93 protein-coding genes and 2 pseudogenes (2 of these 95 only partly in view) are annotated in these 115343 nt (G+C 61.4%); 39 read left to right on the top strand and 56 right to left on the bottom strand.

Going from position 1 to position 115343, the window contains the following annotated elements:
- The 8 genes from IPK17_RS15095 to IPK17_RS15060 all read right to left on the bottom strand — a co-directional run.
- Nucleotides 1-307: the 5' portion of a hypothetical protein gene (locus IPK17_RS15095; protein ID WP_343418522.1), read on the bottom strand. Its footprint begins 230 nt before the window's first position; only the first 307 of its 537 coding nucleotides appear in the window; it begins with the start codon at nt 305-307; its stop codon lies off the left edge, out of view.
- A gap of 21 nt (nt 308-328) precedes the next feature.
- Nucleotides 329-988 carry a methyltransferase family protein gene (locus IPK17_RS15090; RefSeq protein WP_343418521.1) on the bottom strand — a complete coding sequence of 220 codons (660 nt, stop codon included), beginning with the start codon at nt 986-988 and terminating at the stop codon, nt 329-331.
- Between the two features lie 95 nt (nt 989-1083).
- Nucleotides 1084-3168 (bottom strand): winged helix-turn-helix domain-containing protein, encoded by a 2085-nt coding sequence (locus tag IPK17_RS15085; protein ID WP_343418520.1) that lies wholly within the window; start codon nt 3166-3168, stop codon nt 1084-1086.
- A 14-nt stretch (nt 3169-3182) separates the two neighbouring features.
- Nucleotides 3183-3716 carry a hypothetical protein gene (locus IPK17_RS15080; protein WP_343418519.1) on the bottom strand — a complete coding sequence of 178 codons (534 nt, stop codon included), beginning with the start codon at nt 3714-3716 and terminating at the stop codon, nt 3183-3185.
- Nucleotides 3717-4192: 476 nt separating this feature from the next.
- Nucleotides 4193-5071, bottom strand: coding sequence for a carbohydrate ABC transporter permease (locus IPK17_RS15075; RefSeq protein ID WP_343418518.1), 879 nt, complete (start codon nt 5069-5071; stop codon nt 4193-4195).
- A gap of 5 nt (nt 5072-5076) precedes the next feature.
- On the bottom strand, nt 5077-5856 hold the full coding sequence (locus tag IPK17_RS15070; RefSeq protein ID WP_343418517.1) for a carbohydrate ABC transporter permease: 780 nt from the start codon (nt 5854-5856) through the stop codon (nt 5077-5079).
- Between the two features lie 220 nt (nt 5857-6076).
- The gene (locus IPK17_RS15065; protein WP_343418516.1) at nt 6077-7396 is read right to left on the bottom strand and encodes an ABC transporter substrate-binding protein; all 1320 of its coding nucleotides are present in this window, start codon (nt 7394-7396) and stop codon (nt 6077-6079) included.
- A gap of 109 nt (nt 7397-7505) precedes the next feature.
- Complete coding sequence (locus tag IPK17_RS15060; protein ID WP_343418515.1) at nt 7506-8975, bottom strand: alpha-N-arabinofuranosidase; 1470 nt, start codon at nt 8973-8975, stop codon at nt 7506-7508.
- Nucleotides 8976-9234: 259 nt separating this feature from the next.
- Here IPK17_RS15060 and IPK17_RS15055 point away from each other — a divergent pair, with 259 nt between their 5' ends.
- Nucleotides 9235-10245 (top strand): LacI family DNA-binding transcriptional regulator, encoded by a 1011-nt coding sequence (locus IPK17_RS15055; RefSeq protein ID WP_343418514.1) that lies wholly within the window; start codon nt 9235-9237, stop codon nt 10243-10245.
- Nucleotides 10246-10373: 128 nt separating this feature from the next.
- Here IPK17_RS15055 and IPK17_RS15050 read toward each other — a convergent pair whose 3' ends face one another.
- The gene (locus IPK17_RS15050; protein ID WP_343418513.1) at nt 10374-11357 is read right to left on the bottom strand and encodes an aldo/keto reductase; all 984 of its coding nucleotides are present in this window, start codon (nt 11355-11357) and stop codon (nt 10374-10376) included.
- 351 nt (nt 11358-11708) lie between these two features.
- On the opposite strand from IPK17_RS15050, the gene IPK17_RS15045 reads away from it, so the two are divergent.
- Genes IPK17_RS15045 through IPK17_RS15035 form a run of 3 tightly spaced genes read left to right on the top strand, consistent with a single transcriptional unit; the run spans nt 11709 to nt 15405 of the window.
- The gene (locus IPK17_RS15045; protein ID WP_343418512.1) at nt 11709-13949 is read left to right on the top strand and encodes a putative glycosyltransferase family protein; all 2241 of its coding nucleotides are present in this window, start codon (nt 11709-11711) and stop codon (nt 13947-13949) included.
- Nucleotides 13949-14692, top strand: a complete 744-nt coding sequence (locus tag IPK17_RS15040; RefSeq protein WP_343418511.1) for a class I SAM-dependent methyltransferase — start codon at nt 13949-13951, stop codon at nt 14690-14692. Before IPK17_RS15045 ends, IPK17_RS15040 begins: the two co-directional genes overlap by 1 nt.
- Nucleotides 14692-15405: a glycosyltransferase family 2 protein gene (locus tag IPK17_RS15035; RefSeq protein ID WP_343418510.1), complete on the top strand. Its 714-nt coding sequence runs from the start codon at nt 14692-14694 to the stop codon at nt 15403-15405. Before IPK17_RS15040 ends, IPK17_RS15035 begins: the two co-directional genes overlap by 1 nt.
- 1 nt (nt 15406) lies before the next feature.
- Here the strand turns inward: IPK17_RS15035 and IPK17_RS15030 are convergent, their stop codons facing one another.
- From IPK17_RS15030 to IPK17_RS14995, 8 genes and pseudogenes are all read right to left on the bottom strand, one after another.
- Nucleotides 15407-16000 (bottom strand): DegT/DnrJ/EryC1/StrS family aminotransferase, encoded by a 594-nt coding sequence (locus tag IPK17_RS15030; protein WP_343418509.1) that lies wholly within the window; start codon nt 15998-16000, stop codon nt 15407-15409.
- Nucleotides 15931-16518, bottom strand: coding sequence for a DegT/DnrJ/EryC1/StrS family aminotransferase (locus IPK17_RS15025; protein ID WP_343418508.1), 588 nt, complete (start codon nt 16516-16518; stop codon nt 15931-15933). The genes IPK17_RS15030 and IPK17_RS15025 overlap by 70 nt, the downstream gene beginning before the upstream one ends.
- A complete protein-coding gene (locus IPK17_RS15020; RefSeq protein ID WP_343418507.1) occupies nt 16515-17543 on the bottom strand; it encodes an NAD-dependent epimerase/dehydratase family protein in 1029 nt (342 codons plus the stop codon). Before IPK17_RS15020 ends, IPK17_RS15025 begins: the two co-directional genes overlap by 4 nt.
- Before the next feature lie 114 nt (nt 17544-17657).
- Nucleotides 17658-19377, bottom strand: a pseudogene (locus tag IPK17_RS15015) (dihydroxy-acid dehydratase).
- A 9-nt stretch (nt 19378-19386) separates the two neighbouring features.
- Nucleotides 19387-20817, bottom strand: a complete 1431-nt coding sequence (locus tag IPK17_RS15010; RefSeq protein ID WP_343418506.1) for an NAD-dependent succinate-semialdehyde dehydrogenase — start codon at nt 20815-20817, stop codon at nt 19387-19389.
- The gene (locus IPK17_RS15005; protein WP_343418505.1) at nt 20817-22622 is read right to left on the bottom strand and encodes a thiamine pyrophosphate-binding protein; all 1806 of its coding nucleotides are present in this window, start codon (nt 22620-22622) and stop codon (nt 20817-20819) included. The genes IPK17_RS15010 and IPK17_RS15005 overlap by 1 nt, the downstream gene beginning before the upstream one ends.
- The gene (locus tag IPK17_RS15000; RefSeq protein ID WP_343418504.1) at nt 22619-23692 is read right to left on the bottom strand and encodes a Gfo/Idh/MocA family protein; all 1074 of its coding nucleotides are present in this window, start codon (nt 23690-23692) and stop codon (nt 22619-22621) included. Before IPK17_RS15000 ends, IPK17_RS15005 begins: the two co-directional genes overlap by 4 nt.
- 233 nt (nt 23693-23925) lie before the next feature.
- Entirely contained in the window at nt 23926-24669 is a 744-nt protein-coding gene (locus IPK17_RS14995) for an IclR family transcriptional regulator (RefSeq protein WP_343418503.1), read from the bottom strand.
- Between the two features lie 244 nt (nt 24670-24913).
- On the opposite strand from IPK17_RS14995, the gene IPK17_RS14990 reads away from it, so the two are divergent.
- The 4 genes from IPK17_RS14990 to IPK17_RS14975 all read left to right on the top strand — a co-directional run bounded on the left by IPK17_RS14990 (nt 24914) and on the right by IPK17_RS14975 (nt 29627).
- Complete coding sequence (locus tag IPK17_RS14990) at nt 24914-26185, top strand: ABC transporter substrate-binding protein (protein ID WP_343418502.1); 1272 nt, start codon at nt 24914-24916, stop codon at nt 26183-26185.
- Nucleotides 26186-26260: 75 nt separating this feature from the next.
- Complete coding sequence (locus tag IPK17_RS14985) at nt 26261-27139, top strand: carbohydrate ABC transporter permease (RefSeq protein ID WP_343418501.1); 879 nt, start codon at nt 26261-26263, stop codon at nt 27137-27139.
- Entirely contained in the window at nt 27136-28017 is an 882-nt protein-coding gene (locus IPK17_RS14980) for a carbohydrate ABC transporter permease (protein ID WP_343418500.1), read from the top strand. Before IPK17_RS14985 ends, IPK17_RS14980 begins: the two co-directional genes overlap by 4 nt.
- Before the next feature lie 344 nt (nt 28018-28361).
- A complete protein-coding gene (locus tag IPK17_RS14975; RefSeq protein ID WP_343418499.1) occupies nt 28362-29627 on the top strand; it encodes a radical SAM protein in 1266 nt (421 codons plus the stop codon).
- 55 nt (nt 29628-29682) lie between these two features.
- On the opposite strand, the gene IPK17_RS14970 is transcribed toward IPK17_RS14975, so the two are convergent.
- From IPK17_RS14970 to IPK17_RS14940, 7 genes are all read right to left on the bottom strand, one after another.
- Nucleotides 29683-31962, bottom strand: a complete 2280-nt coding sequence (locus tag IPK17_RS14970; RefSeq protein WP_343418498.1) for a glycoside hydrolase family 2 protein — start codon at nt 31960-31962, stop codon at nt 29683-29685.
- 128 nt (nt 31963-32090) lie between these two features.
- Nucleotides 32091-32531, bottom strand: coding sequence for an FAD-dependent oxidoreductase (locus tag IPK17_RS14965; RefSeq protein WP_343418497.1), 441 nt, complete (start codon nt 32529-32531; stop codon nt 32091-32093).
- Nucleotides 32532-32549: 18 nt separating this feature from the next.
- The gene (locus tag IPK17_RS14960) at nt 32550-32987 is read right to left on the bottom strand and encodes an NAD(P)/FAD-dependent oxidoreductase (RefSeq protein ID WP_343418496.1); all 438 of its coding nucleotides are present in this window, start codon (nt 32985-32987) and stop codon (nt 32550-32552) included.
- A gap of 157 nt (nt 32988-33144) precedes the next feature.
- Nucleotides 33145-34131 carry an NAD(P)-dependent alcohol dehydrogenase gene (locus tag IPK17_RS14955; RefSeq protein ID WP_343418495.1) on the bottom strand — a complete coding sequence of 329 codons (987 nt, stop codon included), beginning with the start codon at nt 34129-34131 and terminating at the stop codon, nt 33145-33147.
- Nucleotides 34132-34216: 85 nt separating this feature from the next.
- On the bottom strand, nt 34217-34960 hold the full coding sequence (locus IPK17_RS14950; protein WP_343418494.1) for a DUF4386 domain-containing protein: 744 nt from the start codon (nt 34958-34960) through the stop codon (nt 34217-34219).
- Between the two features lie 57 nt (nt 34961-35017).
- Entirely contained in the window at nt 35018-35257 is a 240-nt protein-coding gene (locus IPK17_RS14945) for a DUF8691 family protein (protein ID WP_343418493.1), read from the bottom strand.
- A gap of 189 nt (nt 35258-35446) precedes the next feature.
- Nucleotides 35447-38185 (bottom strand): winged helix-turn-helix domain-containing protein, encoded by a 2739-nt coding sequence (locus IPK17_RS14940; RefSeq protein WP_343418492.1) that lies wholly within the window; start codon nt 38183-38185, stop codon nt 35447-35449.
- A 224-nt stretch (nt 38186-38409) separates the two neighbouring features.
- Here IPK17_RS14940 and IPK17_RS14935 point away from each other — a divergent pair, with 224 nt between their 5' ends.
- The 4 genes from IPK17_RS14935 to IPK17_RS14920 all read left to right on the top strand — a co-directional run bounded on the left by IPK17_RS14935 (nt 38410) and on the right by IPK17_RS14920 (nt 44820).
- Nucleotides 38410-39471: a hypothetical protein gene (locus tag IPK17_RS14935; RefSeq protein ID WP_343418491.1), complete on the top strand. Its 1062-nt coding sequence runs from the start codon at nt 38410-38412 to the stop codon at nt 39469-39471.
- A 525-nt stretch (nt 39472-39996) separates the two neighbouring features.
- Nucleotides 39997-41898, top strand: coding sequence for a family 78 glycoside hydrolase catalytic domain (locus IPK17_RS14930; RefSeq protein ID WP_343418490.1), 1902 nt, complete (start codon nt 39997-39999; stop codon nt 41896-41898).
- A complete protein-coding gene (locus tag IPK17_RS14925; protein ID WP_343418574.1) occupies nt 41795-42733 on the top strand; it encodes an alpha-L-rhamnosidase-related protein in 939 nt (312 codons plus the stop codon). Before IPK17_RS14930 ends, IPK17_RS14925 begins: the two co-directional genes overlap by 104 nt.
- 374 nt (nt 42734-43107) lie before the next feature.
- On the top strand, nt 43108-44820 hold the full coding sequence (locus IPK17_RS14920) for a glycerol-3-phosphate dehydrogenase/oxidase (RefSeq protein WP_343418489.1): 1713 nt from the start codon (nt 43108-43110) through the stop codon (nt 44818-44820).
- A 317-nt stretch (nt 44821-45137) separates the two neighbouring features.
- Here the strand turns inward: IPK17_RS14920 and IPK17_RS14915 are convergent, their stop codons facing one another.
- Nucleotides 45138-46679 carry a xylulokinase gene (locus IPK17_RS14915; protein WP_343418488.1) on the bottom strand — a complete coding sequence of 514 codons (1542 nt, stop codon included), beginning with the start codon at nt 46677-46679 and terminating at the stop codon, nt 45138-45140.
- Nucleotides 46680-46855: 176 nt separating this feature from the next.
- Here IPK17_RS14915 and IPK17_RS14910 point away from each other — a divergent pair, with 176 nt between their 5' ends.
- Nucleotides 46856-47317 carry a hypothetical protein gene (locus tag IPK17_RS14910; RefSeq protein WP_343418487.1) on the top strand — a complete coding sequence of 154 codons (462 nt, stop codon included), beginning with the start codon at nt 46856-46858 and terminating at the stop codon, nt 47315-47317.
- A 68-nt stretch (nt 47318-47385) separates the two neighbouring features.
- Nucleotides 47386-47859, top strand: a complete 474-nt coding sequence (locus IPK17_RS14905; RefSeq protein WP_343418486.1) for a DinB family protein — start codon at nt 47386-47388, stop codon at nt 47857-47859.
- A gap of 181 nt (nt 47860-48040) precedes the next feature.
- Here the strand turns inward: IPK17_RS14905 and IPK17_RS14900 are convergent, their stop codons facing one another.
- Entirely contained in the window at nt 48041-49921 is a 1881-nt protein-coding gene (locus tag IPK17_RS14900; protein ID WP_343418485.1) for an endonuclease/exonuclease/phosphatase family protein, read from the bottom strand.
- Nucleotides 49922-50122: 201 nt separating this feature from the next.
- On the opposite strand from IPK17_RS14900, the gene IPK17_RS14895 reads away from it, so the two are divergent.
- A complete protein-coding gene (locus IPK17_RS14895) occupies nt 50123-50950 on the top strand; it encodes a cytochrome c3 family protein (protein WP_343418484.1) in 828 nt (275 codons plus the stop codon).
- Nucleotides 50951-51149: 199 nt separating this feature from the next.
- Here IPK17_RS14895 and IPK17_RS14890 read toward each other — a convergent pair whose 3' ends face one another.
- The 3 genes from IPK17_RS14890 to IPK17_RS14880 are packed head-to-tail and all read right to left on the bottom strand — an operon-like array spanning nt 51150 to nt 54665.
- Nucleotides 51150-53090 carry a hypothetical protein gene (locus IPK17_RS14890; protein WP_343418483.1) on the bottom strand — a complete coding sequence of 647 codons (1941 nt, stop codon included), beginning with the start codon at nt 53088-53090 and terminating at the stop codon, nt 51150-51152.
- A complete protein-coding gene (locus IPK17_RS14885) occupies nt 53074-53829 on the bottom strand; it encodes a protein phosphatase 2C domain-containing protein (RefSeq protein WP_343418482.1) in 756 nt (251 codons plus the stop codon). The genes IPK17_RS14890 and IPK17_RS14885 overlap by 17 nt, the downstream gene beginning before the upstream one ends.
- 2 nt (nt 53830-53831) lie before the next feature.
- Nucleotides 53832-54665 carry a vWA domain-containing protein gene (locus IPK17_RS14880; RefSeq protein ID WP_343418481.1) on the bottom strand — a complete coding sequence of 278 codons (834 nt, stop codon included), beginning with the start codon at nt 54663-54665 and terminating at the stop codon, nt 53832-53834.
- A 172-nt stretch (nt 54666-54837) separates the two neighbouring features.
- Here IPK17_RS14880 and IPK17_RS14875 point away from each other — a divergent pair, with 172 nt between their 5' ends.
- Both IPK17_RS14875 and IPK17_RS14870 read left to right on the top strand, forming a co-directional pair.
- On the top strand, nt 54838-55587 hold the full coding sequence (locus IPK17_RS14875) for a DUF2726 domain-containing protein (RefSeq protein ID WP_343418480.1): 750 nt from the start codon (nt 54838-54840) through the stop codon (nt 55585-55587).
- Nucleotides 55588-55678: 91 nt separating this feature from the next.
- Nucleotides 55679-57067, top strand: coding sequence for a toll/interleukin-1 receptor domain-containing protein (locus IPK17_RS14870; protein WP_343418479.1), 1389 nt, complete (start codon nt 55679-55681; stop codon nt 57065-57067).
- Nucleotides 57068-57246: 179 nt separating this feature from the next.
- Here the strand turns inward: IPK17_RS14870 and IPK17_RS14865 are convergent, their stop codons facing one another.
- The 8 genes from IPK17_RS14865 to IPK17_RS14830 all read right to left on the bottom strand — a co-directional run bounded on the left by IPK17_RS14865 (nt 57247) and on the right by IPK17_RS14830 (nt 67029).
- On the bottom strand, nt 57247-58332 hold the full coding sequence (locus tag IPK17_RS14865; RefSeq protein WP_343418478.1) for an S-methyl thiohydantoin desulfurase family protein: 1086 nt from the start codon (nt 58330-58332) through the stop codon (nt 57247-57249).
- A gap of 6 nt (nt 58333-58338) precedes the next feature.
- Nucleotides 58339-59880 (bottom strand): hydantoinase/oxoprolinase N-terminal domain-containing protein, encoded by a 1542-nt coding sequence (locus IPK17_RS14860; protein ID WP_343418477.1) that lies wholly within the window; start codon nt 59878-59880, stop codon nt 58339-58341.
- A 363-nt stretch (nt 59881-60243) separates the two neighbouring features.
- Nucleotides 60244-61341, bottom strand: a complete 1098-nt coding sequence (locus IPK17_RS14855) for an S-methyl thiohydantoin desulfurase family protein (RefSeq protein ID WP_343418476.1) — start codon at nt 61339-61341, stop codon at nt 60244-60246.
- Nucleotides 61341-62324, bottom strand: a complete 984-nt coding sequence (locus tag IPK17_RS14850; protein WP_343418475.1) for an ABC transporter ATP-binding protein — start codon at nt 62322-62324, stop codon at nt 61341-61343. The genes IPK17_RS14855 and IPK17_RS14850 overlap by 1 nt, the downstream gene beginning before the upstream one ends.
- Nucleotides 62321-63349: an ABC transporter ATP-binding protein gene (locus tag IPK17_RS14845; protein WP_343418474.1), complete on the bottom strand. Its 1029-nt coding sequence runs from the start codon at nt 63347-63349 to the stop codon at nt 62321-62323. The genes IPK17_RS14850 and IPK17_RS14845 overlap by 4 nt, the downstream gene beginning before the upstream one ends.
- A gap of 6 nt (nt 63350-63355) precedes the next feature.
- Nucleotides 63356-64255 (bottom strand): ABC transporter permease, encoded by a 900-nt coding sequence (locus IPK17_RS14840; RefSeq protein WP_343418473.1) that lies wholly within the window; start codon nt 64253-64255, stop codon nt 63356-63358.
- Entirely contained in the window at nt 64248-65261 is a 1014-nt protein-coding gene (locus IPK17_RS14835) for an ABC transporter permease (protein WP_343418472.1), read from the bottom strand. The genes IPK17_RS14840 and IPK17_RS14835 overlap by 8 nt, the downstream gene beginning before the upstream one ends.
- 244 nt (nt 65262-65505) lie before the next feature.
- Nucleotides 65506-67029, bottom strand: a complete 1524-nt coding sequence (locus IPK17_RS14830; RefSeq protein ID WP_343418471.1) for an ABC transporter substrate-binding protein — start codon at nt 67027-67029, stop codon at nt 65506-65508.
- A gap of 291 nt (nt 67030-67320) precedes the next feature.
- Between IPK17_RS14830 and IPK17_RS14825 the strand changes: the two genes are divergently transcribed.
- Nucleotides 67321-68259 (top strand): sensor histidine kinase, encoded by a 939-nt coding sequence (locus tag IPK17_RS14825; RefSeq protein WP_343418470.1) that lies wholly within the window; start codon nt 67321-67323, stop codon nt 68257-68259.
- Here the strand turns inward: IPK17_RS14825 and IPK17_RS14820 are convergent.
- From IPK17_RS14820 to IPK17_RS14810, 3 genes are read right to left on the bottom strand one after another with little or no spacing between them, the layout of a single operon-like run.
- Nucleotides 68208-68597 carry a response regulator gene (locus tag IPK17_RS14820; RefSeq protein ID WP_343418469.1) on the bottom strand — a complete coding sequence of 130 codons (390 nt, stop codon included), beginning with the start codon at nt 68595-68597 and terminating at the stop codon, nt 68208-68210. The two genes, IPK17_RS14825 and IPK17_RS14820, sit on opposite strands and share 52 nt — an antisense overlap.
- Before the next feature lie 57 nt (nt 68598-68654).
- Nucleotides 68655-69020, bottom strand: a complete 366-nt coding sequence (locus IPK17_RS14815) for a response regulator (RefSeq protein WP_343418468.1) — start codon at nt 69018-69020, stop codon at nt 68655-68657.
- A gap of 55 nt (nt 69021-69075) precedes the next feature.
- Nucleotides 69076-74631: a PAS domain S-box protein gene (locus IPK17_RS14810; protein ID WP_343418467.1), complete on the bottom strand. Its 5556-nt coding sequence runs from the start codon at nt 74629-74631 to the stop codon at nt 69076-69078.
- 154 nt (nt 74632-74785) lie between these two features.
- Here IPK17_RS14810 and IPK17_RS14805 point away from each other — a divergent pair, with 154 nt between their 5' ends.
- The 3 genes and pseudogenes from IPK17_RS14805 to IPK17_RS14795 all read left to right on the top strand — a co-directional run.
- Nucleotides 74786-76660 (top strand): DNA polymerase, encoded by a 1875-nt coding sequence (locus tag IPK17_RS14805; protein WP_343418466.1) that lies wholly within the window; start codon nt 74786-74788, stop codon nt 76658-76660.
- On the top strand, nt 76657-77442 hold the full coding sequence (locus IPK17_RS14800; protein WP_343418465.1) for a ceramidase domain-containing protein: 786 nt from the start codon (nt 76657-76659) through the stop codon (nt 77440-77442). Before IPK17_RS14805 ends, IPK17_RS14800 begins: the two co-directional genes overlap by 4 nt.
- A pseudogene (locus IPK17_RS14795) lies at nt 77363-77803 on the top strand (GNAT family N-acetyltransferase); the annotation flags it as partial. The gene IPK17_RS14800 and the pseudogene IPK17_RS14795, both read left to right, overlap by 80 nt.
- A 33-nt stretch (nt 77804-77836) precedes the next feature.
- On the opposite strand, the gene IPK17_RS14790 reads toward IPK17_RS14795, so the two are convergent.
- Nucleotides 77837-79618 (bottom strand): sensor histidine kinase, encoded by a 1782-nt coding sequence (locus IPK17_RS14790; protein ID WP_343418464.1) that lies wholly within the window; start codon nt 79616-79618, stop codon nt 77837-77839.
- 124 nt (nt 79619-79742) lie between these two features.
- On the opposite strand from IPK17_RS14790, the gene IPK17_RS14785 reads away from it, so the two are divergent.
- On the top strand, nt 79743-80345 hold the full coding sequence (locus tag IPK17_RS14785; protein WP_343418463.1) for a pyroglutamyl-peptidase I: 603 nt from the start codon (nt 79743-79745) through the stop codon (nt 80343-80345).
- Between the two features lie 371 nt (nt 80346-80716).
- Here IPK17_RS14785 and IPK17_RS14780 read toward each other — a convergent pair whose 3' ends face one another.
- Together IPK17_RS14780 and pdxR are read right to left on the bottom strand one after the other, a co-directional pair.
- Nucleotides 80717-81805: a hypothetical protein gene (locus IPK17_RS14780; protein WP_343418462.1), complete on the bottom strand. Its 1089-nt coding sequence runs from the start codon at nt 81803-81805 to the stop codon at nt 80717-80719.
- A 464-nt stretch (nt 81806-82269) separates the two neighbouring features.
- Entirely contained in the window at nt 82270-83793 is a 1524-nt protein-coding gene (gene pdxR, locus IPK17_RS14775; RefSeq protein ID WP_343418461.1) for a MocR-like pyridoxine biosynthesis transcription factor PdxR, read from the bottom strand.
- Nucleotides 83794-83992: 199 nt separating this feature from the next.
- Between pdxR and IPK17_RS14770 the strand changes: the two genes are divergently transcribed.
- Nucleotides 83993-85333 (top strand): HEAT repeat domain-containing protein, encoded by a 1341-nt coding sequence (locus tag IPK17_RS14770; RefSeq protein ID WP_343418460.1) that lies wholly within the window; start codon nt 83993-83995, stop codon nt 85331-85333.
- Between the two features lie 91 nt (nt 85334-85424).
- Here IPK17_RS14770 and IPK17_RS14765 read toward each other — a convergent pair whose 3' ends face one another.
- Entirely contained in the window at nt 85425-86798 is a 1374-nt protein-coding gene (locus tag IPK17_RS14765; protein WP_343418459.1) for a cytochrome P450, read from the bottom strand.
- A 127-nt stretch (nt 86799-86925) separates the two neighbouring features.
- Between IPK17_RS14765 and IPK17_RS14760 the strand changes: the two genes are divergently transcribed.
- Nucleotides 86926-87552 (top strand): TetR/AcrR family transcriptional regulator, encoded by a 627-nt coding sequence (locus IPK17_RS14760; protein ID WP_343418458.1) that lies wholly within the window; start codon nt 86926-86928, stop codon nt 87550-87552.
- A gap of 129 nt (nt 87553-87681) precedes the next feature.
- Nucleotides 87682-88431: a lytic transglycosylase domain-containing protein gene (locus tag IPK17_RS14755; protein WP_343418457.1), complete on the top strand. Its 750-nt coding sequence runs from the start codon at nt 87682-87684 to the stop codon at nt 88429-88431.
- Nucleotides 88432-88562: 131 nt separating this feature from the next.
- On the opposite strand, the gene IPK17_RS14750 is transcribed toward IPK17_RS14755, so the two are convergent.
- The 5 genes from IPK17_RS14750 to IPK17_RS14730 all read right to left on the bottom strand — a co-directional run bounded on the left by IPK17_RS14750 (nt 88563) and on the right by IPK17_RS14730 (nt 92915).
- Complete coding sequence (locus IPK17_RS14750) at nt 88563-88709, bottom strand: Flp family type IVb pilin (RefSeq protein WP_343418456.1); 147 nt, start codon at nt 88707-88709, stop codon at nt 88563-88565.
- Nucleotides 88710-88826: 117 nt separating this feature from the next.
- Entirely contained in the window at nt 88827-89279 is a 453-nt protein-coding gene (locus IPK17_RS14745; RefSeq protein ID WP_343418455.1) for a hypothetical protein, read from the bottom strand.
- Nucleotides 89276-90343 (bottom strand): CAP domain-containing protein, encoded by a 1068-nt coding sequence (locus IPK17_RS14740; protein WP_343418454.1) that lies wholly within the window; start codon nt 90341-90343, stop codon nt 89276-89278. The genes IPK17_RS14745 and IPK17_RS14740 overlap by 4 nt, the downstream gene beginning before the upstream one ends.
- 172 nt (nt 90344-90515) lie before the next feature.
- Nucleotides 90516-91880 (bottom strand): glycosyl hydrolase, encoded by a 1365-nt coding sequence (locus IPK17_RS14735; RefSeq protein WP_343418453.1) that lies wholly within the window; start codon nt 91878-91880, stop codon nt 90516-90518.
- 438 nt (nt 91881-92318) lie between these two features.
- Nucleotides 92319-92915, bottom strand: a complete 597-nt coding sequence (locus IPK17_RS14730) for a hypothetical protein (protein ID WP_343418452.1) — start codon at nt 92913-92915, stop codon at nt 92319-92321.
- Nucleotides 92916-93169: 254 nt separating this feature from the next.
- On the opposite strand from IPK17_RS14730, the gene IPK17_RS14725 reads away from it, so the two are divergent.
- The 3 genes from IPK17_RS14725 (at nt 93170) to IPK17_RS14715 (ending at nt 97741) form a co-directional block, all read left to right on the top strand.
- A complete protein-coding gene (locus IPK17_RS14725; RefSeq protein ID WP_343418451.1) occupies nt 93170-96505 on the top strand; it encodes a transglycosylase domain-containing protein in 3336 nt (1111 codons plus the stop codon).
- A 94-nt stretch (nt 96506-96599) separates the two neighbouring features.
- Nucleotides 96600-97109: a MogA/MoaB family molybdenum cofactor biosynthesis protein gene (locus tag IPK17_RS14720; RefSeq protein ID WP_343418450.1), complete on the top strand. Its 510-nt coding sequence runs from the start codon at nt 96600-96602 to the stop codon at nt 97107-97109.
- On the top strand, nt 97106-97741 hold the full coding sequence (locus tag IPK17_RS14715; protein ID WP_343418449.1) for a hypothetical protein: 636 nt from the start codon (nt 97106-97108) through the stop codon (nt 97739-97741). The genes IPK17_RS14720 and IPK17_RS14715 overlap by 4 nt, the downstream gene beginning before the upstream one ends.
- Here the strand turns inward: IPK17_RS14715 and IPK17_RS14710 are convergent.
- Nucleotides 97738-98919 (bottom strand): acyl-CoA dehydrogenase family protein, encoded by a 1182-nt coding sequence (locus IPK17_RS14710; protein WP_343418448.1) that lies wholly within the window; start codon nt 98917-98919, stop codon nt 97738-97740. The two genes, IPK17_RS14715 and IPK17_RS14710, sit on opposite strands and share 4 nt — an antisense overlap.
- A gap of 153 nt (nt 98920-99072) precedes the next feature.
- Here IPK17_RS14710 and IPK17_RS14705 point away from each other — a divergent pair, with 153 nt between their 5' ends.
- Both IPK17_RS14705 and IPK17_RS14700 read left to right on the top strand, forming a co-directional pair.
- Nucleotides 99073-100032, top strand: coding sequence for a phosphotransferase family protein (locus IPK17_RS14705; RefSeq protein WP_343418447.1), 960 nt, complete (start codon nt 99073-99075; stop codon nt 100030-100032).
- A complete protein-coding gene (locus IPK17_RS14700) occupies nt 100029-100433 on the top strand; it encodes a DUF6285 domain-containing protein (RefSeq protein WP_343418446.1) in 405 nt (134 codons plus the stop codon). The genes IPK17_RS14705 and IPK17_RS14700 overlap by 4 nt, the downstream gene beginning before the upstream one ends.
- 41 nt (nt 100434-100474) lie before the next feature.
- Here the strand turns inward: IPK17_RS14700 and IPK17_RS14695 are convergent, their stop codons facing one another.
- Nucleotides 100475-100990, bottom strand: coding sequence for a hypothetical protein (locus tag IPK17_RS14695; RefSeq protein WP_343418445.1), 516 nt, complete (start codon nt 100988-100990; stop codon nt 100475-100477).
- 161 nt (nt 100991-101151) lie between these two features.
- Between IPK17_RS14695 and IPK17_RS14690 the strand changes: the two genes are divergently transcribed.
- Nucleotides 101152-102390 carry a hypothetical protein gene (locus IPK17_RS14690; protein WP_343418444.1) on the top strand — a complete coding sequence of 413 codons (1239 nt, stop codon included), beginning with the start codon at nt 101152-101154 and terminating at the stop codon, nt 102388-102390.
- Between the two features lie 118 nt (nt 102391-102508).
- On the opposite strand, the gene IPK17_RS14685 is transcribed toward IPK17_RS14690, so the two are convergent.
- A complete protein-coding gene (locus IPK17_RS14685; RefSeq protein ID WP_343418443.1) occupies nt 102509-103582 on the bottom strand; it encodes a M24 family metallopeptidase in 1074 nt (357 codons plus the stop codon).
- Between the two features lie 180 nt (nt 103583-103762).
- Between IPK17_RS14685 and IPK17_RS14680 the strand changes: the two genes are divergently transcribed.
- Together IPK17_RS14680 and IPK17_RS14675 are read left to right on the top strand one after the other, a co-directional pair.
- Entirely contained in the window at nt 103763-104434 is a 672-nt protein-coding gene (locus IPK17_RS14680; protein WP_343418442.1) for a metal-dependent transcriptional regulator, read from the top strand.
- 143 nt (nt 104435-104577) lie between these two features.
- Nucleotides 104578-105495, top strand: a complete 918-nt coding sequence (locus IPK17_RS14675; protein WP_343418441.1) for a DnaJ C-terminal domain-containing protein — start codon at nt 104578-104580, stop codon at nt 105493-105495.
- A gap of 251 nt (nt 105496-105746) precedes the next feature.
- Here IPK17_RS14675 and IPK17_RS14670 read toward each other — a convergent pair whose 3' ends face one another.
- Together IPK17_RS14670 and IPK17_RS14665 are read right to left on the bottom strand one after the other, a co-directional pair.
- Nucleotides 105747-105929 carry a hypothetical protein gene (locus IPK17_RS14670; RefSeq protein WP_343418440.1) on the bottom strand — a complete coding sequence of 61 codons (183 nt, stop codon included), beginning with the start codon at nt 105927-105929 and terminating at the stop codon, nt 105747-105749.
- 120 nt (nt 105930-106049) lie between these two features.
- Entirely contained in the window at nt 106050-108728 is a 2679-nt protein-coding gene (locus IPK17_RS14665) for a LuxR C-terminal-related transcriptional regulator (RefSeq protein WP_343418439.1), read from the bottom strand.
- A gap of 224 nt (nt 108729-108952) precedes the next feature.
- Here IPK17_RS14665 and IPK17_RS14660 point away from each other — a divergent pair, with 224 nt between their 5' ends.
- Together IPK17_RS14660 and IPK17_RS14655 are read left to right on the top strand one after the other, a co-directional pair.
- Nucleotides 108953-109963: an endonuclease/exonuclease/phosphatase family protein gene (locus tag IPK17_RS14660; protein ID WP_502748804.1), complete on the top strand. Its 1011-nt coding sequence runs from the start codon at nt 108953-108955 to the stop codon at nt 109961-109963.
- 35 nt (nt 109964-109998) lie between these two features.
- Nucleotides 109999-110769 (top strand): pentapeptide repeat-containing protein, encoded by a 771-nt coding sequence (locus IPK17_RS14655; RefSeq protein WP_343418438.1) that lies wholly within the window; start codon nt 109999-110001, stop codon nt 110767-110769.
- 18 nt (nt 110770-110787) lie between these two features.
- Here IPK17_RS14655 and IPK17_RS14650 read toward each other — a convergent pair whose 3' ends face one another.
- Entirely contained in the window at nt 110788-111156 is a 369-nt protein-coding gene (locus IPK17_RS14650) for a preQ(1) synthase (protein WP_343418437.1), read from the bottom strand.
- Between the two features lie 73 nt (nt 111157-111229).
- Between IPK17_RS14650 and IPK17_RS14645 the strand changes: the two genes are divergently transcribed.
- A complete protein-coding gene (locus IPK17_RS14645) occupies nt 111230-111646 on the top strand; it encodes a nucleoside 2-deoxyribosyltransferase (protein WP_343418436.1) in 417 nt (138 codons plus the stop codon).
- 3 nt (nt 111647-111649) lie between these two features.
- Nucleotides 111650-112396, top strand: coding sequence for a GNAT family N-acetyltransferase (locus tag IPK17_RS14640; RefSeq protein ID WP_343418435.1), 747 nt, complete (start codon nt 111650-111652; stop codon nt 112394-112396).
- Nucleotides 112397-112670: 274 nt separating this feature from the next.
- On the opposite strand, the gene IPK17_RS14635 is transcribed toward IPK17_RS14640, so the two are convergent.
- The gene (locus tag IPK17_RS14635) at nt 112671-113477 is read right to left on the bottom strand and encodes a hypothetical protein (RefSeq protein ID WP_343418434.1); all 807 of its coding nucleotides are present in this window, start codon (nt 113475-113477) and stop codon (nt 112671-112673) included.
- Nucleotides 113478-113626: 149 nt separating this feature from the next.
- Here IPK17_RS14635 and IPK17_RS14630 point away from each other — a divergent pair, with 149 nt between their 5' ends.
- On the top strand, nt 113627-114988 hold the full coding sequence (locus tag IPK17_RS14630) for a DHHA2 domain-containing protein (RefSeq protein ID WP_343418433.1): 1362 nt from the start codon (nt 113627-113629) through the stop codon (nt 114986-114988).
- Nucleotides 114989-115137: 149 nt separating this feature from the next.
- Nucleotides 115138-115343, top strand: the beginning of a protein-coding gene (locus IPK17_RS14625; RefSeq protein ID WP_343418432.1) for an SRPBCC family protein. Its footprint extends 253 nt past the window's final position; only the first 206 of its 459 coding nucleotides appear in the window; it begins with the start codon at nt 115138-115140; its stop codon lies off the right edge, out of view.

The raw sequence follows: 115343 nt of genomic DNA, 5'->3' as shown, positions 1-115343 counted from the left end.
CACGATCATCCGGAATGTAGCCTTCGAGCGCGGCATCGTTGGGAATGACACCGGGCGGCGCTTGCAGAAACGACAGGTGAGCATATTCATCTGTACCGCGATAAGCGACAACGGTGTAACCAAGCAGCTCGACCGCGTAATCAGGCTCATAGCCCGCGGGGAGGTCAAAGTTTGCGATGTGCTGCGCCAGATCGTTGACATGATGGGAGTCGGTGATCTGTTTCCAGAGGGAAGGCGCGGCGGCGGTCAATAGACCGCACGCCAGCAGAACGATCAGGGCTGCGCTGATGAGAAGGTTTTTGGACATGAGCAGACTCTTTCCCTCGCTTCAGCGAGCTTCGGCTTTGTGCGCGACCGGCGCAGTCGACGGACGGCGCAGCAGCTTCGGCAGGAACATCCCGGTGTTTGCGCGATACGTCTCATAAGCAGAACCGAACTGCGCCAGCATCCCGCGTTCTTCCATACGGGCGAGACGGTAGTAAACGACCACCAGAATGGGCCACATAATGAGCAGAGGGAGGGTCGCCCAGTCGAGGATCATGCCGAGGGTGATGAGCATGAAACCGGTGTACTGCGGGTGGCGGATGTAGCCGTAGATGCCATCGCTGACCAGTTCACCTTCCCCTTCTTCCTTGCTCCAGAAGCGCTTGTGAATGACGCGCCAACCGACCATCACCAGTGCAACACCGATCAGCATCAACACGGTGCCAATGTACATGCCCCAGTGGCCAATCCACGGCTGTAAGGTGTGTCCGTACAGCACGCCATCGGGCAGGGTCGTGCCGATCAACCAGGTGATGACATACATGCTGAGGGGGACGCCGAACATTTCCAGCGCCAACGCGATGATGAAGGCGAGATAGGCGCTGCTGGGCTTACGTTGAGACTTCTTGTAGAAGGGTACAAACAGGAGCATCACAGCGAACAGGATGATCCAAATCACCATATAGGTCCACTGATTGAAGTGGTCGGCTGCAGGGTCGAGCATGAGGTTTTTCCTTCGGGTTGAACTTCATCGAACTAACCTCAGAGTAGTCGTAAACCCCCTGAGGCTGTCATCAACCAGAAGTTAGATCTGTGGATTTAGTCTGCGAGGATGTGCAAACTGCGGGCTTTGCTCACCGCTTCGGTACGGTTTTGCGCCTCCAATTTATTCATAATGTGGTGAATGTGACTCTTGACCGTACCGAGACTGACCACCAGCCTCGCTGCAATCGCTTGATTGCTGGCACCCGCCGCCATGTACCCGAGCACCTCAATTTCGCGCTCGGTGAGGGTATTGGCAGGATGGTGTGCGGTTTCATTCTGAGCAGCCACGTTCAGCAGATAAGCTGCATAGTCGGCGGCGATATGGTGCTCGACGGCGAGGCGCAGCAATCTGCGGGCGGGCAGTCCGGCATCCAGGAACAGGCGGATAATGCCGTCGCTCGCGGCGTGTCGAAGCACTGGTTCGAGCGCCTCCAACGCGGCCTGCACAGCGCCTTTGGCCTGATAAGCCAACGCCTGCAAAAATTGCGCGCTGATTGCGGTGGCGAGTCTCCCTCCCGCCTCGGCGCGCGTAATGAGCTGTTCCAGAAATGATAAGGCTTGGTCAGATTCTCCCTGCGCCAGCCAGATTCGAGCCAGCGTTAGGTCTTCGTAGTCCCGGCAAAACCCGGCGTCTTTGGTCATCCGGTAGGCAACCGCCCACGCTGTCCCTGCCTCAAGCTGACCCAGGCACAGGGCGAGGTATGCCTCTGCCGCGCCAATGAGTGATGTCATCATTGGGCTGTGGAAGCCACGGGCGTAGCTCTGCGCTTGCACCATGCTCGCTTCGGCTTCGGTAAATTTGCCCTGTGCTAACAGAATGTTCGCGAGAGTTAGATGAGCGAAACACAGTAAATCGGGAATGTTCGCACGCCGAGCAAGCGCAATCGCGTCACGCAAAGTGGCTTCGGCCTCGACGATGCGATTGCGTTGGTAATAGACCGCTGCCAGCGGCAGCATCAGGGCGCTGAGTGGGCCGATCTTCGCGTCATACCCCGTAAGTATACCCTGACAGCGGGCCTCAACGGCGTCGAGCTTGCCCGCCAGCAGATCGAGCTGTGCCAGATAGTAATGCGCGTCGAGCATTAAGTAATGGTGGTGGATCTGCTCCGCCTGTTCCAATGCCGCTTGATAAGCACTCCGCGCCGTCGGAACATCACCGATGAGATAGTGGATAAACGCATTCGTATTCGCAATGCGTACCCGATCCAACGCATCGACGGTCTGCTGCTGCATGATCGCCTGCTTGATCCAATGCAGTCCGGATTCAAGATCACCCCGATAGGCTGCGAGTGTCGCCTGATAGTTGAAGGCGATGGTCTGGAGCGCCTGCCGCTGAGGGATAGTGCTCTCCACCTCCCTCAACGTCTCTGTGGCGAACTGCAGAAAATGTTGGGAACGTTCAATGTCCCCGCTCAAGTAGAGAGCACGTGAGAAGTAGAGACATAGACGGGGACGTCCCTTCAAGACGTCGTCGGTAAAGCAGGTCAGCCAATTCATGATCGTCGAGATTTCGCCGCGCGAAGTCAGCGCTTCCCACGCGCGCGATTCAATTAACTGCGCGGCGAAATCGAGATCCTGCGAGGCCAGCGCATGCGTTACCGCTTCCACGAAGTTGTCATGGGCCGTATGCCACTCCGCTGCTCGGCGATGCTGGTGGAGATAACGCAGTCTATCGGCCAGCTCCAGCTGCTGACGCAGATACTGGGCAAATAGATGGTGATAGCGATAGAGGGGTTCGGTTTCGGACAGCGGCACAATGAACAGACTGTCTGCCGCCAAACGACTCAACAACAGCGGCGCATTGGGTTTGCCCGTGAGCACGGTACATACGTCAGGATTCAGCCAATCGAGTGCGCATGTATCGAGCAAAAACGCCTTGAGCGGCTCCGACTGCTGCTCAAACACTTCCTGGGCGAAATAATCAAAGATATGGCGCTGCGTGAGCGAATAGCGAGTGAGTTGGGATGCTAACGCCTGCTCATCCTTCAGCGCTGGGTTCATCAGGATCAGCGCGAGGGCCGCTGCCCAGCCTTCGGTGAGACCATCAAGCTGCGTGAGCAAACGCTTTGAGGGCATCCAACCGAGCATCTGGTGCAGCCAAACCGCCATTTCCTCTTGTTCGAATCGGAGATCGGCCATGCGCACTTCAGTGATCACGCCGAGTGTGCGCAGTCGGGCGAGCTGCAGGGGCGGATCGGCACGCGTCCCGATGACAAGCCGCAGGTTTCGGGAAGGTATTCCGTCATGAAGCCGACAGCAGCGTGAATTTGGGGCTCGGTGATCAGGTGATAATCGTCCAGCATGAGCATGGTCTGAGTCGCAAGCTCATCGGCGACATTCAGGATGTGCTGAATCGTCTCCTGCAACCCCGCCTGCTTAAGATCAGAGTCGGTCGGTTGGAATTTACTGCTGGCGCCTTGAAACGCGCCCAGCAGGTACGCCCCAAAGCGGGCGGGATCGTTATCCCGTTCATCGAGTGCATACCATGCAACCCATGTCCCCGCTGTGCGCAGTTGGTGCGCCCACTCGATCAAGCAGGAGGACTTACCAAACCCGGCCGGAGCCGACACCAGCGTCAAGCGCGAATGCGGCTCAGCCGAGTTCAGCACGTGCCGCAGCAGTCGCTCCCGTTGAATATGCTGTGCCCGCAGCGGTGGCAGTTGGATTTTGGTGCGCAGTAAGGACATGACTCTGTACTCGTAGCTCGTTTTCGTCGATTGTAACCAGGGTGCAGCAGGGGGCGTACGACAGATGTGTATTCCTGAAGGTACGTCTGACATGTCTAGAGGGCATGCTCAGGAACAAGCATTCCGAGAAGCTTGTACTCTGCTGTTCGATGCCTAACGGATGGCTTGTTACCGGCTGCATCTGTCCACGCAACGGGGTTTCGGGTCGTTGGTAAATAACGTGAGTTAGGAATAAGCCTCACTCGCGTCTCCCCCTCACCCCCTAACAGGGATAGGTTTTTTATGCTTCCCCATCGAATACGGTTTTCTTCTGGACCTAGGGGACGAGGCATGCCTCGTCCCTACAATTAAAAACCTACCCCTGAGAGCCCTCACCCCCTACCCCTCTCGAAACCTACAAACAACCGCCTCTCGCATGAGAGGCGGTTGTGTTTTGATGTACCCAGTAAGATCGAACGCAGTTTGGCCCGCTGACCTTATTTCATCCCGGTGCCGGTGGCGGCCAAGCCTTCCATGACCTGCCGGCGCAGGAACAGGAACAGGATGATGATCGGGATGGTAGCCAGCGTCGAACCCGCCATGACGAGATCGTAGGACTGGCGGTACTGGTTGATCAGACGGGTGATGCCCACCGCCAGCGGCATGTTCTCCGCCTGGCGGAAGACAATCAGCGGCCAGAGCAGGTTATTCCAGTAGTCCAGCGAGAACAGAATGAACAAGGTGGCAATCGCCGGGCGCGCATTGGGCAGCACCACCGACCAGAAGATCTGATACTCGTTCGCGCCGTCAACACGCGCCGCGTTCAACATCTCGTCGTCGATGGACAGCATGTATTGGCGGACGAAGAAGATGCCGATGGGCGAGGCGGCAATCGGGATGATCGCGCCGAAGTAATTCTCCACCAGCCCTAACTGAATGATCATCAGGAACAGCGAGACGATCAACAGGTGGAAGGGGATCATCTGCGAGACCAGAATCAGCATGAACAACAAGTTCCGCCCCCGGAACTTGAACTTGGCCAGCGCATAGCCCCCGGTCGTGCACAGGAACAAAGCGGTGATCGCGAAACCCCCGGTTTGCAGCACGGAATTCAGCATCCAGCGACCGAAAGGCTCTTCCTCAAACAGGGTTCGGTAGCTGTCCAGCGACAGGGCGCTGGGGAGCAGGTCGAATGCATCGACAAAGATGCGGCCATCCGGTCGCAGCGAACTGACCACCATCCAGTACAACGGGAAAATAAACCCGATGGTCAACAGGATGAAGAACAGCGTCAACAGGATCTTGTTGACACGCACCCGGTAGTTGGGCCGGGGTTTGATGCTGACGCGCATCTGGTCGGAAGTCTGTACAGCCATCGACTCTAGTCCTCCCGACTAAACACACCGAAGAAACGGAACTGAATGAGCGAGAAAACAAAGATGATGGCGGCGAGGATCACGCCCATCGCGGCGGCCGTCCCAAAATTGAACGAGGTGAAGGCCGTGCGATAAATCAGCAGCGCCATCGTGAGACCACCGTCGCCCGGGCCACCGCCGCCGGTATACAGGATAAACGGCTCGACGAACACCTGATAGCCGCCAATGATGCTCAGCACAATGACGAACAGGGTGGTCGGGCGCAGCAGCGGCAGCGTGATGCGCCAGAACATCTGGAAGGCGTTGGCGCCGTCAATAATGGCGGCTTCGTAGAGTTCGCGCGGAATATTCACCAGACCCGAGTTGAAGTACAGGATGTTGATCCCGGTCCAGCGCCACGTCGCCACCAAAATGAGTGAAGGGAGCGCGAGTTCCGAGACTTCGAGCCAGCGCAGGGGCCTCGCTCCGAAAACAGAGGACAAGAAGAGATTGACGAACCCTCCCTCGGCCAGAATCAGGCGGAAAACGGTGCCTGCGACCACGAGCGAGGTCAACGCGGGCAAGAAAATCAGCGTGCGGAACACCGTGCTTTGGACCACGCGCCCGGTGTCGAGCAGTACCGCCAGCACAAGCGGCACGGGGATCAGAATGAGGAGTGTTCCAATGGTATAGATGGTGGTGTTGGCGAGCGCTTGATTAAACCGTACCAGTTCAAAAACATTCTCGTAGTTGGTTAGTCCCACCCATTCCTGACTTGTCACCCCCTGAAAATTCTGGAAGCTCATGATGATCGCCAGAATGACCGGGTAAACCTTAAAGACAACAAATATGGTCAAAAAGGGAATGAGGAAAACAAACGGGACGACTTTTTTATGATTGAGTATGTTGACGATTGAGCGGACCACTTGAGTTTTACCTTCATACTAGCGACCAGTTTTCAGCCGACAAATGCAAAAGCAGGTACCCGCTGCCGGGTACCTGCTTTCGATTGTGCAGAGCGAACGATCAGCCGCCGCCGATGTCGGCGCCCATCGCCTCAAGCTCAGCCAAAGCCGCCGCGATCACCTCTTCCGGCGATTTCTGATTCTCGATCAGATCGTACATCGCGGTCGTCTGGAAGATGGTGGCGATTTCGGGATAGAACGGCCCGGTGTATTCCGGCGCCACGTTCCCCAAACCAGCCTGAATGTATGTGAAGGGGATTTCACCGCTGAAGTCCGACATTTCGATCAACAGCGCCGGGTCTTCGTAGACGTCGAGGCGCAGCGGGTCGAAGCCGAGATCCGTCCACAGGGCGACGTTGGCTTCATAGGACAGCTTCGCGAAGGCGAGGAATTCCTGCGCCAGCGCAATCTTGCTCGGGTCGATCTGGTCGGTGATGACGGTGCCCGTGCCGCCGCCCATCGTCGTGGTGTAGCCGCCTTCTTCAAAGATCGGCATCGGGCGGACAACTTCGACCGCCGCGAGTTCGCTGCTCATGTTGTCGGGGAAACGAGTCATGTACCACTGCGGCATCCACAGGGAGGCGACGCGCCCTTCGACCAAGTCCACAAAGTGATCGGGAGAGTGGTGATTGCCGCCGGACGTGGGTCGGGCGATCCCATATTCATGAACCAGATCCTGAACGAATTGGAGCGCTTCGATATTCTCCGGGCTGTCCAGAATGATCTCGCCCTCGGCGTTGTAGGTTCCGCCGCCCATCATCAGCATGATCGGGTAGGTCGAGAAGATATCGGTCGTTTCGATGGTGGTCATGTAGACATCCGGCGTGCCGTCACCATCGGTGTCCTGAGTCACCTGCTGACCAGCGGCGATGTAATCATCCCACGTGCGGATGCTGTCGACATCCACGCCCGCCGCTTCCAGAATCGCCGTGTTGTAGTACATCACAAACGAGCCGAGGTGGTAGTCAATCCCGTAGTTGTTTCCGTTCGCGGTATACGGGGCAAGGCGCGACTCAATGATGTCGGCGCGATAGGGATCGATGGCCTCGTTGAGCGGAATGAAGTGCAGCACGCCCTTGGTGAAGGTGGCGAACTTCTTGATTTCCACATCGGCGAGATCCGGGGCGCCCGTGCCCACCAGCAGCGCCGCCAGCAGATTGTCGTGCATCTGGGTGTAGTCGATCTGTTCAAAGGTGAGGTTGATCTGGCGATCCGGGTTCATTTCGTTCCAGCGTTCCGCCTGATGCTGCATGAACAGACCGTGGCGTTCGACAAAGACCCACAGGGACAGGTCAGTGGCACTCTGGGCGCTCGCCATTGAGATGGAACCGAGCATAATCGACAGTACAAGCAACAACAACATGAATCTTGACTTAGACATCTGGAGCTCCTTTTCCAATCAAATATTGAAAGCTGCCGGGCAATCAACTAGTTCGGTGGGACGTCTCGCTGGGGCTGAACCTCCTCTCAGGTGGCGTTTTTTCGACCGATTACAAATCGAAACTGAGCGCAGTCACCGAATGCGGCTCAAAGGTGAAATTCGCGGAAGTCGACCGGGTCGTCACGATGGCTTCGGTTGTGCCCACCCGGTTCGGATCTGTAAATGAGTTCTCGGCTTTGAGGTCTGGGCCGTTGACGATCCATGCGCAGCCCGTCCCCGTGAACTGGCCACCATCCAGTTTGAGGGTGGTTTCCTGCGCCTGAGTCGCGCTGCGGTTGACGACGAACACCGAGAGTTTACGGGCGCGGTCGTCGAGGGTGGCCGCCACATCGAGCGTGCGCAGGGCGGTGTAGTCCCCGCTGGAGAACGTGTCGCCTGACCAGTAGGCATCGAGCGCGATGCGGCCGCAGTTGCGGCTGTACAGCTCGAAGGGATGAAAGATGCTCTGCAGGAACAGATCGTCCGGACTGGTGAAGATGGGCGCGAGCACATTGACGATCTGCGCGATGTTAGCCATTTTGACCGAGCGCGCATGGCGAATGAAGGCATTGAAGTGCATCGCCACGACCAACGCATCCTCAAGATTGTATTTCTCCTCCAGGTCATGGAGTTCTTCGCGCGTGGTACCCTGCATCCGATACCAGACGTTCCACTCGTCCACGGCGATGGCAATCGGGCGCGTGATGCCGCGCTGCAGCCGCACCGCCTGAATGAGCCCTTCAATCGCGCTGAGGCGCTGCTCAAGCAGTTCCGAGACCGCCATATACTGCGCGAAATCGTTCTCCGGATTGCCCACATACCAGTGCAGCGCCAGATAATCGATGAGGTCCGGTGCTTGTTCGATCAGGAGCTGGATACGTTCGACATATTCGGCGCGCCAGCTCGACACCGCGGAAGCGATGAGCTTGATCGACGGATCGACCCATTTCATCACCTTGGCGAATTCGAGATAGGCGCGGGCATATTCTTCGGGCGTCTTGTAGCCGATCTGCCAACTACCGTCGATTTCATTGCCAATGCCCCAGTATTTCACCTGATGGGGTTCAGCGAAGCCATGCTGGCGGCGGAGATTGGCGAGGGTGGTGTTCTGCGTACCGTTGCAGTATTCGACCCAGTCGCGCGCCTCCCGCATGTCCCCATCGCCACAGTTGACCACGATGAAGGGGTCAACGTTGAGCTGGCGGCAGAACTGGATGAATTCGTTGGTGCCGAAGTGATTTGGTTCGACCGTACGCCACGCCAGTTCTAGGCGCGCAGGGCGGTCGGCGACCGGGCCGACGCCGTCGCGCCAGTGATACCCGGAGACGAAGTTACCCCCCGGATAGCGCATGATCGTCATCTGCAGACGGTGCAGCGCCGCGAGGACGTCGCGCCGAAAGCCGCGCTCATCGGCCAGCGGTGACCCCGGTTGATAGATGCCGCCGTAGAGGCAGCGGCCGAGGTGTTCGGCAAAGCCGCCGAAGATATGCGGATGAATTTGTCCTAGATGTCGCTCAAGATCAATTTTGATATAATTCATTGTGCGCGTGTCCACCACGAAATTAAGCGAGGCGGCAGGGCCAAAGAAATGTCAAACTGGCGGCTTAAAACCGTTTGACAGACAAAATATTGGTTATTTGAAAAACCCCGCAAGTTTAATAAACAAATACGCATAATTTAGTCTCTCTTGCGTACCTTCTAACAAAAAATATACAGCACGTCCCAAAACATGTCAAATAACTATACACTAAACATATTCAAGTAGTTTAGTGAATAAATTCAGTATCCGGAGGATACGATTGGCCAAGTCGAAAACAACCATGCGCGATGTCGCTCAAGCGGCGGAGGTCTCGGCTACGACCGTGTGGATGGTTGCGCACAATAAACCGGGCATTCCCGCTGAGACGATCAAAAAAGTCCGCGCTGCGATGGAAAAACTGGCTTATGTGGTCAAGCCAGAAGAGATCAGTACGAAGACGGACTCAGTCGGGCTGCTCATCGAACAGTCGTCCATTCCCGCTATCAGCGATGTCTTTTACGGCGATGTGATTCGCGGTTTTCAAGCCGAAGCGGACTATCTCGGCTACCATGTGGTGCTGTCAACGTTTGACCGCACCACGCAGGACCTTGATCTGCTCCAGACGGGTTTTGCCCAGAATGTATCGGGGTTTGTCGTGGCGAATGATGGCGATATCCCCCCGGATATGGTCATGCAAATCAAAATCCCCAATGTGCCGGTCGTACTGATCGAGACGTATATCGAGGGACAAGCACTGCCCGCGGTTTTAGGCGATAATTTCATCGCGGGGTACAAAATCGCGCGCTACATGCTGGATCAAGGGCACCGCAAGATCGCGATTCTGAAAGGCCCGAGCAAGTACAGCAGCCTCGTCGATCGCTTTCGTGGGTGTTTGGCGGCGATGGCGGAGGCCAATGTGCTGCCGCCCGCCGCATGGATGCCGGAACCCGTCCATGGACATCCGCTCAAGGGGTACGTCCAGATGCAGGAGATCCTCGCCCTGCCGGAGCATCCGACGGCGGTGATCGCCATCAGCGATAAGACGGCCTTGGGCGCTATGGAAGCGATTCGTGAAGCCGGGTTGAGCATCCCCGGGGATATCGCGATTGGCAGCATCGACAATACGCTGGAGAGCGCCTACGCCCGCCCACCGCTGACGACGGTGCACATCCCCAAATACGAAATCGGGGTGCTCGCAATGCGAAAGCTCCATCGACTCATTGAGGGAAACGAGACAATTCCGTTCAAAAGTGTGGTCTACAGCGAACTGATAGTCCGCGAGTCCTGCTGACGTAACTGCAAGGTTCAGCCGCCACGGGCCAGCGGGAGCAGCCCGCTAGGCACGCTGATCAGAACGCCGCTCACACGAGCGGCGTTTGTGTTTTCTGCGATGCCGGTGAGCACGGTTCGGGGTTTAGTTTAGGTGAGCGTGTCAGTCTCCAGATTGAGCCAGGCCATTTCTGCCGGGGTGAGCTGAATGTCGAGCGCGGGCAGGTTGTCGGCGAATTCGTCCGGGGTACGCGCGCCTACCAGCGCAAAGATCGGCAGCGGCTGGCTCAGCACGAAAGCGAGCCCCAACTGCGGCAGGCTGATCCCCTTGTCCGCTGCCAGCGTCTGCGCGCGGTCGAGGCGGCGAAAATTGTCCTCGTAGGCGTACGCGCGAATGGTGACGCCATCAAAGTAATCACCGGGCGTGTTGAGGTTATCGCGCCGATATTTACCCGTCATAAAGCCGCCCGCGAGGCTCGACCACGTGAACAACGCGATCCCCGCGGAGGCATACCAGCGTCGGGCAGCTTGATTGCCCGCTCCCCCTAAGCTGATGCAGCCTTCCCAGGCGGGTTTGACCATCTCCGGTAGGCTGAACTGAGGACTGCTGACGGCAAACGGAACGAGTCCATGCGCCTCCGCGTAGCGGTTGGCCGCTTGCACCCGTTCATATGACCAGTTCGAGCCGCCAAATGCGCCGATGCGCCCCGCTCGGTGCTGCTGGTTGAGGACGTCGACAATCGGCTCGACGGGCTGGGATTCATCGTCGCGGTGAAGCACATACAGGTCGATGAAATCGACGCCTAACCGCTCCAGCGAGTCAGCGATGTCGGCGGTGATGGCCTCCGGCGTGACCCGTTGACGGCCGTTGTACGGATGCGCGCCCTTATCCAGAATGACGACTTGATCGCGGATGCCCCGGCTGGCGATCCAGCGGCCTAACACCCGTTCACACGCGCCATTTCCGTAGACGTGCGCGGTATCAAACGTGTTGCAGCCCTGCGCGAACACGGCGTCAAACAGGGCGAACGCCTCGTCGGCATTGGACTCGTTGAAATAGACTGTGCCTTGCACCAAAATGGAGATGGGTTTCGCCACCCCGGTCACCTGCCCATACCGCAAACGGTTTGCCATAATTTCATCCACTTTCGATAAACTGAACTCTTTTGCTGCGACGCGGGCAGGCACTGCGACCTTGGCTGCGGCCGCAGCGTCCACCCCTGCATGAGCATGACTCCCACCTGACAGGCTATAAGCATACCGCTCTCGGCGCATTCGGGATATGGGTTCTCGGGCTGAGACGGGGTTGGCGGCTGGCGGTCAGTCGTCAAAGGTGGGGATGGAAGACCGGGCGCCGAAACATTAAACAATTTATACAAATCTTAACAGCCTTGTCATGCCTTATACACTACAATACATAAGTACTCTTCGTTCGCCTAGTGGTCGGCTGAAGAGCAATGCAGCCCACCTAGAGATTTGTTGCCAATGCAGTCGGAAACTTCAGCACCCTTACTCCCGCGACTTAGTGCCGTTCAAATTATCAGTGAACTCATTCTCGTCGTCGTCGTGGCTGTGTACGCCACCTCCCCGTTTCTGGATCTCGGTCAGCCCACTCGTCTCGGCGGCATCGAATCCGAATACCTGACACGCACCGCCTATTCCTTCTCGACGATTCTGCCGGAAAAGGGGTATATCCCGCTGTGGCAGCCGTATTTGGAGCGCGGCGATCCCCTGCTCGAAAACCCGGTGTCGTTTGCCTTCAATCCACTGGCGAGCGTGCCGCCGATTCTGTTTGGGCTGTACGACGGGCCGAAAGTGTCGCTGCTGCTGGCGGCGATCTGCGCGGGCATCGGCGGATGGGCGCTCGCGCGCGTCCTCGGGTTGGGGCTGCTCGGGCGGCTGCTCGTCGCCTGTTTGGTGATCGGCAAGGGGAATTTCCACGCTTATCTGGTGGAGGGACACTTTCCGCTCGTCATTGTCCAAGCCTTCTTTCCGTGGATCTTCACCGCCGTGGTCGCCATCTTCAAAGGGCATCGGCGCTGGGCGGTGGGGCTGCTGGCGGTGAGTTTTGTGTTTGTGTTCTGGTCAGGCGTGCCGTGGTATCCGCCGGCGATCATTCTGAGCATCGGTCTGCTCACGCTGTGCGCCATGTTTGAGCGCGGGACGGCTAAGCGGAAGGTGCGCGTCCGCTGGAAGCACGTCGGCGGCGTGACGCTCGGTGTGATCGCCACGTTCTTCCTGAGCGCGGCGCTGATGTATCCGCTGCTGACGAAGGGCGACAATATCGGCGAAACGACCATCTTTGAGGATCACCGCGCGGATCTGATCGGCACGGTGGGGCTGTTTTTCTCCAACTACAAAGATCACTTTAGCGTTGGCATCCACCCGCAGGGCTTCGCTTACAGTTACTACAACTACGTGAGTCCGCCGTGGTTTGCGCTGACTCTGCTCGGCGCGCTCATCGCCGTGGCGGTGATCCAGCGCAAACGGTTGGTCGGTGACCTGCGCTTCGTGTGGGGCTTCCTCGCGGTGCTGATCTTCACGCTGCTGTGGGGAGCGGGGCGGAATCCGCTGATTGAGTTGTTCTATGTGACGATTCCGTATGCCAAGCAGTTTCGCCATGTCGAGCGGGTGTTTGCAATCGCCTCGCTCGCGTTCATCGTGCTGATGGGCATCGGCGCGGATGTCATTTGGCGCGCGCTCGTCCAACAGCCGATCTGGTTGGCGCAGCGCTGGGCGGCGGGGCGCGGCGCGCGGATTGCAGCGCGCATCGGGTTGGGGGCGGCCTTGCTGCTCACCAGCGGCGCGGCGGCTTACGATGTGGTGGGGCAGTGGCACGTCACGTGGGGCGAATTCTTCACCCAGACGGAGAGCCCCTTGGAAGACGCGTGTATCACGTGGCTGCGAGAGACGTACCCGGATCGACCCCTGTCGGTGTGGACGCTCGGCTACAGCAACATCTACACCTATCTGCGCAATGAAGTTCGGCATGCGTGGGTCGCGTCCGACTTCTACCACGCGGAAGGCCTTCCGTCGACCATCTTCAACGGCAACTTTCAACGCCCGGCCATCACCCCGCCCGAACTGCTGCCCGAGTTTGCGATTGGCATCACCCACTTTGATGAAACGTGGATGGCGCAGTACGGCTATGAGCCGCTGGAAGGCAGCATCAACCCCTATACGGAGGGGCGGCCGTGTCTCTACCGCCGCGAAGGCGCCTTCAGCTATGCCTGGTGGACGACGCAGGCGCAGCTCGACCAATACAGCGGCATGTTTCCGGTCGAGGAAACCACGCCGATCACCTCGTTCATTCGCGATTATGACCGCATCGGCGTGTTGGCGCAGGCGCGGCTGGATCAGGATGTGGTCGTGACTGTGAGCGAAACGGCCTATCCCGGCTGGCGCGCCTTCATCAACGGCGAACCCGCGCAGATTGAGTCACTGGGCGGGCAGATCGCCGTAGTGCTCCCGCGCAGCGACGCGTATTTTACCGTCATGTTCCGCTATCTCCCGGAACGGTTCTTCCTCGGCAGCCGTGTCACGCTGGCGACCGCAGGTCTGCTCACGCTTTATCTGCTGCGGGTGGATCGGCTGTTCAACGGGCGGATCAAGTTCCCGGCGCTGCGCTTCACGCTCCGACCGGGGCAGATCCTGACGGCGCTGAGCCAGCGGATCGTCAAGCAGCTTGACCCACTGGCGAGCAAGCCGCCGCCCGAGGAGCGCTGATGGAGCCTCAGGCGTACACTGAGCTGCAGCAGCTTGAACCAACTCACTGGTGGTACCGTGGGATGCGATCCATTGTCGCTGCGCTGTTGGCCAGCGCGGGTGTGCACTTGGCAGATAGTCTGATTTTGGATGCCGGGTGCGGGGCCGGGGGTAACCTCACGCATCTGGCGCGCTATGGCCGAGCGGTGGGCTGCGATCTGTCGCCCCACGCGCTGACGTACGCCGCCGAGCAGCATGCCGGTCGGTTGGTGCAGGCGACGGTCGAAGCGCTGCCGTACCGCGTGGGCAGTTTTGCGCTCGTGACCTCCTTCGACGTGCTGTACGCGCGGGAAGTCGACGATGACGAGCGCGCGCTGGCCGAATTCGCCCGCGTGCTCGCGCCGAACGGTTATGTGCTCGTGCGCCTGCCCGCGCTCAAGGTGCTGGCCGGACAGCATGATCTGGTGGTGCACGGCGCGCGCCGCTACACCCGCGCTGAAGTCGAGGCGAAGCTGCGCCGCGCCGGGCTGACCCCGCTGCGCAGCACGTATGCGAATAGTCTGTTGTTTCCCGTGGTGTACATGGTGCGGCGCTGGCAGCGCAACCGCACGGCCGCCGCGCCCTCTGATGTTCGCCCGACCCCCCGGTTGCTCAACGCGCTGCTGGCGGCGATTCTGCGTCTCGAAGCCGCGTGGATCGGGTTGGGCGGCAGCTTTCCCATTGGCGTTTCCGTGATGGCCTTAGCGCAGAAAGTCGAGGTGTGATGCCGCAGACCACGGCTCAACCGGGTATTAGCGCGTTTTTCCCCGCGTATAACGATGGCGGGACGATTGCCAGCATGGTGGTTGCGGCCCTGATCGTCTTGCGGCAGTTAACCGATGACTATGAGATTATCATCATCAACGACGGCAGCCAGGATTACACGGCGCTGATCGCCGATCAACTGGCGCAGGATTACCCCTGCGTGCGCGTCGTGCATCATCCGGAGAATCGCGGCTACGGCGGGGCGCTGCGCTCCGGGTTCGCTGCCGCGTCCAAAGACATTATCTTCTATACGGATGGCGACGCGCAGTATGATGTGCGCGACCTGCTGCGGCTGTATCCGCTGCTGACGCCGGACGTCGATGCCGTGCAGGGGTTCAAGCTCAACCGCGACGATCCGTGGTTTCGCCGTCCCCTCGGGCGGGCATATCACGCGGCGGTACGCTGGGCGTTTCAACTCCATGTGCGCGATGTGGACTGCGATTTTCGCGTCATTCGCCGCCGGGTGTTTGAGCAGATTGAACTGCACCAGAACAGCGGCGAAATCTGCGTGGAACTGGTGAAAAAGCTGGAGCGCGGCGGCTGCACGATTGTCGAGGCGGGCGTCACGCATTATCCGCGTCCCTATGGGCACTCGCAGTTCTTCCGCCCGCGGCACCTCATCTCGACGCTGCGCGGTTTGCTGCGCTTATGGTGGGATTTACGGCGCACGTGATCTAGCTAGGCTGAGTCGCGCACCACATGTGAAGTGCGTCCGCGATCTGCTCCACAGCGTCGGGGCTGAGTTCCGGGTACAGGGGCAGGCTCAGTACGGTTTGCGCGGCGCGCTCCGTGTGCGTCAGCGGGCCGACCACGCGGACTTGCTCCCGATAGCCGGGCTGTAAATGGGCCGGAACCGGGTAATGAAGCGCCGTGCCGATGCCGCGCTCCGCCAGAAATGCCCGCAGGTGATCGCGGTTGGCGTGCTGGACGACATACAGGTGATAGGCGTGGAGGCCGTTGGCGGGCGGGGTGGGCAGGATGAGCCCGGTAGACGCCAGTCGAGCGGTGTACTGAGCAGCGCGGGCGTGCCGCCGCGCATTATCGGCGTCCAGTGCGCGCAGTTTGACGCGCAGTATCGCCGCCTGCAGCTCATCGAGCCGCGAATTCACGCCAGCGCTCTGGCTGATGCGTTGGTCGTCCCAACCATACTGGCGCAAGGCCAGCAGTCGCGCATGCAGCGTTGGATCGCTGCAGACGATCAGGCCACCATCCCCGAGCGCACCGAGATTCTTCGTCGGGTAGAAGCTGAAGCCGCCAAATGCCCCCACGCGCCGACGCGGCGGTTCTGGTAGACCGCGCCATGCGCCTGCGCGCAATCCTCAATCACATACAGGCCGTGACGTTCGGCGAAGGCGCAGATCGCTCCCAAATCAGCGGGCTGACCGTACAGATGCACGGGCACGATGGCGCGCGTTCGCGGCGTCAGCGCGGCGGCGAGCTGATCGGGATCGAGCGTGAGAGTGTGCGGATCGATGTCGATGCACACGGGCGTCGCGCCCGTCTGGCAGATGGCGGCGATGGTGGCAACCGCGGTGTGTGCCACGGTGATCACTTCGCTCGCAGCGTCGACGCCACACGCGCGCAGCGCCAGCGCGAGCGCGTCGGTGCCGTTGGCGACGCCCACGCCGTAAGGCTGGCCGATATAGGCGGCGAATTCGGTTTCAAACGCCCGGGTTTCCGTACCGAGAATGTACTGCCCGCTGTCGAGCACGCGCCGGATGGCGGCGTCGATGGCGGCTTGCTGCGCGCGATAGTTCGCTTGGGGGTCGGCCTGCGGAATGATCATGAAACGGCCGGGGCGTCGTCGTTCCAGTAGTGCTGGCCATGTTCGCGATAATAATCCAGGGTCGCCCGCAGCCCGGCTGCGAGCTTGACGCGCGGCTGCCAGCCAGTCAGTTGGCTGAAGGCGGTGTAGTTGGCGTAGTAGTCGCCAATGTCGATGACTTTTCGTTCCGGCGGGAAGGGGATCTTCTCGACCGCGCCGCCGCCATTGACCTCGACGGCGAGCCGCGCCAGCGCTTCGAGCGACAGCACCTCACCGCCGCCGAGGTTGTACGCCTGCCCGCTGAGATTCGGATGCACGGCGGCGAGCAGCAGCGCCTCGACCACGTCATCGACATAGTTGAAATCGCGGAGCTGTTGACCTTCGCCATAAATTTGCAGCGGCTGCTGCTCGATCAGCTTGCGCATCCAGATGCCGAGAAACGTTTGCCGCGCGTCTTTGACCCGCATCCGCGGCCCGTAGGTGTTGGTCAGGCGGAGCACGCAGGTCGCCATGTGGTAGACCTGCGCATAGAGCAGGTGATACATCTCCCCGGCCAGCTTATTGATGCCATTGACATCCGCCGGGTTGAGCGGGTGCTGCTCGTCGACGGGGAGGTAGCGCGGGCGTCCGTAGATCTGGCGCGTGCTCGCGAAGACGATCCGCACGCCGGGGTTGTTCTGGCGGCAGGCTTCGAGAATTTTCAATTGGCTGCGGCAGTTGATTTCGAGATCGGTGAAGGGGTCGATCATGGAATCGAGGTGGCTGGTTTGCCCGGCCAGATTAAACAGATAATCCTGATCGCGCACCAGAATGTTCAGCCCAAATTGGTCGCGGACGTCGGCAATGTTCAAGGTGATGCGATCTTCGTAGCCCGCCAGATTGTGCAGATTGCCGCCGTATTCCGAGATCAGGCTGTCGACGGCGACCACATGCGCGCCTAAGTCCGTCAGGCGAATGCCGAGCGTCGCGCCGATGAAACCGGCACCGCCGGTGATTAAGACTCGTTTGCCTGCGAACTGCGCTTCCCAGTGGTTTGATCGCCGCATTACGTCCTCAAAACTCGGTTGACTCATAGTGGACAAGTTTACTGTCTGCTCGGTCAACCTGCCAGTCTCGGGCAGGGGGCTGTGCGTGGAAATCACCCGGGAAAGGACGCTGCTCTACGAACGGTTGTCGCCCGGCTGCAAGGCTTCGTGGCGCAAAAAGTCGAAGTCCGCGCCGAGATGCGCCTGCTGAATGTGCGACCGGTACAGCCATTCGTAGCCGCGACCGCTGGACGGCGTCACAGACGGTTGTTCGGCGCGGCGGCGCTCCAGTTCGCGCTCATCGACCAGCAGCGACAGGCGGCGCTGATCGACGCTGAGTTCAATGCGGTCGCCGCTGCGCACCAAGCCCAACGGTCCACCGACCGCCGCTTCGGGCGAGACGTGCAGCACGACGGTGCCGAAGGCCGTCCCGCTCATACGCGCGTCGGAGATACGCACCATGTCTTTGACCCCGGTCAGCTTACGCGGAATGGGGATGTAACCCGCTTCCGGCATACCCGGCCCGCCAACGGGTCCCGCGTTTTGCAGCACGAGAAAATCGTCCGGGCGCACGTCGAGATCGGGATCGTCAATGCGCTGGCTCATATCCGCCAGCGACGAAAAGACCACCGCGCGTCCGGTCGTGTTGAAGAGTGACGGAGTTGCCGCCGAGCGTTTGAGGATCGCCCCATCCGGCGCGAGGTTGCCGCGCAGCACGACGAGCGCGCCGTTGATCCAGCAGCGGTTTGGCCGCCGGGTGGATCACCGACTGCCACGCCGGGTAGGTGTACGGTACAGCGGCCAACTGCTCCCCGAGCGTTTGCCCGGTGACCGTCAGCGCGTCGAGGTGCAGCAGGTGCTTGATTTCCTGCAGCACGACGGGCAGTCCGCCCGCCCGGTAAAAGTCTTCCATGTAGTAGTCGCCCGTCGGCTTGAGGTCGACCAGCACGGGCGTGCTCTCGCTGAGATCGTCGAGCGTTTGCAGATCAAGCCGGATGCCGAGGCGCCCCGCAATCGCCGTCAGATGGATGATGGCATTGGTCGAACCGCCGATGGCCAGCAGCACGCGCAGCGCATTCTCGAACGAGGCGGGCGTGAGGATTTTCGCCGGAGTGAGTTTGGTCGCCGCCAGTTGCAGCGCCAGCTTGCCGCTGGCTTCGCCGTGGCGCAGACGTTCGGCGTGGACGGCGGGCACCGCCGCGCCGCCGGGCAGCATCATGCCGAGCGCTTCGAGCACACAGGCCATGGTGCTGGCCGTGCCCATCACGCCGCAGGTGCCCGCCGTGGGCGCAAGCTGACTTTCGGCCTCGTCGATCTGCTCCCGGTCGACTTCGCCGCGGCGGTAGCGCCCCCAGTAGCGGCGGCAGTCGGTACACGCGCCCAAGCGTTCGCCGTGATAGCTCCCCGTGAGCATGGGTCCGGCCGCGACGGTGATCGCCGGGATGTTGGCGCTGCACGCGCCCATCAGCAGGGCGGGCAGCGTCTTGTCGCAGCCGCCGAGCAGCACGACGGCGTCGAGTGGCTGCGCTTTGAGCATGACCTCGACGTCCATCGACATGAGATTGCGCATCATCATAGCGCTCGGCGACAGAAACACTTCGCCAAGCGAAATCACCGGGAATTCGAGCGGCAGGCCGCCCGCCTGCCACACGCCCCGCTTGACCGCTTCGGCCAGTTCGCGGAAGCCCCGGTGACAGTTGTTCAGTTCGCTGTAGGTGTTGACGATGCCGATGATCGGCTTGCCCAACGCGTCGGCGCTGAAGCCCATCGACTGCGCGAATGAGCGCCGCAAAAACAGCGCGAATTCGCGGTCGCCGTATTCAGTTAAGCGGTTGGCCAAGCCGTGATCCGTCATCGGTGCTCCCTACAGCGCCATGGAGACAAAGCGCGCTTCCATGTATTCGTGCAAGCCTTCTTCCGCGCCTTCGCGCCCCCAACCGCTCTGCTTCATGCCGCCGAAGGGGCCTTCGGCGGTGGCGGGCACGAGATCATTCACGCCGACGATGCCGAACTTCAAGCCTTCGTAGCATTGGACGGCCGTTGCGAGATCACGCGTGATGGCATAGGCGGCGAGGCCGTAAGGCGTGGCATTGGCCAGCTTCAGCGCTTCCTCAACCGTGTTGAACGGCGATACGGGCATCACGGGGCCGAAGATTTCCTCGTGGCACACGCGCATCTCTGGCGCGACGTTAGTGATCAGCGTGGGCTGATAAAAGTAGCCGTGGTCGAGCGTTTCCGGGCGGGTCCCGCCAGTGACGATCATGCCGCCGCGCGCCACTGCATCCGCGACCAGCCCTTCGACGCGGCCGCGCGCCGCCGTCGTGATCAGCGGGCCAGTCGTCACATTGGCTTGCAGCCCATCGCCGACGACCAAGCCTTTGATCTCCTGCTGCACAGCATCGACGAAGTCCTCGAAGACGGCTTGCTGCGCGTAGAAACGCGTCGGCGAAATGCACACTTGCCCGTTGTTGCGGAACTTGGCCTGCACCGCCTGCTTCGCCGCTGACGCGACATCCGCATCGTCGAAGATGAGTACGGGCGCGCTGCCGCCCAGTTCGAGCGCCAGCCGCTTGAGGCCGTCCGCCGCGCCGCGCATGAGGATGCGCCCGACGCGCTGCGACCCGGTGAAGCTGATCTTGTCCACGCGCGGATCGGTCAGGAAGACGTTGGCAATCGCTTCCGGTTCGCCGTTGACGAGATTGAGCACGCCGGGGGGAAGTCCCGCCTCTTCGAGAAGATTGACGGCGGCCATGGCGCACATCGGCGTGAGTTCGCTCGGGCGGGCGACGACCGTACAGCCCGCCGCCAGCGCCGCCGACCATTTGCGCACGGCCAGATACGCCGGGAAGTTCCACGCGGTGATGGTCGCGACCACGCCGACGGGCACAGGCATCGACATCAGGCGTTTAGGGGCGCGCCGCGCCGGGATGGTGCGCCCATAGGCGCGTTTGCCCTCTTCCGAGAACCAGTCGAACAGGTCGGCGCAGGCCGTCCATTCGCCGCGTGCTTCCGCCAGCGGTTTGCCGCATTCGCGCGTCATGATCGGCGCGAGCACGTCAAGGCGTTCGCGGATCAGGTCAGCCGCCCGGCGGAGGATCGCCCCGCGTTCGTAAGCGGTCATGGCTGCCCATAGGGGCTGCGCGTTCGCCGCCGCTTCGACCGCGAGCTGTGCATCCGGCGCACTGCCGAAGGGCACGCGGGCGATGAGTTCCTCAGTCGCCGGGTTGATCACATCCCACGTGTGGCCGCTCAGCGCGTCGCGCCATTGACCCTGAATATAATTCTGGTAGCGCATTACAGCCGCTCCTCCGATTTTTCGCGTTCATACTGCGCGCGTCGTTCGGGATAATACCCCGGCACGGGGACATCCCACCAGCCGGGCGCTTGCCCACCGGACGTGCCGCGCTGGGTATCGACCATGATTTCGACGACGGCGGGCGCGCCGGAAGCGAGTGCCGCGCGCAGCGCCGGGCCGATTTCGTCGGGGTGGGTGACGCGGGCGGCATGGGCGCCGAAGGCGCGGGCGGCATCCGCCAAGTGCGGCGTGATCGCTTCCTGCTCCTGTTCGAACATCGAACCGTAGCTCGCGCCGTCACCGTACGCGATCTCCTGCAAGTCGCGGATCGCCTGCCAGCCCTGATTGTTGACCACGACCGCCACCGCCGGGATGCCGTACTGCACGGCGGTCGCGATCTCCTGAAAGGTCATGAGGAAGTCGCCATCGCCGACCATCGCCACGACCGGACGATCCGGTGCGGCGAGTTTCGCGCCCATGGCGGCGGGGTAGGCCCAGCCCATCGTGCTGAAGCCGCCCGTCGAGATATAGGTGCGCGGCTGGGTGAAGGCCATTTCCTGATACAACTGTGCCTGTACATTGCCCGATGAGGACAGCACGAGCGCATTGGCGGGCAGCACCTTGCGCACTTCGGCAATGGCGCGCCCCATCGTCACCGGGCTTTGCTGCGATTCGCTGAGCGGGCGCAGACTGGCCAGCCATGCGGCGACCCGTTCGCGAATCTCGTTGGTATAGGCGGACTGCTGCCAACTGCGCGCTGGGGTGCGGGTGCGCACGCGTTCGACCAGCGCGGCGAGCACGGCCTGCGCGTCGCCGACGATGCCGACTTCGACCGGATAATTCTTGCCAATCTCGTAGGGATCGATGTCGACGTGTATCAGCTTGCTCGGCGGAATGCTGAACGATTCGCCGGGTTTATACGAGCAGGTGGCTTTGTCGGCGAAGCGCATGCCGACCGCCAGCAGCACATCGGCGTTGGCAGTCATGGCGTTGCCGCAGGTGGTGGCATTCGTACCCATGTGCCACGCATACAGCGGGTGATCTTCGGGGAAAGCGCTCTTGCCCTGCATGCTGGTGACGACCGCCGCGCCGAGATGTTCGGCCAGCCGCAGCACTTCGGCTTCCGCGCCGGAGAGGATCACCCCGCCGCCCACGACGATCACCGGGCGCTGCGCCCCGATCAGCAGATCGGCGGCGGCGTCAATCGCGGCGGCGTCCCCGTTGATGCGGTTGTGCGGGCGGCGGCGCGGGGAGTCGGCGACGGCTGGATCGACATCGACGGTCTGCGCCTGCACGTCCATCGGCAGGGTGAGCACGACCGGGCCGGGGCGGCCCGTCAACATGGTGTTGAAAGCCTGCCCCATGGCGCGCGGAATCTGCGCCGCGTCGTCAATGCGCCACATGCGCTTGACCACGGGATCGAACATGGCGGGCAGATCCGACCAGCGCTGGCGTTCGATCTCCTGCAAGACGCCCGTCCCGCGCATGTGGACGTGCGTTTCGCCGACCAATTGCAGTAGCGGCACGGAATCGACGTAGGCGGTCGCCAAGCCGATCACGGTGTTGGTCGCGCCGGGGCCAATTGACGTGAACACGGCCAGCGGTGACCCTTTCGCGCGGAAGTAGCCATCGGCCATGTGGACGGCGGCTTGCTCGTGGCGCGGCATGATCAGGCGCAGGCGGTCACGGGAGCGGCGGAAGGCATCGACCAGCGCCAGATTGCCGTGCCCGCTGATGCCGATCACATACGGCACGTTTTCCTGTGCCAGCATATCGACGATGATTTCAGACCCGGTGAGTTTCATGTGAACGCCTCCAGTTTGACGCTCTGGCCGAGGCGCGCGGACGCCTGCGCGGCGAGCGTGAAGCGCAGCACATCGCGCCCCTGTTCGCCCGTGAGGACGGGCGGCGCGCCGGTATGGTAAGCGTTGATGAAGTGGCGGGTGGAATTGATGAAGCTGTGCTCCCAACCGACGGGCATGTCGGAGTAGGTGAAGGTCTGGCGGTCACGGTACATGATGACGGGCGGCACATCCATCATTTTGCCATGCCCGCGCGTCACCCAGATCACGCCGCGCGTCCCGGTGATTTCGATGCGGTCATCCTGCGCATAGTGCGCGGTGTCCAGCACCATTTCCGGCGAGTACACCACTTCGAGCGAGCCGTAGCGGTTGTTCGGGAATTTCCACGAGACGAGCGCGGGCGAATCGAGGATGTAACCCGGTTCGCGCTCAGTCGCGCCGATCCACGCATGGACTTCTTCGGCTAAGCCCATGAAATGCCACGCCAGCGCGAACTTGTGATGCCCATCGTCAAAGACCAGCGGCCCACCGCCGCACGTCTCCGACTTGAAGCGCCATTCTTCGGCGGCGCGTGGGATGTTCCACATGTTGGGGCTGGTGCCGGAATTGCTCTTGATGCGAATGGTCAGCGGTTCGCCGATTTCCCCAGCATCGATCAACGCTTTGGCGCGCTGCACGGGGGGATAGAAGATGAAGTTTTCGAATACCTTGAAGATCACGCCCGCCTGTTTGGCCGCGGCGATCATCTGGTCGGCTTCGGCCAGCGTGAGCGCCATCGGCTTTTGCAGCGAAATGTGCTTCTTGGCCGCCGCCGCGTCGAGCGCCGCCTGATAGTGCAAATGATGCGGGAGCAGAATTTCGACGAGGTCGACGTCCGGCAGGGCGAGGAGATCGTGATAGTCGGTGAAAATGTGGTCGTCCGCTACGCCCCACTGCCGCCCGCGGCTTTCCGCATTCTCGCGGACAACATCAGCGACGGCGACAATTTGGGCGCGCGGATTGGCGCGGTACTCGATGGCGTGCAGATCGGAAATGCGACCTGTCCCAATGATGCCAACACGTAAAAGGTCCATCTATTCAAGCCTCGTTGTGTAATAAACAACTTTGTTGCGATATATACCACAAAAAAACCGGAGGAGCAACACCCCTACGAATTCAATCTATGTGAGTTAAGGGTGACACAGCGCTGACCCCACCCCCGGCCCCTCCCCGAATTCAGGGAGGGGAAACAGCTATTCCCCTCTCCCCGCTTACGTGGGTGAGGGGGACGCGCGAATGAGACTTTATCCCTAAGTGATGTTTATCTTTAGCCGCGGCGGAATGACAGGCGGTTGGAGAGCGCCCGTGCGACTTCGCACACCAGCGCGGCGGTTTCCGGCATGCGTTCAAGGTTCATGCGCCCGGCGGGGCCGGAAATGCCGATCGCGCCGACCACTTTGTTATCGTAGTTGTAGACGGGCGCGGCGACGCAGCGCACATCATAGTTGTATTCTTCGTCGTCGATGGCGTAACCCTGCTGGCGCGTCTGTTCCAGATGCAGCCGCAGCACATCGGCATTGGTGATGGTGCGCGTCGTGAACGGGTTAAGCTGCTCAGGCAGGTCAAGGTGGCTGAAGCTGATCAGCGCCTTGCCAAGCGCCGTGCAGTGCAGCGGGGCGAGCGTGCCCGTGCGCGTATTGACGCGTAACGTCGCCGAGGATTCGACCTGATCCAGATACAGCACCTGATTCTGCGCCAGCACGCCGAGATGGGCGCATTCCCCGGTGCGGTCAACCAACTGCTGCAAGAATGGGCGCGCTTGTTCGCGCAGCGGCATGCGATTCAGCAGCGCTTGCCCGAGCACGACCACCTGCGGGCCAAGGCGATAGCGGCGCGTGCTGGCATCCTGTTCCGCATAGCCGTAATAGGCGAGGGTTTGCATCACCCGGGAGATGCTGCTCTTATCCATCCCCAGGTATTCGGCGATTTCCGTGATCCCGACCGTGTCATCCGCAGCGGCCAGCAGATCGAGAATCTTCAGTCCGCGCGCCAACGATTGAATTTCCGACAAAGCCTTACCCTATAAGCGATTTCGCCACTAACCAGTGGAAAGTGTTGTACATCATACAACTCCTAGGGGGGTGTGTCAAACAGGGTGCGAACTAATTGACAAAGATGAAACGCAGTTGTATATTGAGCAACAAACCCCAAAAGTAAACTGAATCCCGGCTGTGGTGACGAGGAGGTGCGCTGCCCCAGAGCTGCAAATAGTGTTCGTCGCATTTGACATGGTTATGAAATTGCAGGAGCTTACGATGAAAATTCGCTTGTTCGCATTACTGATTATGCTCGTCCTCGCCTGGAGCGTGTTCCCGGTTGTCGCGCAGGACGCCCCGGAAGAAACTTTTGTCACGGTCATGCACTACTTCACGGGTGAGCTGGGGCGCGAAGGTCTGAATCAGATCTTCTCCAACTTCCAGACGGAAAGTGGCATCACCGTTTTTGATAATCCCATCGGTCACGAAGACTTCAAGACGACCATCCTCGTCATGGCGGCGGGCGGCGACCTGCCCGATATGTTCTCGTATTGGGCGGGCGCGCGCACCCAGTTCGTCGTGGACAGCGGCCGCCTCGCTCCGATTGGGGAGTGGTGGGATGCCAACAACCTGGACGAGGTTGTGCCTGCTTCCGTCGCGGATGGCGCGACGATGTACAACGGCGAACGGTATTTCGTACCGTTCGGCTATCACTACGCCGGGCTGTTCTACAACCCGCACGTGATGGAAGCCGCGGGCATCACCGAATTCCCGACCGATTGGGAAGGCTTCCTCGCCATGTGCGACACGCTGGTGGCGGCGGGCGTCAAGCCGTTTGCGCTCGGCTCGATGAACCGTTGGCCAGCCCAATTCTGGTTCGACTATCTGCTGCTGCGCACCGCCGGGCCGGAATATCGCGCCCAGTTGATGGCGGGCGAAGCCGCGTACACTGATCCGGAAGTGGCGCGCGCCATGGAATTGTGGAAGAGTCTGGTGGATGCGGGCTACTTCGTCGATGATGCCAACGCCTATGACTGGACGGACGCTGCCGATCAGGTCGCCAATGGCGAAGCCGCCATGACGCTGATGGGCACGTGGATCACCGGTTACTGGAATGGCAACGGCCTCGTTCCCGGCGACGATTACGACTTCTTCCCCTTCCCGGCAGTTGATGAAGGCGTGGCGCAGGCCGTGGTCGGCCCGGTCGATGGCTTCGTGATGTCGGCGGACTCCGATCATCCGAATGCTTCGCAGGCGCTGGCGCTGTATCTGCTGACGAACACCGACGCGCAGGCGACGTGGGCGCTTGGTCAGGGCGCGCTGTCCCCGAATGTCAACGTGGACACCAGCATCTACACCCCGGTCATGCAGCATGCCGCCGAAGTGGTGGCTGCCGCGCCGGTCTTCGCCTTCAACTATGACCTCGCGACGACTCCGCCGATGGCCGAAGGCGGCTTGAACATGTTCGCTCAGTTCATGAACGACCCGAGCGGCTATGTGGCGTATTTGGAACAGACCGAAGCGGTCGCCGTCGACGTCTTCCAGAAATAGAATCGGGAAAATAGCAGTGATCAGGCGGCGCATTCCCCAATGCGCTGCCTGATCCCAAATTAGAGGTTAGTTTTTATGGCTCGGTCGCGCTGGTTCTGGCGGGTCGCTTTTTTGTCGATACCGCTCTTGCTGTACCTCGTCATTGTCGTTGGCCCACTGCTCTACTCCTTCTTTTTCAGCCTGACAGACTGGAACGGCTTCAGTTACGATTTCAACTTTGTTGGCCTCGCCAATTTCGCCAAGATTTTTGAAGATCCCTTGTTTGGCGGCGCGATCAAGAACACGATCATCTGGATGGTCGCCGCGCTCACCATTCCGACGCTCGGCGGATTAGCGCTGGCGCTGGCCTTGCAGACCCAACTGCGCGGCGCGCGGCTGTTCAAATCGCTGTTTTATCTGCCGATCTGTTTGTCGCTGGTGGTGGTCGGGCAAATCTGGATCTGGATCTATCAGCCGCGCTGGGGGCTGCTCAACCTGACGCTCGACAGCGTCGGTCTGTTCGATGTGTCGCAGGCCTGGTTGGCCAGTCCGGAGACGGCGCTCGCCAGCGTGATCGTCGCGTGGGGCTGGCAGCAAACCGGGTTGGCGATGGTGATCTTCCTCGCCGGGCTGACTTCCGTGCCGACGGAACTGCTCGAAGCCGCGCAAATCGACGGCGCGAACTACCGCCAGTCGCTGCTGCGCGTGGTGATTCCGCTCCTGCAGCCCGCGACGGTCGTGGTGATCGCGCTGGCGGTGATCAATTCGCTGAAAAGTTTCGACATCGTCTACATCGTGACCGCCGGTGGGCCATTCCATTCGTCCGACACGCTCGCCATGATGATGTACAACGAGGTCGTTCAAGAAATACTACATGGGCTACGGCAGCGCGATCTCCGTCGTGCTGTTCCTGATCGCCCTTGTGCTGATCGCGTTCTACTTCCGGCAGGTGCGCGCACTGGAGAATCTGTATGACTAGCCTCGCCCGCGCGTCAGCCGCCCCGACCACCCAACCGGATGACAAAATGCGCCGCCGCCTCACGCTGGCGGTGCTCTACCTCAGCCTGACGATCATCGTCATTCTGTACTCGCTGCCGGGGCTGGGCGTGATCATCAGTTCGTTCAAGACGACCGAAGAAATCTCGCGCGGCGGGCTGTGGTCAGTGCCGACGCAGCTCAACTTCGATAATTACGGTGAAGCGTGGAATAACGGCAACGTGCGCACGTATGTCGTCAATTCGTTCGTGGTGACTATCCCGGCGACGTTTGGCTCGATTGTGATCGGCCTGCTGAGCGGCTATGTCTTCAGCAAACTGCCGTTTCGCGGCAGCGAATGGCTGTTCGTGTTTGTGGTCGCGGGCATGTTTTTCCCGCCGCAAATCGTGCTGATTCCCCTGTTTCGCCTGTTCAACTCGATTGGCCTGTACGACACCCTGTGGCCAATGATCATCGTGCACATTGCTTTCGGCCTGCCGATCTGCACGCTGCTGATGCGTAACTTCTTCTCGGCGATCCCCACGGCGCTGCGCGATGCGGCGGTCATCGACGGCGCGAATGAAGGTCAGGTGCTGCTGCGCGTGTTTCTGCCGCTCAGCCTGCCCGCGGTCGCCGTGCTGGCGACGCTGCAATTCACGTGGATCTGGAACGACTTCCTGTGGCCGCTGATCTTCACGCAGTCCGACAATATGCGCACGGTAATGGTCGGCTTGGTCACGCTGAAAGGCCAGTACAGCGTCGCGTGGGGCGTGCAGGGCGCGATGGCCGTCATCGCCAGCATCCCCACGCTCGTGATCTTCATCTTCTTCCAGCGCTACTTCATTCAGGGGATGACACTGGGCGCGGTCAAAGGGTAGTGCGGAAGGCGGCGCCGGGACCGGTGAGCAATAGATCGTCCTGACTCGCGCCTACAAACGCGTCCTAACTCCAAATATCTCCCTGTAGATGATGTTATGTTACAACAGGCCTCTCGCATGAGAAGCCTGTTGCATCCCCACCACTTGTGAAAAAGATTACTAGCTCGCTCAAATTCGCGTTACACTAGGCCGCGGCTGCAAATTAGCAGACTTGGGAAGTTTCCGACGCTAATTGAGTCGTACCGAACCCCCGCGCCATCGAATCGCTGCGCTGCTCACCCAACGGCCGTTCCCTCTCAATTTCTACGCAGAAGCTCCCCGCGCACTCGAAAGGGTAGTTGATCATGCAGTTGTCGAAGCAAGCTCTCTATCGGTTTCCGTGGTCGGGCAATGACAATCCGATCGGCTGGTTGGAAGTCACTGACAAGTGCAACACCTATTGTCGAGGATGCTATCGCATCAACGGTATGCAGGGGCACAAGCCTATCGAGCAGGTGAAGGAGGAAGTTGCGCTGCTCAAAAAATGGCGCAACTGTGACAACATCTCGATTGCCGGGGGCGAACCGCTGATTCACCCGGAAATTCTCGACATCGTCGCCTACATTCGCAGTTTGAAGATGAAGCCGCTGATCCTCACGAACGGGATCAAGCTCGAAGATGACCGACAGTTGATGGTCGATCTGAAGAAAGCGGGCGCGGTTGGCTTCACCTTCCACATCGACAGCGAACAGCAGCGCCCCCACTGGAAGGGCAAGACGGAAACCGAGCTGTTCGAACTGCGCCAGCATTTCGCCGATATGGCGCACTCCATCGGCGGGCTGTTTGCCAGCTTCGGCATGACGGTGTATCCCGGCAATATCGACTTTGTGCCGACGATGGTCACGTGGGCGAATAAGAACATTGATCGCGTGCACGGCTTGGTCTTCATCGGCTTCCGCAACGCTTCAATGGAAGGGACGTACAACTATTTCGTCGGTGGGCAGCAGATCGACCCTAAAACGACCTATGTCGTCGACGGCGATTCGTCGGAATCCTACCTGACCTCCACGGACGTGTATAACAAGATCAAGGAACACTTCCCGCACTACGAAACGTCGGCGTACATGGGCGGCAGCCAGACCGAAGACAAGATCACGTGGCTGGTGTCAGCGCAGTTGGGGACGACCCACAAAATGTACGGCTCAGTGGGCAAGAAAGTCATGGAACTGTTCCAGTCGATTCACCACTTGCAGCACGGCACGTATGTGATCTATTCGCCGAGCAACAAGATCCCGAAAATCGCCTTTCTGATGAGCTTGTTCGACAAGGGCGTGCGCGCGACCTCCGGCGCGTTCTGGCGCGAGGCGCTGCGGCATCCGGCAGAATTCTTCCGGCCGCTGTACGTGCAGAGCATTGGCATCATTCAGGGGCCGGATCTGTTGGCGGACGGGCGCATCGACATGTGCGAAAGCTGCCCGGATATGACGGTGTGGAACGGTCGCCTCGTGCATTCCTGCCGTCTGGACGAGTGGCGGCTGTACGGCAACTACATCAACGCGCAGCCGAAGCCCGCAGTGATCGATACCGCGTCGATCCCGGTGCAGACCGAGACCGAACTCGTAGGCAAGTGATCACGAATTAGGGGAAGATGGAGTGCACACGGGGCACTCCATCTTTTCTCAGCGCTTAGCGGAGCACGAGATCGCCGATGGCGGCTAACTGCGCTAACCACGCGCTTGGCAGGTGCTGGCGCAGAATGCGCTCGGCTACCGCTTCCCGGAGCGCCACCGGAATCCGCTGCAGCAGGCGGTTGGCGTTCTGATCAACCAGACTGGGCGCATCCGCCCGGTCAAAGACCTTCGTGCCCAAATACGGATCGAATTTCCACGGATAGCCCCGCGGGCGGCGCTGCGGTGTGAACGGGTGTTGGTAGTCGTTCGCGCACAACACCTCTCCGTTCGCGCTGCGCACCGCCAATTCGATGCGCGCGCACTGCGCTGGCGGCACTGACCACGGCGCTGAGCGCACGCGCTGCGAGCGGTTTGCGGCAATCTCCCAGCGCATTGTCCCCTGTTCAACCGGCTCATCTGCGCTGTCAAACACCTGCCAGGTGATGGTGACGTCCGGGTAAGGGGCGGGCGTATCATTGAAGATCCACAGCGCGTGCGGCTGTCGTCCATCATGCTCCAGCGCGATGTGGAGCGGCTGTGAAGCCCGGCGCAGCGCGGCGTAACCGCCTTTGGGGATTCGACACGCATCCAGCACGCCGCAGCCCACCTGCGGGATGAGATCGACGAGCCAGAAATGGATGTAGCCGCCGCACCCGTCCGAGCGCAGGCGGCGCAGGTGCTCGACCTGATACTGGATGAGCGCCGCCTGATACGCCCACAGTTCGTCCACCTGCCCGACCAGATGCTGCAGGCGCTGCCACGCCTCCGGTTGGGTTCGCAGCGTGCAGAGTGCGGCGGGCGCTTCGAAACCAAATTCAGTGTGCAGACGCGAACGATGCCGGTAAATATCGGTGTAGCGCGAACTCCAGATCGCGCCGTAGTACGAGTGCGAGTCGCCGGAACGCTGCCAATCATCGTCCATCTGCCCGGAACATATCAAAACCGGACGCGTCGAGTCTTGTACTTGCGCATCAGCGTACAGCGCCGGATCGGGATGCTGCTCCAGGTTGTGCCGCCGCGCGAACAGCATAGTCGGCTCATTGTGGCACGCCCACGTGATGATCGACGGATGGTTGCCCAGTTGATCGATCATGTCACGCTGTAACGTCCGCGCGCGGCGCTCAAACTCCGGGGAAGGATCTTGAATCCAGTTCAGTTCAAAATCCTGCCAGACGAGCATGCCCTGCGCATCACACACGGCGTAGAATTCCGGCGGCGCCACGTGCACATGTGCGCGGAGCAGGTTGAGGTGCGCCGCCCGCGCGAGGTCGATGTCCTGCGCCAGCGTCGCTGCGCTGCACTGGGACAGATACAGCGCGGGCATGTAGGACGATCCGCGAATGTACACGGGGCGTTCGTTGAGCCAATACACGAAGTGCTGCGGGTGACGTTCCAGCCGAATAGTGCGAACCCCGAACCGTTCGCTGTGCATACTGATCGGCTGGCGGGTCTCGTCGAGGAGGGAGGCTTCTAATCGGTACAGATCCGGTGCGCCCTGATCCCAGCACCACCACAGGTGAACGTCGGGCAGGTGCAGCTGCTGGTCGATGGCGTGCGTTCCCGGCGGCAGCGTGACCGGGATGAGGCGACGCGCGCCTGCACCCGTGTGATTGTCGGCGGTGATAGTGAGGGCGAGCATCCCATGCCAGTCGACGGCGGTCGCATTGGTAAGGCGCAGGCGCACATCCACCTGCCCCGCGAGATCGGTGTGAATGCGCACATGATCGAGGCTGACGCCGCCGTCGAGGCTGAGCGACACGGGACGCCAGATGCCAATCGGGTTCACATCGGGCGGGATGACCCCCTCACCGTGTTCGTAATGGCCTTTCACCAGCCCACGCAGCACATGATCGGTGGGGTAGGTGCCGCCCGGATTGGGCGCGTCCCACGGCGAGCTGACGCGCACGGTGAGCAGGTTGGCGCCGGGTTCAATCAGCCGGGTGATGTCCACATCGAACGGGGCGAAGTGGCCTTCGTGCTGCCCCGCGCAGATGTGATTGACCCACACCTCGGCAAAGTAGTCCACACCCTCAAAATGCAGGCGCGCGCGTTCGAACGGCGCGTCGGGCACGGTGAAGGTGCGCTGGTAAATCCACGCGGACGCATTGAGGGCGCGCAGATGCGCCCCCCAATACGGGCGGTCAGGGTACAACAGCGGCTGTAAATGGCCGCATTCCGGAATAGTGTGCCACGAGTCGGTCAGTTGGTCAGGGGTGAAGGGGATGGTGAGTGGGACGGGTTGTAACTGCCATGGGCCGGTCAGGCGGAGAACGGAGACAGAATTGGGTCGGGACATAGACGCCTTGTCGCTGGGAGGGAGCACACTGCTCGCAGGCGCAAACGGGCGATTCTAGACCCAATTCAACATTTTTGCATGCGAACCTCCGCCACCGCATGAATGCAAGCCCCGGTCAACGACACGCCCTAGGCAAAATTCCGTTCGCAGAGTTCCGCATTGATCCCGTAGGCCGCTGCGGCTCCCTGCGCCACCGCGATAGCGACACTGCGCATTGGGGATGCGAGATCGCCCGCTGCGTAGACCCCGTCAATACTGGTGCGTCCCCGCAGATCAACCTGAACCAGGTCGGTCGCATTGAGGGTACACCCGAGCTCGCGCGCAAACGGCGCACGCTGGGTCGTCTTGGGGCGAATGAACAAGGCGTCGCAGGCTATCACCGTGCCATCAGCGAGACGAATTCCGTGGATCTGCGTGCCGGTGCTCTCCAGCGCGGCGATTGGTTGTTCAACCAGCCGTACCCCGGCACGCATGAGTTGATCGCGCTGCGTGACCGTTGGAGTCCACAGGCTGCCCGTGTACAAGGTGAGGTTCGCGGTGAGGTTGCGCAGCAGCTTAACCTGATGCATGGCGGTATCGTCTGCGCCCTAGACCGCCACGGTCTTCCCCCGGACTTCGTAACCATCACAGTAGGGGCAGTGAAACACGCTTTTCCCCCACAGTCCGTCGATGCCTGCCAACGCGGGCAGCTCGTCATGCAGTCCGGTAGCGAGCAAGACAATCCGTGCTTCCAGCTGCGAGCCATCCGAACTGGTGATCGCGAAGTCCGTGCCGCTCTTTTCAACGTGCAGTGCGGTGGCGGTTTTGAAAGCGACACTCGGGTACTGCCGCACCTGTTCCCGGGCAAGGGCGAGCAGGTCAGCGGGTGGTGTCCCGTCACGGGTCAAGAAGCCATGGGAGGCGTGCGAAAAGCGGTTGCACGGCTGCTGGTCATCAATGACGACGGTCTCCCGTAAGGAGCGGCCCAAGACGAGGGCGGCGCTTAAGCCCGCACTGCTCCCGCCGATAATCACGACACCTAACATGTGCTATCTCCAAAATGATACTAGGTATCAATTAGATGCGGGCGAGGTTCTATGTCTTACCAATGTCTAGCGGTACGTCGCAGCCGGAAAACGCAATCAGAAAGCGGAGAACCGATGCTCATCCGTTTCCTGATTGCGCGATCACGCTGCCCGGCAGTCAGCCCCGGCTGGGCTGCCCGACCGTGATGACGACGTTGCCCTTCTTGTGCCCCTGATCGACATAGCGGTGCGCTTCGACGATTTGCTCCAGCGGATAGCAGCGGTCAATTACGGGCTTGAGCTTCCCAGCTTCGATCAAGTCCTTGAGGTCGACGAGGGCTTCGGTCGACGGATAGGCGGTCTCGCCGATGAACGTCTTACCCGTGCGTCGGGCGGCCAGCTTCATTTGAATGAGTTCCGCGGGGCCGGCGACCGCTTGTAGGTACACTCCACCATCGTTGAGCACGCGCTCGCTCGCCGCCAGTGAGCTTGTGCCGACTGTGTCGAAAATGATGTCATAGGTAATCCCGAGGGTGGCGAAATCCTCTTTGGTGTAGTCGATGACGCGATCCGCGCCCAGAGAGCGCACGAGTTCGATGTTCCCCGTACTGCACACGGCAGTGACATCCGCGCCGAAGTGCTTGGCGATCTGCACCGCTGCTGTCCCCACGCTGCCCGACGCCCCGTAGATCAGCACGCGCTGCCCCCGGCGGATATTGCCGCGCTTCAGAAAATGCAGGGCGGTCACCGCGCCAAAGGGGAGGGCGGCGGCTTCTTCAAAGCTGACGTTCGCCGGTTTCAGCGTCACGGCCTGATCTTCGGAGACACAGGCGTATTCAGCATAGGCATTCAGCCGGGTGATGTCGTAGGCGTAGACCTGATCGCCCGGCTGAAAGCGGGTGACCGCGCTGCCCACCGCTTCGACGGTGCCCGCGATCACCATGCCGAGGATGGCTTTCTTGGGCTTGGTCAGGCCGAGCGTGAGCCGGGCGGGCAGCCAGAACGAGCGGGGCACGGTGAAGCTGCGCACTCGGGAGTCCCCGGCGGTGACGGTCGTCGCGTGGACTTTGACCAGGATTTGCTTGGCCTGCGGAACGGGTTTGGCGACTTCCTGAAGTTGAAGAACTTCGGGCGCTCCGTACTGGGTAGCGATCACTGCTTTCATGGGACGATCCTCCTTGGGGATCAAAACGCTGGACGGTTGGTGGAGAGGGTGGGAGGGGAACGCCCCTCCCGCAAAAGTCGATGAGTTAGGCGGCGCTCAGACGCTGATTGGTGGTCGCCGTCAGTTCGGGTTCGGGAGCTGCGGCGACTGACCGGAAGCCCTTGAAGATGAGCCACAGAGCGAGCGTGACTTCCCAGGCGAAAATCGGGATGACGACGAAGCCCCACTCTGCCGGAATGTGGGCGTCCCGAACGAAGAGCTGCACGGCATTCACGACGAAGATCAGCGGGCCGCCAACCAAGCCTAGAATGGGGATGAAGCGCGGGACGAGGTGCGACTTGTACATGAGATAGGCCATGAGCACCGTGTTCGTGCCGCAGACGAGGCCGGGGCCGAGCAGAAACGTCCAGTTGTGCAGCGCGACGAGCGCATTGCCGACGGTGACGAGCGCCCCGACATCCGCATCCGTGCCCGCCGTCTGGCGCAGCGTGATCAACGTCAGGAGCGGCACTACGCCGACCGCGATCACGGCGGCTTCGAGCGTGCGCAGCCCGACATAGCCGAGCGCCACCCCTTCGTTGTAACGCTTGACGACCGGGTAGAGCGCGACGGCGGTGCCGACCACGGCGAGGGCGAGGATGACTTCGAGGAATACGCCGAGCAAAATCTGCATTTCCGACCCCGACCCGAGGATGTAGTTCGGATTATTTTGGGCGGGTGTATACAACAGCGATCCGCCGACCGCGGTCACATGAGTGATGAGGAAGAGCACGCCGGTTGCGATGGCGGTCCTGCGGTGCATCGCTGCTGTCTGCTGATGAGCCTTCATGGCAAATACCTTTCTGTCTATGCTATTCAGATGCGATTGTGAAGTACTGCTGTTCAGTCATTCGCTGCGGGCGACCGAGATCAAGGGCAGGCCGAGATCCCGAATTTTGCGCAGCCAACCGTGTAACGCTGCCTGATCGATGTGCTCCCCGGTGAGCACGGTGTGCCCGTCGGCTTCGAGCGTGATGGTCAGCCCGGCGAACCGATCCGCCCACCGCGCATCAAGGTGTCCTTTGATGCGAATGGTGTAGCGACCGGGCTCGTCATAGCTGTCAGTGGGTGTGTGTGCGTCACTCATGCTGGGCCTCTTCCATCGTCCTCCTTCGAATTTCGTGCGGTTCAGGTCGGTCTGATTTCAAGATACAAGTCGATGTGGTGAGCCGTAATCACCACATGTGGTGATTTGTCCGGCACTGAGATGGTGAGGGAAATACAAACGGCCTGTGACGCGCGTCACAGGCCGGGGGAGTTGAGCAGACTGGGGTGGTTACAGCAGGTGGAGATCCTCGGCGCGGTGCAGTGCTGCCAAGCGATTGTTCGCGCCGAGCTTGGTGTAGATGTTCTTGGTGTGCGTGCGCAGCGTGTTCAGTGAGACCATGAGCTGATCGGCGATTTCCGGCCCGGTCAGGTCGGTGGCGAGCAGGCGCAGCACCTCCAGTTCGCGCTCGCTCAGCGGTTCGGTCAAGCCTGCCGGAGTCGGGACGATTTGGAGCACTGTGCCCGTCACATTCAGCAGCCGCTGGACGTAATCCGGGTGGATGCGGCGCTGCGCGGCTTCCTCCAGCAGGCGTGTCAGCGGTACGTTGGCGTCCACGAAGACGCGGACATAACCCTCTGGTTCGGCCAACGTCAGCGCGCGGGTGAGGGAGGTGAGCGCGGCGACAGTGTCGCCGTGCAGATGGTGCGCCCCGGCTTGCAGCACCAGCAGTTCGATCAGGCTGCCCATCCGGTTGCCGGCTTGCGCGGCAGCGATCAGCCGCTCAAGGAAGCGCAGGGTGTCCGGCAGCGACGGATCGGCGCGGTGGTCACTGGCTTGAGCCAGCTGAATCCGCGCCAGCGTGCTGTGTTCATACTCGCGCAGGTAGCTGAGTTCATCGTCAATCGTCAGCTGGTGATCGCGCGCCCAGCCGAGCGCGGCGCTGAGGTTCCCCTGAGCGAGCCACAGCCGCGCGCGCTGCGCCGGGATCGGGCGCACATTCGGGAAGAAGTCATGCTCAACCAGACGTTCGGCCTCATCCAGCAGGGTGAGCGCGCCGTCGAGATCGCCCTCGGCAGCGTGAATGCGCGCCTGCGCTGCCCGCCAGCGGTAGCGGTTTTGCGGCAGTCCGGCGAATTCGCCGAGCGCCTGACTGTGCGTCAAGTGCTGCGCGGCCGCGGCCAGATCGCCCTGTTCGTAGTGGATCTGACTCAAGCCGACGTGCATATCGGCAGTGCCGCGCAGCACCGCCCCGTTCGTGGTTGCAAGCTGCAAGCCACGCTCCAACAGGTGAGCGGCGGCGCGCAGATGACCTTGGGTGCTGTGGATGTCGGCCAGCGCGATGACAATGCCGAGCATGTCCGAGAGATAGCCGATCTGTTCCAACTGCGCCATGCTTTCAACGCATGCGGGCCGCGCCGCATCCAGATCCCCTTGCGTCCAGTAGGCGAGCGCGAGCAGACCGGCCGCCGCGCCACGGGGCAGGTGATCGTCGGTGTGTACCAGTGTGGGGATGCGGTTAGCATGGTAGATCGTATCGCTCACCCGGCCTTGATACAGCGCCGTGGCGGCACGATACATGGCAATGGCGCTCGGCAGCCGATCAAATTCAGCTTCGTCGACGATCACCAGTTCGGCGGCGGTTTCCGGATGCGCCGTAAGCCGTTCGAGGCAGAGTTCGGCAGCGCGCAGGCGGATGTCAACGCCATCCAGCCGCCCGCTCTGCAAGAGCGTCCCGGCATAGTGCACGCTGAGCACAGGCCGGGCTGGGAAGATGTTCTCGGGGAGCGCTTGCAGCCAAGTGAGCAGCAGCGCTTCCTGACGGGTGCGGCGCAGGTGCGGCACCACCCGTTCGATCAGAGCAGCCGCGCGCTCAACATCTCTGGCGAGCAGCGCATGGTGAATCGCCGCGTTGGGCAGGGCATTCTGCTCGTACCACACGCTCGCGCGGTGATGCAGCCCGGCGATCTGATCCGGCTGTTCAGCGCGCAAATGCGCCCTCAGCACATCGGCGAACAGGTGGTGATAGCGATACCACTGGCGTTGATCATCGAGGGGGACGATCAGGAAGTTGCCGCGCTCCAGGGCGGCCAGGCGCTCCGCGCTTTCGGGCTGTCCGGTGACGGCGGCGCACAGCGGCGCATTGAAGCGGTCGAGAAGCGCCGTTTGCAGCAGGAAGCGCCGCACGGCTGGGGGCTGCCGTTCAAGAATTTCCGCGACCAAGTAATCGACGATGTAGCGGTGATCCCCGGCGAAGGCGCGGATGAACCCGGCGGTATCGGTCTCGCCTTGCAGCGACAGCGCCGCCAACTGCAGTCCGGCGATCCAGCCCTCGGTGCGGTTTTCCAGCGCGGCGATATCGGCGGCGGACAGGTGAAGTCCCATCGCCTGCTGGAGAAAATCGGCAGCTTCCTCCGGGGTGAAGCGCAGGTCTTTCGCGCGTAGTTCGGTCAACTCGGCGCGTGCTCGCAGGCGCGCCAGCGGCAGATCCGGGTCTTCGCGCGTGGTGATGACCAGATGCAAGTGCGGCGGCAGATGTTCCAGCAGAAACGTGAGCGCCGCGTCAACTGGCTGCGAATCGGCCAGATGATAGTCGTCAAGGATGAGGATGATCGGGGCGGTCAAGGGCGCCAAGTCGTTGAGCAGCGCCGTCAACAGCGCCTCGGTCGGTGGGGGTGGCTGAGTTTGCAGGAGCGGGAGCAAAGCCGCGCCCACCGTGGGCGCGCAGGTCTGCACCGCGGCGATCAAGTAGGTGAGGAAACGCAGCACATCGTGATCGTCTTCTTCCAGCGCGAGCCACGCGGCGGCGACCCGCGGCTCACGCTGCGCACACGCGGCGACCCACGCGCTGATCAGCGTGGTTTTGCCGAAGCCTGCCGGGGCGGAGATCAACGTGAGTTTGCGACGCAGTCCTTCATCCAACCGCGCGAACAGCCGCGAACGCACGACCAGATTCGGTCGCGGCGGCGGCCGGTACAATTTCGTGGTCAGCAGCGGCGCTAAGGCGGTGGATGATGACTGTTCGGACATACCGGTTTGGCTCTTCTGGCAGCACAGGCGCCTGCATGATTAGAATTTCTATAGACATTACATTTTAGTTGCAATTGCCGCTTTTGTAAAACATACACTCCACTCACCGCCGATTAGGCCGATGGTACGTGGAGGCGCTAGTGCGAGAAATAGAAAGCCGGGTTATCCTCCTCCAGCGTGGCGGTCATAAGCCGGACGAGGATGAATAGGAAAGGAATCGCGTGATGGCCGATAAAGTCTTTCAAGTGATTGTGGTCGCGCTGAATGTGCGGAGCGCCCCCGGTCTCGACAGTCGCTATATCCTGCCCAATGTGCAGCTGCGTTCCGGTCAGAAAGTCATCGTCGACGCGAACTCGCGCACCGAAAAAGACGGCATCATCTGGTGGCGGCACAGTGCCGGATGGTCAGCCGAGCGGCGCGTCGACAACCGCACGATCTACATGACGCCAGTGAATGTCACTCCGCCGCCCCCACCCCCGCCGCCGCCGAACACGACGACGTTCTATGTGGTCGAACCGATCCTGAACATTCGCGCGAGCGCCAGCACCGCCGCGCCGGTTACGGGCGTGCTCTATCTCGGGCAGCAGATCACGGCGGAGACCAACTCGCGAACGGTTGTCGGGGGCAACGTGTTCTGGAAACACAGCCGCGGCTGGTCTGCCGAACGCAACACCATCACCAATCAGGTGTACATGACGACGGTGAAACCGGGCGTGCCCGGCATCGGGTTTGGCTTTGAGCGGCTCCCGTTGGGCTTCGAGTACATCAACAAGGTGTTTTACTTCGGGAACACGCAGTTCGCGTGGGATTACGGCGCTCAGAACAACTACAACGGCTACAGTCAGGGACTGCACGGCGGGCTGGATTTGGAGCACACGGGCGGCGCGCCCGTAGTCGCCGGGGTACGCGGCATCTTCGATGGGCCGGGTTCGGCGTTTCCGCCCAACCGCGTCGATGTGCTCGTGGGGAAGTATCGCATCATCTACGGGCATCTTGCCAAGCCGAATCGCACGCTGCAGCGCGGCGCGACCGTCATGCCGACGACGCAGCTCGGCGAGATCGACTTCAAGGAACAGCATGTGCACATCGAGATTCGCATGGGGATTTACATCCTCAATCCGCTGCTGTTCATGTCCGACGCGCTAGTCAATCAATTGGTGACGCGCTTCCCGCCAGCGGGGGATACGCGCTTCTACAGCAGTCCGACGTTCAAGCAGTGGCAAACGCCGCTGGATCAGCCCGTGATTCGTCTGGCCGGGCCGATCATCGGGCCGAAAGCGATCTAGCCAGAGCCAGCCTCACCCCCAGCCCCTCTCCTCCAGGAGAGGGGGCCAGCCAAAGCGTTTAGGACGAGGCATGAGGTCATTTCAGAATCGGCACTTTGTCTAACCTCACCCTGTTTCGCTTCGCTCAACCGCCCCTCTCCAGAGGGCGAGGGGCAAAAGCACGGCAGATCGCGTCCCTCTCCCCACGGAGAGGGACGGCTTGCGCAGCAAGCAGGGTGAGGTTGAGAATTTTCGCTAATTGTGAAATATGCTCTGCCTCGTCCCTACACAAACGCGCCGGTCGGTCTCCCTTCCCTGAATTCGGGGTGGGGACGGACTGCAGACGCGATCTATAGTGTCCGCTCTCCAAACTGTCGAGGGCGAAAACCAGGCTTTTCCCCGTAAGAATGCCATTTGTACGAATCAGCTTAATCGTGTAAATTTGATTGCGGCGTGGCGCGGAACAGGTCGTGCCATTCACTGCTCCCAGCAGAGAGAGCAGCAAAAAGTGCGCGAAAAATGGTTCAACTTTAGAAGAGGATCGGCATGACGCTCATTACGCATTTGACGACTGAATATCGTGACAACCCCCTCGGTCTTGATATCACCCATCCGCGGTTAGCGTGGCGCTTGACGACCGAGCGCGCCGGTGCGCGGCAGACCGCTTATCGCGTGATCGCCGCCAGCCAACCGGAACTCTTGCGCTCCGAACAGCCGGATGTGTGGGACAGCGGACAGGTCGCCTCGGATCAGTCGGTGCATGTGGTGTATGCGGGCGCGCCGCTCCAGTCGCGACAGCGCGTGTACTGGCAGGTGACCGTGTGGGATGAACTCGGCGCGATTTCGCAGAGTGAAACCGCATGGTTTGAACTCGGCTTGTTCAAGGCGGACGATTGGCAGGCGCAGTGGATCGGCGCGGCGTTCGCTGGTGGGGCGCGCAGCACCTTTCCCGTACCGTATGTGCGCAAGCACTTTTCGCTGCCTGCCGACGTGGTCACGGCGCGGCTGTATGTCACAGCGCTTGGGGTCTTCGAATGTTCGCTCAATGGGCAGACGGTCGGCGCGGATGTGTTTGCACCCGGCTGGACAGATTATCACAAGCGTGTGCAGTACCTCACGTATGATGTGACTTCCCTGCTCCAGCGCGGCGACAATGTGCTCGGCGCGGCGCTCGGCGATGGATGGGCAGTCGGGTATCTCGGCTGGCTGCACCGCCAGAATTACGTGGATCGTCCGCAGCTGCTGGCGCAGCTTGAAGTCACGCTGGCGGATGGCAGTACGCAGACAATTGTGTCGGATGGCTCGTGGTTGCACCAGTTCGGGCCGATCACGCACAGCGACTTCCTCGCTGGAGAAGCCTATGATGCGCGCCGCGAAATTCCCGGTTGGGATACGTCCGCGTTTAATTCGGTGGGCTGGCTGCCTGTCGCGACGTTCACGCATCCTGAGGTGCGCGTGGTCGCGCTCAACGGGCCGACGGTCAAGCGCATTCAGGAACTCGCGCCCGTGCAGGTGATCAACCGGGCGACGATGGGGCGCAAACGCCATCTGTTCGACATGGGGCAGAATATGGTCGGACGCGTGCGTTTCAAGGGAGCGGGCAAGGCGGGATCGACTATCACTATCCGCTTCGCGGAAGTCCTCAACGCGGATGGATCGCCGTACTACACCAATCTGCGTTCCGCCCACGCGACCGATTACTACACGTTCAAGGGTGAAGGCGTGGAAGTCTGGGAGTCGCAGTTCACCTTCCACGGCTTCCGCTATGTAGAAATTGAAGGCGATCCCGGTCCGGTCACGGCGGAGACGATCACCGGGATTGTGCTGCATTCCGAGATGGCGCAGACCGGGACGTTCGAATGCTCCGATCCGCTGCTCAACCAACTGCAAAAGAATATCCTGTGGGGGCAGAAGGGTAACTTCGTCGATGTGCCGACCGACTGCCCGCAGCGCGATGAACGCCTCGGCTGGACGGGCGATATTCAGGTCTTTGTGCGGACGGCGGCTTTCAACATGAATGTCGCGGGCTTCATGACCAAGTGGGCGCACGATGTCACCGACGCGCAAAACGCCGACGGTTCTGTGCCCGCCGTCGTACCCTATGCGGCGGATGTGCCGACCGATGGCGGCCCGGCGTGGGCGGACGCGGCGATCATCTGCCCGTGGACGATCTACCTGTGCTATGGCGACACGCGCATCCTCGAACAGAGCTACGCGACCATGGCGCGCTTCATGGAGTTCCTGCTGGCGAATAGCCCCCGGTCACGTGCGCTGCGCGCCGGATTGGGAAGGCTGGCCGGGCTTCGGCGATTGGCTGTCGATCAATGCCAGCACGCCGCGCGACCTGCTCGGCACAGCGTTTCTCGCCTACGACGCCAGTCTGATGGCGCAAATTGCGGCGATCCTCGGCAAAGCGGACGACGCGGCGCGCTATCAGCAGTTGTTTGAAGAAGTCAAAGCGGTATTTGCCAGCCGCTATCTCGTCGGCAGTCACATTCCGGTTGTTCCGGTTGTACCGTCCGAGGCACGCCGACTGATGGACGAGGCCGATACGCTCTCCCGCGGGACGCTGCGACAGGTCGATTACGGCACGATCACGTCGGAGGTGTTCAACGCCGATTTGTTCACGCCCACGCAGACGGCCTATGTGCTGGCGCTGCACTTCAACCTGCTGCCGGACGAACTGCGGCCGCTGGCGGCGCAAGAACTCACCGTCGATCTGGCGCGGCGCGGCATGCACCTTTCGACTGGGTTTGTCGGCTCGCCGTACCTGAATCATGTGCTGAGCAGCAACGGCCAACTGGACGCGGCCTATGATCTGCTCAACCAGAAGAGCTGGCCGTCGTGGCTGTACGCGGTCACGCAGGGCGCGACCACCATCTGGGAACGCTGGGACGGCTGGACGGAAGAGAGCGGTTTCCAGACGCCGGATATGAATTCGTTCAATCATTACGCCTATGGTGCGATTGGCGCGTGGCTGTACAGCACGGTCGCGGGCATTGATGTCGACCCGGCGGCGGCGGGCTACAAACATGTGCTCCTGCGCCCGCAGCCCGGCGGCGGGCTGACGCACGCCCAAGCGACGCTCGACACGCTGTACGGAAAGCTGATTTCCGGGTGGACGCTGGCGGACGGTGTGTTCACGTACACGATCACCGTGCCGCCAAATACGAGCGCAACGGTTACACTCCCCTGTGACGGTCAGATCACGCTGAACGGGCAGCCGGTCAGCGGGTTGATGCACGAAGTCGGCGCGGGCACGTATCAGTTCGTGGTGGCGTAGATTACCTCACTCCCCTCTGCGAAAAGAGGCGAGGGGAGCCAACAGTACCCGCCAAACCGAGTTTGGTTTCGTAGGGGCGCGATAAATCGCGTCCGCCGCTGCCGACCCCACCCCCGGCCCCTCCCCGAATTCAGGGAGGGGAGCCAACAATGCTCGCCAAATCGAGTTTGGGTTCGTAGGGACGAGGCGTGAGCGTATTTCATAATTGCTGGAAATGCTCAACCTCACCCCAACCCCTTTCCTAGAGGAGAGGGGCTATTTGCACTTTGATGGTACGGCTCGTGGGCTGATCCGGGCGGCGGGCTATGGTAAGATCACCGTGACGATTGGCCGCGCTCTTCTGACTGGCCGCGGCTCCTGCGCTGGGTGATCTCATGTTACGAACAGACCTACTTGAACAACTCCGCAAAAATCCCGCTGTGTCGGTGTTGATCATCGGCGGCGGTATCAACGGCATCGGTGTGCTGCGCGATCTCGCGCTGCAAGGCGTCGATGCCTTACTGGTCGAGAAGTCGGATTTTTGTGCCGGGACGAGTGCCGCTTCCGGGCGCGTCGCGCATGGCGGCATCCGCTATCTCGAAAATGGCGAGTTCCGGCTGGTGCGCGAAGCTCTGCATGAACGCAACCGTCTGCTTGTCAACGCGCCGCACTGCGTCGAACCGCTGCCGATCACGATGCCCGCCTACAGTTGGATGAAAGGCTTCTTTCACGCCGCGAGTCAATTCCTGCGGCTGAAAAGCCGCCCCGGCGACCGCGGCGCGGTCGTGCTGAAGATCGGTATGGCGCTGTATGATGCGTATTCCGGCAAGGGCGCACTACCGCTGCACCGCTTTGTCAGCCGCAAGCAGGCGCTCGCCGAACGCCCCGGCCTCAACCCGAAGATCAAGTGCGTCGCCGTGTACTACGACGCCAAAATCCTGTACCCGGAACGCCTGTGCCTCGAACTGATTCTCGACGCCGAACGCTCGTCACCGGGGGCGCGCGCGCTGAATTATGTATCGGTCGCCAGTGCGCACGGCGATACGGTCACGCTGCGCGACGAACTGACGGGCGCAACCATTGAGGTCAAACCGCAGATCGTTGTCAATGCGACTGGTGCGTGGATCGATCTGGCGAAGAGCGCCATGCACCGCCCCAGTCACCTGATCGGCGGGACGAAGGGATCGCACCTCGTGGTCGATCACCCGGAACTGCATAAGCTGTGTCAGGGGCATATGCTGTTCTATGTCAACACGGACGCGCGCATCTGCATTTTCTATCCGCTCGGGCACCGGGTGCTGATCGGCACGACCGATATTCCTGCCGATGATCCCGACTCGGTGATCTGCACCGAGGACGAGACCGACTATCTGCTCAAGTCGGTGCAGCACGTCTTCCCCGATCTCAAGCTGGAGCGGTCGCAGATCGTCTACACCTTTTCCGGCATTCGACCGCTGCCGCGCAGCGACGCGCTCACCACGGGACAGATCAGCCGTGATCACAGCGATACGATTTTGCCGCCCGGCGACGGCCTGAACTTCGCGATTCACAATCTGGTCGGCGGCAAATGGACGACCTATCGCGCGTTTGCGGAACAGGTGACAGATCGGCTGTTGGGCGAGCTCGGTCGCCAGCGCAGCGCGGATACGCGGTCGCTGCCCGTCGGCGGCGGGCGTGACTTCCCGACGACGGAGAGCGCCCGCGCCGCGTGGTTCAAGCAGGTGACGCGCGCGACTGGTCAGCCCGCCGCGCGGCTCACGCAGTTGTTGGAACGCTACGGCACGCGCGCCGACGAGATCGCGATTTTCTGCGGCATTGACGCGGATGCGCCGCTGCAAAATCACAGCGGGTATACGCACCGCGAAATTCTGTTCCTCGCCCAGCACGAGCGCGTCGAACGGCTGGATGACGTGATTTTGCGCCGTACGATGATCGGCATGCTGGGCGAGACGACGATCCCGCTGTTGGAAGAGGTGGCGGCGATCATGGCGGGGGCGCTCGGCTGGTCAGCGGAGCGGCGTATGCAGGAAGTCGACCGCGTCGTCGACCTCATCCGCGCGAAGAACAAGATTGATTTGCGGATGAATCCGCCGCAGTACGTGGGGTAAAGCAACCTCACCCCAGCCCTGTCAGGGGTAGGTTTTTAATGTTTCCCACTGGAACGCGGAGTTCTTTCGCCAAAACCCCTGTAGGGACGAGGCATGCCTCGTCCTGTTTTCCTCTGGATTGGACAAAAAGCCTGTGTTCCGTGAACGCAAAAGTTCGCTTTAGCAAATCGGGTTACGGCCGTGTTGGCACACGAGGACGAGGCATGCCTCGTCCCTACAATTGAAAACCTACCCCTGTCAGCACCCCCGGCCCCTCTCCGAGCGGAGAGGGGAGACAGGCAAAGCTCTTAAGTCCCCTCGCCCTTGGGAGAGGGGATTTAGGGGTGAGGTTCAGTCCCGAATACCGCCGCGGCGCGGATGAAATCGGCGCGCAGATGCTGCGACAGGTCGCGGTACAGGGCGTAAATGTCGCTGTAGCGGGCGTGACGCTGTGTGTTCGGTTCGAAAACGCGTTCAATGCGCACGGTGTCGCGTACCATTGAGGCGAGATCGGGGATCAGCCCTGCGCCGAGCGCGACGAGCAGCGCAGCGCCGAAGGGCGCGCCTCCGGCGGCCTGTGGCAGCGCGACCGGGACGCCGAGCACATCCGCTTTGATCTGACACCACAGCGCACTTTTCGCCCCACCACCCACCGAACGCAGTTCATGTAGTTCTGCACCGGCTGCACGTGCCGTCTCGACGTTGTGGCGCAGGGCGAAGCTCGTGCCTTCAAGGATCGCGCGGATGAGCGCGGCGCGGGGCGTGGCCAGCGTCAGGCCGAAGAACACACCGCGCGCTTCGGTCAGCCACAACGGCGACCGTTCGCCGAGCAGATACGGCAGGAAGATCAGGCCGCCGCTCCCCGGCGCGACCACTTCAGCCTGTTCTGTCAGTAGATCGAAGACGTCCCGATCCAGACGTGAGGCTGTGGCCACTTCTTCCGACCCCAACGTATCGCGAAACCACTTGAGCGCTGCGCCGCTGGCAACCGTTGCGCCGATCAGCAGGTGTTGACCGGGGACGACGTGCGGAATCGAAATCAGCGCCGGATCGGTGATGCCTTGAGCGTTTGGCATGAGCAGCACGGTCGAGGTGCCCGTCATCTCCGCCGCCGTGCCCGGCACAATTGCGCCCGCTTCGAGCGCCGCCGCCGTCCCGTCAATCGAGCCGGTCATGACCCATGTGCCGGGTCGCAGTCCGGTTGCAAGTGCGGCGGTCGCCGTGACTTCCCCGATGATCTGATGCCCCGCCGAGATCGGCGGGAACTGCGCCGGGTCGAGGCCGCACAGCGCCAGTAGATCCCGCGACCAGGTGCCTGTCGCCCGGTCTTGCAGACCCATGAGCGCGGCGTGCGCGGGGTCGAGGCTGTAGACACCCGCCAACCGGTAAGCGATGTAGCCGTTCACCTGTAGGAACTGATGCGTCCGTGCAAGCAAATGGGCTTCGTGCTGCTGGAACCAGCGGAATTTGGCGGCGAGGAAGAAGCTGTCCGCGCGGTTGCCCGTCACCGCGAAGATCGTCTCCGCGCCGAGCGCTTGCTTGAGCTGCTCGACCTGCGCGTCAGCGCGGCGATCCATCCAGATCAGCGCGGGGCGCAGCGGCTGACCGTTTCGATCCAGCGGCAGCAGCGTGGGCGCTTGCGAACTGATCGCGAGGCCGATCACGCGGTCGGCGGCGTCGGGGACGGCGGTCAGCGCCTGCCGGATGGCGCGGCACACGGCCTGCCACCAATCCTCCGGTGATTGTTCCGCGGCGTTGAGGAACGGCGTCGCCAGCGGGTAATCGGCTTGACCAAGGGCCTGCAAACGACCATCCAGCGTGAACAGGACCGCTTTGGCGGCGGTCGTGCCGACATCAATGCCCAGCAGCAGGTCGCGCATCGGATTTCCCCGGATGGTCAGTGTGATGGTGGAGTATAACGAAAGAGCCGAATACGGCGTGTAACATCAGAATGCTAGGACGGGACTCAATTGAGATAGTAAGCTGAGCTAATACAGCGCATTCACTATAAAATCAAGATCAGTGGTCATCATACACTTCTCAGTGGATCGCAAACATGTCGAATCGTACCATCCTACAATTCACAAGTACTTTGTTGAAAATCTGTGCCGTTCTGGCCTTCGTGTTTGTGTTTTTGGCACGTTTTCTGTGGGAAACCAATTACTACCTGACTCTCCCGTCTCCCTCTGTCGCAAACTGGGGAGTAGCGCTGCCGTCGTACGCCGAAAATCGGTTGCGCGATCTTCTCTTGGTTCTGTTAGCATTTGGCGTCGCAAAGGTCATTGATTTACTGTTAGCCATGACTGATGATGTGCGCGATGTCGCAGCATTTATTCAGCAAGTGCGCAAGAAGCAGTTGAAACAACAGGTGCAGAAGCAAGAAGAATTACCCCATTCCCCTGATGGTGCGACCGCGTGGAAACCTAAGTTTCGCGGCTTTCGGGTGAACAGTGCTGGACGTATCCCGAAGTATGATCCGCTTGACCAATTATTCCGAGACAAGTACGACGGCAGCTAGGTAAGTTGCGAATAATGCCTGAGGCGTCTATAACATCTCGAATTGATGGTCAACTGGAGCACACAAGTATGTCTGATGAACACGTTCGCGCGCAGTTGGTCAACCTGCTGACGGTGCGACAGGCTCACATGTCGCTGGAAGATGCCGTCAAAGGCTTCCCGCTGGAGCACATTAACGCCAAACCGCCGGGCGTCGAGTACACGTTCTGGCACCTGCTGGAGCATTTGCGCATCGCCCAGTGGGACATCCTCGACTACATCCGCAACCCGCAGTACAAGGCGATCGCGTGGCCGCGTGATTACTGGCCCGCGCCGGATGCGATTACCGAAGCGGGCGGCTGGTTGCAGACAATCGAGCAGTTTCTGGCGGATCGGGCGGCGCTGGTAGCCCTCGTGCGCGACCCGCAAACCGACCTGTACGCGCCGATCCCCCATGGCGAAGATGGGCATACGGTTCTGCGCGAAATCCTCCTCGTCGCGGATCACAATGCCTATCACATTGGTGAATTTGGCATTCTGCGTCAGGTCATGGGGTTGTGGTAAAGATCGACCCCACCCCCATCCCCTCCCCGAATTCAGGGAGGGGAGACAGATAACCGCTCACTATATCAAATGCGTTGTCGTAGGGACGCGATTCATCGCGTCCGTCGCTTCCGACTTCATCCCCCAGCCCCTCTCCTCTTTTCGGAGAGGGGGAGTTGCGCGCAGCGAAACGGGGTGAGGTTTAGCGCGTGATTACGGTGACGGCCAGTGGCAGGTGATCGGACGCCTGCGTCTGCGGGATGACGAAATCGGCAAAGCTGAGTTCGGCTGTGGCGTAGATGTAGTCGATGCGCTCATATTGATCGACCGAGCTGAAGGTGAGGGCCGCCGGATCGCCCGCGACATCCTGCGCGCTGGTCAAGCCCGCCGCCGCGAACATGGCCGTGTCGGCGTCTTCGGGATGCGCGTTCATATCGCCGCTGATCAGCGTGTAGGGGGCGTTGTTCCAGTTGGCGAGCAGCGCTTCGACCTGCGGGATGCGCGATTCAGTGGTCGCATAGGCGGACAGGTGCGTGTTGATCACGTTGAGCGTGCGCCCCTCGCCGAGATCGAGCGTCGCGCGGATCAAAGCGCGACCGAGCGGCACATCCTTGAGCGGCAGACGCTCCCACGACCAGTCGACGATCGGCAGGCGCGACAGGATCATGTTGCCGAACTGGTAGTCATGCCCCGGCGCATAGACGAACGGCATATTCAGGCGGCGCGACAGCCATTCGGCATTGTCGACGCTCCCGGCGATCAGCCAGCCGCGGCTGATCTCCTGCAGGTTGACGAGCGCCGGGTTCTGCGCTTCGATCACTTGTGCCACCGCTTCTAAATCCACCCACCCCCAGTAGCTGATCCCCTGATGGATGTTGTAATTGACCATGCGGAAGCTGTCGGTGTTCTCGGTCGAGGTCGGCAGCGTCGGGCGCGTCACGTAGAGCGCCAGCGGCACGATCAACAGGGCGGCGGGCACGGCGAGTAAGCGCCAGTTGGGGGATTTGCTGGTCGACGGGACAGCCGGAGTAAACGCGGCCAGCAGCATGGCGATCCCGGCGACGGGCGGCAGCAGCGTATAAGTGAACGGCAGCGTGATCAAGCCGCTGATGTAATAGAGGATGGTCAGCAGGGCGAAGAGCAGGCTGCCGAGGCTGACGGCGGTCGTCGTGCGGCTGATGCCCGTACGCGGGGCGGCATTGGTCAGCCCGCCGAGCATGGACGGGAGCAGGCCGAGGGCGATCCCCTGTCCGACGATCACCAGTACGACGACGAGCAAACCGCTCATGATGGGCAGCAGCGCCGCCGCAACCGTGAGGATTAGTACGCCGATCACGCGGACGATGACGGACTGCGCCGGGAACCAGTCGAGCATCCACAGGCCGAGCGCGTTCCCGATCAGCACGACGACGAGGCCGACTTCCAGCGAGGTCAATCCGGAGGAAGTCACGAAGGCCATGTTTTGCAGGAACAGCAGTTCCAACATAAAGAATGCGCCAAGCGCGATCAACGGGCGCACTGCGCCGAACGACGGTTCTTGATCCGGGTGCGCTTCACCGCGGAGCTGCCACAGCGCGACCAATGCCAAACCGCTGACGACGAGCGCGGTGATCAGCGGGACGATGCCCGGCTGCCACACGTAATCCCACGTGAGGAACGCGCCATGCACAGCGATTTCGAGGATCAAGCCGAGTACGATGCCCTGCGCGAAGACTTTGCGGCGCGCGGCGTCGGTCGAACTGAGCCAATGCAGCGCCGCGACGAGCACGATCAGCGCGAGGACGATAGCGAGACCCGCGAAAATCATGTTGGCGTTGATATCCCGCGAGATCTGCATGATCAGGCGGACGATGGCGAGGCCACCCACGCCGACGAGCAGTAGATTGCGCGGGCTGGTCAGCCTAGCGAGCAGCAGCACGAGGAACGGCGACAGAAAGACGAACAACGCGGGGACGGCGGCGAGCGTCTGCCCGAAGCGTTCGCCAAAGGCGTAGACCAGTGTGTTGACGAACACGCGCACGACCTGCACCCCCATGAGGATGCTCAGAGCCACCAAGATCAGCAACCACAGATTTTTTCGCATCAAGTTTTTTCCTAAAGGTGAGCCGCCAAGATGCGCCGATTCTACATCGGTGCGGGAACTATGCACGAACGCGAACGTTTTGCCCGCCCACGGCAGATTTGGCGTAGACGAGTCGTCTATAAATTAAGCGTGCTCGACTGCCCGTCGCCTTTGAACACAGATCACTGCACGCTCCACGCACCAATCACAGGACGCACCAGAATGATCGCCAACACCCAGTCCCTTTTGATCCTCGGCATTTGCTTATTGGTGGGCGGCTTGGCGCTGTTAAGCAGCAGCGCGTTCCCGGCGCTCGCCCAAGACGCAACGCCCACACCTTTACCCCCCTATGCCTCAATCCTCGCGACGCTTGCCGCCCGTGAGGCGTCCCCGGATAGCACCGCGGAACCCGCCGCGACCGCGGCCTACGCCACCGCCGCCGATTCCTACTGCTTGCTGTGCCACCGCCAATCGAATCAAGTGTGGGTGTTGGCCAGCGGCGAAACGCTCGATGTTACGCTGGATGTGAACGTGATCATCAATTCGGTGCACGGCGAGGCGAACACGATGGCCGCGCTCGCTTGCGCGGACTGCCACCCGAACTGGCGTTATCCGCATCGCTCGTTCACCGTGCGCAATCTGCGTGAGTTCCGTGAGGAACGCTACGCCGTGTGTCAGGATTGCCATGAGGTGCAGTACGAGCGCATGCTCACCAGCGCGCATGGCGAACTACTCGCGGATGGGCACGTCGAAACCGTGACATGCGCCGACTGCCACGGTGGGCATGATGTTCAGTCGCCGAATGAGCCGCGCGCCCGCGTCACGCAGATTTGCGGAAGCTGTCACACCGACATTTTTGCCGAGCAGACCCACGCCGTACACAGCCTGACGCCAACCGGGGAAGGGGATGATCTGGTCTGCACGGATTGTCACGGGGTGCACGATATCGGCGCGCCCAACACGCCCACTTACCGCAACCGCTCGCCGGGGCTGTGCGTGGACTGCCACGTCGACGGGTATATCGTCGGCAAGCCAGAGAGCAGTGACTAATTCAACGCTAGAGAAAACCTCGTTCGTGCATTCCCCTCACCCCAACCCCTCTCCCACGCAAGCGAGGAGAGGGGAGGCAAACAGTGCCGTTGCTGGCTCCCCTCCCTGAATTCGGAGGCGTGGGGCCGGGGGTAGGGTCAGATTGCGACCTTTTGCCGACGCTCATACGTCGTGTTTTTGCCGGATACTCAACGAGTAACTAGTTCAGCACGCGCTTGAGGAGATTGCGCAGCGTGATGTGCTCGTAACGTTTGAGATCCGCGCGGAGGGCGGTCAGCTTGCCTATGAGCGCGTTGATGTCGCCGTCGATGAACTGGAGTTCGCTGGTCAACTGCGCGATCTGACGCAGGTGGGCGCTCTCAGTCTGTACCGCCTCTAGCTGCGCCACCCGATCGGCGCGAACGCGGGTCATCGACGACCGTTGATCGGCATAGTAGCGCCGCACCTGATCGGCGCTTGCCCACGCGGGCGACTCACCGGAGGCAGAGAGCAGCGCGCGTTCCAGTGCTACGCGCCAGCGCACGAGCTGTTCCCAGTCGTGATCGGGAGCGGCTTTGCGGAAGCCGCTCAGCATGTACTTGGCTTGCGCTTCGTTGGCGGGGTGCACATCCGCCGCCGTCAGTACGCCGACCTGCGCCAGTAGTTCGACATGCGCGCGGGTGAATCCGGTGATCTGCTCGGCGTCGATAGGTTGGCGCGTGAGCTGGTCCTCCACCAGCCCCAAACGCCGCTCAAAGGCTTTGACCTCGGCTTCTTCCTGCGGGTAGGTCGATTGAATGGCGTTGGTCATTTGCTCGACAGCGAAGCTGAGCGCGGCGCACTCGTCGGCGTGCTGGCGGCGCGCCTCGTCGATGCTGTCCTGCGTGCGCTTAAAACGCGCTTTTGCCAGAATCAGTTGATCGTTGAGCGCCTTTTCACGCTGTTCCAGCGTCGATTTATCGCGCACCACGTCGAAATTGGGGTAGCTCTGCATGAGGCGCATGGCGGTGTAATCGCGAAACAGCATCGGGAAGTAACGCAGCACCGACCGTTCGAATTCGGCGCGAATCCGCTGGACTTCGGCGTCGACCTGCAGCGAGTCGAAGTCCACGACCGGGCGTTCGAGGTGATCCGACCACCATGCCGACGGTTTGGTCGGGGCGCTCAGCGGCGTGAGCGGCACGACGACATCGGGCGTGGGCGGCGGGGTGAGGGCGGTTTTAAGGCGTGAACTGACGCGCGTCGTCCACGGCGTCACGACGACGGGCTCGAGCGGCGGCACGTCGAGATACGACGTGGTATGCGCAAGCTGTCCCATGCGCTGCCCGATCTGGCGCACGCGCGGATCGACATGGTCGCGCAGGACGTGCAGCGCCGTAGAGTTTTCCGGTGATTGGTAGTCGGTATCGCGGAAGAGCAGGTTTTCTTCGCCTGCGCCCGTTTTGCGCCACAGCGACGGATCGCTGGCGAGGGCTTGCAGCGACAGCCCGATCACATGCGCGGAGAAGTTGTCGACGTTCTGGTAATTGCTGGCGGTCAGGCCGCGATTGGATGAGCGCGACGGGTGCTGGTAGTGGCGATGGCCGATTTCGCCGGAGGGCAGTTCAATCGCACCGGGGACGAGCATGCCGTCATAGTCGAGCAGCTTGATCGCTTCGCCCGCGCCGACGACGATGTTGCCATGCTGGAAGTCGCCGTGCACCATGTGCGCCCGCCGCAGCACCCCGCACAGATCAAACCACTGTTCCGCCAGCCGCGCCAGCGTCGCCGGTTCGTCGAGATGATCTTCGATGTAGGTGTCGAGGCGCGTCTCGGTCGCCCACTGCATTTTGAGGATGGGATACCACTTCCCGCGCACGCGGATGCCTTCTTCGAGGTAGACGAAGGGCACAATGCAGGCCAGCGGATTTTGCTGCAAATGCGCGGAGATCGCCGCGTAACGCTGCTGCTGGGTCGTCACTTCGCGCAAGAAGCAGCGCACCGCCCAGCGCTGACCGCCGCCCGTCACTTCGAAGACGGTGGCGAAGTTGCCGGAGATCGGGCGCGGGAGGCCGAGCTTGTTGGTGCTCACCTGCGTCTTGACGAGATCCGCGTCCTTAAAGGCCGCACGCGGATTTTGCAGCGCTTCGGCGTATTCGTTTGGGTTAGGCCAAGCCGCCACGGTCGGCTGCTCCGGCGCTCGGACAAATTCTGACCAGGGTCACATCGTCATTGCGGCACAGCTTTTCGGCGCGTACCGCTTCGATCAAGCGCGCGAACCCGGCCTGATCGAGTTCCGGGTCGGTGAGCCGCTTGCGAAAGGCCGGATGCGCGATGAAGAAATGGGCGAGCGCGTCGGTCATGAGCAGGAACAGGTCGCCATCCGCCCATGTGCCGCGCTTGAGCGTCGCCTTGACCGAGCCGAAGTCGTCGGCGTGCGTGGAGAGCAGCGCCGGGTGATTGTTGAACTGCTCGGCCTGAGCATAGGGGAAGCCGTACAGCCAGCGGCGCGGGCGGATGTAGAACAAGCAGCTATCGCCAATGCTGACGGCGCTCCAGCGGCCATTGGCGCGAATTTGCAGGCCAAGCAGCGACGAGTACGCGCCCGATTTCAGCTTCTCCTCGGCGTACCACGGCAGCGGCTTGGCACGTGTTTTCTCAGCAATCGCCGCGTGCCATTGATCGGCGAGCTGGCTGACGCTGGTCGCGTCGAGCCGCCGCAGCCCCTTGCCGACATAGGCGTCAACCAAAAGCTGCGCCCATAAGCCCGAAAACGACGTTTCAGTCGCGCCATCGGCGACCGCGCATAGAAATTCGGCAGGGGAATCCTCAGTGAGGCAGGGTGGGGAAAAGGCATCTTCATACTCCTCTTCCCGGCTGCCCTGCTTCGGTAACCAGAAGGCCGAATAGCGAATGTGCATGGCTAACGCAGATTGCTCGGGCGCGTGCCAATATCGAGGAAGCGGATGACCGAGACGATATCCGCGTTGAAGACGAACCCGCGCGAATTGTCGGCGACCGAGTAGCCTTCGGCGCGCGCCGCGTTGCGAATGTGCTCGGGTAGTTCGCTCGACATCTGGAACAACTGCTTGGCGTACTGATCCGGCAGTTCGAGATCGCTGTGCGGGAATTCGATGGGCAGGCCGCCGACCGATGACAGATGCACGTTGAACAACAGCACGCTGCCGTCCGAACTCTTCAGTTCGCGCAAGGCCGACGCTGCCGCGAGCGGGCTGCCATCCGATGACTCGCCGTCGGTGACATTGATGACGATGGGCGGGAACGAATCGGGATGTTCGCCGAGCCAGCTCCCGACGATGCGCTGCGCTTCTTTGAGCGCCTGCACCATCGGCGTGCCGCCGTTGGAAATCGGGCTGAACCAGATGGGGAAGCGCACCTTCTGGTCGATGATGCCGCCCGCGCCGTCATCCACCTTCTTGACGCGCTCCTCGATGCGCTGTGGGGCGTCGGCAATCGCGCTGATCGGGGCGAAATCTTTCTCCGCCAGCGACCCGCTGAGCAGCGAACCGACTTTCGCGCCGTAGCCCAATACGCCCACATGGTAGTAGTCGCGCACGCCTTCCGACTTCGCGCACTTGATCGTCAGGTTGTACAGGAGGTTGTTGATCGCATCCGCGACCTTCTGGTCTTTCTTGCCACCGCCGCCGCCGAACTTATCCGCCATCGAGCCGGATTGGTCGAGCAGGAAGAGGAACATGCTCGGGTTGCTGCGGCTGATCTCTGCTTGATACGCCATCGCTGTGCGCCCTTTTCTGAATTTCAGACAACGCAAATCAAAGGGTAGTGTGCTCACTCCCATTTTACAATACGTGGAATTTGGGGGTTTGTTGCAGGTTACGCTTCATCAGTGAAAATATTAGATACAATAACAAACAGTCGCCTTTAGTCTGCGACGAAAGGACTCATTCATGTCATCGGATAAAAAGTTTGGCATGCTGCGCGGCGTACTGCGCGCCATCGGGTTATCACCGGAATCCGCCGATCAAGTCGTTGATTTCATTGTCGATCTGCTGGCAGGCGAAGGAAAAGGCGAGAGCGCAGCCGCGTCGGCGTCTGAGTTTCCGTATCACCTGCGCGACCACTTCCTCTCTGCGGCTGAACTTAGCTTCCACGGGGTGCTGCGGGTGGCCATCGACGACCGTGCTGTCATCCTGAATAAGGTCAGGCTCAGCGATGTGTTCTATGTGAAGAGAGGCGATGATGCCAGCAAGTATCGCATCTATACCAACAAGATTGATCGCAAGCACGTCGATTTTTTGCTCTGCGACCCCAGAACGATGCAACCGCTCCTCGGCATCGAATTGGATGACAAGAGCCATCAGCGCGAGGATCGGCAGACGCGCGATGCCTTTGTTGACGGCGTATTCGCGGCGGCGGATCTGCCCCTGATCCACGTCCCGGCGAAACGCGCTTATGTGCCCGCCGATGTTGAAGCGCTGTTCGCACCGTATGTGGCCGCCGCGAATGAACTCGCAGCGCGCCCCCCGTTCAAAGTTCCGGCGGTTGTCAAACTGTCTGTGACCGGCGAACCGTGCTGCCCGAAGTGCGGCAGCGCGATGATTCTGCGTACGTCGAAGAGCGGCGGGACGGCCGGCACCCAGTTCTGGGGCTGTTCGAACTTTCCCAAGTGCCGCGGGATGGTGCCCTATCAGGCATAACCCCTGATCTCGCAGCGTGAGCTAGAATTGCGTTGGTCGGCAGAGACCCTCTGCCGATCCCCCTTAATATCCCCTCATGCAAGGAACAAAAATGTCCACCGTTTTTATTAGCTATAGTTCGAAAGACTTCGAAAGGGCGATTGACCTAAAACAGCGACTTGAAGCTGTCGGTTTCACCGTGTGGCTGGATACCAACAAACTCGAAGCTGGCTCTCTGTGGGAGACCGAAATTCGCAACGCGATTCACACCTGCAATGCGATGGTCGTCATCATGACGCTCCAGTCTTCCGAGTCGCACTGGGTCCTGCGGGAGATCAGCTATGCCACCGAATTTGGCAAGCCGATCATTCCACTCTATGTCGAAGGTGATATCTGGCCATTCTTCAAGAACACGCACTGCGCAAAATCAATCGACGCTGTGATTGACAGCTTGCTGCATGTGCCCCAGTTGTACGTCAGCCACAGGCCAGAAGACGCGGAATTTGCTAACCGCCTGGCCGATGAACTGCAGAGTGTCGGGGCAAAGCTGTGGGTAGGGAGCGCAGATGAGCTTAAAAAGAACCTGGGCGATCTCAACGTGATTATGCTGCTGATCCTCTCGCCCGAGGCGATGCAGTCAGAGGAAATCCGTGAACTCCGATACGCGTTTAATGATCCTGCGGCGGCCAAAGTGATTGTTCCGCTGCTCGTTCGACACTGTAATGTCTCGCCGATGCTGCGCGGCAAACCCTACATCGACTTTCTGAATCAGAACTTCGACAATGCCTTCGCGCAGTTGTACTGGCGCTTGGCGCAGTTGGGTATCCCGCTGCAACCGCACTTTTCCATCCCGATTCCACCACAGCCGCCCTTGCTGCTCGACGGTATTCGCATGTTTCGGACGGCTGCCGAGACGGTGTGGATCAGTGGACTCATCCTCGACACGTTTGCGCCGCATCATGAGCGCATGGCCGATAACCTCCAGAAAAACCCGAATGTGAACGTGCGAATTCTCATCCTCAAAATGGATACCCGACTGTTGAATGAGGCGGGGGCGTGGGTGGGTATCAACACGACGCTGACACCTGCTTTGTACAGTACTGCATACCCGGGATTCGAGGCGTGGGCTGCGCTTCAGGATCCGCCGCTGACGGATGCCGGACGCTGGGTTGCGCTGCGTTTGTACAAGAATCAACAAGACCTGAAGTGTCTGAAAGAGGCGGTATCGGGGCGTGTTGAGATCCGGACCACGAATCATCGACCGGGGATGGGGTATTTCATCGTCGATCCTAACGTCGACGGCGGCGAGGGAATTGTCATCGCTTCCCCCTACTTCTACCAGATTGATCGGGTCAAAGCGGAAAGTCAGGTGAAGTACAACACACTGCCCGTGTTTCTGTCGAAAACCTCTGCGGTTGCCAGCGAGCTGTGGTGGTTCAACCAGTATGTGCAGGAATTCGAGCGGCTGTGGGACGATTCGGAGAAGTGGGATCCCATTTAAGGTCTGTCCGGTACGACCCCACCCCCAACCCCTCCCCGAATTCAGGGAGGGGAGCCAACATCGCTTGTTAAACCGAATTTATTCTCGTAGGGACGCGATTTATCGTGTCCGCTTGCGCGTGGTAAAACTTCAAGGATGCATTTTTGAACACCCTAAGCCGCGCCCCGCCGATACTGTGATTACTTGGTCCCGTAGACGGATTCGACGGGGATATACTCCGTGTCGTAGCCGAAGTAGCGCGGCCCGACGAGTTCCAGACCCTTGGGCGTACGCCACTTGTCCGCACACGGAATCGCCACGACGGCGACGCGGAAGCCGTAGCGCATGCTCTCCGTGGTGATCGGTTCGCCTGTGTCCACGTCCAGCACCGTGATCAGATCGGGCACGGTGACCTTGAATTCCCCGTCAATCTTGACAATCAGGTGTTCGTTCTGGAAATTGAGTTCCAGCACCTGCCCGGCGTATTCGTCGATGCCCGTGATGCGCGCATCGCCTTTGGCGAAGCCCGCTTCGGTGCGCCGCGCCACATCGCCGATCTTGCCTTTGAAGATCAGGAAGCCGCCGACGGCTTCGCGCACCGTATTGACCGGATCGGCCTCTTCGACACGCGCGCGGCGGATCGTCTCGCCGATGCGTTCCGCCTTGCTCATCGTCCCGGCGATGGCCGCTTCTTTAAGCTGCTTGGCGGTCGCGGCGTAGCAGGCGATCATCGCCATTGCGCCCATGTTGACGGCGATGCCGCGCGCGAACGTTTCCATCCAGCGGTTGGTGATGGCGTTGAGCAGCACGACGTTGCCGCGCTCGTCGGCCATGGAGAAGGGCGAGGCCGACATGCCCGCGATGGTGTGCGTCACCATCTGGATTTCGGGGAAGGCGCGCCCCATGCCGTCGCAGTCGACCAGCGGCACGCGGAGCCGCGCCGCCACATAGATCGGCACGACCGAGTTCAAGCCGCCCGCTTCGATGCTCATGGTCGCGCGGATCGGCTTGCCGAGGAATTTGCCAATCGCCTGAAACGCGTTGACGATGTCGTCGCCGTTGGGCATCTTTTCGACCATGACGGTCGGCGCCCCCATCATGGCGGTCGGCACGATCAGATCGTCGTCTTCTAGCTCGTCGAGCGTGTACATGGGGACGGGGCCGTATTTCTTGACCGCTTCGCGCGCCATCAACATGCCGATATACGGATCACCGCCGCCGCCCGTGCCCAAAACTGCCGCGCCGAGGGCGATGTTCTCTACTACTTTTTCATCAATCATGCGCATGATCGTTTAGCTCCCCGCCAGATCGCCCACGGCTTTGACCATGATGCGCGTCGCGTTGCCGGGCAGGTACGCGAGCGGCACTTCTTCGACTTCCACGATTTCGATGCTGTTGGCATCCGCGCCCGCTGCAATCGCACGGTCGGAGGCTTCTTTCTTGGCCGCGGCCAGCGCCTGTTCGCGCGTCATATCCGCCAGCGAGAAAATGCGATCCGTCTCGCCGCCGATCTGCGCGATGGCCGCGCCGATGGCGTTGGCGACCGCGAAGTGCTGCGGCTTGACGATTTCCGACGCGCCCGCAATCGGCCGCTGGATGAGGATGCTGCCGCCGCCCACGATGATCACGGGGACCGCTGCCGCGCTCGTCTTCATGCGGTCGACGGCGATGTTGACCATCTCTTCGATGCGATCTTCGACCGCCGTGATGGTCGCCTGGTCGATGTGCGCGACGCGGGAGGCGTCGCCGACCTCGGCCTGACCCGCCGCGACGATCACATCGGTGGTGGTGAGTGTGTCACCGCCGAAGACCAGCGCTTTGGTGGTGATTTCATAGCCGACGCTCTGCGGGCCGACCTTGAGCGGATCGGTCACGACGAGCGAACCGCCGCCCAAGCCGATGGAGAGCGTGTCGGGCATGCGGAAGTTGGTGCGCACGCCGCCGATGCTCACGGCCAGCGCCGCGACGCGCGGGAAGCCATGCTGGAGCACACCGACATCGGTCGTCGTGCCGCCCACGTCGATCACGATGGCGTCCTTCAAGCCGCTGAGGAAGGCCGCGCCGCGCATACTGTTGGTCGGACCCGAAGCGAAGGTCAGCACCGGGTGTTCGGTCGCAAAGTCCGCATTCATGAGCGTGCCGTCGTTCTGGCTGATGAAGAACGGCGCGGTGATGTTGAGTTCGGCCAGCGCCTGCTTGAAGCCGCCGACCGTCTTGATCGCCAGTTCGCGCAGGCAGGCGTTCATGATCGCCGCATTCTCGCGTTCGAGCAGGCCAATGCGTCCGATGGTGCTCGACAGGGTGATGCTCGCGTCGGGGATGACCTGCGCGACGATCTCCGCCGCCTTCTGCTCAAAATCGGCGTTGACGGGGGAGAAAACTGACGAAATGGCGATGGCCTTGATACCCTTCGCCGCGATCTGTTCGGCGATGCCGCGAATTTCGTCGGCGTCAAACGCAGAAATGTCGCGCCCGTCGAATTCATGGCCGCCGTGCGCCAGATAGTAATGCCCGCCGACGACTTCGCGCAGTTCGTCCGGCCAATCGACCATTGGCGGCAGGCAGACGGTCGCCGGGAGGGCGAGGCGGATGCAGGCGGTCGTCTGCAAGCGGCGGCGTTCGACCACCGCGTTGGTGAAATGCGTCGTGCCGATCATGACCGCGTCGAGGTCGCCCACGTTGACGCCGGATTCGGCAACCAGATACTTGAGCGCTTTGACAATGCCGTCGCTCACATTGGCGGTGGTCGGTGTTTTGATGGAACTGATGACCGTCCGCCCGTCCATAATGACGGCATCGGTGTTCGTTCCGCCTACGTCAATCCCAATACGCACAATCGCTTCCTTTCGTGTTGTGAATGAAAATCAATTTCAAGCTGCTCGCGCCAGCGATTTTCAACTTTCGACCCCACCCCCTACCCCCTCCCCCAATTCGGGGAGGGGAGCCAACAGCGGTCGCCACGTCTCCCCCTCTCCCCGCTTGCGTGGGAGAGGGGTTGGGGGTGAGGGTTTTTAAACACCCTTTTGTCCCACCGGGTGAGGTGGACGAGGCATGCCTCGTCCCTACAATATTCGTCTCCTATCGATGCGGGGAGACGGGTGTGTCTGTCTCCCCTCCCTGAATTCGGGGAGGGGCCGGGGGGTCGACTTTGCTCACCTTATCCCCTCGCCCACGGGCGAGGGGATTTAGGGGTGAGGTTACACCCGTTCGCCGATTTTCGTGCCGGACATGGGTGTGAACGGCACGTCATAGCCGAACGCGCCCGGCCCCACCACCTTGAGCGCGGATTCACTGGTCAGCGCGCGCGCCGCCGGAATGGCGATCACCGCGACCCGCAGCCCATAGCGCAGCAGTTCGGTGGAGACGGCTTCGCCCGTATCGTCGGTGACAATGGTGATCAGGTTAGGCACGGTCGTCACGATCTGCCCGTTCAGGTTGGCGATCAGGAACTCGTTCTGGAATTCGATGTACAGCTTGTCCTGATTCACGCCGAAGCCTTCCACCGTGAGCGAACCGCGCGCGAAGCCCTGGGTGGTGCGGCGGTTCACGTCGGTGATTTTGCCGCGCATGAGGATGCGCCCATTGAGCGTCTCGGCGATGCTCTCCGGCACATCCGCGCCGCGATCCTGCGCCAGCATGACGCTGTGGCCGATTGAATGCGCCAGCGAGAGCGTGTAGTTCACGCCGAGGCGCTTGTACTCTGCGCCCGTGACCACCTGCCCGGCGAGACCCGCCGTCGCGCCCATGAGGGTCGCCAGCGTGCGGGCGATGTCTTCTGCCCACTTAAAGCTGATCGTCTTGGAGATCACGACTTCGTTGCCGCCCGCATCGACCAGCGCTAGCGGTGTGACTTCCGTCTGGTTGTCGAAGAGGAAGGTGGACATCTGCACTTCGGGGAAGGCGCGCCCCATCGAGTCGCCGTCGACGACGGGCAGACCCGCTTGCAGCGCGGCGACCATCGGCGCCATCGAATTCGAGCCGCCGATCTCCGCGATGCCGATGGCGGTCATCGGCTTGCCCGTGTGCCGTTCCAGCAGGCGCACCGCGCGCAGAATTTCTGAGCCTTCTTCCATCTTTTCGATGCTGGCGGTCGGCGCGCCGATGTGCCCGACGAGCGGGATTTGTCCGTCATCCGGCAGCGCGTGCGGGTCGATGACTTTGACCGCGCCGTACTCCTTGATCGCCTCGCGCAGAATCAGCGAGCCGAGGTAGGGGCTCCCGCCGCCGCCTGTGCCGAGAATGCCCGCGCCGAGCGCGATCGGTTGAATGTCGTCCAGGGTAACTTGCTGCAGCATTAGACTTGTGCTCCGGTATGCAAATGGCAGGCGACGCGGTGACCATTCCCGGTCTCCACGAGCGGCGGTTCGACCGTCTCGCAGATATCGAGCTTGGCCGCCTGACAGCGCGGCGCGAACGGGCAGCCCCGCGTAGGCCGCCGCCGCGACAGGTCGCCGCTCAAAGTGATAATGTCGCGCTTCTCGTCGGGGTCCGGTTCGGGGATTGCCGAGATCAACGCTTGCGTATACGGGTGTTTCGGTTCGTCAAAGATACTGTCCACGTCGGCGATTTCGGCCAGCTTGCCGAGGTAGAGCAGCGCGACCTGATCGCACAGGTAGCGCACCACGCCGAGATCGTGCGAGATGAACAGGAACGTCAGTTTGAATTCCTGCTGCAAGTCGCTGAGCAGATTCAGCACCTGCGCCTGCACCGACACGTCGAGCGCGGAAGTCGGCTCGTCGAGCACGAGCAGCTTCGGGCGCACGGCCAGCGCGCGGGCGATGCCGATGCGCTGCTGCTGCCCGCCGCTGAATTCGTGCGGGAAACGGTGATAATGCTCTGGCTTGAGGCCGACCACGTCCAGCAGTTTCAGCACGCGGTCACGCGCCGCCCAGCCGTTGAGCCGTTCGTGCAGCCACAGCGCCTCGCCGATGATCTGCCCGACGGTCATGCGCCCGTTGAGCGATGCCCCCGGCGCTTGATAGATCATCTGCATGTCGGTGCGGCGTTCGCGCAGTTCGCGCCCGGAGAGCTTCATCAGGTCGATGCCGTCGAACAGGATTTCGCCGCTCGTCGGTTCGAGCAAGCGGATGACGCATTTGCCGATAGTCGTCTTGCCTGACCCCGATTCGCCCACTAAGCCGAGCGTTTTGCCGCGCGGCACGTCGAAGCTCACGCCGTCGATGACGTTGGCCGTCGCTATCGGGCGGTTGAGCAGCCCACCGCGCACGGGGAAGCCTTTTTTCAGGTGGCGCACTTGCAGCAGCGGTGTGTCAGTCATGCGCCCTCCGGATACAGATAGCATTCGGTGCGGTGATCCTGCCCCACAACCACGTTGGTTGGGACGGCGGCGCGACAGCGATCCATCACGTGCGGGCAGCGCGGGTGAAAGCGGCAGCCCATCGGCGGGGTGTTGAGGTTGGGAATCGACCCGGCGATGCCTTGGAGTTCGCCGCGCTGCGTGTGACGCGTCGGCACGGCTTGCAGCAGGCCACGCGTGTACGGATGCTTCGGGTTCTTGAACAGTTCGCGCACGGGTGCTTGTTCGATCACGCGCCCGGCATACATCACCGCGACGCGCGTGCAGGTGTTCGCCACCACGCCGAGGTTATGCGTGATCAGCAGCACGGACAGGCCGAGCCGCTTGACCAGATCGTTGATCAGGTTGAGGATTTGCGCCTGAATGGTCACGTCGAGCGCGGTCGTCGGCTCGTCGGCGATCAGCAGGTCGGGTTCGCCCGCCAACGCCATCGCGATCAGCACGCGCTGACGCATGCCGCCGCTGAACTGATGCGGGTAGTCGCTGATGCGCTTGTCGCCGTCAGAGATGCCCACCAAGCCGAGCAGTTCAAGGGCGCGGCGGGCGGCGTCGAGGCGGGTTTGGCGCGCGGATGGCAGAAAACCCTTCCAGCGACCGGGCACCTGCTGCGCTTCCATACGCTGATACAGCACCGCGTCGATCAACTGTTCGCGGATGGTGAACAGCGGGTTGAGATTGGTCGTCGGGTCCTGAAAGATCATGCCGAGGTGTTTGGCACGCAGGCGCTGCATGTCGGCGGGCGACTTTTGCAGCACGTCTTCGCCCTTGAACAGCACGCGCCCGCTGGTGATCTTCCCCGGCGGCGTGGGGATGAGGCGCGGCACGGCCAGCGCGGTCAGCGACTTGCCGCAGCCCGTCTCGCCGACGAGGCCGAGCACGTCGCCGCGCTCCATGCGCAGATCGACGCCCGCCAGCACCTTCGACACGCCGTCAAACGTTTTGAATTCCACGTGTAAATCTTGAATATCGAGCAGGGTTTCAGGCATAAGACCTCACCGCCGTGAACGCGGATCGAGCACGTCGCGCAGCCCGTCGCCGAGCAAGTTCCAACTGAAGACGAGCAGGAAGATCGCCATGCCGGGGAAGGTCGCCACCCACCACTGCTGCGGGAAATAGTCGCGCCCTTCGTTGATCATCGCGCCCCATTCCGGCGTGGGCGGCTGCGCGCCGAGGCCGATGAAGCTGAGCGCGGCGGCGGTCAGCACCGCGAAGCCGAAATCCGTGCTCATCTTGACGATGATGGGCGAGAGCGCGTTGGGCAGGATGTGCCGGAACAGCACGCGCAGGTCGCTCGCGCCGAGGCCGCGCGCCGCTTCCACGAAGGGTTCTTCCTTGAGCGAGAGCACGAGGCTGCGCGTGAGGCGGGCGAACCCCGGCCACCACACCAGCGAGATGCCGATCATCACGTTGATGATGCCCTTGCCGAGCGCCGCCGTCACCGCAATGGCGAGGATCAGCGCGGGCACGGTGAGAAAGATGTCGGTGATGCGCATGAGGATTTCGTCGACCCAGCCGCCGAAGTACGCGGCCACGCCGCCGATGGTCACGCCGATGGCGGTCGCCAGTACGATGATGACGATGCCGACCTGCAGCGCCAAGCCGGTACCGAGCAGCAAACGGCTGTAGATGTCACGCCCGACGTTATCCGTCCCAAACGGGAATTCCGCGCTGGGCGCTTCTAAGCGGGCGGTGACGCGGGTTTTGCCTTCCGCATCTTCGGGGTGCGGCACGATGACCGGCGCGGCGAAGGCGATCACCACGATGAAAACCAGCATCACCAAGCCGACCATCGAGAGGGTGTTGGTGCGGAAACGGTAGACCGCGCGGCGGAAGTTCTCCATGCGCGGCGATTGACCCCGTTCCGGTTGAACAAGCACAGGAGTCTCAGCCATAACGAATCCGGGGGTCTAGGACGCCGACGATGAAATCCGCGAGGATGTTGATCAGGCTGAACACGATGCCGTACACGATGGTGATGCCCATGATCGGCTGGAAGTCCAGCCGCAGCGACGATTCGACCGCGTACAAGCCCATGCCCGGCCAGTCGAAGATCGTTTCGACCAGCACCGCGCCCGCCATCAGCCAGCCGAATTCGAGCGAGATGATCGTCACGGTGGCGATCAACGCGCTGCGCAGCACGTACTTGGTCACGATGATACGGTAGGGGATACCGATGGCGCGTTCCATGCGCACCGAGTCTTTGTCGAGCGCTTCCAGCATGCTCGCGCGGGTGATGCGCGTGATGCTGGCGAGCGACCCGAATGAGAGCACGAGCGCGGGCAGAACGAGGTGTTGGATCGACAGTCCGAAGGTGGCGAAGTCGAGGCGCAGCAGGCTGTCGAGGGTATACATGCCCGTGATGGCTTCCGGCGGGGTCGCCAGCGCGTTGAGGCGGCGGCCAATCGGGAACCAGTTCAGGTCGAGGCCAAAGATCAACTGGAAAATCATTGCCAGCCAGAAGGCCGGGAAGCTGACGAAGAACAGCGCCAGCACCCGCGTGATGTGATCCGGCAGTTTGCCGCGGTAGATCGCGGAGATCATCCCGGCGGGCACGCCGAGCAGCGTGGCGATGATGATCGCGGCGATGGTCAGTTCGAGCGTGGCGGGGAAGTAGACGGCGATATCCGCGCTGACATCGTGCCGCGAATACAGCGACTGCCCCCAGTCACCGCGCAGCAGGTCGAGCACGTAGTTGACGTACTGCAGGGGCAGGGGCTGATCCAGCCCGAATTCGCGCCGCAGCGCGTCTTTGATCTCCGTCGTCGCCTGCGGGCCAGCCGCCAACCCGACGGGGTCACCGGGCAGCACGCGCGCGATGAAGAACGTGAGCAGACTAAGCCCGATCAACAGCGGAATGATGAGAATCAGCCGCCTCAAAAAGTAGTAGCGGAACAGCATGTCTTTTCCTATGAGGCAGGAGAGACACCGCAGCGAGAATTGATCCCCGCTGCGGTAAGGGTTACCCAACGTGAATTACGGACAATGCTTCTCTGACCCCACCCCCAGCCCCACGCCTCCGAATTCAGGGAGGGGAGCCAGCCAAAGACCTTTTTTCTCCCCTCTCCCCGCTTGCGTGGGAGAGGGGAGAGGGGTGAGGGGTGAGGGGTGAGGGTTATCCCTAACTGACGTTACCTACTGGGTGTTACGCGGCCGGGCAGTTATCCATCGTGAGATCCCGGAAGAGCACCGACAGACTTTCCAGCGGGCGGAACACGTAGCCGCCAATGCAGTCGTTGAAGCCGAGCACGGCGTTCTGCGAGTACGTCCAGATGGCAGGCTGGTCAGCGGCGATCAGGCGCTGCGCTTCGGCGTACATTTCCAGACGCGCGGCCTGATCACCGGTGACGCGGGCGGTGTCGAGCAGGCTGTCGACCTGTTCATTGCTGTAGAAGCTGCACGAGTTGTAGCTGCCCCACTGCGTGCTGTGATACTGGTTGAACAGGTGCGCGTCCATGTCGAGGTAAGCGGGCTGCGTGTAGATGTTGATGATATCCGGGCCAGTTTCCGGCGCGGAGCAGCTCGCGACCATGTCCGGCCACAGCATCGGCGTCATGTTGAGGGTGATGTTGAGTTCGGCGAGGCCTTCGAGCAGCACGAGACCGGTCACTTCTTCGAAGGTCAGGCCGCTGACGTAGACGTAGTCGAGCGCGAAGCCGCCTTCCGGCCACGGGGACGCCGCCAGATATTCGCGCGCCTTGTCGAGGTCGAAGGTGGGCACTTCCAGGTCGGCGACCGCGCCTTCCATGCCGAGCGGCGTGGGGCCGGGCATGAGTTCGACCGGGATGTCGAGCACCTGCGGCAGCGCTTCGTAGTTCATGGCGTAGGCGATGGCCATGCGCACGTTGAGGTCGCTGGTGTATTCGCCCTGCGTATTCAGCTTGAGGCTGTTGACGAACAGACCGGCGTTGCTTTCGACACGGAAACCTTCGGTCGCGTTGATGCGTTCGGCGTCCACGAGGTCGATGGTGTCGGCGATGTGCGTTTCACCCGCGAGCAGCGAATTGACCTGCGAGGCGCTGTCACGGCGGATGATCCACAGGACGCGGTCGGGGTGATTTTCGCTCGGCCAGCCGCCCCAGTAATCTTCGACGGCGACGAATTCATACAGGTTGCCGATTTCCCAGCGCCCCACGGTGAACGGGCCGGAACCCGCCGAATTTTCCTTGAGGAAGGTCTGACCGAAGTCATCGCCGCGGTTGGCTTCGACGATGGCCGGGTTGACGATGTAGACCTGCGTCAGCGTGCCGACGAACGGCGCGAACGGCTGGAGCAGCGTGAACTGCACGGTGAATTCGTCGAGCGCCTGCGCCGAGCTGGTATCGGCGATGCCCGCCCAGCGGTAGGTCGGCGGCCCCTGAAGTTCGAGCAGGCGGTTGAAGCTGTACACGACGGCATCGGCATTGACCGGGCTGCCATCATGGAAGGTGGCGTTCTGCTTGAGGTTGAACGTCCACACAGTCGCGTCGTCATTGACTTCCCAGGTATCAACGAGCAGTGGCTCAATCGTTTCGCCACGCAGGATGAAGAGCGGATCGTACAGGGTGACGAGCGCGGCGTTGATCGAGTAGTTTTCGCCGATCGCGGGGTCGATGTTGTCGATGTCCTGATTGCCACCATACAGGAGGACGTTTTCAGCGTCCTGAGCGAGGACTGTGAACGATCCCAAGAAGCAGATCAAGAGGACTAGAATAAAAAAACGTGACCGTGAGAATGTCATGGTAAGGCTGTCCTTTGCGGGCACTCTGCACTAACTATTGCTGACAAGAGCATGTACGCACGGATTATTTCATCAAAGCAACGTTATGTCAATAAATCGTTGCACAGACCGGACGTAGGCGATTTTGTGCATAATCGCTGTGGTGGGCGTGATATCCTTAGGACTATGGGAATCCACACACTGTAATTTTTAGTGCTATAATGCAAAATGTAGTGTTGACACAGGTCAGGACATATTCACATGCCAGATGATATTTCTGACGAGCTTCGCCAATTGCTCGCCTTCTTGCGTGAGATGAATGACGAAGCGCAGACTCAGGCTCGCAATGAACTCTTGCCGCCGATTCTGAGAAGCCATTCGTTTGGCATGTCAGATGCGTTTGAAATTGCGCTTAAAAGTGTCAACAGCGTGTTGGAACGGCTGGAAGCTCAGCCCACCCCCGAACCGGAACCCGTCATCAAAACGGATGTGCTCGGCAAAGTGGCGCATGAACTGCGTTCACCCCTCACGTCGATCCTCGGTTTTTCGAGCACACTGCTGGCTGATGACATGCAGTTTGAGCCGAGCGCGCAGCGGCAGTTCATCGAAATTATCGATGTTGAAGCGCAGCGCATGAGCGGCTACCTCGATCATTTGATGGATTGGTCGCGGCTGCAGGATGGCAGCTTAAGCTTTTTATTTGAAGATGCATCACTGGCGGCGATCACCGCCGGGTTGGAACCGCGCCTGCGGGTGCTCGCTCATGACCACGCGCTGCAAATGGAAGTCGCGCCCGATTTACCTCCGGTCAAGGTGGATCGGCGGCGCGTGGAGCAGGTGCTGCTCAATCTGGTGGGCAGTGTCGCGGTGTACACGCCGAACGGTACGCCGATTTTGATCTCCGCGCAGGCGGAAACGGATTATTTGCGGGTGAATGTCGCGGATCACGGTGCTGGCCTGCCGCCCGAAGTGCGCGCGCGGGCGTTTCTGCCCTATCAGGTCCTCCTGAGCAATGGGCAGAGCAAACGCAAAAGCCTCGGGCTGGAACTGCCCATCTCCAAAGCGTTTGTCGAACGGCATGGCGGTGTGCTGTGGATTGAAGATAACCCGCAGGGCGGGACGACGCTGGCGTTCACCCTGCCGGTCGCTCAGCGGGCGCTGCCTGACCGCGAGGTCGAAGAACTGAGTCCGAGCGCCTGAATCGCTTCACGGAAGTCGGACTGGCGGAAGGGTTTGGCCAGCTTGGGCAGGGCGGCGATGAGCGGATCGTTGTCCGCCGCGAGATCGGCAACGTGCGCGCTCACCAGCAGCACTTTGATGTGCGGGAACCGCTCGTGCAGGAACTGCAGCAGCTTGGTCCCTTGCAGCCCCGGTAGAAACACATCCAGCGTGACCAGCCCGATTTCGGCGTCCTGTTCCAGCACCGACATGGCTTCCACCAGATTGTCGGTGTGGACACAATCGAAGCGCAGCGCCGCGAGCAGTTCGGAAATTAAGCGAACCGTGTGGATATCATCTTCAATCACCAATGCGCGCATCGGTAGTCCCCCGTGAGGAAATCGTCTTACGGTAACGTTGTCGGTCACGCCTACGGGTTAATGGGCTGCAAGCGCTGCCTGAACGGCTGAAAGCAGGGTCGTCAAACTCGCGGGTTTGACCACCCGCTGAACGACATTGGGATACGCACTTTCGTCTTTACTCGGAAGCGCCGCCGTCATCAACAGGACGGGGGTGGCCCGCATCCGGTCGTCTTCGGTCATCGCCTGCAAAACGTCCCAACCAGAAATATCCGGCAGAAACATATCCAGGATGAGGAGATCAGGCCGAGCACTGCGGATCAACTCCAGCCCTTCCGTCCCGGTTCCCGCCTCGAAGACCGAATAGCCGCGAGCGCGCAAATTCGCCGTCACAAACAGGCGAATGTTCACCTCATCCTCGATCACTACAACGGAGTATACCATGGTTCACCCCTGAACGATTCAGCTGCTAGAGTTTTCATAAGGTAGCTTTAACTTCTCAGCCCCGGTCGACACCGGGGCTGACGATGGGCAGGCGGAACGAGATGGTCGTCCCCGCGACTGGATCCTGAATCCAGATGCGCCCGCCGTGCGCTTCGATAATGCTCTTGCAGATCGCCAAGCCAAGCCCGGCGCCCGGGCGATAGCTGGCACCCTTGCGCTCGATTTGCCGGAACGCCTCAAACACCTTTTCGCGTTCCTCCGGCGGAATGCCGACCCCTTCGTCGTGCACGTCCACCTGCACGGCGTTGGCCTGCGGCACCACGGTGATGGTGATGGGCGTGGCGGGCGGCGAGAACTTGACCGCGTTGCCCACCAGATTGACCAGCACCTGCCCGATGCGCTGAGCATCGGCGCGCAGCGGCGGCACGCCGTCGGGGATGTCGATGTGCAGATAATGATCCGCGGTCAGCGTGTGAAACTGGATGAGCACGCCGTCGAAGATGGCGTTGATACTGATCGGCGTTGGTTCGATGCGCAGCGTGCCCGATTGCAACCGCGAGAGATCCAGCAGTTGATCGACCAGACTGGTGAGGCGGTCGGTTTCGGTGTCGATCACGTTGAGGAACTGGTGCTGCTGTTCCGGGCTAAAGGTGATGTCGGTCGCCAGCAGCGTCCCGGCGAAGCCTTTGATTGAGGCGAGCGGCGTGCGCAGCTCGTGCGAGACCATGCCGAGGAAACGCATTTTGACCGCGTCGGCTTCTTCAGCCACCTGCCGCGCGCGCGCTTCGATCTCGTAGAGCCGCGCGCGTTCAATCGCCTGGCTGCATTGGTAGGCGAGCGCCATGAGGAAGTCGCGGTCTTCCTGCGGGAAGTCGCGGCGTTCGGGAAACGTGAACCCCATCGTGCCGATGGGACGCTTGTCGACGATGAGGGGCATCATCGCCCATGCGCCGGGGTAGAGCTCGGCGAACTGCGCGAGGATGGGAAAGGCGGCGACCACGTCCGCCCCGGACGCGAACCACAGCGGCTCGCCGCGGCGAACCACCTGCGTCGCCATCAGTGCGGGATCGGCGGGGAAGCGCGCCCACTGGCGTTGTTCAGCCGTGGTGAGCTTAGGGATTCCGTTATAGATGACCAGAAAGTTATCGTCGTCATCCAGCAGATTGAGGCCGCCCGTGCTCGCGCCCATAAGATGCACGGTTTCATCGACGACGGCGCGCGCCACTTCGTCAATGGTGAGCGCCTGCGAAAGTTTCGCGGTCACGGCTTGCAGGCGGCTCAGGCGTTCGGCGCGCAGGGCGGCTTCCTGCCGCGCTGTCTGTTCCGCCTGGAACAACTGCGCCCGCTGGAGCGCCTGCGCGCACAGGTGCGCAATCGCCGTCAGCAAATCCTGTTCCTGCCGGGTGAGCGTTTTGGGATAGTGAAACAAAATGCTGATGACGCCGAGCACCTGCTCGTCCAGCTTGAGCGGCACGCTCCACGCCCCATGCACATCGTAGTGCACAATCGATTCCTGCAGATGCGGGTAACGTTCGAGGTAGGCCGACTGTGAGCCGATCCAAATCATGTGGTCTTCGCGCGCTGTATCGGTCGCCAAGGTGCGTTCGGAGATTTCCAGATGCAGGAACCGGGCTTGGTCTTCGGCGGAGAGCCCGCGCATCGATAGGCTTTCCAGCCAGCCCGCTTCGGCGTTCAGCAGGAAAATCGACGCATACGACTCGCCCACGACCTTGGGGATGGCCGCGATGATGCTGGCGGCCATGTCCTCGCGCGTGAGCTGAGCGGATAGTTCGGCGGCGATCTGCTGCAAAATCTCGGTGCGGTCTTCGGCGAGCTTGCGCTCGGTCGCGTCCCGCGCGATTTTGGTGAACCCTTTGAGCGTGCCGGCATCATCGCGAATGGTGCGAATCGTGCCGCTCGAATAAAAGCGACTGCCGTCCTTGCGCAGATGCCAGCGTTCGCTTTCGGCATAGCCCGTATCGATGGCGCGCTGGAGTTCATCCCCAGGGATGCCCGCCGCGCGATCTTCGGGCGTGAACAGGATCGACCGATCCACGCTCAGGATGTCCGCTTCCTGATAGCCGAAGACGCGCTCCGCCCCGGCGTTCCACGTCATTACACGCCCTTCGGCGTCCAGCGCGAAAATGGCGTAATCCTTCGCGCTGTCGATCATGGTGCGCAGGCGTTCTTCGGCGTCGCGCAGGGCGTTGCGGGTGTTCTGTTGCTCAGTCACATCGGCGAAGTAGATCGAGAGGCCATCCTTCGCCGGGTAGACGCGCACATCAAACCAGGCGTTGAGGGGTGGGATGCTGGCGGTGAACTGCCGGGCGACACCTTCGGTCATGACGTGGCGGTAGGTTTCACCGAACACGCTGTCATACGAGCCGGGGAACACATCCCACACTGATCTGCCGATCAGATCGTCTGGCGCTTTGCCGGACATTCTTTGCGTGAGCTCAATCCCCTGCGAGTTGAGGAAGGTGTACCGGTAGTCCCGATCCAGCGCGGTGAAGGCGTCGGAAATGCTCTCGAAAATGTCGATGATGCGCTGCTGTTCGGCGTCAAGTTTCGTCTGCGCGATCTGCGCGGCGGCTTCGGCGCGTTTGCGCTGACTGATGTCTTCGACGATGCCGAGCAGATAACTCGGCTGGTCGGACGACATCTGCACCAGCGAGCTCGTCAGTCGCACCCAGATCACGCTGCCGTCTTTATGCCAGTAGCGTTTTTCCAGCGTGTAGTAGGGGATTTTGCCCCGGATCAACTGGTTGGCGAGGTCGATATCGGTGGTGTAGTCGTCGGGATGGGTGAGGTCTTTGATCGTCAGGCCGACGATCTCCTCCTGCGTGTAGCCGAGAATGGCACAGTAACCGGGGTTCGCTTCGAGGATGCGAATGTCGTCGAGGCTCACGAGGACGATGCCAACCGCCGCCTGATCAAACATGGCGCGCAGGCGGTGTTCGCTGTTGAGCAGCGCCTGTTCAATGCGTTTGCGCCCGTCGATATCGCGGAAGTATACGGCCAGCCCGGTCACGCTGGGATAGAGATTAATTTCGACCCAGCGCCCGAGGAAGGCCGAATACGTCTCGAAGGCGATGGCGTGTCGTTCTTCAACCGCGCGGCGCATTTCACTATAAGCGGATGTCTGCGTGATTTGAGGGAAGGCCACCCAAATCTGCTGACCAATCAGGTCATCACGCGTTTTGCTCCACATTTCGAGCGCGCGCAGATTGACGTAGGTGAAGCGCCAGTCGTGATCCACCGCGTAGAAGGGGTCGGCGATGCTGTCGATCATGTTTTCGACGGTCGTGCGTGTTTCGAGGCGCAGTCGCGCTAACTGCAGCTGCGCGTCTACGCGTGCCAGCAGTTCCCGCGCGGAAAACGGCTTGACCATGTAATCATCCGCGCCTGCCCGCAAGCCTTCGACGCGGGACTCTTCGCCCGCCCGCGCCGAGAGCAGAATGATCGGCAGCGTGCGCAGTCGCAAATCCGTTCGCCCCGTCTGCAGCAGAGCGAAGCCGTCGAGGCGCGGCATCATTACCTCCGCTAACACCCGGTCTCGCCGGGAAGAGCAGCTCCGCTCCAGACCGATGACGCCATCGGGCGCGGTGACGACGGTGAAACGCGGTTCCAGCAGGCGCTTGAGATAGTCGCGCATGTCGGCGTTGTCGTCGATGACCAGCACCGTCGCTCCGCCGGAGGTGCCGGGTGTGGCTGGCGTGGTCGGCGTGGCGCTGTCCATCCCGAGGGTGCGCACGTTGTCGAGTTCGGTTTCAGCCAACCAGCGCAGCGCTTCCTGCGTATACGAGGCTGAACCGGTCGGCAGCGTGGAGAGGATGCGCGCCGATCCGACCTGTTCCGGCGGCAGATGCGCCGTGCCGTAGGGCAGCAGGACGGTGAAGAGCGTCCCCTCGTTTGGCGTACTGTTCACGTCGATGCTGCCGCCCTGAAAGCGCACCAGCTCCGCGACGAGCGCGAGGCCGATGCCAGAACCTTCATGGGTGCGGGCGCGCGATCCGCGAATGCGGTAGAAACGGTCGAAGATATACGGTTGATCCGCTTCGGCAATGCCGATCCCCGTGTCCTGTACGCGCAGGATCGCCGCGTGACCACCATCCCGCAGCGCGACGGTGATGCCGCCCGCAAACGTGAACTTGAAAGCGTTCGAGAGCAGGTTGAGGATGATTTTTTCCCACATGTCGCGGTCCACATAGACCGGTTCGGGGAGCGGCGGGCAGTCGATGTGCAGGTACAGCCCCGCGCGTTCGATCACTGTGCGAAAACTGCTGGCGAGATCGGTGGTGTAGAGCGCGAGATCCGTCGGCTCGAAGGCGGCGTGAATGCGGTTCGCCTGAATGCGCGCAAAGTCGAGCAGGGTGTTGACCAGCTTGAGCAGGCGCAGGCTGTTGCGGTAGGCGACCGCTAAATTCTCGCGCTGCGCTTGCGGGAGCGCGTCGGCGTGCGCCGCGATCTCTTGCAGCGGGTTGAGCATGAGCGTGAGCGGTGTGCGCAGTTCGTGGCTCACGTTGCTGAAGAATTCGGTGCGCGCATGGTCAATTTCGGCGAGGGCTTCGGCGCGCCGCCGTTCCTCGTCATAGGCGCGCGCATTGGCGATGGCGGCTTCGATGTGATTGACGATCAGCGCGAAGAAGTGGCAGTAATCGTCGTCGAGCCGGAGGTACGGACTCACGCCGACGATGAGGAACCCGAGCACCCGTGTATGCCCGGAAGCGGCGATGGGCAGCACACACGCCTGAGTAGGTGCGTCCGCCCACGGGCCGGACGGGACGGTGTCGAACAGCGCGGGCAGGTTTTCGACCATGAGCGGCTGATCGGTCGCCGGGGTCTGCGCCAGCGGCCACGGTGGGCGACTGGCGGTGAGGTCGATGGCCGCCGGGGCAAAGGCGGACGGGACCGTGACGCCGCTGTGGCTGACGAGGCGTGCGTGGCTGCCGCTGTCATCCAGCAGGTACACCAGCGCGAACGGCACATCCAGTTGATTGGCCTGAAGCACGGCGGCGGCGATGCGGCAGGCTTCCGCGGCGGTCTTGCCTTCGGTGGCGCGTTCGCCGAGATCATGCAGCGTTTTGAGGCGGCGCTCGCCGATCACGCGCCCGGTCGTTTCGGTGACGGCGGTGAAAATACCGCCCACTTTTCCGGTTTCGTCGAGGATGGGGCTGTAGGAGAAGGTAAAATAGGTCTCTTCGGTGTAGCCGTGCCGATACATCACCAGCAGTTGATCGTGAGACCAGGTCGCTTGACCGTCCTGCAGCACGCTTTCCAGCATCGGACCGATGATATGCCAGATCTCCCCCCAGACGGCGCGCCCCGGCTGACCGAGCGCGTGCGGATGCTTCGTGCCGAGAATTGGCCGATAGGCATCATTGTAGATTTTGATCATCTCCGGCCCCCACCAGATGAGGATGGGGAAGCGCGAAAACATGCAGATGCTGACCGCCGTCTGCAAACTTTGCGGCCACTGGTCGATAGGGCCGAGCGGCGTCTGCGTCCAGTCAAAGTCGCGGACGAGGCGTCCCAGCGCGCCATCCTGTGAAAGCATCTGGTAGAAAGGTGAGTTGCCGTTCGAATCGCGGGGCGGGGTCGAATTGGTCATGCTACCTCAAACACGTTCATCAAGTGGCGGCTGATTATCAGCGTATGTCTATTGTACATGAAATTTCACTCTTTATTTTCGTGGACGGCCTGATCCGGCGGCTGAGTTGTGAAAATGGAAAATCCGTGCTAGTTTTCGGGGTATGGAGGTGGGTATGCAGTTACCCCTGTTTCAGGAAACGCATGAGCCGGATCACGCGGCGCTGCGGCGCTGTGCCCGCGCGGACGTGGTCGCGCTCGACATCGAGACGGAGACACGCTGGCCGGGGACCGGGCCGAAGGTCGACTACGGCCTGAGCTATGCGGCGGCGGTCACGGTGATCGGGCTGGCGTGGCGCGAGGGCGATCACCTGGTGACGACGGCGGTCGCCGCCCCGTTCGACGACGCGATCCGCGCGTTCCTGACGCAGTTGTTCAGCGGGCAGACGCTGATCGTCGCGCATAACGCCGTCTTTGATTTGCGCCAGCTCTCCAAACTCACAGGCGGACTGACGCCGGAACGCATCTGGGATACGCAGTCGATGGCGCGGCTGCTGCATCCGGCCATCGACGTGAGCTACAGCCTGCTCGGCGTGGCGACGATGCTCGGCATTCCGTTCCCCGAACGCCAGCTCGAAATGAAAGGCCAGCGCACCAAGCTGCATCTGCTGCCGCTCGAAACCACGCTCGAATACGCGCAGGACGACGCGCGCCTGTCGCTCGACATCTACGAACGCCAGCGCGCGCTCCCCGCCGATCCCGAACTGGTCGAGTGGGAAATCCGAGCGCTGCGCGAATACTGCCGCATGACGGCACGTGGTATGCGCTTGAATACGCCGTTCGTCGAGCGGCGGCTGGTCGAACTGCGGGGGGAGCGCGAAACGGTCGCGGCGCGGCTGCGCGCCGACGGCCTCGATACGCCGGGCAGTTCGCAGGCGCGGGCGCGCTATCTGTACGAGCAAAAGGGCATTCCGCTGCCCAAGTGGGACCCGAAATCGTGGTTTTTCACGCGGGCGGGGCGTAAACGGCTGCAAGCGACCCCCGGCGCGCGCGTTGAACTGGGCGACCTGAGCACCGGGTCGCACGTGATCGAAGCGTACCTCGAAGAGGCCAAGCCCTACAGCGAACAACTGCGCGATCTGGCGGCGTATCTGGAAATCGACTGGCTGATCTCCGCGCTCGAAGGCCTGATCGATCACGCGGCGTTTGATGGGCGCCTGCACAGCCTCGTCAGCATTGCGACCGAGTCCGGGCGGCGGGCATCGAGTTACCCGCACATGCAGAACTGGAAGATGCCGGCGATGGCGGGCGTGGCCATCGGCGATGAGGGCTTCACGCTGGTCGAGATCGACTACAGCAACGCCGAAAATGTCATGGCGGCGTACATCTCCGGGGATGATAATCTCGCGGCGGCCTGCCGTGCCGAAGACTTTCACAGCACGATGGCGGTGCAGTACTTCGGCGCGACGTGGGAACGCGCGGATGCCGCGGAACGCAAGCAGTTACGCAACATGTCTAAGAAGATCACCTATGGCACGGCTTATGGCATGGGAGCGGAACGCTTAGGCGAAAGCATCGGCGTGGCGAAGGCGGAGGCGTGGCGGCTGATTCAGGCCAAAGACGCGGCCTTCGCCAAGGTCACCAAGATGCGCGCGGCCGCCCAGCAGCAGGTGAGCGCGACCAATCTGCTCAAGCTGTGGACGGGACGCCCGGTCGCTGTGCCGACGCCGTTCGTCGCGTGGAACTACCTGTGTCAGGGCGGGGTGAGCGAACTGCTCAAGCGGGCGATTGTGGTCGTCGCCGAGACGTACCGCGCGCAGGGGATGCGGTCGCGCGTGGCGCTCGACATGCACGACGCGCTGATCCTCGAAGTGGCGCACGATGAATGGGACGCGGCGCTGAGGCTGGCGAGCGACGTGATGCAGCACATCACGCCCGCCGACCAGATGGAACGCACGAATCCGCCGATCCGCTGGATCGCGCAGCCGAATTTGCACGAGAATCAGCATAAATGGGGCGCGGAACAGACGCATCCCAGAGGACACTTATGAACCCGGCACGGCACTTGGTCTTCACCCTCGGTTTATCCGTTCTGATCATCACGATCTCAGTGGCTTGGCTGTCCAGCATCCCCGCCGCGACGTGGGCGAGCTGGCAGCCCGCTACCTGCTTACAGGTAGAAGGCTGCTTCTGCGAGGCTGACCAGTCCACCGAATCGGTACGCCAGCCCGCGAATGCGTGGTCATCGTTCGCCTATGTCGTGGTTGGCAGTTGGATTCTGGTCGGCGCGGCGGTTGCCACTGCGGGTGGGCCGTATCAGCCGCTCATCGGCGCAGCGGTCGGCGTGAACGCCGTGATCATTGGCGTCGGCAGTGCCTTCTATCACGCTTCGCTGACGTTCACCGGGCAGTTTTTCGACATTCTGGGTATGTATCTGCTGGCGGGGCTGATGCTCGTGTACGCCTTACAGCGCCTGCTCGGCTGGTCACTCACCCGCGCTGTCGGGGTGTATGTCGCCTTCAGCGTGGCTCTAGCAATTGTGCAGGTGGTTTGGCCAGACACCCGGCGCTATTTGTTTGCGCTGGTGCTGCTGGTGGCGCTCGGCGTCGAACTGATCTATCGCCGCCGCGCCGCTCCGAAGATCCAAACTCTCTGGTTTCATCTCGGCTTGGGACTGTTCGCGCTGGCTTTCCTCGTGTGGATTTTGGATACGACGGGCGTGCTGTGCGCGCCGAATTCGCTGCTGCAAGGGCATGCGCTTTGGCATCTGCTCGGCGCGGTGGCGGTCGCCTGCCTGCACCTCTATTATCGCAGTGAGACCCGGCATGACTGAGATCACGTTTCGCGCTCTGCACGCCGAGGACGCCGCGTGCCTGCGGCTGATGCTCTATCACGCGATCTATGTGCCGCCGGGCGATGTGCCGCCGCCGCTCACCATCGTCGATCAGCCGGATATCGCCCGCTACATTGCGGATTTCGGTCAGCGCGCCGGTGATAGCGGCGTGCTGGCGTTAGCCGATGGCGTATGTATTGGCGCGGCGTGGGTGCGCCTCATGGAAGGCTATGGTTTCATTGCCGCCGACGTGCCCGAACTGTCGATTGCGCTCGTGCCGGAATACCGCGGGCAGGGAATCGGCTCACAGCTCCTTGACCGGGTGCTGGCAGCGCTGCGATCCGAATTCACACACATCAGCCTGAGCGTCAGCCTCGACAACCCGGCCAAACGCTTATACGAACGCATCGGTTTTCAGGAGTGGGCGATCAATGCGGGGACGGCGACCATGCGCCTGATGAACTTCGGTCGGCAGCGGAGGTTGGGTGACTGGGAGTTCCAGACACACGGTCGTGCCGTGGCCGACCGCGCTGGTCAGGCGGATGTCGCCGTGATGCCCTTCGATGATCTTCTGGCTGATGGACAACCCTAAGCCCGCGCCGCCGCTCAGGGAACGCGCTTTGTCCGCGCGGTAGAGCGGCTCAAAAATGTGCGGCTGGTCTTCCGGCGCGATCCCCATGCCCGTGTCTTCCACGTTGATGTAGACCCGGTCGCCGCTCCGCAGCAGGCTGACCGTGATCTTTCCGCCTTCGGGCGTGTAGATGACAGCGTTGCCGAGGACATGCTTGAGCGCCAGCCGGAGCAACCGCTCGTCGGCTTCAATTTCGATCAGCTCGTGAGGGATAATCAGCGTCAGCACTTGCTGGTTTTCCTGGATGCGCGCTTCGAAATTGGCGGTGGCTGAACGCAGGGTTTCACTTATGTTAAGTGTTTCGAATTGATAGTGGATGACGCCCTCGTTGAGTTCGATCATCTCCAGCGTATCGTTCATTAAGCGCGTGATGCGCGTGATCTGCGCATTGATGATGGCGATGCGTTCATCCCGTTCCGCGCCGTTCGGGTCACGCCACAGCAGATAGCTTTTGGTCGAGATGATGGAGAGCGGCGTACGGAAGTCGTGCGAGGCGTTCTGGATGAAAACTTTGAGCATGCGCGTGCGTTGTCGTTCGGCTTCGAGCTGCTGCAACTGTTCGCTGCGCTGTTTTTCGGCAGTGATGTCACGACTGATGCCGATCACGCCTGTCACGCGCCCCAACTGATCGCGAATCGGCACTTTGGTCGTCGACACGTAGATGCGGTTGCCGTACTCATCGACCGATTGGCGCTCCTGCGCGATCAGACTTTGCCCCCCCAGCACGCGCATGTCATCGGCCTCGTACTGAGCGGAGAGTTCCGGCGGGAAATGCCCTCCCGCCGATTTGCCGACCAACTCACGCGCGGAGGCGGCACGCGCGGCGCGGGTGTGCGCCGGGTTGCTGAGGATGAAACGCAGATTCGCGTCTTTGATGAAGATATAATCTGGAATGTTGTCGATGAGCGTGCGGAGCATGTTCCGTTCATGTGAGAGCTCGGTCACCGTGTTGAAGTACTGGTCGAGCTCATAGAGCAGGACGCCAGCGATCACCCCCATGAAAGGCAGAATGATGAACATGGGAATGCTCGCTCCAGCCAACATCTGGTCACGGATGTCGGCGGGCAGCAGCCAGAACGGCGCAACCGCCAGTATGGTGGAAACGATGCCGAAGATCAGATACCGCCAACCGACGGTGGTGAGACTCATGTTCGTTGTCGGGTTGCGGCGGAGGTAGTGGTAGAAGATCAGTCCCAACCCGACATTCAGCCAGATGCCCGGTAGTGCCGAGGCAATACCGACTCCACCAATGCTGAGGCGATAGATGCTGAGCATGACTGCCGTGATGAAACCGCTGACGAAGCCCCCTTGCGCGGTGGAAATCGCGACAATAATCGTCCGAGAGTCAATGAAGACCCCCGGTTGGATATAGTACGGACTAATCATGTTCATTAGGCCGCACACGCCGAAGATGATCCCCGGCACGACGTGGCGCAAGACCTCATGGCCGGCGACCCGGCGCGCCAAATACGAATAGCCGAGTACGAACGGAAAGAGGAGGGTGGCGTTATCGATGAGGGTGTGCAGCAGGTCAAGAAACAGCATAGCTACCGGTGGGTGAGTATAATCAATGTTCTATATTAAATACCTGATCGCATCAATGTAACGTAAATGTTTCCTTAACTTTGTTAGGTCTAGAGGTCTTCACGCCCCAGAGAGAGACAACGATATGAACATATTGATCACAGGTTTCACGCCCTTTGGTGAGGTTGAGCGCAATCCGTCGCAGTTGATCGTGGAATGTCTGGCGGAACGTCAGCCCGATCTGCGCACGCTGGTGCTGCCGACCGAGTATCACGCGGCAGCAGAGAAGCTGCGTGCGGCGCTGCGCGACTGGCAGCCAGACGCGGTTGTGTCGCTGGGCGTGGCGCAGAGCCGCTCGGCGATCACCTTGGAACGCATCGCGATTAATGTGGATGATGCGTCGATTCCTGATAACGGCGGCGTGCTCAAAACCGGCGACCTGATCGAACCCGAGGGGGCGATTGCCTACTGGTCGACGCTGCCGCTGCAACCAATGCTCAGTGCTCTGCAAACACGCGGCATCCCGGCGGCGATCTCGAATCATGCCGGGACATACGTGTGCAATCACGTGTTTTACACGGTACGCCATTATGTCGAACAGCACGGTCTGAACATCCCGTGCGGATTCATCCATGTGCCGGGTTTGCTGAAAGTTGATGGGGAAACGACGACGGGCATGCCGCTGGAGCAGATGGTCGAGGCGGTCGAGATTTGCCTCGCTGTGCTGCGCGGCGATCTGCGGGGGTGACACCGAGGCCTACCCGTAGCTCCGCGGAAGCGCGGGGAGTCGATTGGGGAACAGCGGACGAAATGGTGCAGTTTAAGAAAAAAAGACGGTGTTTGGAGGGACAGGACATGAGCCTGTTTCACAATTGGTGAAAATGCTCAACCTCACCCTGCTTGCTTCGCAAGCCGTCCCTCTCCGTGGGGAGAGGGACACAACCAACCCGCCTTGCCCTTGCCCCTCGCCCTTTGGAGAGGGGCGGTTGAGCGCAGCGAAACGGGGTGAGGTTAGACAAAGTGCCGATTCTGAAATGACTTCATGCCTCGTCCCGACGACGGCTCGCTGGTCAGAAGTGTCCGGCCCGCATTCTTTTGGAAAGGGGACGCGCCAGTCGGTTACGACAGAAACACCAGATCGTAAGGGTACTTGTTCAGCGTGAGGCGGCCTTTATCCACACGCAGAATCTCGCTCAGGCGCACAAAATCCTGATCGCTGATGACGAACAGGTACGGATTGCCGTCCTCAAACAGCTTCGTCAAGTCGATGCGCGTGTCGTACTGTACGGCGACATCGGTGTTCGTGCTCAGTGCGTTCCAGTAGCGGCGCATCTGCGTGGCATACCACAGCTTGACGATCTTACGGAAGAGGTACGGGTAGATGCCGAAATCGTCGGTGATGCGCTTCAGGTCGTCGATCTCGATGCCGTGCGCGGCGCGGTCATACAGCCACAGGTTGGAGAACGTCTCGGGGATCGGCTGGCCCTTGAACTGTTCCAACTGCGCGGCGGCCTCGCGCTGCGCGATCTGCGCGGCTTCCGCGAGTTTGCTGCGGAGCTTGGCGGGCAGCGTCATGAAGAAATACGGGTAGACCAGCCCCTGTTTGAGTAGCTGATAGTTCGCGGATACGTCCAGTCCAGCGGCGAGCATCTCCGTGGTGAGGATTTTGCCGTCTTCGGCGCGCGTTGTCCCGGCGAACACCCACGAAATCGGGCGACCGTTCTTTTCGGCGTCATTGGTGACGATATATCCGGGAATCGCGTCGCCGTGCTTCTCTTTGATCTCGACTACCGCCCCGTCGCGCCGAATCTTGGCGGTGTTCACCCACGAATTTTTGCCCCACGTCTTCCACGTCACCGACTCCACGCCGAGCAGGCGCAGAAAGGCGTTGGTCGCTTCGATGGCGATGCGCTTGGGCTGCTTGTGTTCGCCGGCGTCCGGCTTCTTGATCGCCGCGCGCGGTTCCAGCTTCAGGTTTTTGGGGGTGGGCGGGTTTTCCGGCGAATAATGCGTTTCGAAGGCATCGACGCCCTGCAAACGCAGTTGCACAATGCCATTCTCTTCGGCGAGGTTTTTGTCGAGCTCGGCGCGGTTCTCCGTCTCGAAGGTGTTCCAGAGCTGCGGGTTATCCGCCTTGAACTTGATCGAGTCGCCGTCTGGCGAATAGCCGACGACGTAGAAGCGGCCTTTGATGAGCGTGAAGTTCACGATGGTTGTCTCCTTGTGTGCGCATTGTATTAAAGCATAGGGTCACGAATCGCGCTGGTAAGGGGAGCGCAGGTGATAGTTCGCCACAAGGCGGGAGAAGGTAGGGGAAGGGCTTGCCCCTCCCGCTGCTGGGCGCGGCTGAAGCGTGGTGTCCGGTTGGGGACACAATTCATTGCATCCCTACACAAGAACCGTTTTCTTGTAGGGACGAGGCATGCCTCGTCCTAATTTCTAGAGAAGGATATAGAGGACAAGGCATGCCTTGTCCCTACAAAAACCTCGCCAATCAAGATCATGCTACGCTTTTTTGACACCCTCTTTATCGCGTCCGCTGCATCCTGCTCTCCGCTTTCCTAGGAGAGGGGTGAGGGATAACAAAAAGGGCGCAGCATGCTGCGCCCCTACAGAATCGATATTGGTACCGTTTTCAGCTTTTAGCTAATCGCCAACTGCGAACCGCTGACTTACAACAGCGGCGCTTTCTCGATCTCCGGGTAATCGCAGGCGAGTTCGCGCCACGCGCGCCCCAGGCGCCGGAAGCCCTCTTCAATGTCGACCGGCTTGTGCGCGCCAAAGTTGATGCGCATGTGATGGCTGCCGCTGCCATTGGTATAAAACAGGTTGCCGAGCGCGTAGGCGACGCCCGTCTGCACGGCCTGAATATACAGTTCGGCGACGGTTGGCCCGGTCTTGGGCAGTTCAACCCACAGATACATCCCGCCGTGCGGCTTCTCCCACTTCGACCCCGGCGGCAGCGAGCGGCGCGCGGCGGCGAGCGCCACATCGCGGCGGCGCTTCAGTTCGCGCATGTTGCGCTCCATTTGCAGCGCCAGCACGCCGTGTTCGAGCATCCAGTGCAGCGCGCGTTGATTGAGGCCGGGCGTCGAGATGTCGGCGGCCTGCTTGACGCGCACCAAACGTTCATGGTGAATGCCGTCGGAGATCACATAGCCGATGCGCAGACCGGGGATCAGGTTCTTGGTGAAGCCGCTCACGTGGATGACGATCCCGTGTTCGTCCAGCGCCTTGAGCGGCGGATACGTTTCGCCCTCAAAGCGGAATTCCTGATACACGGCATCTTCGAGAATCGGAACATGATATTCGTGTGCTAAGTTGAGCAGTTGACGGCGGCGGTGCAGCGGCATAACGCGCCCGGTTGGGTTCTGGAACGAGGGCATGACGTAGATCAGACGCGGGTGATGTTCGAGAATGACGTTTTCGAGCATGTCGAGGCGAATGCCATCGTCGTCCATGCCCACGCCAAACGCGCGGACGCGGCGGGTGCGGGCGATGTCGAGCATGCCGAGGTAGGTCGGCGTTTCGGTGATGACCAGATCGCCCTCGGAGAGCAGTGACTGCACCACCAGATCGATCCCCTGCTGCGTGCCGCCCGTGATCAGGACATGTTCGCTGCTGCAGCGAATCCCCAACGCGCTCACATAGTCGCGCACGCTGGCGCGCAAGGGGGCGTAGCCTTCGGGCACTTCATAGGCGAGCGCTTCTGAGCCGTCGCGGTCGATCACGGCGTTGATGGCTTCGCGCAAGTGCGAGACCGGGAAGAATTCGGTGGGCGGCGCGCCCGTGCTGAAGTTGATCACGCCGGGACGCCGCGCCATACGCATGAGTTCGCGCAGCGAGCGGTCGGGGTAGTTGTTTGCGCCGATCATCTCCGCGTGCTGGCCGTTGGGGCGCGCGGGGCTCGGCATCATCGAGGTTGGACTTTCGATGCTCTCGCGCCCGCCGGAGACAAACGTCCCGCGACCCGCATGGGCGCTCAAATAGCCTTCCGCGCGCAGTTCCGCATAGGCGTTGACCACGCTGATGCGGCTGATGTTCAACTGGCGCGCGAGATCGCGGCTGGCGGGCAGACGCGTCCCGGCGGGCAGCGTCCCGCTTTCGATTTGGGCGCGCACATGCCGGATGAGCTGCCGATAGATCGGTTCTTCACTGTCCCGATCAAGCAGAATCGACAGAGGGTGCGTAAGCATATGAAACTCCAACGGACGACTAAGGGCGCGATCACCCTACCATGTACGAACGGACGAAAAGAGTCCATGTAGTACCATTATGGACTCGGAACGTGTATATGCAAGTGTTTCTTACCAGATTCGGAGGATTCATTTTCCGTTCCGTCGGAGTTGCCGTATCATAGAAGGGATTTCATTTTCGACCCGGAGACGCGATGTCATGATCGATGCGGAAGAACGCCAACAACTGATCAACGCGATGCTTGACAAGCTGGAGCATGGAAACGCTGCCGAGCGCCGCGCTGCTGCCTACTGGTTGGGCGAAGCCGCCGCCGGGGATGCCGTCGACGAACTCATCAAAACGTATCACGACGACGACAACAAGAGCGTGCGCGCTGCCGCCGCCTATGCGTTGGGGATGTTCCGGGCGGTCGACAAGGCGTTGAAAGCCGGGCGTGAAGAGCAAGTGGTGGAACGGCTGCGGCAGGTAGAAGAAGAGGGCAAGCTCGGTGGGCGCGCGCCAGTGGGGCGCTGGATGCGGCGCATTTTCGGCCTACTGCTCTCGCTCCTCATCATCGGCGGGCTGTACCTCGTGCGCGATAATCTCCGCGTGCTGGTCTTCCCCAGTCTCGCGCAGGATCGCCTGTCCCTCGTGAGCAGCCTCCAGCAGCAGTTCACGCCGATCAAGAATGATGTGACCACGCTGCAAAATCAGTTCGTCAATGTGGTGATCAACGGCGGCCAGCTCGACTGCACCGCCTTCTTCAATGAACCGCCGCCCGTGGCCCCGCTGTCGAATGTAGACAGCCTCGCGTATGCTGACCTTGCGGAGATGGTGACGCGCATGAACGGCGTGCATAATTCGCTGCTGGCGACGAAAGCCGTCTACAACGAGGCGTGTTTCGGTTCAACGCCGCTGACGCGCGAGTCGGCGGGCGAGGTCTACCGCGACTTTGTGCCGACCATCACGACGATTGGCGAGCTGGAAACGGCGCTCAATGTCACGCTGCAAAACGCGCCGACCGCAACGCCTGAACCGCCGACCGCCGCCCCGGTGACGGAAACACCCGTGCCGCCGACGGCCGCTCCGACCAGCGCTGCGCCCACAGCCGCGCCCGTCGAAGCGACCAGCGTACCGCAGCTCGACCCGACTGCCGCCGCCCAAGCCAACCCCGGACGGCATGTCGGCAACCTGTACGTGATTGTCGAGACGGCGACCGGGCTGAACGGGCCGAGTTCACTGCTGCTGCGCTATTGGACCGATGTGAAGCAGTCAGGCGCTACGGGCGGCTGCACCGCGCCCGCGCCTGCCATTCCGGAGAACTACACGGTGCTGCCCGAAATTGACTTGCAGGTGTCCGTCCAACTGCGGCAGGCCGTCACGTTGATCAACAACGGGTTGGGCGCGCTGCGCTCCGGTTGGCACGACTTCCAGACGGCCTGCACCAATGGCACGCTGGTCGCGTCCGCCGACAACGGCTTCAACTGGGCGCTCAACACGCAGACCTCGTTCCAGAGCGCGCGTCCGCTCCTCGACATTGTGCGCGCGCAGTGGCCGTAACCACGGCCTTGCGCCGCTAGAATCAACACCGCCCTAGGCCGACGCCTCGGGCGGTGTTTTTTTGATCGTCTGTGTCCAAACCAGCGGGGATTTACGCCAGTTCCGGCTGCATGACCGGCACGGGTTCCCGCTGTTCGACGCGCATCATCAGGTGCCCTTTGGGGCGCAGCGTGATTAGCGGCTCGGCTTCCACCCGCTGACCGGGCGTGAGCCGCAGTTGGTAGCGCTGGGCGATGGTCGCCAGCAGCAGGCGCGCTTCCATCGCCGCGAAGCTGTTGCCCACGCAGATGCGCGGCCCGCCGCCGAACGGCAGGTAGGCGTAACGCGGCAGGTTCTTCTCGTTGTCCGCGCTGAAGCGTTCCGGCATAAAGCGTTCGGCTTGCTCCCACAGTTCGGGGTCGCGCTGCATGAAGTAGTTGAAGATCACGACCTGCGTGCCTTTCGGAATGCTGTACTCGCCGATTTCCACATCGGCTTGGGCTTCCCGGCCAAAGCTGTAGGCGGGCGGCATCAGGCGCATCGATTCCTTGACCACCATATCGGTATAGGGCAGGCGGCGCAGATCTGCCAGCGTGGGCAGCCTGCCCGCCAGCACCGTATCCAGCTCGGCGTGCAGCTTGGCCTCAACTTCGGGATTCTCCGCCAGTAGCTTGAACGTCCAGTTGAGCGTGTTGGCGGTCGTTTCGTGCCCGGCCAGCAGCAGCGTGACGGCTTCGTCGCGCACCTGCTTATCGGTCATGTGCTGGCCTTCGTCATCTTCCGCGAGCAGCAGCATCGAGAGCAGATCGCCGCGATCTTCCCCGGTTTTGCGCCAGTCCGCGATCATGCCGTAGACCACTTCGTCGAGATCAGCGAGTGCGCGGCGCAGGCGCAGGCGACTGCGTGTCGGAATCCACGCGGGCAGTACATCATTCGGCTTCATCGCTTCCTGAATCACGTCGGTCGCGGCACCAACGCGATCCGCCGCTGCCGAGACATCCGTGTTGAACAACGACTTGGCAACAATCTTGAGCGTGAGCGTCATCATCTCGTGGTCCACCGCGAGGCGCTGACCGTCGCGCCAGTGCGCGAGCATGCGGTCGGTGTAGTCGACCATCGTTTCGGCATAGGCTTCAATGCGCTTGGTATGCAGCGCGGGCGCGACCAGCTTGCGCTGCCGCTTCCAGAACTCGCCGTCACTCACGAGCAGCCCGTTGCCCATGACCCGTGCCAAACCAACCTGCTCATCCTTGTACAGTTGATCTTTGTGGAACTTGTCCGCCTGCGTGACCAGCACTTCATGCGCGAAGTCCGGGTCGGCGATGACATAGTAGTTGAACAGCGGCGTCGTGAGCGTGGTCACCTTGCCATACCGCTGGATAATGCGCCCGAAGAAGCCGAGCATATCGGCGTTGAGTTCCGCCATCAGCTTGAAGCGACCCCAGATCGATTTAGGGAACACGAGTCCCTCTGCTATCCGTCCCATGTGACGATTCCTTGTTGACACTTTGACTATTTATGGACACATTGTCTATAATTGATGATATGAAATCGCGTCCGCCTGTCAATCAGCAGTTTGGGCGGCGTGTCCAATAGTAGACAGGTGTCTAGAAATGACGGAAAAGCGACCGGATCGGCGGCGAGAGCGCACGTTTCACATGTTGAGCACCGCGCTGCTCGACCTGCTGAAAGAGCGCGATTACAACAACATCACGATTCAGGACGTGGCCGATAAGGCCGACGTCAGCCGTGCCACCTTTTACCTGCACTGCAAAGACAAAGACGAACTGCTCTTCAAGACGATGCAGCGCATCTACGACGAGTTGAGCACGCACTATCCCCCGCTGGATCGCAACGATTTCAACAATCGTTCGTACTTGGAACAAACCGACGATGCGCGCGACTTTCATCATGTCGCCGCCCATGCCGACTTCTACCGGGCGATGCTGAGCGCGCATGGTTCGCCGCAGTTCATACGCATGGTGCGGGCGTATCTGGAAACCGTGATTCGCGACCAGATTTTGAAGCCGCTCATGCCGTCGGACGGCGAACCGGGCTTGCCGCTCGACTTTATGGCGGCCTATATGGCGGGCGCGCAGATCGGCGTGATCAACTGGTGGCTCGACAACAATTTACCCGTTTCACCCGAGGAAATCAGCCGCATGTTGAGCCGAATGTGCCTGTTCGGGATGCGCTGGTCGCTGCGCCTAGCCATTGACCCGGAGGTTGATTTGACTTGAAAATATTGAACACTTGTTCTATAATTGAACAGAAATCACCCCCTACTTATGCGGGTTTTACACATCTTTTACGCAAAAGTTCAGGGTGCGTGTTGTAGAATCAGAGTGTTCCATAAACAGAGATGGTGAATGGCAGTTCAGACTAAACCGTACGCGCACAAAGCGGTGAAAAAGTCACCGCAGAAGCCGAAAACGAAGCCCCAGTCGCGCGCCGGATGGCTGCGCTACCTGCCGGGATGGATCATCATTGCGTTCGTCTTAGCGATTTTGCTGCCGAATGCACTGGCCTCCACGTTTGGTGTTGTCAACCGAGTGATGAGCGCTGTGCCGCACGTCACGGGGATCGAAACAGTCTATGTGGCTCCAGCGGGCGTGGGCGCGAATGTGATCGCGCCGATGTTTACGAAAGAAGTCCGGCACTGGAGTTCGGATATTCAACGCTGGGCGCAGCAGTATGGGCTTGATCCCAACTTGCTGGCCACAGTGATGCAAATTGAATCGTGCGGTTATGACACTGTGAGCAGCCATGCGGGCGCGCAGGGGCTGTTTCAGGTGATGCCGTTCCACTTCTCCGCGGGCGAAGACATGCTCGACCCGGATACCAACGCCATGCGCGGCGCGAACTTCCTCAACGAATGTCTCGGTTACGCGAACGGCGACACCGGGCTGGCGATGGCCTGCTACAACGGTGGTCCGTCGGTCATCAGCCGGGCGTTCGATAACTGGGCGAACGAGACCCAGCGCTACTACATCTACGGTACGGGCATTTATGCGGATGCGCAGCAGGGGCTGTCGTCGAGCGAAATGCTCAATACGTGGTACACCTCGGGCGGCGTCAACCTGTGCAACCGCGCTTCGGTCGCGCTCGGCCTCGAATAACCTGTCAACGCAGCAAGCTTGCAAGGACGAGGCTAACCTCGTCCTTTTTGTTTGGGGTATCAAGCAGTCAACAGGCAAAAAAAGAGCCGCCCGGGGTTAACCGGGCGGCCCTCAGCTGCTGAGTGAGCTGACTAGAGCGTGTTGACGATGTTCGAGAAGATGTTGCCGATCGCCGGCCCGAGCAGGGCGAGGATCACGATGACGACAACAGCGACGAGAACCAGGATGAGCGCGTATTCGACGAGGCCTTGGCCTTCTTCACGGGGTTGATACAGCATGATAAGCTCCTCAATAAAGGATGATAATCTGCAAATGCAGCATGTCATTAGATTAGCACACATCCTTTTGGGGAAGCATTAAGATGTTTTTGGATTTGTCAAATTTTCCTAACTATTTCACAAATGGTCTTTGCGCGGGAGCAGATCGAGGTGGGCGGTGATCGAAGCAACCGCCGCCTTGATTTCGTCCGGCAGCGTTGCCGCGTGGGCGAGCTTATCCACGAGAAAACGGTCGTTCATCACGGTCGCCTGCATGGTCAAATAGCCGAAATTGTCGCCCTGCCGCATCAGCACCGGAAACTCCTGATCCGCATGGAAACGCACCGTCTTAAGGATCGTTTCCATGGACACGTCACGCCCCTCAATGCGTAGTACTAAAGTCTCACGTCTGGATTTTGGAAATCCATGGTTGTCAGCACTGGCGAACGCGGCATCCGTCAAGCGGATAGTCGACTGCCACCATGCCGTCAGGTTAGGGTGCGGATCGATGGCTGGCTGGATCGTCTCTCCGCGCAGCGTGAGTTTCAGCGCGCCGAAGAACGCGCGCGCGTAACGGCGAATGGTCATCATCGGCGGCGTGACCTCCGCAGTAAGAACTCGGCTCCGGCGCCGACCAGCACCACGACCTGCACGCCCAGCGCGATCACCAGCCACATGGTGTTGTTATTGCGCGGTTGGGGCGCGGGCGCGGCGGCCAGCGGTTGCACGATCTCCGGTGTGGGCGCGTCGAGCACCTGCACGACTTCGACGGGCGGCGTGATGTCCAGGCCCGCGGTCGGGATCATAGGAATGGCGGTCGGCGTGGCCGTGGGCAGCGAGAACGGCGTGATCGTTGGCGGAAGCGGGGTGGCGGTGGGCGCGGGCGTCGGCGTATTGGGATCGACGGTTGGCGTGTACGTCCCGGCGTGCGGCGGCACCAAGAAGATCGAGCCGACTTCGAGGTCGCGCACATCCGCCATGCCGTTGAGCTCCATCATGCGCGGCAAGTCCGCCCACGTGTAGCCGTAAATCAGCGCGATATCGCCGAGCGTGTCGCCGGGCTGCACTTGATGTTGAATATTGCCGCGTTCGTCCGTCCCCACGACGAACGAGGGCGGCGCGACGGCGCCGGAACCCCCGCCGGAACTGCTGCCCGAGCCGCCGCCGCTGCCCGCCGACACCGCGGGAGCCGCGGCGGCATAGCCATAGCCATTGGGGTTGCCGAAGACCATGACATAGGCGCGGCCCCAGTCACCGGCGGCGATGCCGATGCCGACTTCGGTATAGGCCGGGTTGACCAGCCCGGCGTAGTGGATGCCGGAATTGATCCAGAAGGTCCACGCGCTGTCGACCGAGGCATTCGACCCGGCGTAGATGTTTTCGCTGATCGCATTGGAGGGATATCCAGCATTTTGGGCGCGCGTGCGCGGCCCGGAGCCATCCGGGTGCGTGTGGCTGACGCTGCCTGTGTCGATCATCCACTGGGCTTGCTGCTGTGCCGCCGCGGAGAGGGCGCCATTCAAGCTGTAGCCCGCGCGACCCACCGACGCCCGCAGCGCATTCACCCGGTTGAGCAGATCGCCCGCGCCATCCTGCGCGTACAGGGGCACGGCGATCAGAAATATCAAGGCAAGAAGCAGTGCTTTTCTCATCATGCGCGCCATTTTAGCACGCACGGAGAGCAAAATAAAAAGACTCAACGCAAAGACGCTAAAGCGCAAAGGCGCAAAAAAGGTTCTTAAGGTGTAGGAACGCAAGGAATCGCGTTCGTGTTTTACACTTTGCGTCTTACCGCCTTTGCGCCTTTGCGTTAGATCTTTCTGTCTTCTAGAAGTTCGGCAGTTCGCCGCGCGTGATCACCCACGGGTCGCGCATCAGCCCGGCGGCATTGGCATGGCGACCAATCTGCCAGACGTATTCCCACGCCTGAAACAGCACCACTTCCGGGTATAGCTCGCGAATATCGCGGATCAGGTTGGCGTAGTCATATTCGAATGAGTCCCAACCCGCGCCAGAGGCGGGCAGCGGGCCAAATTCGAACAGGCCGACGGGCTTATCGAGGGTGAGGATGCCGTCGTATTCGCCGTAGCCATTCAGGTCGAGCGGGTCTTCGTCCAGTTCCATATATTTGTCCAGCCCGACAAGGTCGACGTAGGCCGCGCCGGGGTAAAACACGATAGGAGACGGTCCGTCCGGATGCCCCTTCATCATGGGCGTGTACGCCCACAGCAGATTATCCAGCCCGCGGTCATAGGTGAAATAGTCGAACATGTCGCGCCACAGGGCGATGAATTCGTCGGGTTCCTGAAGATGCCACCACGCCCACCCGCCGTTCATCTCGTGCAGCGGACGCCAGATCACGACGACGTTCGCATCTTCAAGCGCCTGCAGGCCGTCGGCGATGTTGGCGAGCATGGCGCGCCACTGCCGCGCCGCCGGGTTGCCCGCTTCGAGCAGTTCGCTGACCGGGTACGTGTCCCACGGATCCTCGGTGCGCGTATCTTCCCAATCGGTCGAGGCGCCATTGGTCCACGGGTTGTTGGCGTGCCAGCTGATGTTCACCAGGCTGCCCGCGTTCCACGCGTCGATCAGGAAGCCGTTCGGCTCGCTGAAGTTGTTCGCATGCTGCATGTCCCAGCGCTGATAGTCCATGCCGGTCAGCGCGGGATACTGCCCAGACGCCTCAAAGATGAGCTGCAGTTGTTCGGTGGCGGTGACCGCGCTGGTGCCGTCACCATACGCGCCAAACTGCCCGGAAAGCACCCGGTTATCCGGGCGGTCGGTCAAGCCGTTGAGGTAGCGCAGCACCGCGCGGGCGCGGGTGTCGGCGTTGGGATTCGCGGGCACACCGCGATTCGGTTCGACCGCGGTCGCAGGACGGGCAACCGCCGCGACGACTTCGGTGCTTTCGACGCTTTCGACCGGACGGAGCAGTGAGTTGTGCACATACCCGGTCACGCCGCTGATGTTCAGCGCATACCAGAGGGGACTGCCGTTTACCGCGTCGCCGTCGACTTCGCCCGTCACCTCGACCTGGTCGCCGGGGGCGAACTGGGTGAGTACGGAGGCGGTGGTGCTGGGCTCGGTGCGCACGTTGATGCGGCGGTCGCCCGTGACTTCATAGGGCGTGGCCTGCGCCCATACGCTGGTTGCCAGTACGAGCAGCAGCCCGCAGAGAATGAGCTTTTTCACGACTCTACCTATCCTCGTCTTAGTTGTTCGCATCAGTGTACTGAAAAGCTGAATTATATCAATGGTTATAACGTCAGATGAATTGTAATTGAGTGTGAAGGTTCAGCAATTACTCAGGAACTGAGAGGGGCAGTTCGGCGAACACGGTTGGCTCCAATCCCTCAATTCGCACAGGGGAGGCAGCAAAAGTGTGTTATTCCCTCTCCCTGTTTGTTGAGGATGGGACAGTTTTAGCTTCGGGAACCGTTGAGGCGCTGGTTTGAGGGAGAACAGATTGTGTAGGGACGCGCAACGGCGCGTCCGCTCTGCCCACAATCCGGCGGACGCCCCGTTGGGCGTCCCTACCCTGGCTCGATTACTAAACTGGAGGGCAGACCAGGACATCTGCCCTCTACACTAAGGGGCGATTGTGATCGATGCAGAGCGCGCGCCGCCGTCTCAGCAGGCCAGCAGCACTTCGAGGCTGTCGTCGGCGGTGAACTCCAACTCGACGCGCTCGATCTTCCCGCCGAAGCCGTGCGGTTGGAGCTGCGGCGGCAGGGTCCGCGCGATGATCGCGTTCGGATTGCTCAACTCGTTGCGCGCGATCTTCTCCACGCCGAGCACTTTGAGCGCGACTTTCGCGGGCACGTCAAAGGCACGGGTGACTTCTTCCACGTCAAGCTTGTTGTTTTTCAAGCGTAGAAGCTTCGGGGTTTTGGGGTCATTTTCGAGGGTATAGCGGAACTTGATGAAGGCGATAATCGGCTGGTGGATATGGACGGTCGCCGCGATGCGGGCTTCGTGCCCGACGATGGCGACGTTCATCTCCGAGACGTTATGGACAATGGGCAGTTCGAACTGCGCGACTTTCTGTTCCGCGACCAGCGTATAGAACACTTTGCGCAGCACAAAACCGAGCATTTCACCGTTGAGTATGGAGTGAAATTCGCCATCTTGCGTCAGACTTTCGGCGATCATCTTTTCGACAGCTTCGGCCGGAGCTGCATTGGCCGCGGCGATCTGCTTGCGCAGTCCTTGTGAATGGTTTGACATAAAGAATCCCGAACTATCAGGAACAGCACTAGTTTGCAACGCTGAGGGCGACCACGTCGAGCTGGACGACCGCGCATTCATAAAACGATTATATTCTATCGAGGGAAGAAGATCGAAAGACTACGAATTTCCCCACAAAACCACCGTTCTGCGCTTACCCTGCTGTCACCCCATGGTCACCTGGCGCGCCCTCCGGTGCATGCTCGTTTTCTGCTACAATGAGCGTAAATTCCTGAGATGTAACGGAGCGCAGCATGCCCGATACCCCACGCCTGCCGGAAGACGAGCATGAACCCGACCAAGGTTATTTGTCGGGCGACTACATGATGTCGGAGGGGGGCGACCACACGATGTCCACGCCCGACGAGGACATCCACAGCGCCCAAACGACCGACCTTGATCCCGCCGTCGACCTGCACGAAAAACCTACTCTGCCGCTGCCGGAAGACGAACCGGAAGCGCGGCTGAATCCCAGGACCCTGCCGGGGAGCGCGGGCTTTGACCCCAACCCCGATTTTGTGAAGAAGGATGAGCCGCCCGTGAAAGATGACGATACGCCGGATATGTTCGGGGAAGGCGCGACGATGCCGCACATTGTCCCCTTTGAGCACACGATGGTCCATGTGCCGGGGGAAAGCCGCCGTCCCGCGCAGCAGCGACCGCAGCCGCAGCGCGTCACCCAACCGCAGTCGCCCCAGCAGCAGCCGACGATCCCCGTGCCGCCACCCGCCGCGCCGACCAACCCACAGGGCGGCTACCCGCCCGCCATGCAGCCCGGTCTGCCGCCGCGCAACCCGGTACGTAAGCGCAAAGGCTTCCTCGGCTGTTCGCCCGGTTGTCTGATGATCTTCGCGGGCGTGGTGCTGACCTTCTGCGGCGGCTTGACGCTGCTCACCATTGTGCTCACGGCGACGCTCGGCACGCGCCTGGAAGAACAACTCAACGCGCAGATCGAGCAGGTCGACGATTACCGGAACTTCCAGAGCACATTCTATTATGATCGCGATGGTGCGCTGCTCTACGAAGTCTTCAATGAGGGGCGGCGCACGAATGTCGCCTATTCCAATTTCCCGCAAGACCTGATCAACGCGACCGTCGCCACCGAAGACGACTCGTTCTGGTCGAACCCCGGCTTTGAAGTGCAGGCGACGACCCGCGCTTTCTTGCAATATATCGGCGTGGGTGATCAAGGCACGGGCGGCAGTACGATCACGCAGCAGTTGGTGCGCAACGTGCTGTTCGACGCCGAGTACCGCGCCGAGCGCAGCGTACAGCGCAAAGTCGAAGAAATTCTGCTCGCCTTCCTGCTCTCGCGCCGGATGAGCAAGCAGGAAGTGCTCGAAATGTACCTGAACGAGATCTACTACGGGAATCTCGCCTATGGCGCGCAAGCCGCGTCACAGGTCATTTTCGGCAAGGATGTCAGCGAGTTGACGCTTGGCGAGGCGGCGCTGCTCGCGGGGCTGCCCCAAGCGCCCGCCAACCTCGATCCGCTCAATCCTGACCCAGAAGTGCAGGCCGCCGTGCTGGATCGCTGGCGCGTGGTGCTGGATCGTATGGTCGAAGTCGGTTACATCAGCGACGACCTGCGCGATCAAACACTGGCCGCCGGGCTGACCTTTGCCGAACCGCAGGACGTGCCCCTGCGCGCGCCGCACTTCACCGTGTACGCGCGGCAGGAACTCGAAGATTTGATGGGGCAGCTCGGCTATTCGCCGGAAGAAGTCGCCCGCGGTGGTCTGCGCGTGTATACCACCGTCGACCTCGAACTGAACGATCTCGCGCAGCAGGCCGCCCGCAGCCAGATCAGCGGGTTGGTCAATCAGAACGTGGGCAATGCCGCCGTGCTCGCCATCCAGCCGACCACCGGGCAGATTATGGCGATGGTCGGCAGCGTCGACTACAACAACGACAACATCGACGGGCGTGTGAACGTCACCATTTCGCCGCGTCAGCCCGGCAGCACCATGAAACCCTTCACCTATGCCTCCGCACTGGAACAGGGCATGATGACGCCCGGCGACATCATCTGGGATACGCAGTTCGTCGAAGGCGACTACCAGCCCGTCAACTATGACCGGACGTTCCACGGCCCGGTGCGCATGCGCGCCGCGCTCGCCAACAGCTACAACATCCCGGCGCTGCAAACGCTCCGCTCGGTCGGCGTGCCGTCGCTGCTCGAAATCATGGCGCGCTTTGGCGTAGAAAGTCTCGGCAGCGATGCCAGCCAGTACGGTATTTCGCTCACGCTCGGCGGCGGTGACATCACCCTGCTGGAACTGACGCGCGCCTACGGCGTGTTCGCCAATGGGGGCGTGTACGTACCGACCACGTCGATCCTGTGCATCATTGACCGCGATGACAACATCATTTACCAGTACGAACAGGGCTGCGCGGGTGGCAACGTCACCCCGGCGACCCAGTTCCGCGAAGGCTATGGCACGCAGGTGCTCGATCCGCGCATCGCCTACATCATCAGCGATATCCTCGCCGACGAAGCCGCCCGCCAGCCCGCGATGGGCGCGCAGAGCTCGCTCTATACGGGGAGCATCGGCTCGTCGGTCAAGACGGGGACGACCGACAACTTCCGCGATAACTGGACGGTTGGTTTCACGCGTAACGCCGCCGTCGGCGTGTGGGTGGGCAATACCCGCGGCGAACCGATGATCAACACGACCGGCCTGACCGGAGCTGCGCCGATCTGGAATCAGGTCATCACCTCGATTTACAACGATAATGCGCTGCTCAACGAGTTCGGCGTGGATAATGCACTGCAAGCCGACCGCCTCGATCAGCCGCCGGGGGTCAACCTGCAATCGCTGTGCTCCGTGCGCCTGACCGACCCGGCGCTGGATTGCAGTCAGCGCATCAACGAGTGGATGTTCGATACGCCTGCCGCCCGCTGGAATGGTCAAGGATTGGATTACCCACCCGCGACTCAAGCGCCCAGCGATCAGCCGCCAGCCGCTGGGCCGTGGCTGCGCGAAGTCGAGCCGGATATCTATCGCGTGCTCGTTTCGCCGCTCCCGCCCGACATTGCCAACCTGATTCAGTTCCAGGTCGCGCCGGGGCAGGCCGCGCCGCCCGCGCCCGCCTACTGTCAGGTGCCGGTCGAACTGCAAGGCAGTGCGCCCGCCGCCCGCGAGCAGTTGTTCATCGCGCCGCCGCCATTCCCAGACGATGCCGCTCGCGCCGAGCAGTACGCCCGCTCGCAGGGGATCGCCTTCCTGCCGACTATCGCCTGTACGCCCGATCTGCTCAATGCGGCGGGCAACCCGACGGTGCTCACGGCCTTCATCAGTTCGCCCGCGCCCGGCCAGACGGTCAGCGGCAGTGTGCCGATTATCGGCACGGCCCAGTTCAGCGCCGATCAAGCCTCGTATTACAAGCTGGAACTCAGCGGCGGGCAGTTCGGCAGCAGTTGGGTGACGCTCGGCGAAGTCCACCCGAACAGCGTGGTCAACGGTCAGCTCGAGCTGTTCCCCGGTGATCGCTTGCAGCCGGGGCAGTACTCGCTGCAATTGGTGGTCGTCGGCCTCGACGGCAACTACGTGCAGCAGCCGTATCAGGTGACGTTTAACGTACAGTAACGCGAATCACAGTAGGGACGCCCAACGGGGCGTCCGCTGTGATTCGGCAAAATATTGGACGCGCCGTTGCGCGTCCCTACGCGAGGAGGTCAGCATGGGAACAGCCGAACATCGCGAGAAGGCCGGACACGGCCCGGTGACCATTGCCATCGTCACGGTGAGCGACACGCGCACGCCGGAAACGGATGAGAACCGCAAATACATTGAGCGGCGCATGACCGAACTCGGGCACGTGGTCGCCGCGTATCGCCTCATCAAAGATGAGCCGGATCAAGTGGCGGCAGCGCTCAATGAACTGGTCACGCTGCCCGACGTCCGCCTGATTCTGTTCAATGGTGGCACGGGCATCAGCCCGCGCGACACGACTTTTGACGTGATCAGCCGCATGCTCGAAAAGACGCTCCCCGGCTTTGGCGAACTCTTCCGCATGTTGAGCTATCAGGAAGTGGGTGCGGCGGCCATGTTGAGCCGCGCGACGGCGGGCGTGTATAAGAAGACGCTGGTGTTTTCGACGCCGGGCAGCCCCAATGCTGTGCAGGTCGCGCTGGAAAAGCTGATTCTGCCGGAGATCAATCATCTGGCGTGGGAAGTGGTGCGTAAGTGAGTGGATGCAGCCCGATCTACCGCCTGATTCAAGTGGTGACGCTGATGATCGCAGCGGTGTTCGCCGTCAGCGGGTTTTTCGGGCTGCGGGAGCTGGCGTGGCGGCATGATGCCATGGTCAACACGCAAATTCTCAGCGGGTTGGTCGTGACGCTGGTCGTAGTCGGCGTGCCCGGTTTGTTTTATGTCCTGTTTGGACCACTGCTGTGGCGCTTCATCCGCATCGACCTGATCAGCGTGCAGTTTGGCGCACTGATCGGCATGGTGCTGTACGGTCTCTACAACACGATCACGCCGCTGACCGCAGAGAGCCAGCGCTTTGATCTGCCGCGCCGCGCGCTCACAGGCGGCATCGACGGGCTGCTGATCGGGCTGCTGATCGGCGGCGTGGTGATGTTCGTCAATGGGCGCCCGCTCATCTTTCGCCGCTACGACCTCACGCGTTATTTCGTGCTGTTCCTCGCCGTGCTGGCCATTGCCTGGTTCATCGTCGTGTTTTCGACGACAGTCAATATGTCCGATGTGCTGGCGCTGGCGATCACCGGGCTGTTCGTGCTGCTGCTCAAGGTCGGCGTGGCGCAGTACGACCGCCGCTTGCCGCGGGAAGAGGATTACATGGATGAAGAAGGCTAATCCCCGTACGCCCTGATGACGCGCCGCGCGACGACCATCCGATGCACTTCGCTCGCGCCGTCGTAGATGCGGAAGGCGCGCGCCGCCTCATACCACTTGCTGAGCGGCAGATCGCGCGAGATGCCCAACCCGCCGCAAATCTGAATGGCGCGATCGATGACGCGGTTGACCGTCTCCGCGACGAACACCTTGCACATTGAGGCTTCCTGCCGCGCTTGATCACCGTTTTCGAGCAGCCACGCCGCCTGTTGAATCATCAGCCGCCCGGCGTGCAGCTCGATGGCAGAGTCGGCCAGCATCCACTGAATCGACTGGTGTTCCGTCAGGTGCTTGCCGAACGCTTCGCGCATATTGGCGTAATGGGTGGCGATCTCCAACGCGCGCTGCGCGATCCCTGTCCAGCGCATGCAGTGCGTGAGGCGCGCCGGGCCGAGCCGCGCCTGCGTGAGCGCGAAACCGTCGCCTTCCTGACCGAGGATTGCGCTCTGGGGTAGGCGCAACTCATGAAACTTGATCTCGGCGTGCCCGCCTAAATCGTCGAAGCCCATGATCGGGATGCGGCGCACGACTTCAATGCCCGGCGTATCCGCGGGCGCAATGAAGATCGTCGCGCCTTTGCTCGTCGCCACATCGGGGTTCGTGCGCGCCATAATCAGCAGGAAGGCCGCGCCGTCACCGCCGCTCGTCCACCACTTATGCCCGTTGATGATCCAGTCGTTGCCGTCGCGTGCGGCACTGGTGCGCAGCATGTTGGGGTCGCTGCCCGCGCCGGGGTGCGGTTCGGTCATGGCGAAGCCAGAGTAGATGTCGCCCGCGGCCAGCGGCTTGAGGTAGCGTTCGCGCTGCTCCTCATTGGCGAACATATGCAGTAGATGCATGTTGCCCTCATCGGGCGCGGAGCAGTTGAGCGCCAGCGGGCCGAGGTGGCTGCGCCCCGCCGCTTCGAACACTGGGACGATCTCGCTCAATGACAAGCCCATGCCGCCGAGTTCCGTTGGGAGCTGCGGCGCCCACAAACCAGCGGTTTTCGCTTTGGCGCGCAGGTCGGCGAGCATCGGGGCGGGGAGCCCATCGCTGGTGTCAGCGGCGTGAACTTCTAGCGGGATGACTTCCGCGTTGACGAAGTGGGTGACACGGCGCACGATGTCATGCACATGGGGCGGAGTCGTAAAATCCATAATTAGCCTGCCTCTATAACAAGATTCATTTGCGCGAACCGGGCGAACGATGTACCCTGAAAGTCATATTTTAACGATCTCTAGTTTACCATTATGACGCCACTCCAACTAGAAACCTTCCGGGCTCGGCTCGCTGACTTTCTCGCTCATGAGATGGGCGTTGATGTCAGCATCGATAACGTGACCATGCTGGCGGGCGGCGCGTCGCGTGACATGTGGCTGATCGACGCGCGCATCGGCAGTGGTCAGGAACGCCTCGTGCTGCGGCGTGATCTGCCCACATCGATGCACGAAGGCGCGCTCACCCGGGAGCAGGAATTCCGCCTGATGCAGACCGCCTATGCCGTGGGCGTCAAAGTCGCGCGTCCCCGCTTCGTATGCGCCGATCCCGACGTGCTTGATGGCGCGTTCTTCCTCATGGATTTCGTGGACGGGATCGCCATCGGGCGCAAGGTGGTGACGCTGCCCGAACTGGCGGCGGCGCGCGCCCAACTGCCCGATCACATGGCGGAGCAGCTCGCGCGCATCCATCGCCTCGACGCCTCGGCGCTGGAGTTTTTGCGCCGTCCGTCCGACTCGCCCGCGCGGGAAGCGATTCGCGAGACCTACGAAATCCTCGACCGCCTCAACGTGAGCAATCCCGCGTTCGAGTACGCGCTGCGCTGGGCAGAACGCCACGCGCCGACCTGCGACGCGCTCACGTTTGTGCACGGTGATTTTCGCATCGGCAACCTGATCGTGGATGCGCAGGGACTCGCCGCCGTCGCTGACTGGGAGTTCGCGCATTGGGGTGACCCCGACGAAGAACTCGGCTACCTGTGCATGCGTGACTGGCGCTTCGGCGTGATCGACAAGCGCATGGGCGGCATTGGCGACCGCGAACCGTTCCTGCAAGCCTATGAGCGCTACAGCGGGCGTACCGTGGACCACGCCGCCGTCGACTTCTGGGAACTCCTCGGCAACATTCGCTGGGGCGTGATTTGTCTGGCACAGGCGAACCGCCACCTCTCCGGGCGCGATCCGAGCGTGGAACTGGCGAGTCTGGGCCGCCGCTCCGCCGAGATGCAGCACGAGATGCTCCGCTTGATCGCGCACATGGAGGCGCAGGTATGAATGACCGGCCCACGCTCGAAGAACTGATCGAGGCCGCGCGGCTGCACCTCGAAACGAACGTCATCCCGGCGCTTAAAGGTGATGCCAAGCTGTATTTTCAAACGCTGGTGGCGGTCAACGTGCTGCGCGTCGCCGAGCGCGAACTGATCTCCGGTTGGAGTCACCTGCAAGCGGAATGGCGGCGGCTCGATCAACTGGAAGGGGAAGCCCAGCCGATCCCGGCCAGTCCGACCGAAGCAGAGGCCGCGCTCCGCATGCGGAATGCCGCCCTGTGCGGGCGCATTCGCGCCGGAGACTATGACGACGACTCGGCGGCGCTGTTCGCCCACTTGCAGGCGACTGTGCGCGAAGCGCTGGAGATCGCCAACCCGAAGTTTTTGCAGATCGATGAGGGGAAATAAAAAGAGCGATCCGACTGGATCGCTCTTCCGTGAGGGCGAGGTTATTCGAGGCGGTCGGACACGTCGAGGAGTTCGTCCGCTTCCTGCAGCAGCTTGTCGGCGACCGTGTCGCCCTCTTTGGCGGCCTTGCGCACCCAACCGAGCGATGCTTTGAGCATCGCGCGCAGGCGCTTGGCCAGCAGGGTGTCATCCTTGCCGCGCCGTTCATCGAGATCGTATTGTTCCATCAGCTCGTTGTAGCACACGAACGCCAGTGTCGCCGTCAATGTGATCAGGACTTCGATTTCCTGGGGATCGGCATTGCCAAAGCTCGGTTCATCTCTGACCGCGCTCATGACCATTTTCATGTTCAGCCGTGCCCGCACGATTTCCTGAAGTGTGTCCAACTTATCTGCCCAGAGCGTGGTGATGGATTCAGCAGGCAGATTTTTCAGCAGATGGCGCATGAGAGCGGTAATGGTTTCGACGTCGAGACCATCCACGCCGTCCATATCCAGCGATTCGTTGATAAAATCAGAAAACGGATCGCGTCGTTCTTCGCCATTCTGTAAGGACATGAGTTCACAGCTCCGCAAAATTACAATTGCTAGTGATGCTCTAAATATAGATCCGCGCCGCAGGAAAAACCATTAACGTTTTTCAGAAAATTGTGTGAATGTTGTCAAGAACATATGACCGAGGCCTATAATGACGCGGAGAAATGGAACGAGGTGACTAGATGCCTAAGACTTTGCTGATGATTGTCACACTGCTCCTGCTGGTGGGCATGGTGCAGGCGCAGGATGAAGTGGATCCGGCGCTGGAAGAACAGCTCGTCGCGCTGGAAGCGATTACCCAGACAATCCGCGGTTTGCCCCAGCTTGAACCCGTCGAGCGGGTGTTTCCGACGCGCACGGAAACCATCGAATACCTGCGCGCCGTATACGAGCGCGATCTCCCGGTCGAAGATGCGGAGCGCGCCGAAGCCTTCTACCGCGCCCTAGGCTTCTTCACGCCGGACATCGATCTGCGCGAGCTGTACCTCACACTTCTGAGCAGTCAGGTCGCCGGGTTCTATGACCCCGATGCCAAAACGATGAACGTCATCCCGATGATTGGCGAGACGCCCGGCGATTCGCTCTCGCTCACCGAGCAGATCACCTATGTGCACGAGTTCACGCACGCGCTGCAGGATCAGCACTTCGACCTCGCCGCGCTGCTGCCCGCCGAACTCAACAATCAGCCCGACCGCGCGTTGGCGATTCGCTCGCTGGTGGAAGGCGACGCCACGGTCAGCATGACGTTCTACACGCAGGCGGTTGCGGAACGCAACCCGATGGCCGCGTTGGCTATCCTGAGCGAGGGGCTGGCCTCGGGGACGCTGTTCCTGCCGCCCGGCATTCCGTCGATCCTCGTGCGCGAACTCACCTTCCCGTATGAAGAGGGCGCGGCGTTCGTCAGCGAACTCTATAACGAGGGCGGTTGGGCAGCGGTCGATGCGGCGTACGCGGCACCGCCGCAGACCAGCGAACAGATTCTGCACCCGGAGAAATACGCCAGCAGCGAACCCGCGATCCCGGTGGAGTTGGGCGACGCGCCGCCGACACCCGGCGCGGACTGGACGCAAGCGTGGGATGTGACGCTTGGCGAGTTTTACATCCGTGAACAGGTTGACTCGGAACTGGCGCCTTCGCGGGCAAACCGCGCGGCGGCGGGGTGGGGTGGGGATCGCTTCCTTGTATTCACCAACGGCGATCAAGTCGCCTCGTGGCTGAAGATCGTGTGGGATACGCCCGAGGATGCGCCGGAATTCCATGATCTTTACGCCGCTTACGCCGAGTCGCGGTTCGGCGGAGAAGCGCAAGCTGGGTGCTGGTCGAACGCCGCCGAGGTGCTGTGCCTGTATGCCGAGAGCGACGGTTCGAGCGTGGTCATCACCGCGCCGACTCTGGAGATCGCAGCGCAGTTGCACCAGTAACCCCACCCTGGTCCCCTCCGCCCCCGGCCCCCCATTGCGTCCCTCCACGCGGAGGGAACACGCCCTTGCCCCTCGCCCTTTGGAGAGGGGCAGTTGAGCGCAGCGAAACGGGGTGAGGTCAAAGCTCCAAGATCCCCGGTCGCCGCACCACCTGAGCGCCGACGCGCACATCGATGTGCGGAAAGGCAGGCGAGGCCGCGCTGACGATTTCGAAGCCATTTTCCCCGATCAGAATGGTGTCCTCAGACTTGCAGCCGACAATCGACGGATTCCACGCGCACACATTGCCCGCTTCGATCACGGTCGAGTTGCCGGGGGTGACGATCACCTCGCGCGGACGATAGGCGGTCAAGCCGCCCTGATGATGGTTCTGCCACTGCTCCGCTTCGCCGACCTCCGCATACGCACGCTGCAAATCCGCGAAGACGGTGCCGAGCGTGCGCCCCGGCTGCGATGCGACCATCACCTGGGCGTCGATGGTCGCGACTTTGCGGGCTTTCTCCAACAGCTTGGACGGAATTTGACCGTGATAGGCTAAGCGCGTCGCCGACACCATTAAGCCGCCGCGCCGCATCACCACGGCGATCAGCACATAGCGCTCCAAGCGTTTGTTGGTCACATACGGGTGACGGTAGCGTTCAATGCGTTCGTCGGTTGCCACCAGATTGACAATGGCGTTACCGCCGCTTTCGCGGCAGGCCGCATCGAGCCGCGCGGCGATCTGCCACTCGCTGTCGCCGGGGCGCGTCGTCTGCACCGCGCCTTCGATGGCGGCGGCGGCGTCCGCGCCGAGCGCGCGCAAGCGCACCTGCTCGCCTTCGGTCAGCTTCCAGCGCAGCTTTTGCAGGTCGCCATCCACTGTGCCATCTAGGTCGGTGATCATGTTGGGCATGGGCGGAATCTGCTTGTCGTACCAGCGCATCGGCGCGTAGTCGAAGCCGAAATCCTCAAAGCGATCTTCGGCCTGGATGCGTGGCAGTTCGATGTTATAGGCGAGGATGGTGCGCTTGTCCGCCGTGACGATCACGCTGTAGGGCGCGGTCGGGTTATCAAGGGGAATGGCCGGGTTGGCGCCTGCCGTGATCCACGAAATGTTGTGCGTCTTCTGAATCCACAGCGTATCCGCGCCGCGCTGCGTCAGCAGCGCCCGCAGTTGATCGTGCTTAAAGTTAATTTCGGTTACGCGATCCATGAAGCATCCTCTGCAAGTATGTCAACTGCGGACAATATGCTGCCAATTCAATCCAACGATTATCGACATAGGCGTGTAGGAATACAGTTAGCCATTAACAAGAATTTACGAGGCGATTATAGGGACACGGAAAAGTTTGTGCTAGAATCACGCTATCGACGAAACTGGTTGGAAAGCGCGATGACGAAAAGCCCACAATCCGAATCGGTTGAGAACTTTCTCAAGGCGGTCTACACCCTGCAAAAGGGTGAAGAGCGCGTCTCGACCAATACGCTCCGCGATGTGCTCAACATCACCGCGCCGTCGGTCACCGACATGGCGCAGCGGCTTGTGGCGCTGGAACTCGTCGACTACCAGAAGTATCAGGGCGTCCTGCTGACGCCGAAGGGCGTGAAGATCGCACTCAACGTCATCCGCCGCCACCGCTTGATCGAGCTCTACCTCGTGCGCGAACTCGGCTACGAGCTGCATGAAGTCCACGCGGAAGCCGAAGCGCTGGAACACGCCGTCTCCGAGCATTTCATCGACGCCATCGCGCGTAAACTCGGCGATCCCGGTTTCGACCCGCACGGCGACCCGATCCCCACGGCTGAAGGGTTAATGATCCCGGTCCGTAATCTGATGCCCCTCTCGGCCCTGGAAATGGGCGACACGGCGACGGTCGCGCAGCTCAAAACGAGCGATCCTGACATGCTCCAGCACATCCTTGACCGCGGTTTCACACTGGATTCACCGCTCGAAATCGTCGCGATTGACCCATTTGACGGGCCGATCACGGCGCGGATCAACGGCGAAAACCGGCTGATTGGGCATCAGGTCGCCGATTACATCCTCGTGCAAAAGACTGCATAAAATCTGTGTAAGAAACCCTGATAGATTGTTGACTCCCCTCCACGACCGCCTTACCATTGAGGGTAGGTGGATCAGGCGGGAAGGCAGCAGACCGACTCTCGTCCCGCCCGACCGTGTGGTTTAGTGTTAGAAATCAGATGACTATGGCGAAGAACTACTACGACATCCTCGGCGTGAAACGCGACGCCAGCGATGATGACATCAAAAAAGCGTTTCGCCGCATGGCGAAGAAATATCACCCGGACGCCAACCCGAATGATCCGCAGGCGGAAGCCCGCTTCAAAGAGGTCAACGAGGCGAACGAGGTGCTCAGTGATCCCGAAAAGCGCAAGATGTATGATCGCTTCGGGACGGCTAATCCGCAGGGGTTTGGCGGGGCGAGCGGCGCGCCCGGCGGCTATTCCTCCTACACGCAGAATGTCGACATGGGCGATCTCAGCGATCTCATCGGGTCGATCTTCGGCGGGCGCGGGCGTTCCGCTGGTGCCGGCCAGCAGCGCGGCGGCTTTGACCCGTTCGGTTCCATGGGCGGCGCGACCGCGCGCAGCAGCAAAGGGCAGGACTATGAGCAGCCCGTCACCATCTCGCTGAAAGAAGCCTATGAAGGCACAGCGCGCCATGTCACCATCGGCGAGCGCTCGATCCGCGTGAAGATTCCGGCGGGCGCGACCGATGGCACGCGCGTGCGCCTCTCTGGGGAAGGCGAACCGGGGATCAATGGCGGCAAACCGGGCGATCTGTATCTGATCGTGCAGGTGGAACCCGATGCGCAGTTCACACGCGATGGTGACAACCTGACCGTCGAGGTCAAAACGGATATGTTCACGGCGCTGCTTGGCGGCGAAGTCGAAATCCCAACGCTGGCGCGGGCGCTGCGCCTGAAAATTCCGGCGGGTACCCAGTCGGGGAAGAAGTTTCGCCTCGGCGGTAAGGGCATGCCCAACCTCAAACAGCCGGACAAATTCGGCGATTTGTATGCGCGCATCCTCATCACCGTGCCGGAGAACCTCTCGCCGGAACAGATCGAACTGGTGCAGAAGCTTCAAGCAACGGTCAAGTAAACACAAACGGCCGAATTCCGCGGAATTCCTGGGCGGCCAGTTGGTATGTGAAGCGCGAAGTGGTTTAGAGTGCGTTAAACGCCCCCCTCCCAGCGGGAGGGGGGCTGGCTCCCCTCCCAGGCAAGGATCGGTCTCCGCCTTGCGCTCCGACCCGCTACAGGCCGACGCCTTGCCCGAACACCAATGTGCGAGGGAAACCGGGGCGCATGTCCGTACGCCCCGGCGATCAACACCAAATTCATCTGCGCAGGTTAGCGCGGGCTCAATTCCATCTCCGGGCACGGCGACACACAATCGTCCTCGTCGCGCTGCGGTGCGCTCTGGAACAGGCTGCGCAGTCCGGCCAGCGGCTTGTGTTCCTGCATTTCGGCGCTCAAGGCCTTGAACAACTGCTGCACGGCACCGGCGGGGGTTTCGCGTCCATCGTAATGCATGATACTCGCTCCTTGATCACACTTACACTCATAGGATACGAGTCCAACCGGGGGCGGGTCACCTGCTGAAAGATGGGTTTTACGGAGGCAGGGGGTTGGGTCACCCTGACCCAACCCCCTTTACGCGACCAGCTTCAGCTCGCGGGCGCGGGCAATGGCCTGCGTGCGCCGCGTCACGCCGAGCTTGGAATAGATCACGCTGATGTACCATTTGACCGTGCCGAGCGCCAGCACCAGCCGCGCGGCGATCTCGCGGTTGGAAAGGCCGTCCGCCAGCAGGCCGAGGACTTCGCGTTCCCGGTCGGTCAGCGCGTCGGGGTTGGGCGGCGGCGCGGACTCGGCCAGCGCTGAGTCGAGCGGTTCACTCTGCAAAGTCGTGGGGAGGGCGCACAGATCCGGCAGCAGCGCGTCCGGCGACAGGTGCAGGCCGCGTTCCCACGCATCCGCGAACCGGTCTGCGCCCAACCGCGCGGCGATCTCGGTCTGCGTGCGTTCCAGCAGCCGGATTTGACCCAGCCACGACAACACCCAATCATCCTGCACGCGCGGCAAACGATGTAGGGCGGCCAGCACTTCGGCGGCGCGCTCGTCGTGCCCCGCCCCGGCGAGCAGCAAACCGCCCAGCACGGCCAGCGCGGGGAACCGCTCCATCGTCACATATACTCCGAGGGCATCCAGCAGTTCCACCAAGGTCTTATAGTGATCACGCGCTGCAGCCTGATCGCCCGCGTGATGCGCGGCGAGGATCAGACCGATCGTCGCATGCAGGCGCGCGTCGCCGATCCCCCAATCCTGCGGCGCGTGGATCGCCAACGCCTGCCGACAGCGACGTTCCCCCTCCGCGTAATCGGTCTCGGTGACGATTTGCAGCAGACCGCTCCATGCCAGCGTGGCCTGGGTGTTGGAGGGCAGCGCCAGCCGATCCGCAATGCGTTCGGCTTCCACCGCCCGGCTTTGGGCTTCGGCAAAGCGTCCCTGTTGAAACGCCCGTTCGCTGCCGATCAACATGCTCCACGCGAGCCCTTTCAGGTCGCCGCGTTCGCGCTGAATCGCTTCGGCTTCCGCCGCATACGCTTCCGCCGCGCTGGAACGCCGCTCCCAGAACGCGATTCGCGACAAATGCAGCAGATTCCACGCGAGGCCGTTCACATCGCCGATCTCACGCTGAATGGCGACGGCTTGCTGATGCAGCGGCAGCGCGCTGCTGAGACTCTCTTCGATCACGGCGAGCCAGGTTAGCAGTTCGGCGCTGTAGAACTGGTCATTGAGTTCACTGGCAATGTCATAGCTTTCACGGAAAGCAGCGGTCGCCTTCGGAGAGGCACAGTGTTCGCTTTGCACCATGCCGAGCATGTACAGCGCGAAGCTCAGTTCGCGCGGATCGTTGTGGTCACGGAAGAAGCGCACCGCCTCTTCCATCTCCTGCACGACGGGAGCGCTCAGGTAGGAATCATCGAGCAGACCGAGCATGATCATGCGGGTGCGGCGGGCACGCGCGCGGTAGAACAGCACCAGATCCAACGCGGCGAACTGATCGGCGGCAGCGCGGAACAGCGCTTCGCCTTCGTGAAAACGCGCGCGCATATCGCAGAAGAAGTTGATCGCTTCCAGCATCGGGTGGAGCACGCTGATCGCCCGCTGGGCGACCGCCCAAGCCCACGCCGCGCGGATATTCTCGAAGTCGCGTTCCAGTTCCGCCAGTGCTGCCGACTGACCGCCGCGCTTGATGCCCGCTTCGCAGCGCGCCACCAGTTCCGCGTAGAAGGTCGCGTACGTCCGGCTGAGCGTCTCCGTTTCGCCGGAGTCAGCAAGGCGTTCAGCAGCAAATTGGCGCACGAGCTCGTGCAGGTCATAGCGCCCGGTCGCGGCGCTGCGATACAACCATGATTTGTCGACCAGCGCGGAGAGCGCGTGGAGCGAGGCGTCGGCGATCATGGCGGCGGCCTCCCGCGTGAAGCCGCCGCGAAACAGTGCCAGCTTGCGCAGCACGGCCTGTTCACCCGCGGTGAGCCGCTCCCACGACTGATCCAGAACGGCGCGCATGCTGCGATGGCGCTCTGGCACATTGCGCGCTGACGTTTGCAGGATGTCGAGGCCGCGCTCGATCTCGGTCGCGATCTCCGCACAGCTCAGCACGCGCGTCCACGCGGACGCCAGTTCGAGCGCCAACGGCATGCCCTGCACCAACGCGCAAATGCGATTAATCGCCGCTTGCTCGTCAGTGACCGAGAAGGCGGGCTGCACGCGCCGCGCGTTCTGCACGAACAACTGCACCGCGCCATAGTCATCCCCGCTGACGCCATCGTCACCCGGCGGAAACGTCAGCCCGCCGACCTCGTACACCCATTCTTCGACCAGATTCAGGCGTTCGCGCGACGTGACGAGGACTTTGATGTGCGGAGCACGCGCCAGTAAATCGCTGATCACCGCCAGTTCGTCGAGCAGATGCTCGGCGTTGTCGAGGATGAGCAGCAGCGTCTTGGTGTGCAGATACTCGCTGAGTTGGTCAATCGGGTCGCCCCCGGCGAAGAACTGAAAGCGCAGCGCCTCACCGACCGCCAGCATGACGGAGTCGGTCGGGCAGAGGGCTTGGAGCGGCACAAAGTACGCGCCATCGGGGAAATGCTCAAGCTGCGCCGCCGCGGTTTCGAGCGCAAGGCGTGTCTTACCGACTCCGCCCGCGCCGACGAGCGTGATCAAACGAGTGGCGGGCTGCGTGAGGATCTGCGCGATCTCGACCAGTTCGGATTGGCGACCAACAAACGGTGAAGTCAACACGGGCGTATGACGTACAACCATCAAACTGCCCCTTTCCAACAGGGTTCAGAACGGCTCAAGTATACCACAGTTTGAAACGTCTGTGCGGTTTTCGGAGCAAGCAGATTCGCCCGTTCAGCCAAGGACGTTTGACGATCTGTGCGCCTTACGCGCCCGGACTGTGTATAAAAAGCGGTCAATCATTCTTGGGAGCGCGCATGGCGGTTTGGAAACGGGGATTGAAGTCAACGAGTTGGATTGTGAGCATGCTCTGCCTGCTCTACGGCGGGCTCACGGCGGGGTACGTGCTCGCCCGCTTGATCATCGGTGAGCGCTGGTCGCTGGTCGAACTGGCGAACAGTCTCATGCCTAACCCGCTGCTGCCGCTCTTCATCGCGGTGCCGATCCTGCTGGTGCTGCGGCGCTGGCGCTGGTCATTGATTTATGCGCCCGCTGTGATCCTCTTCACCGTTCAGTACAGCCCCTTGCTGCTGCCTAACCCCGCCGCGTCCGTTGAGGCGCCGCACCTGCGCGTGCTGACCTATAATCTCGGCTCGGTGGTGGAGGATGCCGAACACACAGCCGATGTGATCCGCGCAGCCGATGCCCACATCGTCGCACTGCAAGAATTACTCTCGCCAGTTGCCCTGCGCTTTCAGCGTGAACTCGCAGATTTGTATCCCTATCACGCGCTGCATCCCACCGACAACTATGCGCGCGGCGTCGGCTTGCTGAGCAAGTATCCCATTCTCGACGACGTGTATCTCGATCAGATTGTCCTCGGCGGGCAGCAGACTCGCATCGCGCTGGCCGCCGGCACGACGATCACCGTATTGAATGTGCATCCCGTTGCGCCCGCGGCGCGCCTGTTTGGCCTTGAGTCGGCGCTGCGCAGTCAGGAGATCAGCTACGCGCTCGACCGCGCCGCGCAGGTCACCGATCCGCTGCTGCTCGGTGGGCGATTTCAACATCACCGATCAAACCGACGATTATGCGCGCATCGCCGCCCGCTATGGCGATGCCTTCCGCGTCAGTGGGACAGGTTTCGGCGCGACCTTCCCCAACTTCACGCGTTTTGCCCACCGTTTACGCTGGCTGCCGCCGATTATCCGCATCGACTACGTGTTTTACGATGCCCACTGGGAGGCTGTCCAAGCGTACACCTTGGGCGATCACGGCGGTTCGGATCACTATCCGGTGCTGGCGGAACTTGCTTTCACGGGTGGGCAGGCCGTCGCGCAGAGCGGGGGCTGATTCAGGTTTACAATGAAGGGTAGTGGCAGACAAACATTTTCACAGGAGAATGTCCACCATGCTGCTCGAACTGCTGTTTACGCTCCTCATTGGGAACAACCCTCATCCGCGAACACTCGCCACGCTCACGAGCGCGATCCTGCTGCTGATCGCCAGCCTGTTTGTACTCGGTATTGGCGTATTGGGGGACTACGGGGGCTTTACCGCCGCAGATCTATTCATCCTTCTGGGGGGAATAGGCCTGCTGACGGCGCTCATTCTGTTCATGCGGGTGCTTGGTTGGCGCGTGCGTCAAGTGTCCGCGCACCTTGAATTAACGCAGCGTACCCCAGCGAATCCCCGTGCCATCATCGAGGCTTTGCGCGTCGATGGGGACTTACAGCTCGACACCAGTCCGCTCCGCGGCGCGAACTGGGAAGGGGCGGACTTGCATAAACTGAATCTCGGCGGCGCGTATTTGCGGATGATCGGCTTGGAGCGGGCGAATTTGCAGGGGGCCAATCTACGGGGCGCGAATTTGCGCAGCGCGCGCCTCGATCAAGCCAACCTGCGTGACGCCGACCTCACCCGCGCAAACCTGTGCTATGCGCGGCTCGTCCAGGCTGATCTGCGCGAGGCCTGCCTGCAGGACGCGGATTTGAGCACCGCCGACCTCACCTCTGCCCAATTCCAGGGGGCCGTTCTGACCGGGGCAAAATTCGACGCCTTTACCACGCTGCCCAACGGCCAAAAATGGACGCGTGACACGGACTGGTCACGCTTTGGTGCGGACACCCGGCAGCGACCGAGCACTCCACCCCCGGGCGATCCGTTCATGTCTGCGCGCTGAAGCCCGACGGATGCTACTTCACTTCGTCAGCACGTGCTTCGCCGTGATCTGAATGCCGCCGCGCCGCCGCTGTTCGAGCGTCACCGTGCAGCGCTTGGGCTGCGTCACGGCGAACAAGTCTTCGCACAGCTTGACGGCGAGATCTTCGCAGAAGATCGCCTGATCGCGATACGTCTCCAGATACAGCTTGAGCGTTTTGGTCTCAATGCCGATGCCGTCCGCTTCGAGGTCAATCGTCGCCTCGTAAAAGTCCGGTTGCCCGGTGACGGGACACATCGAGGTCAACTGGTCGCTGTGATATTGAATGAATCCGCATTTCGTCGGGATCGGGTCGAGCCGTTCGAATTGTGTGACGGGCTTGCCGAGTGCAGTAAACTTCTGCTCCATTATTCACCTCTGAGCGCTCAGGCTGGACAGCACCAGTATACGCGCCAGACCGACAGCGAGAAAAGATCGAGCAATGGCGAAAAACGTCTATGTAGCGGGGCCGCTGTTCAACAGCCTCGAACGCGGGTATCTGGAGCAGATCACCGCGGCGCTGGAGCAGGCGGGCTATGACACCTTCTTACCGCACCGCGACGCGGGTATCCTCGGCGATTTATCCGATATTCGCGAACGGCGGCGCATTTATCACGGCGACCTCGCGGCGCTGGACGCGAGCGATCTGCTGGTCGCGCTGCTGACGGGCGCGGATCACGACTCGGGGACGTGCGGCGAGCTCGGCTATATGGTCGCCAAAGGCAAGCCGTGCTTTGGCATCACCGACGACGTGCGCCGCCTCAATAATCTCATCTGGGGTTTGTGTCACGAAGGCGAATGGATCGCCAGCGACATCCCGGCGCTCCTCGCGCTCGTCCAGCAGCACGCCCCGGCCTAGCTCATGGACATTCAGACGATTGAACTGATCTCGATGCGTGCCTGGCCCGCGCTCGAAGAAGTCGACTATGACGGCTGGCGGCTGCGGTCCGCCAAGGGCTATACCGGACGCGCCAACTCGGTTTACCCATTTAGCGCGGGGATGGTTGCGCTGGATGAGAAGATTGACCACTGCGAACGTTTCTATGCCGAACGCGGTTTGAAGACCCGCTTCAAGCTGACCGCCGCCGCGCAGCCTGCCGAACTGGATCACGCCCTCGAAGCGCGTGGCTACACCATCATCACGCCGACCAACGTGCTCACGCTCGATCTGATGCAGCTGGCGGAGGTGCCCGCACCATCCAACATTCGCCTGAGTTTAGAAGCCACCTTCTCTGAAGCGTGGCTGGATGCCTATGTGCGGCTGAGCGGCGTCAACCCGGCGTTTCATTCAATTGCGCGCCAACTGCTGCAGCGGGCGACCGCGCACACGATCTTCGGAGCGGCCTACGATGGCGATCAGATCATCGCCGTGACGCTTGGCGTGCGCGACGGGGAGTGGATCGGCCTGTACGACGTGGTGACGCAGGCCGAGCGACGCGGGCAGGGGATCGGCGGCGCGCTGATCACGCAGGTGCTGCGGCAGGGACAGGTCAGCGGGGCGACGCGCGGGTATTTACAGGTGCTGGGCACGAATGCGCCCGCGTTCCGGCTGTATACGCGGCTCGGCTATCAAATGCTGTACACGTACTGGTATCGCCTGCAGGGGTGAAAACCTCACCCCCAACCCCTCTCCTCTAGGAGAGGGGATTTCGGCGTGAGGCTCGACAGTAAGTTTGGAACCAGCGGACGCAATGATGCGTTAACGCCAGCGGGGCCCTCCCTCCCCCTTTCCTGGTTTAATTTGCATAATTGCGTCCCTACGAGAAAATCGCTCTTGTGTAGGGACGCGATTTATCGCGTCCGCAATCTCCCAAAACCAACCGCTAACCCATTTTCACGATATTTACCCCTTACCCCTGCTGCCCAAGGCGGGAATCCACCACTTAGCATCCAAACGGCACGGTGATGTTGAAGGCGTTCCCCGCGTCATAGAGGTCATAGCGGATGAGCACCGTCCCCGTGACGGGGAGCTGGCGGTCGAAAATCACCACGTTGTCGACGTCAAGGTTCAGGTAAAAGCGCGTGACCGCATTCTTCGCTGGCGTGATCCACAGCTCGCCGCTCTGGTAGGTGATGCTGCCGCCATCGCCCACGCGCAGCGCGGGCAGCACGAGGTCTGCCGGGTCGAAGCTGTAGTAGTACGAGTCTTCGCCATTGATGGTGGCGCGGCGACCGCCGGGGACAGCCGTGCTCACCCCGCCGACGAGTGCGCCCGCGCTCAACGCGGCGGCGGTTTCCGCGGCGTTTGCGGCTCCGGTCAGGCAGAGGCCGTCACGCACGAGGAAGGCATCCGGGCCGAGGCGCACGGCTTCGTAACTGTTGTTCTCCGTCTGGCCGACCAGTTCGCCGGACGTGCTCAAAATCACGCGCCGCGCTGATGCCACCTGATTAAACCAGACTTCCGCCTGGGCGGTGGCGCTCGTCTCGCGCGGCGTGCGCGCGAACACCCCGTTGAACTCCAACTGCACGACGTAGCGATACCCGGCCAGCTCGTTCAGGCGGTTGTCGACGCTGGCGAAGGCGGTCACCGGGCGGTTGTAGGGCGTCGGCGGCGCGAATTGGGTCAGCGGCAGCGACGTGGCCACGCCTTCGACGGAGGCCTGCGTCGGCACGTCTTCGGGGCGCTGACCGCGCCCGGTACACGCGGTGAGGATCAGGATGGCGAGTAAAACGACAGCTAGTCTGCGCATGGTGTTCTTTCGCCCCGGGTAGTGCCCGCTGCCGATCATGGCGTGGGGTCGGGTGCTGATTCATTGTAATCCAAACAGCGTCTACAGCAAGTCGCCTAAATCTGCTAGAGTTATGTATCTCCATCGTGATAATGATCACAAGGTGAACCATGCCGCTACCTGATTCAATATTGGTGATTGGACATCGCAACCCGGATACGGACGCCGTCGCTTCGGCGGTGGGCTATGCGTGGCTGCTCAACAGCCTGGGCGGTGACAAATATGTCGCCGGGCGTACGGGGCAGCTCAATGCGCAAACGGCTTTCGCCTTGCAGCGCTTCGAAGTGGAGTCGCCCGGTCTGGTGACCGATGTGCATCCGCGCGTGGGCGAATTGAGCGAGACGGTGCCGTCGCTGCGCAAAGGGCAAACGCTGCTCAACGCCTGCCAGGCCATCGCGCGTACGCGCCGACCCGCGCCGCTGCTGGATGAAGAGCGCCGTCCGATTGGCTTGCTCTCCGGCGCGGGACTGTTTGCGAACCTCGCGGACGCCCTCAGCTCGACTTCGGTGCTGGCACTGGCGAAAGAGTTTGATCGCCCCGCCGAAACGGCCATCGATCACACCAGCGTTGTGCTCAACTGCAATGACTTTGTGCGCGACGTCATCCCGCAGGTTGTCCGCTCCGAACAAGACGACTTCATCGTCGTGGATGATGAAGGCCAGTACCGCGGCCTGTGCCGCAAAGCCGCGCTCATGTCGCCGCCAGTGCGCCGCCTTGTGCTGGTCGATCATAATGAAGCCGGGCAGGCCGTTTCCGGCGCGGACGAAGCCGAAGTGGTCGAAGTGCTCGATCATCACCGCTTGAGCGCGCTGCCGACCGCCGTCCCGATTCGCTTCCAGATCGAACCCGTCGGGAGCTGCTCGACGCTCGTCGCGGAACGCGCCGTCGAACTCAATAAATCCTTCCCGCCCGCGCTGGCTGGCCTGTTGCTGTGCGGCATTTTGTCGGATACGCTGGTCTTCCGTTCGCCGACCGTCACCGCGCGTGACCGGGTCGCCGCTTATCGTTTGGCGCGGCTGGCAAATCTGGTCGCCGAGAACGCCACCGAAGATCAGGTCACCGAAGCCATCGATCAGCTCGGCGAAACCTTGCTGGGCGCGGGCGCGGGGCTGGGCACGCGTCCTGCTGACGAAATCATCAGCACCGACATCAAGTTCTACGAAGAAGGCGCGCTGCGCGTCGGGTTGGCGCAGACCGAAGTGACTAACTTCTCCGAACTGAACACGCGCCTGCCGGAACTCCGCGACGGCCTGCAGAAGCTGGCCGATGGGCAGAAGCTGGCGATGGCGCTGCTCATGGTGACCGATGTCGTGCGCGGCAACAGCCGCCTCGTCGCTGTCGGCCAACCGCGCCTGCTGACCGCGCTGCCGTACACGCACATCAGCGACAACTTGATGGATGCGCCCGGCGTCATGTCGCGCAAGAAGCAGCTTTTGCCTGCCGTGCTCGCCGCCCTCTCCGAACTGGCCTAAAGTCGGCTCTCGGAAATTATGGTGTAGGGGCAGACCTGTGTGTCTGCCCGTTTGTGGGCGCACACGTAGGTGCGCCCCTACACTCGTTCCTAGATTTCTTTCGAGAATTGGCTTAAGTCGCCCGCCCTGCGTCACCAGAGGAGTCGCCCATGCCCCACGTCGAACAGTCGATAGACATGCTTGTGCCGCCGGAAGTCGTGTTCGCCATCATCGCGCACCAACCGGAACGCATGCCGGAATGGTGGGCGGCCTTCGATAAGCAGGAGCGCGTCACGCCGCCGCCCACCGCCAGCGGGTCGATTTCGCGCTACGTCTACAACATGCTGGGCATGCGCATCAAAGGCGAGCATCAGGT

It is taken from the genome of Candidatus Flexifilum breve (assembly GCF_016713355.1).
The sequence above is the reverse complement of the archived record's forward strand: the minus strand, read 5'-3'. Positions and strand labels throughout refer to the sequence as shown.

Excerpts from the sequence above, each read along its gene's own strand:
- IPK17_RS15085 (WP_343418520.1), bottom strand. The coding sequence starts at position 3,168 with ATGGCCGATCTCCGATTCGAACAAGAGGAAATGGCGGTTTGGCTGCAC.
- IPK17_RS14845 (WP_343418474.1), bottom strand. The coding sequence starts at position 63,349 with ATGCCTGAAACCCTGCTCGATATTCAAGATTTACACGTGGAATTCAAA.
- IPK17_RS14990 (WP_343418502.1), top strand. The coding sequence starts at position 24,914 with ATGAAAATTCGCTTGTTCGCATTACTGATTATGCTCGTCCTCGCCTGG.
- IPK17_RS15040 (WP_343418511.1), top strand. The coding sequence starts at position 13,949 with ATGGAGCCTCAGGCGTACACTGAGCTGCAGCAGCTTGAACCAACTCAC.
- IPK17_RS14685 (WP_343418443.1), bottom strand. The coding sequence starts at position 103,582 with ATGGATCGCGTAACCGAAATTAACTTTAAGCACGATCAACTGCGGGCG.
- IPK17_RS14805 (WP_343418466.1), top strand. The coding sequence starts at position 74,786 with ATGCAGTTACCCCTGTTTCAGGAAACGCATGAGCCGGATCACGCGGCG.
- IPK17_RS14725 (WP_343418451.1), top strand. The coding sequence starts at position 93,170 with ATGCCCGATACCCCACGCCTGCCGGAAGACGAGCATGAACCCGACCAA.
- IPK17_RS14745 (WP_343418455.1), bottom strand. The coding sequence starts at position 89,279 with ATGATGACCATTCGCCGTTACGCGCGCGCGTTCTTCGGCGCGCTGAAA.
- IPK17_RS14650 (WP_343418437.1), bottom strand. The coding sequence starts at position 111,156 with ATGGAGCAGAAGTTTACTGCACTCGGCAAGCCCGTCACACAATTCGAA.
- IPK17_RS14810 (WP_343418467.1), bottom strand. The coding sequence starts at position 74,631 with ATGACCAATTCGACCCCGCCCCGCGATTCGAACGGCAACTCACCTTTC.
- IPK17_RS14760 (WP_343418458.1), top strand. The coding sequence starts at position 86,926 with ATGACGGAAAAGCGACCGGATCGGCGGCGAGAGCGCACGTTTCACATG.
- IPK17_RS14920 (WP_343418489.1), top strand. The coding sequence starts at position 43,108 with ATGTTACGAACAGACCTACTTGAACAACTCCGCAAAAATCCCGCTGTG.
- IPK17_RS14985 (WP_343418501.1), top strand. The coding sequence starts at position 26,261 with ATGGCTCGGTCGCGCTGGTTCTGGCGGGTCGCTTTTTTGTCGATACCG.
- IPK17_RS15000 (WP_343418504.1), bottom strand. The coding sequence starts at position 23,692 with ATGGACCTTTTACGTGTTGGCATCATTGGGACAGGTCGCATTTCCGAT.
- IPK17_RS14900 (WP_343418485.1), bottom strand. The coding sequence starts at position 49,921 with ATGCGAAAAAATCTGTGGTTGCTGATCTTGGTGGCTCTGAGCATCCTC.
- IPK17_RS15045 (WP_343418512.1), top strand. The coding sequence starts at position 11,709 with ATGCAGTCGGAAACTTCAGCACCCTTACTCCCGCGACTTAGTGCCGTT.
- IPK17_RS14680 (WP_343418442.1), top strand. The coding sequence starts at position 103,763 with ATGACGAAAAGCCCACAATCCGAATCGGTTGAGAACTTTCTCAAGGCG.
- IPK17_RS14940 (WP_343418492.1), bottom strand. The coding sequence starts at position 38,185 with ATGTCCGAACAGTCATCATCCACCGCCTTAGCGCCGCTGCTGACCACG.
- IPK17_RS14790 (WP_343418464.1), bottom strand. The coding sequence starts at position 79,618 with ATGCTGTTTCTTGACCTGCTGCACACCCTCATCGATAACGCCACCCTC.
- IPK17_RS14935 (WP_343418491.1), top strand. The coding sequence starts at position 38,410 with ATGGCCGATAAAGTCTTTCAAGTGATTGTGGTCGCGCTGAATGTGCGG.
- IPK17_RS14885 (WP_343418482.1), bottom strand. The coding sequence starts at position 53,829 with ATGCACATTCGCTATTCGGCCTTCTGGTTACCGAAGCAGGGCAGCCGG.
- IPK17_RS14975 (WP_343418499.1), top strand. The coding sequence starts at position 28,362 with ATGCAGTTGTCGAAGCAAGCTCTCTATCGGTTTCCGTGGTCGGGCAAT.
- IPK17_RS14875 (WP_343418480.1), top strand. The coding sequence starts at position 54,838 with ATGTCATCGGATAAAAAGTTTGGCATGCTGCGCGGCGTACTGCGCGCC.
- IPK17_RS14825 (WP_343418470.1), top strand. The coding sequence starts at position 67,321 with ATGCCAGATGATATTTCTGACGAGCTTCGCCAATTGCTCGCCTTCTTG.
- IPK17_RS14700 (WP_343418446.1), top strand. The coding sequence starts at position 100,029 with ATGAATGACCGGCCCACGCTCGAAGAACTGATCGAGGCCGCGCGGCTG.
- IPK17_RS14870 (WP_343418479.1), top strand. The coding sequence starts at position 55,679 with ATGTCCACCGTTTTTATTAGCTATAGTTCGAAAGACTTCGAAAGGGCG.
- IPK17_RS15010 (WP_343418506.1), bottom strand. The coding sequence starts at position 20,817 with ATGCGCTACCAGAATTATATTCAGGGTCAATGGCGCGACGCGCTGAGC.
- IPK17_RS14755 (WP_343418457.1), top strand. The coding sequence starts at position 87,682 with ATGGCAGTTCAGACTAAACCGTACGCGCACAAAGCGGTGAAAAAGTCA.
- IPK17_RS14850 (WP_343418475.1), bottom strand. The coding sequence starts at position 62,324 with ATGACTGACACACCGCTGCTGCAAGTGCGCCACCTGAAAAAAGGCTTC.
- IPK17_RS14865 (WP_343418478.1), bottom strand. The coding sequence starts at position 58,332 with ATGCGCATGATTGATGAAAAAGTAGTAGAGAACATCGCCCTCGGCGCG.
- IPK17_RS14670 (WP_343418440.1), bottom strand. The coding sequence starts at position 105,929 with ATGCATTACGATGGACGCGAAACCCCCGCCGGTGCCGTGCAGCAGTTG.
- IPK17_RS14770 (WP_343418460.1), top strand. The coding sequence starts at position 83,993 with ATGATCGATGCGGAAGAACGCCAACAACTGATCAACGCGATGCTTGAC.
- IPK17_RS14630 (WP_343418433.1), top strand. The coding sequence starts at position 113,627 with ATGCCGCTACCTGATTCAATATTGGTGATTGGACATCGCAACCCGGAT.
- IPK17_RS15065 (WP_343418516.1), bottom strand. The coding sequence starts at position 7,396 with ATGTCTAAGTCAAGATTCATGTTGTTGTTGCTTGTACTGTCGATTATG.
- IPK17_RS14740 (WP_343418454.1), bottom strand. The coding sequence starts at position 90,343 with ATGATGAGAAAAGCACTGCTTCTTGCCTTGATATTTCTGATCGCCGTG.
- IPK17_RS15090 (WP_343418521.1), bottom strand. The coding sequence starts at position 988 with ATGCTCGACCCTGCAGCCGACCACTTCAATCAGTGGACCTATATGGTG.
- IPK17_RS15020 (WP_343418507.1), bottom strand. The coding sequence starts at position 17,543 with ATGCGGCGATCAAACCACTGGGAAGCGCAGTTCGCAGGCAAACGAGTC.
- IPK17_RS14980 (WP_343418500.1), top strand. The coding sequence starts at position 27,136 with ATGACTAGCCTCGCCCGCGCGTCAGCCGCCCCGACCACCCAACCGGAT.
- IPK17_RS14835 (WP_343418472.1), bottom strand. The coding sequence starts at position 65,261 with ATGCTGTTCCGCTACTACTTTTTGAGGCGGCTGATTCTCATCATTCCG.
- IPK17_RS15060 (WP_343418515.1), bottom strand. The coding sequence starts at position 8,975 with ATGAATTATATCAAAATTGATCTTGAGCGACATCTAGGACAAATTCAT.
- IPK17_RS14675 (WP_343418441.1), top strand. The coding sequence starts at position 104,578 with ATGGCGAAGAACTACTACGACATCCTCGGCGTGAAACGCGACGCCAGC.
- IPK17_RS14750 (WP_343418456.1), bottom strand. The coding sequence starts at position 88,709 with ATGCTGTATCAACCCCGTGAAGAAGGCCAAGGCCTCGTCGAATACGCG.
- IPK17_RS15005 (WP_343418505.1), bottom strand. The coding sequence starts at position 22,622 with ATGAAACTCACCGGGTCTGAAATCATCGTCGATATGCTGGCACAGGAA.
- IPK17_RS14710 (WP_343418448.1), bottom strand. The coding sequence starts at position 98,919 with ATGGATTTTACGACTCCGCCCCATGTGCATGACATCGTGCGCCGTGTC.
- IPK17_RS14665 (WP_343418439.1), bottom strand. The coding sequence starts at position 108,728 with ATGGTTGTACGTCATACGCCCGTGTTGACTTCACCGTTTGTTGGTCGC.
- IPK17_RS14950 (WP_343418494.1), bottom strand. The coding sequence starts at position 34,960 with ATGAAGGCTCATCAGCAGACAGCAGCGATGCACCGCAGGACCGCCATC.
- IPK17_RS14905 (WP_343418486.1), top strand. The coding sequence starts at position 47,386 with ATGTCTGATGAACACGTTCGCGCGCAGTTGGTCAACCTGCTGACGGTG.
- IPK17_RS14705 (WP_343418447.1), top strand. The coding sequence starts at position 99,073 with ATGGGCGTTGATGTCAGCATCGATAACGTGACCATGCTGGCGGGCGGC.
- IPK17_RS14930 (WP_343418490.1), top strand. The coding sequence starts at position 39,997 with ATGACGCTCATTACGCATTTGACGACTGAATATCGTGACAACCCCCTC.
- IPK17_RS14660 (WP_502748804.1), top strand. The coding sequence starts at position 108,953 with ATGCTCTGCCTGCTCTACGGCGGGCTCACGGCGGGGTACGTGCTCGCC.
- IPK17_RS14840 (WP_343418473.1), bottom strand. The coding sequence starts at position 64,255 with ATGGCTGAGACTCCTGTGCTTGTTCAACCGGAACGGGGTCAATCGCCG.
- IPK17_RS14815 (WP_343418468.1), bottom strand. The coding sequence starts at position 69,020 with ATGGTATACTCCGTTGTAGTGATCGAGGATGAGGTGAACATTCGCCTG.
- IPK17_RS15025 (WP_343418508.1), bottom strand. The coding sequence starts at position 16,518 with ATGATCATTCCGCAGGCCGACCCCCAAGCGAACTATCGCGCGCAGCAA.
- IPK17_RS14965 (WP_343418497.1), bottom strand. The coding sequence starts at position 32,531 with ATGCATCAGGTTAAGCTGCTGCGCAACCTCACCGCGAACCTCACCTTG.
- IPK17_RS14970 (WP_343418498.1), bottom strand. The coding sequence starts at position 31,962 with ATGTCCCGACCCAATTCTGTCTCCGTTCTCCGCCTGACCGGCCCATGG.
- IPK17_RS14910 (WP_343418487.1), top strand. The coding sequence starts at position 46,856 with ATGTCGAATCGTACCATCCTACAATTCACAAGTACTTTGTTGAAAATC.
- IPK17_RS15050 (WP_343418513.1), bottom strand. The coding sequence starts at position 11,357 with ATGGCAAACCGTTTGCGGTATGGGCAGGTGACCGGGGTGGCGAAACCC.
- IPK17_RS14800 (WP_343418465.1), top strand. The coding sequence starts at position 76,657 with ATGAACCCGGCACGGCACTTGGTCTTCACCCTCGGTTTATCCGTTCTG.
- IPK17_RS14820 (WP_343418469.1), bottom strand. The coding sequence starts at position 68,597 with ATGCGCGCATTGGTGATTGAAGATGATATCCACACGGTTCGCTTAATT.
- IPK17_RS14955 (WP_343418495.1), bottom strand. The coding sequence starts at position 34,131 with ATGAAAGCAGTGATCGCTACCCAGTACGGAGCGCCCGAAGTTCTTCAA.
- IPK17_RS14785 (WP_343418463.1), top strand. The coding sequence starts at position 79,743 with ATGAACATATTGATCACAGGTTTCACGCCCTTTGGTGAGGTTGAGCGC.
- IPK17_RS14645 (WP_343418436.1), top strand. The coding sequence starts at position 111,230 with ATGGCGAAAAACGTCTATGTAGCGGGGCCGCTGTTCAACAGCCTCGAA.
- IPK17_RS14655 (WP_343418438.1), top strand. The coding sequence starts at position 109,999 with ATGCTGCTCGAACTGCTGTTTACGCTCCTCATTGGGAACAACCCTCAT.
- IPK17_RS14720 (WP_343418450.1), top strand. The coding sequence starts at position 96,600 with ATGGGAACAGCCGAACATCGCGAGAAGGCCGGACACGGCCCGGTGACC.
- IPK17_RS14640 (WP_343418435.1), top strand. The coding sequence starts at position 111,650 with ATGGACATTCAGACGATTGAACTGATCTCGATGCGTGCCTGGCCCGCG.
- IPK17_RS15075 (WP_343418518.1), bottom strand. The coding sequence starts at position 5,071 with ATGGCTGTACAGACTTCCGACCAGATGCGCGTCAGCATCAAACCCCGG.
- IPK17_RS14730 (WP_343418452.1), bottom strand. The coding sequence starts at position 92,915 with ATGTCAAACCATTCACAAGGACTGCGCAAGCAGATCGCCGCGGCCAAT.
- IPK17_RS15080 (WP_343418519.1), bottom strand. The coding sequence starts at position 3,716 with ATGTCCTTACTGCGCACCAAAATCCAACTGCCACCGCTGCGGGCACAG.
- IPK17_RS14895 (WP_343418484.1), top strand. The coding sequence starts at position 50,123 with ATGATCGCCAACACCCAGTCCCTTTTGATCCTCGGCATTTGCTTATTG.
- IPK17_RS14960 (WP_343418496.1), bottom strand. The coding sequence starts at position 32,987 with ATGTTAGGTGTCGTGATTATCGGCGGGAGCAGTGCGGGCTTAAGCGCC.
- IPK17_RS14915 (WP_343418488.1), bottom strand. The coding sequence starts at position 46,679 with ATGCGCGACCTGCTGCTGGGCATTGATGTCGGCACGACCGCCGCCAAA.
- IPK17_RS14945 (WP_343418493.1), bottom strand. The coding sequence starts at position 35,257 with ATGAGTGACGCACACACACCCACTGACAGCTATGACGAGCCCGGTCGC.
- IPK17_RS14695 (WP_343418445.1), bottom strand. The coding sequence starts at position 100,990 with ATGTCCTTACAGAATGGCGAAGAACGACGCGATCCGTTTTCTGATTTT.
- IPK17_RS15070 (WP_343418517.1), bottom strand. The coding sequence starts at position 5,856 with ATGAGCTTCCAGAATTTTCAGGGGGTGACAAGTCAGGAATGGGTGGGA.
- IPK17_RS14855 (WP_343418476.1), bottom strand. The coding sequence starts at position 61,341 with ATGCTGCAGCAAGTTACCCTGGACGACATTCAACCGATCGCGCTCGGC.
- pdxR (WP_343418461.1), bottom strand. The coding sequence starts at position 83,793 with ATGCTTACGCACCCTCTGTCGATTCTGCTTGATCGGGACAGTGAAGAA.
- IPK17_RS14880 (WP_343418481.1), bottom strand. The coding sequence starts at position 54,665 with ATGGCGTATCAAGCAGAGATCAGCCGCAGCAACCCGAGCATGTTCCTC.
- IPK17_RS14765 (WP_343418459.1), bottom strand. The coding sequence starts at position 86,798 with ATGGGACGGATAGCAGAGGGACTCGTGTTCCCTAAATCGATCTGGGGT.
- IPK17_RS14635 (WP_343418434.1), bottom strand. The coding sequence starts at position 113,477 with ATGCGCAGACTAGCTGTCGTTTTACTCGCCATCCTGATCCTCACCGCG.
- IPK17_RS15035 (WP_343418510.1), top strand. The coding sequence starts at position 14,692 with ATGCCGCAGACCACGGCTCAACCGGGTATTAGCGCGTTTTTCCCCGCG.
- IPK17_RS14690 (WP_343418444.1), top strand. The coding sequence starts at position 101,152 with ATGCCTAAGACTTTGCTGATGATTGTCACACTGCTCCTGCTGGTGGGC.